The following is an 88,455-nucleotide window of genomic DNA, read 5'->3' as shown; positions in this document are numbered from 1 at the left end:
TGGAGCTCCACATAATCCTCCCTGGATGTTCGTGTACTTGGTGTGGCAGGAGGAAGTATGATACGCCTCTCCAAGAGCGGCGTATCTGATGTGGGACCCCGTTCCGCACATATTGCCGGACTTGACTATGCAGTCTTTACACCGGAAGAAGAAATCGTGGAACCACAGTTGGAACTTTTCTCCCCAAAGAAAGGAGATCCGGCGGACTATGTTGCAATTAAATTGAAGAGTGGCAAGCGCATTACCATCACTAACTCCTGTGCGGCGAATGTTTTGGGATTGGTAAAGCCGGAGCATTTTTCCTACGGAAATGCTAATGCGGCAAGAAAAGCGATGCAGCCGGTTGCGGATTACCTGGGCGTGACAGTGGAGGAAGTGGCGAAGCAGATTCTCACGAGAGCGTATGAGAAAATCTCTCCGGTCATCATGGAACTTGCGGAAAAATACAAACTAGAAAAAGACCAGATTTCCCTCGTGGGAGTAGGAGGCGGGGCGACGTCCCTGATCGGTTTCTGTGCGGATAAGATGAAGATCAATTACAGTGTGCCGGAAAACGCAGAGGTTATCTCCTCTATAGGCGTTGCACTGGCTATGGTGCGAGACGTGGTAGAACGTGTCGTTCCGAATCCTACAGCAGAAGATATCCGTAATATCAAACAGGAAGCGATTGACAAGGCGGTCGAAAGTGGGGCCGCTCCGGATACCGTGGAAGTACATATTGAGATTGACCAGCAGACGTCCAAGCTGACGGCGATCGCTCTTGGGTCAACTGAAGTGAAGACAGCAGACCTGATGAAAGAATGTACTTATGAGGAAGCAAGAAGACTTGCGGCTTTGAACCTGCGAAAAGAAGAAAACGAAATTGAACTTGCCTGCCAGGTTCCGAATTTCTGGGTGTTCCAGGCAGAAGAAAAAGGCAAGAGACCAGTGAGGATTCTGGACAAAAAAGGTTTCATCAAGGTACAGAGAACGGATGGTGTATCAGTACAGACTAAGGCAGCAAGCTACCGGAGCGCTGTATCCAAGATGTGGGAGGAGCTGGCAGTCTACAAGGCAGACTCCATTCTGCGTCCGGATTACTACATCTGTGCGGGAGCAAGAGTTATGGATTTTGGAGGCAGCACTGAGCTGGAGCAGATTCTGATGCTCATTGATGTGGAAATGCAGGCACTGGATCCGAATATGGATATCATTGTGGTTGGAGCAAAGAGTTCATTATAATCTGAGAAAGAAGGACGACATGCGGCGGACAATACGGGAAATGACAGAACAATTGATGGGACTTGGGGACGAGGCGTGGGGGCACTACGCTTTCTTCCACGAGCCCCTGGAGCGGAAACTTTCCAAAGAGCAGAAAGCCAGTTATACAAAGCTTGCTATGAAGTGCGGACGAGAGGAAGGAGTACTTTTAAAAACAGCCAATCCACAAAAGACGGTGCTGGAAATTACCCGTGATATGGGAATCCGGGTGGAAACACCGGACATTCCAAACGGTGGCGGTCATGTGACTTTTGCCCAGTACGAGGAAACAGGAAAGATCATCATTTTTATGGACTGTATAAAAAAGGCTGATGATTTGATACGAAGCGAAGGTATGGAAGAGCTGTTTGCGGACGTGGATATCTTTTCAGTCCTGCTCTCGCATGAGTTGTTTCATGTGGTGGAGCACAAAAAGCGGAATACGATTTTCACCCAGACTGAAAAGATTGAGCTTTGGCGGAAACCATTTTCCAACAAATCAAGGATTATTGCTTTAAGTGAGATGGCAGCCATGGCTTTTGCAGGCGAGATACAAGGGCTTCCCTTTTCCCCGTACGTTTTTGATGTGGTCCTGATGTACTGTTACAGCAAGGAAGCTGCGGAGGCGCTTTATGAAGAAATCATGGAGGCCGCCTCCCAAAAGGAGGAAAACGATGCTGACAACAAGCGTGAAGATCGGAAATAAATACAATTACACGGAAGAGAAAATCGAGCAGGCGCTTACATTTCTGAGGACAACGGATTTCACGGGGATGGAGCCGGGAAAGGTTGCGATCGACGGAGACCGGATTTTCGCTGAAATCCAGGAGTACACGACGAAAGATCCGAAAGACTGCCGGTTCGAGACTCACCGGAAATACTACGATATCCAGTATGTGGCAGAGGGGGAAGAATTCTTCGGATATATCCCTCTTTCTGAACTGGAGGAGGACACCGGTTATGATGAGACACGGGATCTGGAGTTTTATAAGGAGCCGGAGAATCCGGGCTGGATTCACCTGAGGAAAGGCGACTTCGCCATTGTCTCGCCGGAGGACGGACATAAACCGAGATGCATCGGGGACGCGCCTTGTAAGGTGAAAAAAATAGTGGTAAAAGTGCTTGTAGAAAGCTAAAACCGAAGCTGTCGATTGACAATGAAAGCCGGGGAAACGTATACTAAAAGGTAGAAAAATGTCAGGAGATAGCAGGAAATGAATATATATGATATTGCAAAAGAGGCCGGCGTTTCCATCTCAACGGTATCCAGAGTCCTGAATGATAAAGGTTACGTCAGTGCGAAAACAAAGGCCAGAATACAGGAAGTTTTAAAGCGGAACAAGTATCAGCCAAGCGCCATTGCAAGGGGACTTGTCAGCGGAACTATGAAAAACGTAGCCATCGTAACTGTGGATGTCCGTCATCCGCACTATGCTATGACGACGTTCATTATGGAGCAGAAGCTGACCGGGCTTGGCTACATGGTGCTGGTCTGTAATACAGGAGCTAAGAAGGAAGAATGTATGAAATATCTTCGGATGCTTTCCAGAAACCAGGTAGAAGGAGTAATTCTTGTCGGATCTGAGTTCAATGAGCTCTGCGATCCTGACGAGCTTTCCCAGCTTCTGCCGGAGACGCCCATTGTTATGGCTAACGGGGAGCTGAAACTTCCGAGTGTCCAGTCCATTCTTGTGGACGAGGGGTATGGAGTCCAGCTTGCGGTTCAGCATCTGTATGACCGGGGCCACCGAAACATCAGTTTTGTGATGGACACGCAGAAAGATGCGGCAGTTCGCAAACGGAACGGATTTTTGATGAAAATGAAACAGTTTGGGTATGATGACGCAAAAGAGCGGATTTTGTATACCGGGTATGGAGTAGAAGGCGGTGAACAGGCTGCCAAGCAGATTGTCGGGGATGCCAGACGGTACGATGCGGCAATTTTTACCGAGGATTTGACGGCTATTTATGCGATGAACACCCTCCAGAATATGGGATACCGGATCCCGGAGGATATTGCGGTGATCGGGTGCAATAACTCCGAGTATTCCAGGATCAGCAATCCGCCTTTGACGACAATCAATAATAAGGGAGAGCTTTTAAGCGAGCTTTCTGTTCAGCTTCTGGAAAATCTGATGACAGGAAAGTCGGAGAAAGCGTCTCTGATTATCCGTCCGGAGCTTGTCGTCCGTCAGACGACCTAGACAGGAAAGGAAGAGGTTCATGTCAGAAGTGATTTTATTTGGAGAACCGATGGCAATGTTTGTAGCAAAGACACCGGGAAGGCTCCATGAAGTAGAAGAGTTTACAAGACTCCTTGCGGGAGCGGAGGTCAATGTAGCGATCGGTCTGAAACGTCTGGGCCACAGCGTGTCCTATGTAACGAAACTGGGTACGGACCCGTTTGGCGTTTACATTGAGGAAAAGTTGAAAACAGAAGGAATAGAGACTCAGATTACAAAGGATAATCAGCATTTTACCGGATATCAGTTGAAAAACAAAGTGTTCGAGGGCGATCCGGAAGTCTTTTATTATAGGAAAAACAGCGCGGCTTCCTATTTGAATGAGGAGGATGCGGAGAAAGTAGATTTTGAAGGAGCGAAGGTACTCCATCTTACCGGAATTCCGCCGGCCCTCTCGCAGAGTTGCCGCAACGCAACGTACCGGATGATCGAACGTGCCAGAGAGAACGCAATGATCGTCACGTTTGACCCGAATTTGCGGCCGACTCTCTGGGAGAGCAAAAGCGTGATGATCCGTACGATCAATGACCTGGCTTCACGGGCAGATATTGTCCTTCCGGGAACAGGAGAAGGAAAAGTACTTATGGGAAGCGAAGATCCGAAAGAGATAGCCTCATTCTACCGGAGGCTTGGTGCAAAGGCGGTGATCGTAAAGGCCGGAGCCGAAGGAGCCTATGTGGAGATGGAAGATCAGAAGAGGTCATATCCGGGCTTTAAAGTGGACAAAGTCATCGACACCGTAGGCGCTGGGGATGGTTTTGCGGTCGGCGTCATCAGCAGTTATCTGGAAGGACTCTCCACTGAACAGATGATCGAGAGAGCCAATGCAATCGGATCCATCCAGGTTTCTGTGGAGAGTGACAATGAAGGACTTCCGACCCGGGAAGAGCTGCGGACATACATCGAAACACATCAGAATGAGAGATAGAGGTGAGCAGAATGAGACTTCAGGTGGCGATCGACAGGGTAAACCTTAAAACAGCGGAGGCTATGATAGAGGAGATGCGGGGAATGGCGGACATCATCGAGGTGGGTACTTCTCTGATCAAAGACTATGGTCTTGAGAACAGCGTTGCCAGATTTAAGAAGCGGTTTCCGGATCAGTGCTTTCTTGCGGATATTAAGACCTGCGACGAGGGAGCTTATGAATTCCGGAAGAGCTACGAGGCAGGTGGAGATATTCCAACTGTCATGGGATTTTCCTCGATAACGACGATTCGTGCCTGCGCCGGTGTAGCAGGGGAACTTGGAAAGGAATATATGATTGATTTGCTGGAAGTTCCGGCAGATCGGATCAGGGCCCTCTGTGAAGTGTTCCCGGAGGCAATTTTCTGTATTCATCTTCCTTCGGACAAGCAGGGAGAAGGGCTTGTCGAGCTGGTAAAAAGCAGTGTGAAGGAGCTTTCCGGAGCCAAGAAGATTGCGGTGGCAGGAGGAGTGACACTTGGAATGGTTCCGGTGTTAAAATCATGCGGGATCGAGATTGGTATCGTGGGAAGCGCAATCACAAAATCAGAGAACAAACATGAAATGGCCGCCCGGTTTGCGGAGGCGGTTCGTGGATAGAAACGGAGGAAAGAGGATGGATGTATTACGGACAATCATGGACGAGATTGAATGTGTAGTTTCCAAGGTAGAAAAAGAAGAGATTGACCGGGTGGTGAATTTGATCCGAAAAGACAGAAGGATCTTTGTGGCCGGCGAGGGTCGCTCCGGTTTTAGTGCCAAGGGATTTGCCATGAGACTGATGCACCTTGGATATACAGTATATGTGGTTGGTGAGACGATCACTCCGGCTTTAAGGGAGGGCGATCTTCTCGTCGGGGTGTCCGGTTCAGGAAAGAGTATCAGCGTTATAGATGCGGCCAGAAAAGCAAAAGAAAAAAAAGGTGTCGTCATTGCGGTGACGAGTAAAAAAGAGTCCCCGCTTGCCGGATATGCGGATCAAGTGCTTATAATTCCAGGAACTGTAAAAGGGGATACCGGAGAGAGCAGAGGGTCGATTCAGCTTCTGAGTTCCCTTTTTGACCAGAGTCTCCATATTGTTCTGGATGCTGTCTGCCTGATTATCAGCTACAGAGATGATACGGCAAATGAAAGCGCAACAGGAGCTCACTGGTAGAAGGAGGAATCAAAGAATGAGTATCATAGATGAAAGATTGGAAGAGATCCGGATTGTTCCGGTGGTGAAGATAGAAAGGGCGGAGGACGCAAAAGGACTTGCCGGAGCGCTCGTAAGAGGTGGGATTCCGTGTGCGGAAGTGACTTTTCGGACAGATGCGGCGGCACAATCCATTCGCCTGATGAGTGAGGCTTATCCGGAAATGCTCGTGGGAGCAGGGACAGTCCTGAAAACCGGGCAGGTGGATGCGGCGATCGAGGCGGGTGCGGAATTTATTGTAAGTCCCGGGCTGAATCCGAAGATCGTACGCTACTGCCAGGAAAAAGGAATCCCAGTGTATCCGGGCGTAGCGACGGCCAGCGAGATCGAGCAGGCTCTGGAGCTTGGCCTGTCTGTGGTAAAATTCTTTCCGGCGGAAGTCAACGGTGGCGTTAAGGCGATCAAAGCGCTGTCCGGACCGTACATCCAGCTCCGGTTTATGCCGACAGGAGGAATCAATGCAGATAATATTAAAGACTATCTTACATGCCCTCAGGTCATTGCCTGTGGAGGAAGCTGGATGGTGAGAGAAAATCTGATTGAGGAGAAACGCTTCGACAAGATCGAGGAGCTCTGTAAAGAGGTAGTAGAACAGATTCGATAGAAAAGGTTGTGAAAAGACGGCGGGAAGAATCCTGCCGTCTTTTTGAGAATGTGGGTGAGGGGAAAAGAAGAGCTTGACGGGGGTATTTGCCGTTACTTACAATTTTGGAATGTATTTTCGGGCACTTCTGATGATTTGAAACAAAACAGATTTCAATACCGTCAGGATCAGTCGGATCGGCGCCCTAAATTTTCTTCGCACCATCGTTTCGCGAAAGCCCGGAACTGGAGGACTGCTTTGGAAGGAGTGACTCCGGAGGGGAGGGCAATCCCCAGAGTCCGGGTATAATGTTCGGTAAAAGAGCGGATACACACTTCAAACGGGGCGTTATGGAGGAGGAGCTTTGGCAGAATGGTGATGCCAAAGCCCTGTTCCACCATTTTAAGAGCCGTAAAGTCCTCGTTAATCTGATAGCGGATGTGAGGGGCAATCTGGTTTAGTTCAAAGATTTTTCCGGTTTCGTATTCCAGTCCGTCTGCAGTGAGAATAAAATCCTGATGGTTAACGTCAGAAAGAGATACAAGCAGATGGTTTGAAAGGGGGTGGGACAGAGGTGTTACAAGCATGAGCTCGTCGCTTCCCAGTGGTACGAACGGAAGACCCGGCACGGAAAACTCGGATACGAAGATGCAATCCAGCTCGTTCGCCTGGAGCTTTTCTTTCAGTTCGCCAAATCCTCCAATGGTGAGCTGAAAGCGGATGTTGGGATATTCCGTGGAAAAATCTTTGAGGATACCCGGAAGCCAGTGGTAGGAGATACTCTGGATCGTACCGATGCGGATCAGACCGCTGTCCAGATTGACGAGGGAAGCGGCAGTGCGCTCAATCTCATTTTCCGCGTCGCAGATTGCCCGCAGGGATTCCAAAATCCAGGTCATATCCGACTTAAGCTCCATTCCGTTTTTAGAACGGATAAAAATCTCCAGACCTAGTTCCTTCTCAAAGTTTTTAATGGTCTGGCTTACGGCAGACTGCGTGTAGTTTAAAAGTGCGGCGGTTCGGGAGAGGCTGTGGGTCTCGCAGACGCTCAAAATCGTTTTATACTTATTCATATAGGTGCCTTTCGTTCAATTAATCTAATGATAATCATTAAAAAAACTAAAATAAAATCTATATACTATATTATTTTATTATCTATAAGAAAATCTGAATAATATCATTAAAAATTATTAATGCAGAATTCAGTGCTTTTCTTTTATTATTATCTGTAAAGGACAAAGAATTGTCAAGTGATTGAGAAGAAACAAGAACAGATCAGGAGGAAATTATGGGAACAGAGTACTGGAACGGCGCCGAGGCGGCGCACCGCAGAGTTATGATGAAGGCGGCCGGATATTCGGATGACGATATCCGTAAGAAACCACACATTGGGGTTCCAAATTCGTATATGTCAGGATCACCGGGATCAGCTCATCTTCGGCAGATTGCAGAAGCAGTAAAGGAAGGAATCTGGGCAGCAGGCGGTGTGCCGGTAGAGTTTGGGATTCCCGCAACATGTGGAAATATCGCAAACGGAGCGGAAGAATTAAAATATGAACAGGTTGGAAGAGACATTGTGGCGATGTCGGTGGAATTTGTCACCCGTGTCCACAATTTTGATGGGCTCGTGATGATTGCGTCCTGTGACAATATTATTGCAGGCTGTTACCTTGCGGCAATGCGCCTGGACATTCCATCTATGGTAGTAACGGGAGGCTCGATGCAGCCAGGGCAGTACTGCGGCAAGACTGTAGTGGAAGCGGATCTGGATTCCGCCCGCTTTTCCGGGGCGACCGAAGAAGAGTTGATGGATATGGAAGACAATGTCTGTCCATCCTTTGGCGCCTGCCCGTCTATGGGAACGGCAAACACGATGCAGATGCTCGGAGAAGTGCTGAATCTTGTCCTTCCTGGAACGTCCACGATTCCGGCTTCTGACAATGCGAAGCTCAGAAGAGCGCGAGAGGCTGGAAAATATGCGGTGAAACTTGTAAAAGAAGGGAGAAAGCCGTCAGATTTGATTACAAAAGAAGTCCTGCTCAATGCTATCATGTTTGATATGGCAGTGGCAGGATCCACAAATGCGGTACTTCACCTTCTTTCTTATGGATATGAACTGGGAATAAAACTGACGCTGGAGGATTTTGAACGATATGCCGACGAAATTTACTGCATCAACGCCGTAGTGCCAAGTGGCCCGTATACTGTGGTAGATTTCCATTACGCAGGAGGCGTGATGAACGTGATGAAAATGCTGGAGAGCAAGCTGTTTATCGATGTGCCTAGTATGTACGGCTGCACATGGAAAGAGCTGCTGTCCAAAGTAACACCAAAGGAAAATGAGGTCATTCATTCTCTGGAACGTCCACTTTTCCATGAGCCGGGTCTTAAGATTCTGAGGGGCAATCTGTCGCCGAATGGAGCCATCGTCCGACCGACGGCTGTCTACGAAGAGGTAAAATACCTGAAAGGGAAGGCGAAGGTCTTTGAAGGAGACCGTCCGGCCTTTGAAGCAATTCAGGCAGGAGATATTGTACCGGGAGATATTATTGTGATTCGGTATGAGGGATGTAAAGGTGCCCCGGGTATGAAGGAGTTGATGCTGAGTATTGACGCTCTGATCGGACTGGGTCTTCACAAAAGTGTGGGACTGATTACAGACGCTCGATTCTCCGGATTCAATTACGGAGCTATTATCGGCCATGTATCTCCTGAAGCGTACGACGGCGGAACTATTGCGCTTGTTGAAAATGGGGATGAGATTGTAATCGACATTCCGAATGGGGAAGTGAATCTGCTTGTGTCAGAAGAGGAGCTTACCAGAAGAAAGGCAGATTGGGTATGTCCGCCGCTCAAAGAGGAAAAAGGATGTCTGAATATTTATGCGAAGATGTGCAGACCGGCAGAAGAGGGGGGCGCGATGCAGCCTTGGGGACTGGACGCGCGATTCAAACGATAGAAAAAGGCAGGAGGATTGGACATGTTATTATTATCAAAAGCAGATATTAAAAAAGTATTTACCATGAAAGATGCTGTGGAAGCAGACAAAGAGGCGTTCCGTCTTGTCGTGGAGGGAAAGTGCGACGCACCGATCCGCACGAATATTCAAGCTCCGAAACATGAAGGCAGTTTTCTTTTTATGCCGGCTTATGTGGAGGAAATGGACACAGCGTCTTTAAAAGTCGTCGATATTTTCCCACACAATATTGACCAGGGGCTTCCGACATCCCCGGCCCAGGTATTTCTGATCGACGGGAAGAATGGGATTGTAAAGGCAGTACTGGATGGAACCTATGTGACCCAGATTCGGACAGGAGCAGCTACGGGAGCAGCTTTTGACCTGCTGGCGAAGAAAGACTGTCGTATTGGGGCATTGATTGGTACAGGCGGACAGGCGGCAGCCCAGTTGGAGGCAATGCTGACAGTAAGAAAACTGGAGGAAGTCCGGGTGTTTGACATGAATCCAGAGCGTGCACAGGCATTTGCGGCGACCATGCAGGAAGAACTTGAGGAATATGGGGCGAAGATCGTCGCTGCGGTGTCCTCGGATGAGGCGGTAGAGGGAGCGGACCTTCTTGTGACGGTAACTCCATCTTCCAGGCCGGTCTTTGATGCATCCAAAGTAAAAGAAGGAGCAACAGTGAGTTGTGTGGGAGCATACCAGCCGCATATGCAGGAGATGGATCCGGCAATCTTGACTCGGGCATCCAAAATTTACTTTGACTCAGAAGAAGCTGTACTTTCAGAGTCAGGAGATATTCTGATTCCACTTGCGGATGGAACGATCACGAAAGAAGATTTTACAGGAGATCTGGGGCAGTTAATCAAAGGGCAGATTCCGGGAAGAGAAAGTGATGAAGAGATCATCGTCTTTGAAACGGTTGGTGTAGCTGCTCAGGATCTGATGGCAGCAAAGGCAATTTATGACCGGGCTGTAGAAGCGGGAATCGGAATGAATTGGGAATAGAAGCCGATTTTTATAAAAACTACAAAAGAGAGGTAAATGGATATGAATGGTACGTCAGAGGTGGTCGCAAAAAAATATCCGAAAGCGATGTATTTTTGCGGATCTGTGTTTTCTTTTACTAATTTTTCTTACTATGGAATGAAACTGGTACTTCTGCTTTTTATTGCGGAATCTACGGCAAAAGGAGGTCTGGGGCTTAGTAATGGGGAGGCTACCTCCCTTCTGGCGTCCTTTATGGCGTTTTCTTATTTGTCACCGATTGTCGGGGGATGGATCAGTGACCGCTTTTTGGGTCCTAAATTGTGCGTGATCATCGGGATGATCATATCTGGATGCGGATATTTTCTGGCGTTTATGTCACACAGCAAACAAGAAATTCAGCTTATGATTGTTCTTTGTGTTATTGGGAGTGGGCTGTATAAAAGTACGTCTCAGACGTTGGTAGGAAGCCTGTTTGAAAATGATGACCCAAGGAAAGACGGAGCCTTTTCCATGACATATATGTTTACAAATGTGGGAGTGCTGCTTGGGCCTTTTCTGTGTGGTTTGATAGCAAATCAGTGGTTTGCTGTCAAAGACGGAGGGGAAATTTTGGAATATGGATACCGTGCAGTTTTTCTGACAACAGCGATTGTCATCTGGTTTGGAGCTGCATTCTTTGCCATCGGCCAGAAATTCTTTTTGAAAAATATGGCCGTGTCTGCTACGGCCAAGGAAAATCTGAAAGAGAAAAAAGAGCTTGCCAAAGTACCGCTGACAACAACAGAAAAAAGAAGAATGTGTGTTATTCTGATCCTTGCGTTTTTTACGATTTTTTTCTGGATTGCGTACAATCAGGCATCGATGTCGATTGCACTTTATATGCAGAATTTTATTGATCTTAGAATCGGGAATTTCCAGATTCCTACGGCATGGATCGACTCCTACAATGGGCTGCTCTGCGTCATTTTAGGACCGATTGCAGCGGCGATTTGGGTGAAACTTTCAAAAACCCGGCATGGGGATCTGAACATTTCTCAAAAAATGAGTCTTGGGTTTGCGTTTCTTGCGGTAGCATTTGTGTTTATGATCGCGGCAGTTATGAAAACAGGAGAGATTCCAGGGGAAGGAGCAAAGGCAAGTGTACTTTTTATTATCGCATTTATCACTTTCCAGAGTATCGGAGAGATGTGTTTCGCACCGGTCGGATACGGAATGGTAAATAAGCTTGCACCTGCAAAGTACGCTTCGCTGTTGATGGGCGTTTGGTTTGCCAGTATGTTTGTTGCCAATAAATTGTCAGGCTATGTAGAAGTAGTGATCGGTAAACTGGGAATGTTGCAGGTGTTTATCATTATTCCGGGATGTCTGTTGGTGATTGGTCTGCTTTTGTTTGCTCTTAACAGAAAGCTGGAGAAGCTGGCACAACATGAAAGACAATAGAAGAAAGGAGTTTCGTGATGGATAACATAGAGAAAGTATTGGGGATTTTAAAAGGTCAGGGACTGGATGGGATTTATATTACAAAAGAGGCAAATGTCAAATATATCAGTGGCTATCCAGATGAACTTGCATATGTTGTTATCTGCCCTCAGGGGAATTATCTGATTACAGACAGTCGTTTCACAGAGCTGGCGGAGCAGTACTGTCCGGGTTTCGAGGTTGTCAACTGGCACAATTATGATAGGAGTATTCCTAAAGCGCTTGAAAGTATCTGCATGAAAGCGGGAATCAAAAAACTTGGATTTGAAGAATGTTTCACAACATACGATAAGTATGTAGAAATTCACAGACTCCTGTCAGTTTGTCAGATTGAAATGACCGGGACAAGAAATATTGTAGAGGAGCTTCGCTATGCAAAATCCGAAGAGGAAGTGGCGAACACCAGAATTGCATGTGAGATTGCGGATAAGGCGCTGGAAGAGCTGGTTCCTTACATCAAACCAGGGGTGACGGAAAGAGAGCTGTGCGCAAGGCTGGAATTTAGTATGAAAATGCACGGCGCTCAGGATATTGGGTTTGAGACCATATTGATTTCAGGTACAAAGACGTCGCTGCTCCACGGCAAACCAGGAGATAAGAAAGTAGAAGAAGGAGATTTTGTGCTCGTAGATTACGGCGCAAAATACAACGGGTATATTTCAGATACAACCCGTACATTTGTTGTAGGTCATGCGTCAGACAAGCAGAAAGAAATTTATGGAATGGTGAAGCAAGGCCAGGAAATTGGTCTTCAAAATATGGGGCCTGGAATTCATGCCGCCAAGCCGGATGAAGAAATTCGGAAAGTGATAAGCAAATATGAAGAATATTATTATTCAGGAATCGGTCACGGAGTGGGTCTTGATCTTCACGAAGAGCCGTTCCTTGGCAACTATGGTACAAAGATCATGCAGCCTGGTTGTGTGATCACGATGGAACCGGGAATCTATATCCCTGGATGGGGAGGAGTACGTATCGAAGATACAGTATTGATTACAGAAAACGGTGCAGAAACACTGACGCACTTCCCGAAAGATTTGATGATTTTGTAAGAAAGAAAGCCTCAGCCATCTTACAGACGGCTGAGGCAGTTTTTTGCAAATGTCGTGGCGTGTTCCAGATCTTCCTTTGTAGGATGAATCATCGCCTCGTCGAAATTTAAAAGCTGGAGCTTTAGATGCCGGTCATGCTCCTCATCTCCATTAAGCATGGATTCGTATTTCTGGCGGATTTGCAAAGGCATCTTACCCTGACAGAAGAAACCTCCAAGGTACGCATTGTCATCTTCCAGCCAGATACGTGCACTGTTTTCGATGTTCTTATAGTAGTTGTCCGTATTACCGGCGCCGCAGGTGCCAAAGAGCGCCACATTCCTACCAGAAATAGTAGAAAGCAGATTGCCGATTTCCAGACTGCATGTACCCCGGTGAACACAAAAACCAATAAAATAAGTGGAAGCCTCCGGCAGGGAGGAAAGCTCATCAATACTACGCAAATCCTTTGCCATGCCAGGGAGAGCTGCAAAGATAGAAGTGGCGAGCTTCTTTGTGTTTCCTGTTTCACTTTGATACAGAACCATATAATCCAACATGATCATGGTCTCCTTTCTCAGCTTTTCTTAATAAAATGTGCATTGCACTTAGGACAACGAATCTCAATCTTTCCCTTCCCACGTGGAATACGGATCTTCTGACCGCAGGACGGGCACTTGTAAATATGATAGTGCTTTCGCTGGCTGAAACCGTAACGGATGGCAGAAATCTTTTTCCGGATTCCGGCCGTATACTTTAAATAGAGCTGATTCTCAGCGTAGCGCTTCGAGTGGTTCCGTGAAAACATCCGAAAATACGAATAAACTAAGATGGCAAGGGAAAGCAGATAAAAAATACCACCATTCCGGGTAAAACCGGACAGCAGTAAAAAGAGAATCCCCAACACCACCAGGCATTTGGAAAACTGATCAACCCCATAGCGGCCATACATAAAGCGCAAAAACTTATCTTTCATCTTCTCTACACAACCTGTCATAATATACTTTGAATATTATTTTACAGCATTTTCTTCAGGAATCAATAAACTGTATATAAATTTTCCATAAATTCGGTATTTGATGTTCTGATACAGAAAGGATGTTAGCTGGCAGCAGGCAAAAACCGGAGAATATGCGGTATCAGTTTCCGTACTCTTAAAAGATGAGGAAATGTTTTTGAATAAATAAGGCGGAAATGACAGACAGGGGTATCGACATTTTGGATAAAAAGATTTAATATATAAAAAGAATGAATTGGAAAAGCCCCTTTTAGGGGGCTAATATGAAAGAAGAAGATTTGAAGGAGGAAGGAATATGTCTATCACAGCAGAAACCGCAAAACAACATGCACATGATCCGGCAGTTCTGTGCTGTAGAGCGGAGGCAGGAATTACGATAGGACCGGAGAACCTGGAGGACCCAAGTATCTTTGACGAGCTGGTGGACAGTGGGCTTTTGAATCTGGACGGATGTCTTCAGATCCATCAGATCCTTGGTGCCAAACTAACAAAGACCTGCGACTCTCTGACCCCGATTACTGTCGATGTAATTGATGCGGTAGTGGAAGGAGAAGAGGAGGTACAGGAGCTGGAAGAGACGCAAGAGGAAATACTGGACGCGGCTAAACCGGTTGAAATGCAGGGGCAGGGAGCACAGGTGGCTGCAAGAGCAGGAAAGCTTGTGCTTTCTATCAAAGAAGGAAAAGATATTTATCTGGAAATTCCATACTAGAATCCGGTACCGGAAGAGTCAGAGTGATCAGGAGGATGTGAAGGAAAAGTACAATTTTCCAAACATCCTCTTTTTCTACTTGGAAAAATCAGTTATACTAGGGAATGGGGAAGTGTGAAAATAAGGTCAGGAGACTATTGGTGAACAAGGGGAAGACGGATGGGAGAGTACAGAAAAAGAGACAGAACGGATCAAAACAGAAAAACGAAGAAAAGAGGCGGGATTCTTTCCGCCATCATTTTGATTGTGGCGGTCGTTGTGTTTTGTTTTTCCGGGCTCCAACTGTTTCGGATTTTTTACGGCTATCATAAGGGGGAGCAGGAATACAAGAAACTCAAGGATATCGGACTAAGTACTGAAGATGATTCCGCAGATGGAGGCGGGAGATATCTGGTAGACTTCGAGGAACTTTGGAAGGTCAATCCGGACATTGTCGCATGGATCCGATTTGATGAGCCGTCAATCATCAGTTATCCGGTCGCACAGGGGAAAGACAATCAGGAATATCTGGATAAGACGATTTCTGGATATCCGAATACATACGGGGCGATTTTTCTGAATGTAGACAACCATAAAGAGATGACGGACAAAAACAGTATTATCTATGGACATCGGATGAATAGTAAATCCATGTTTGGGAAGCTGGAAGAGTACCAGGAGGCATCCTTTTTCCATCTCTACCCTTATTTTTATATTTATACGCCGGATGGAAAAGAGCTGAAATATCAGATCTTTGCAGTCGGAGAAGTAGAGGACACATCGCAGGCTTATAAGACACAATTTGAAAGCGACGAGGCGTTCGAGGCGTTTTTGGCCTTTTCGAGGGAACATTCCTTTTATGACACGGGGGTGGAGGTCCCGTCCGACGCTAAGGTTGTCACACTGTCGACGTGTACGAAGGCAAACAATGAGAATCGTCTGATTGTACAGGGATATCAGGTGGAAGTAAATGAACCGGAAGAGAGGGAATAAGATGGCACAGAGCAAATATGAGGTGGGCGATGTCATTAAAATGAAAAAAAAGCATCCTTGCGGGAGTTTTGAGTGGGAGATTCTGCGCGTGGGAGCGGACTTTCGACTGAAATGTCAGGGGTGCGGACATCAGATTATGATTGCCAGGAAAATCGTGGAAAAAAATACAAAAGAAATACGCAAAAAGACTTGAAAATCAAGGGAAGAAATGGTATAGTGTCATATTGTGATATATTATTTATCCTTGTCCCCGGCACGAAAGACCGGGAGCCAAAAGACCATAAGGAGGTGCAAGCGACATGAACAAATATGAATTAGCTGTTGTTGTCAATGCAAAAATCGAAGACGATGCCAGAGCAGATGTGATTGAGAAAGTGAAAGCATTAATCACTCGTTTCGGTGGAAACGTAACTGACATCGATGAATGGGGCAAGAAGAGACTTGCTTACGAAATTCAGAAGATGAAAGAAGGATACTACTATTTCATCCACTTCGAATCTGATGCAACGACTCCGGGCGAGATCGAACAGAGAATCCGTATTATGGACAACGTGCTCAGATATTTATGCGTGAAACAGGAAGCATAAAGAGAAAAGAGGAAATTTATGAATAAAGTAATTTTAATGGGACGCCTGACAAGAGATCCTGAGGTCCGCTACTCACAGGGTGGAGAAAATCCACTGGCGATCGCCCGTTACACACTGGCTGTGGACAGACGGTTTAAGCGCGATGGAGAGCAGACGGCAGACTTTATCAGTTGTGTATCATTCGGAAAGACAGCAGAGTTTGCGGAGAAGTATTTCCGCCAGGGAATGCGTATCACAATCAGTGGACGTATCCAGACAGGAAGCTACACAAACAGAGATGGCGTAAAGGTCTATACGACAGAGGTTGTCGTAGAAGAGCAGGAATTTGCGGAAAGCAAGAGTGCGAGTGAAGCAAATCAGAGCCGTTATCAGGCAAGCCCGGTTTCTCCGGCACCGCAGACACCGAGTATGGATGCGGGCGATGGATTTATGAACATCCCGGATGGAATTGATGAGGAATTACCATTTAATTAGTATTGGAGGTAAGAACAATGGCTTACGATAAAACAAGCAAACCGGATTCTCAGATGAGAAGAAGACCAGGCCGCAGAAGAAAAAAAGTTTGTGTATTCTGTGGAAAAGAGAACAATGAGATCGATTACAAGGATGTAGCAAAATTAAGAAAGTATGTTTCCGAAAGAGGAAAGATTCTTCCAAGAAGAATCACAGGAAACTGTGCAAAGCATCAGAGAGCCCTGACAGTCGCAATCAAGAGAGCAAGACATATTGCGCTGATGCCATACGTTCAGGAGTAATTCTGACAGCGTAAAAGATGAATAAATAAGAAAAGCCTTTAGACACGGGATTTTGAGTGTTTAAAGGCTTTTCTTTTTTAATTATGCATACGGTATTTTTGGGAAAGGAAATAAGAGCCAATCCATCCCAGAAGTGCGCCGACTGTGAGGAAAAGAAGGAGAATCCAGGCTATATTGTAGGAACCGCTTGCATCATAGATGGCGGCAACTAAAAGCGAACCAAGCGAGAGCCCGATCTGCGTAAAGCTGTTTGCGATTCCATAAGCCTCTCCATATTTTTCGGTGCCAAAAATAGCGGAGGTTACAAGCGGCGGTGTTACAGTTCCGATAGCATCTCCGAGACCAAAAAGGACAGCCATAATATAAAGCATCATTACGTTGCTTCCCATCAGCATAAAGATAAAAGAGACGGCAAATGTAATACAGCCAAATGCAGTACTGACCACAACTCCGTACCGGTCATTCAGCCAGCCTAGCACGATTTTTCCCAAAATGCCGATTAAAGAATACATGGAGATAATCAGTGCCTGTACCTGTGGACCGTGCATTTCCTCAATCGCAGGCGGGAAGTGACCAAGCGCGCCAGTATTGATCAGTCCATTGCAGAGCATACCGAAAATAAAAATCCAGAAGAAGACCTTTGACCAGGATTCTTTTACGCTGAGGGAGAAAGAAAAGGAAGATTGCGCGGCAGAGGTCTTTGACTGGGCGGGTTCCTCGCTCCCGTATGGAAGAAGTCCCATATCCTGAGGTGATTTCCGCAGAAGGAAGAAAGCTGCAGGAAACGCCAGGACAAGGATAATCAGCGCCATGATCTGATAAGTGTGGCGCCAGCCGTAGTATTCAAGGAGTGTGGTAATAATCGGGCTAAAAATAGTTCCCCCTACGCCAATTCCAGCCATTGCAATACTCATTGCCAGTCCTCTTTTTTTTACAAACCAGTTTGTTATCATCATGCTGACAGGAATAAGAGCCGCATTTAGGAAGAAGATTCCGGTAAAGAAAGAGGAAATATAAAGGTGGGCTGCATTTTGAGCCAGTGAATAGGATGCGTAGGAAAGTACAAATCCGACAATACTAATGCACTGAATCCGGCGCATATTGCCCTTTGCGAGTCTGGAAGATACGATTGGGGAGATAAAGATGCCAAGTCCCTGCAGGATTGTGTTTGCAAGGGTGAAGGCGCTTCGAGAGATACCAAGATCTCCGGTTACCTGGATTAAGAATTTATTACTTAGTGCCATGATCGGGGGCACCATCGTACATGTGATAATGAGGCATCCGAAGACAATATACCATCCATAAAAAATTTTTTTCTTTTCCATAATTAATTCTCCTTATTCAGCCAATGGAAGGCACAGGCTGCGTGTGTGGCCGCTCCGTAAGGGAGGACGGCTTCGTCAAAAAGTACACCTGGATTGTGATGCTGTACGCTGCATCCTTCTACCTGGCATCCGATCATAAAGTAAGCGGTCGGAACCTGCTCTGAGATAAATGCGAAATCATCAGATGGGGTAACCTTGTAGTTCGTATCACATATAAAGTCTGGAATGATGTCGGATGCATATTCTGCCAGATCTGTCGTCAACTCCGGATCAGAGTAAGTGGACGGCACATCTGAGACGGTTACGTAGTCAACAGATACATGAAAAGCCTTGCCGGTGTATTCGCAGATCTCCTGCATTCTTTTCACGAGCTGTTTCCGGAGCTGTTTATTGTATGTGCGCAGTGTTCCCATTAGGATAGCCTGATCCGGGACGATGTTAGTCGTAGAACCTGCCTGAAAGGCGCCGAAGGTCAGGCTGACTTTCTCGGACGGATCACATTCTCTTGCAATAAGATTCTGAAAAGCGCTGTAAATATGCAGTCCGGCATTAATCGGATCAATCCCCAGATGTGGCATTGCCCCATGACATCCTGAGCCGTGAACAGTAATTTTAAAGCCATTACAGGAAGAGGTCATATAGCCGGTGCCATAGTTCAGGGAAGGTACTGTTGTGTCGAGCATGACATGCATGCCCATAGCCACGTCTACGTGCGGGTTGGATAGAATACCGGCTTCAATCATTTTCCTAGAACCGATAAACAGTTCTTCGGCAGGTTGGAACATCAATTTGACGTTGCCGTGGAGATCGTTGCGGTGTTCAAAAAGTATCTGTGCCGCACCGAGAAGCATTGCTGTGTGTAGGTCATGTCCGCAGTTATGTGCGGCATTTGTTTCACTATGAAACGGAAGATCATTGGTTTCCTCCATTGGCAGAGCGTCCATGTCTGCCCGCAGGAGCATTGTCTTTCCAGGGTATGCACCTTTGATACATGCGGAAATACCGGATGGACATATTTCTTCTGGCTCCAGTCCAATTTCACGCAGACGGTTCATTACATATGAAACTGTTTCCGGCAGATGCTCTCCGGCTTCAGCGTGTTTGTGCAGGTAATGTCGGTCTTCCTGCATCTGTGCTTCAAGCTGTTTTGCTCTTTCTAAAAAATGGTTCATGCATATTCCTCCTTAATTGTATTTAAAGAATATATAAAGACGTGTCTTAATTATAACATTCATACAGAAGGTGTCAATATATTGTGGGTAAAATGTGAGATATGTACAAAGCTAAGAATTCGTATCATTCCGAAAAAGGATGCTTGTTTGTTATAAATGTGTTACTATTTATATAAAGAAAAGGCAGGAGGCTTAGAATGGTCAGGAAAATTGCAGTGATTGCAACGGAGTTTTTAGAAGAATTTATTTGTAAAACGTTGGATGAATTGAACCTGGGCTTTACGTACCGGATTTTTACTTACCATACATTTCAGGATTTAAAAGAAATCTATAAAGATATTACGGAAGAATATGACGGGATTTTGACGAGTGGGAGTTTTCCGGCACATATGATAAAGCTCTATTATCCTAGAGAAGAGCGGCCGATCTGTTTTTTTAATACAGATGAATCGGCCATGTACCGACTTCTTTTGATTCTGTTGCAAAGGAACAGAGAGTTGGATTTTGATCGTGTTTACGCAGATATTATACAGATGTTCGGCGGAGATCTTAAGGCATTTGCGGAAGGAAAGGAAAATATGCCTGATATCAGTGAACTCTCAGAAGAGGAATTCAGCCTTGAGAGAATGCTGCATCTGGAACAGGAGCAGTATGAGAAGCACTTGGAACTTTGGAGGGAAGGGAAGACAGATCTGTCTATTACGAGGTTTTCCAGTATTGTCCTAAGACTGCGTGAAGCCGGGGTAAACGTTTACTTTCCATATCCAGGACGTTCTTATATTCGGGAAGTGTGCGGAAACCTTCTTCAAAAGATTGACAAAAAGGAGTTAGAGGAACACCAGCCTGGAATTGTTATTATTAAAATAGCGGCCTCTGAAAAGGGATTTTCACAAGAGCTTGATCTGAACTATGTTCGGCTTGAATCTCTGATGACAGAATTTCTCAAAGAATGGATGATGGATTATTCTATAAAGCGTTATCATTATGGAATGGAGATTGTTACATCCAGGAAAGTGATTCTGGAGTGGACAGAAGACATGACAGAGGACAGGGTGGGAGTTTATTTGAAAAGCAAAAAAACTGGATGGGGATTCAGCATTGGATATGGACTGGGGATGGGGCTTGCTCAGACAAGAATGAACGCCCTTAGTGCCTGTCACGAAGCAGAGCTTAGAAAAAATGTTAGTTATCTGATGAGCGAGAGGGAGGAACTAATAGGACCGCTTGGTCAGAATGCAGAGTTTATTCTAAAGGTAGAAAATAGTGCAGGGCCGGAGATTCAATCGAGTCTTTCGCCGCTTACTTTGAAAAAGGTGTTCGCAGCGATGGACGCAGCGCCGAAAAAGGGGATTACGGCTCAGGAGCTGGCTTTTCGCCTTGGAGTGACAAAGAGAAGCGCGAACAGGATGCTTGCGGCACTTGAAAAGGAAGGGGTACTGCAGGTGGCCTATAAGAAAAGAACAACTTCCAGAGGACGTCCGGAAAGTGTTTTTGTGAGATTGTAAACAGGTTTTATCTGGAAAGCATTTCTGAAAATGAGGTAGATGAAAATTCAATAAGGGAAAGTGCGGGGAATAAGAGTAAAATAACTTATTTAAAGGCTTTTTTGTATCATGGCTGAACTGTAACATGTTTTCGAGAAGATTTACGAAAAAGCATTGACAAAACCTGGTGGTTAGTTTAAACTATCTGTTGTTAGATATAATAACGGGAAAAATTGAAATAGATAACCGACTCAGTATATCATGGGAGAGGGTAGGATAGATGAATTTATTGGAAGCAGTAGAAGGCAAAGAGTATATTGTGAAAGACATCGTAACAGAGGATGAAGAGCTGGAAGCGTTCTTGTTTTCCCTGGGATGTTACAGCGGCGAGCCGATTACGGTTGTATCCCGTGTAAGAGGCGGCTGTGTGGTTTCCATCAAGGATGGAAGATACAATATTGATACTGATCTAGCGAAAGCTATTTCAATATAATAAAATGATGTATGAAAAACGATAGTTTTGTTTATCGTTTTTTGTATGTATAACGGTTAGTCATTTCTAATCGAAAAAGAAGGAGGAGAACTATATGAGAATTGCTTTTGCGGGAAACCCGAACAGCGGCAAAACGACCATGTATAATGCGCTGACAGGAAGAAATGAGCGTGTCGGCAACTGGGCCGGTGTTACGGTAGAGCGAAAGGAAAGCCTGATCAAGAGGACTTACTATGATGGGGGCCAAGAGCTGGTTGCAGTGGATCTTCCGGGAGCTTATTCTATGTCTCCATTTACTTCGGAGGAGAGTATCACAAGCAGCTATGTGAAAAATGAGAATCCGGATGCGATTATCAATATTGTAGACGCGACGAACTTGAGCCGAAGCCTGTTTTTCACCACACAGCTTTTGGAATTGGGGGTTCCGGTGGTGGTTGCTTTGAATAAGAGCGATATCACAGACAAGAAGCAGACAAAGATTGATGAAAAGGCATTATCTGAGAAACTGGGATGTCCTGTCATCAAGACTATTTCCACATCTTCCGGGCATCAAGGCTTAAAGGAAGTTGTCATGGCGGCTGCCAGGTTAAAGGGGAAAGGTCAGAAAGCGCCGTATGTGCAGGCGAATATCGACCTGCATGATAAAAATGCTGTAGAAGCAGAGGACAGAAAGCGTTTCGAGTTTGTAAACGGCATTGTCAAGGAAGTGGAACGCAGAAAAGTGTTTACGAAAGATAAGAACGCACAGGACAAGATCGATGCTGTCATTACGCATAAGGTCATCGGTATCCCGATCTTTGCGGCAGTGATCTTCCTTGTATTCTACATATCCCAGACGACATTAGGGACATGGATTGCAGACTGGCTCGTTGCCTGGATTGAGACATTCCAGGGCTGGGTTGGTGGAATGATGGAAAATGCTAACCCATTGTTGTACGCGCTTCTGGTTGATGGTATCATCGGCGGAGTCGGCGCGGTTGTTGGTTTCCTTCCGCTGGTAATGGTAATGTATTTCCTTATTGCTCTTCTGGAAGACTGTGGATACATGGCACGTGCTACTGTTGTATTGGATCCGATCTTTAAGAGAGTCGGACTTTCCGGTAAATCCGTTATTCCAATGGTGATCGGTACTGGGTGTGCGATCCCGGGTGTTATGGCCTGCCGTACCATTCGTAATGAAAGAGAGCGCAGAACAACCGCCATGCTTACACCGTTTATGCCGTGTGGGGCAAAGATTCCGGTTATCGCCTTGTTTGCGGGCGCTTTCTTTGCGGACGCATGGTGGGTATCTCCTACCATGTATCTGGTAGGTATCGTTTTGATTCTTCTTGGCGCGCTTCTTGTAAAGAGAATTACAGGACAGAAATACCGGAAATCTTTCTTTATCATTGAGCTTCCGGAATACAAGATTCCGAGCCTCAAGAGAGCGTGCGTATCCATGCTGGAGCGTGGAAAAGCGTACATTGTAAAAGCCGGTACGATTATTCTGGTGTGCAATACAGTTGTACAGATCATGCAGAGCTTTAACTGGCAGTTCCAGCTTGTGGAAGAAGGCGCTGAGAGCACTTCGATCCTTGCAAGCATTGCCCATCCGTTTGCCATTCTTTTCATTCCGCTTGGATTTGGTGTATGGCAGCTTGCGGCGGCAGCGATCACAGGCTTTATCGCAAAAGAAAACGTAGTTGGAACACTGGCGGTTGTTTACGGTGTGACAAACCTGATTGACGCGGACGCGTTAGAGCTGGTTGGCAGCGGCAACGAAGTAGCGAGTGTCATGGCGCTTACAAAGGTGGCTGCCCTTGCCTACCTGATGTTCAATCTTTACACGCCTCCGTGTTTTGCGGCTCTCGGAGCGATGAACTCAGAGATGAAGAGCGGAAAATGGCTGTTTGGAGGTATTTGTCTCCAGCTTGGAACCGGATATACGGTAGCGTTCCTTGTATATCAGATCGGTACGCTCATTACCACCGGATCTCTCGGAACCGCATTTGTTCCTGGACTGATCGCTGTGGCGATATTCGCAGTGATTGTGTTATGGAGAATCCGCAAATCAGACAGAGAATTTGCGGAAGAATACAGCTTACATGTGGCTTCCGCAGGTAAGTAAGAAATTAGATGACTTTAGTGGTGGACAGAGAGAAAAGGGTTCTGTCCACCTTTTGATGCTTCATTCAGAAAGGACGGGATTGCATGACAGATGTTATCATACTGATGATTCTTATCATTCTGATCGGAGCGGCAGTTTCCTATATTGTAAAGGAAAAGAAAAACGGAACCAGGTGCATCGGCTGTCCTGCGGGAGGGAACTGCCCAAGCAGTAGAAAGATACCGAAAAAGAAACTGTCCGGTCCGGTAGTGGAGCGCCGGACAATCCACATCTCAGGTATGGAGTGCCAACACTGTGTCAGCAGTGTAATGGAAGCGCTTAATGCGGTAGATGGCGTCACAGCCAGGGTGAATCTAAGTAAGGGAAACGCGAAAGTATCCTGCGACCGTGTCGTCAGTGAAGATGAGCTGAGGTGTGCTATTGAAAGAGCAGGATTTCAGGTGATAAGTATCTCATAAAAAACAGAGCAGCCCGACAGAGGGCAGATGTTGTTTGAAAGACCGTACAGACCGGAAAACTCCCGGCCCGTTCGGTCTTTTTTTGTATTTAGCGGCCGATTACAATCCTGAAATATGCATTTTGAAACTTCCGGTGATACTATGCGACGATTTTTAAAAAATATAATAAAAAAGAAAATTGTGTTACGTCAATATGACAAAGAAAAATCAGCATACATGTCTCTAATTGAAAAATAAATAGAAAAATAAAAAATGAATGGCAATTTTGTTTTATAATAAAATGGCAAATTTAATAAAAATGTAGGGAAAATAAGTAGAAAATATGTAAAATATAGGCTAAAATCAGCGTAAAGGTTGACAGAGAAGGCAATCTTTGTTATGATTAACACCGTCGCAAGGAAATGTAACAAATTTGTAATATTTGTAATAAAATAAGGCGGCAAAGCGTAATATATATTACAATGCAGATTACGCAGTTGTGTTACTAAGGATGGAGTTAAGAGGAACCGCAGCCGTTGGTACTGCGGACCATGAAGGAGGACGAATATGAAAACGTGGAATAGTCATAGAAGACGTCTGGAAAGAGGTATGGTAGCGGGAGTTCTTTCCGCGGTAGTACTTACTGCAAGTATGAGTATCCAGGTACTTGCGGCAGACAGTAATACGGTGTTTACTTCTGGAGAACCGCAGGGAGCCGCCATTGCCGTGACAGCAAACGCTGGGGCGGCACAGAATGTGTCAAAGAGTTTTCTTACTTATACAGACACTGCAAAGCAGGAAAAAGCTGAAGCAGAAAAGCAGGCGGAAGAAGCAAGGAAAGCCGAGGAAGCAAGAAAGGCAGAGGAGGCAAGAAAGGCAGAGGAAGAGCGTCAGAGAAAGCTGGCCCAGGAGGCGGATACTTCTCTTCTGGCGGCATTGATCTACTGTGAGGCAGGCAATCAGCCATATCAAGGACAGGTAGCAGTTGGGGCGGTTGTGATGAACCGATTGCATGCAGGATATGCAAGTACACTGCGCGGTGTCATTTACCAGAGCGGACAGTTCGGACCGGCTATGACAGGAAAACTGGATCGAGTACTTGCCTCTGGAAATATCCCATCATCCTGCCGTCAGGCAGCGGTAGACGCGCTATCGGGTGTCAGTCCGGTAGGAAACGCACTGCATTTTGGGGATGGAATAAATACAGGAATCAAGATTGGAGCACACTGGTTCCACTAGGGGTTAGAAAGCATCAGATAGACAGGAAAAGAGTTTCTTATAGTTTAAGAAGCTCTTTTTTGTATTGAAGGCAAGACAGAGTCCGAGCCTGCCAATAAGCCTTAGCGACCGCTTATAATCCCGGAATGTGCCATTTAGCACTTCTGGTGATTGCTTTACGGAAAACAGGAAAAGGCTTATAATGGTATCACAACACTGGAATTTATAAAAATGCATAAAAAAGAATGTGGGGCAGTTGAGAGTTTCCACATAGGTTTAGAAAAAATTCCTGTTTTACACAAGAATAAAGTAAAAAAAGCAAAAAGATTGTAGAAAATATAGATTGTAATTTTATGCAAAAAAGAGTATTATAATGCATAAGGAGTGAAAAAATGAGACCTGTAATCGATTTATCAAAGGAATACGGACTTGTGCTGGATGGTGGTGGAGCCCGAGGCGCATACCAGATTGGGGCGTGGAAAGCGCTGCATGAGGCAGGAGTACGGATCAGAGGTATAGCGGGAACCTCTGTTGGCGCGCTCAACGGCGCATTGATCTGCATGGGAGATGTGGATGAGGCAGAGCATATATGGAAAGAAATGACGTTTTCCAAGGTCATGGATGTGGATGATGATTGGATGGAGCGACTCTTTCAAAAGGAAGTCCCGATGCGGGAACTTTTAAAAGAGCTGATGCTTCGGTTGCGGGACGGCGGTATTGATGTGACTCCGCTTAAGGATCTGATTCACAATATTCTGGACGAGGACCGGATCAGGAGTGCAGGAATTGATTTTTCGCTGTTGACTTTTTCGCTTTCTGATATGAAGGAGCTTGATCTTACCCTCGATGAAATTCCGGAAGGACTTCTGGCGGATTTTCTGCTGGCGAGCGCCTGCCTCCTCGGATTTAAGAATGAACCGCTCCATGGTAAGACCTACCTGGACGGCGGCGTAATCAATAATGTGCCGCTGAATTCTCTTGTAAAGCGAGGATATCGAGACATTATTACCGTTCGTATTTATGGACCGGGCAGAGAGCCAAGGGTTCGGCTTGACCAGGGAACACAGGTTTATGAGATCGCGCCAAGGGTGCATCTGGGCAGTATTATAGAATTCCAGGGTAAACGCAGCAGACAGAATTTAAAAATCGGATACTATGACGCAAAGCGTATGGTCTACGGACTCAAGGGTCTGATCTACTATATTGACAGTGACAGAGACGAAGAGGAATATACTACAATGCTCTCGAACATCAGCGAAAAGACGAGAAAAGAGATCAGGGCGAAGCTTCGGCTTCCCCACACAGCGACGAACGAAACGCTGTATCTGGCAATGCTGGAGGCGAGCGCCAAATATTTCCGCATACCTAAATATCAGGTTTATACGGAAAATGGGCTTTCAGAGCTCGTGCATATTCAGTATGCGAAACGAAAGGAAGAGCCCGGATTGCCGGGATTTATCCATATATTGGCAGGAATCAGGGAGGAAAAGAAAATGAATTTAAAAGGAAGAAGCTTTTTAACACTGAAAGATTTCACGCCGGATGAGATCCGCTACCTTGTCAATTTGGCTGCGGAATTAAAAGCAAAGAAGAAAAACGGAATCAAAGGTCATACACTGGACGGCAAGAATATTGCCCTGATTTTTGAAAAGCCATCCACCAGAACAAGATGCGCTTTTACTGTGGCGGCAAATGACGAAGGAGGATTACCGACTTATTTAAGCGGAAACGAAATCCAGCTCGGACATAAGGAAAGTGTGGAGGATACCGCAAGGGTACTAGGAAGAATGTTCGACGGGATCGAATTCCGTGGATTCCGCCATTCCCATGTGGAATTACTGGCAAAATACAGCGGCGTCCCGGTGTGGAACGGCCTGACTGATGATTATCATCCGACTCAGGTACTGGCGGATCTGCTTACCATCCAGGAGCATTTCGAGTACTTCGAGGGATTGAAATTCGTCTATATCGGGGACGGCAGAAACAATATGGCAAACAGTCTGATGATCGGATGTGCGAAAGTCGGCATTGATTTTGTCCTCATTGCACCGTCTGAATTGTGGCCGATGCGGTCTCTTGTGCGCACCTGTCAGGAATATGCGGAGGCTTCCGGAGCAACGATTACCATCTCCGACGATACCAATGCAGTGGAAGGAGCGGACGTCATCTATACTGACGTGTGGATTTCTATGGGAGAGGAAGAAAAGACCGATGAAAGAAAAGCGCTTCTCCACAAATATCAGGTCAACCGGAAACTGATGCAGAAGACGAAAAAAGACACGACCATTTTTATGCACTGTCTGCCGGCAGTCAAAGGCTATGAAGTCACAGAGGACGTATTTGAAAGTCCGGCATCTGTCGTATTTGATGAAGCGGAAAACAGACTCCATACGATCAAAGCGGTTATGGTAGCAACACTTGGAAAAGAATAGATTTTACGTTTTTCTCAATGGGGCAGGGTTCCAATGTATTGGGCCCTGCCCCATGAAACGTTTTCAGAATTGTCTCTTCTTTTTTGCGCCAGTTATGTTATAATAGCAGGCGGGTAAGTGGAGGGATGCCAATATGAAAAGAGAAGATCTTGAGGAATGGCTGAACACGAAGTGGCTTGGACGAAATCTTCAGATGATGGAAGAGACGGACTCGACAAATCAGCGGGCTAAAACAGCGGCCGCAACAGGAGAACAGGAGGGGCTTGTGATTGTGGCAGAGCAGCAGACGAGTGGTCGGGGCAGGAGGGGACGTGGCTGGATTTCCCCTCCGGGAGAAAATATCTATATGACGATGCTCCTGCGTCCTGCATTTGATCCAGGGAGGGCTCCAATGCTCACATTGCTTGCCGCCTGTGCCGCAGCAAGGGCAGCGATGGAGCCGGGACATGAAAGCCCGCGGATCAAGTGGCCGAATGACCTGGTGATCGGTGGGAAGAAAATTGTTGGAATTCTGACGGAAATGGGGATGAAAAAAAGCCGTCCGGATTATGTGATCATAGGCGTTGGGATCAACTGCAACCAGACGACGTTTTCCGGTGGGCTGGAACAGAAAGCTACATCGCTGAAAAAAGAGTATGGCCATGACGTCTGTCGGGAGAAGGTTATTGCACGTTTCCTGAACGAATTTGAGGAACTCTACGAGGGATTTGTTCAGTACGGCTCTCTTGCGTTTGTAAAGCAGGCATACGAGAAGCTTCTGGTAAACCGGGGGGAACGGGTGCGTGTGCTGGAGCCAGGACGGGAGTGGACCGGAAGGGCTCTTGGGATTACGGACACAGGAGAACTGATTGTGGAAGCGGAAGATGGAGAGATCCGTGAAGTCGGTTCCGGGGAAGTATCTGTTCGTGGCGTCTACGGCTATGTGTAGATGGAGAGAATACGATAAAGTGAGGCATTTGATAATAGAAAACAGAATATGGGGAGAAGAGCAGGATGTACGAAGATAAAATAGTATTATGTGGCGCTAATTCTTATGAGGAAAAATATTATCTGAATCCGGATTTTGATAATCTTCCGGATCATATCAAAGATGAACTGAAAATTATGTGTGTCCTCTATGTGCATGACGTGGGTGGAATCTTGACTCTCGTATACGAGGAGGATGGGTCTCTTTGCTTTGAGGTGACCTCAGAGGAAGGGGATCCGATGTTTGACGAGATTGGAAGCGCTCTGAAAATCAAGGAGCTTCAGCGGACGAAAGAGGAGCTTTTGCAGTCGCTTCAGCTCTATTACCGCGTGTTTTTTATGGGCGAGGAACTGGAGGAATAAAGATAGAGATGAAGACATTAACTATCGGAAACGTGGAACTGGCGAACCGCTACATTCTGGCGCCGATGGCGGGGGTGACGGATCTGCCTTTCCGCCTTTTGTGCAGGGAGATGGGGGCGGGCCTTCTCTGTATGGAGATGGTCAGTGCAAAGGCAGTTTTATATGGTAATAAAAATACAGAAAGCCTGCTCAAGATTCATCCGGATGAGCCGCCGGTGTCTTTGCAGCTCTTTGGTTCTGATCCGGACATTATGAGTGAGATTGCAAAACGAATGGAAGAGCGTCCGTTTACGTTCCTTGATATTAATATGGGGTGTCCGGTGCCAAAGATCGTAAAGAACTCGGAAGGCTCCGCCCTGATGCAGAACCCGCGCCTGGTGCATGAGATTGTCTCCAAAGTAGCAGGAGCTATTCAAAAGCCTGTAACAGTGAAGATCCGCAAAGGTTTTGATGATGACCATGTCAATGCGGTGGAGATCGCGAAGATCATCGAGGACGCCGGGGGCGCTGCAGTGGCTGTGCACGGCAGGACGAGGGAACAGTATTACTCCGGAAAGGCTGACTGGGATATTATCCGTCAGGTGAAAGAGGCGGTTTCCATACCAGTGATCGGAAACGGGGACGTCACAGACGGGAAAGACGCTCAGAGGATGTTTGAGGAGACAGAATGTGATGGAGTGATGATTGGCCGGGGAGCCCAGGGAAATCCGTGGATTTTTCAGGATCTTATTCACTTTGAGGAAACCGGACAGGAGCCGAAAAAGCGAAGCGCCGGAGAGGTTCGGGAGATGATGCTCCGTCATGCAAAACTTCAAATGGAGTACAAAGGCGACTATACGGCAATCCGGGAAATGCGGAAGCATGTGGCCTGGTACACAACGGGATTTCCGAATTCTGCCAGGTTGCGGAATGAGATCAATCATGCCGAGTGCTATGAAGAGCTGGAAACGCTCTTAAATGAACGGCTATAAGGACGGAGAAACAAGACATGGCCGAACCGCTACGGAAAATAGACGGAATCAGGCAGAAATCTTGACATGCCAGATCCCGTTATGTATAATAATGAAATTACGGAAGTAGAATATTCCATACTATTTTGCAGCAGATCCGGCTGCGTACTAGTTCATTTATGTAAGGAAGGTAAACAAGATGGAAGAAAAGAAAACAATATTGACTTATGCGGGCTTGAAAGCTTTGGAAGATGAACTTGAAAATTTAAGAGTCGTAAAGCGGAAAGAAGTTGCCGGAAAGATCAAAGAGGCAAGGGAGCAGGGCGACTTGTCGGAGAACGCAGAATACGATGCAGCAAAAGATGAACAAAGAGATATTGAGGCCCGGATCGACGAACTTGAAAAAATCCTCAAAAATGTAGAGGTTGTAGTAGAAGAAGAAGTAGACTTGGAAAAGATCAATGTGGGATGTACGATTCTCGTGCATGATGATGAGTACGACGAAGAGATTGAGTTCAAGATCGTAGGTTCCACGGAGGCTAACAGTCTTCAGGGAAAGATTTCTAATGAATCCCCAGTAGGTCAGGCTCTGATCGGGAAAAAGGTGGGCGATGTAGTAGACGTTGAGACGCCGGCAGGAAATATCAGATATACAGTATTAAAGATCGAGCGTTCTATATAGCCGCACTGCGGGGGAGAACACATCTATCTGACAGAGAAAAGGAGTGAAAACAGTGGCAGAACAGCAGAAGAATGTGCAGGATCAGGATCTGAACCAGTTGAGAAAGGTGCGCCGTGAAAAACTGGCGGATCTTCAGGCACGTGGGGCGGACCCGTTTCTGATTACCAAATATGATGTGACACATCACAGCCAGCAGATCAAGGACAACTTTGAGGAGCTGGAAGGTCGGGAAGTTTCCGTAGCGGGTCGTATCATGCAGAAGCGTGTGATGGGGAAAGCGTCTTTCTGTAACATTCAGGATCTGGAAGGGAATATCCAGTCCTACGTTGCAAGGGACAATATTGGAGAAGACCACTATAAAGATTTTAAGAAATTTGATATTGGAGATATTGTAGGAATCCAAGGTACGGTTTTTAAGACAAAGACCGGAGAGATTTCTATTCATGCCGAGAAGATTCAACTGCTTTCCAAGAGCCTTCAGATTCTTCCTGAGAAGTTCCACGGGCTTACTGACACAGATACCAGATACAGACAGAGATATGTGGATCTGATTATGAACCGGGAAGTGAAAGAGACATTTATTAAGCGTTCCAAGATCTTAAGCAGTATCCGGAAATATCTGGACGGCGAGGGATTCCTGGAAGTGGAGACACCGATGCTCGTGGCAAACGCCGGCGGAGCGGCGGCCAGACCGTTTGAGACCCACTTCAATGCACTGGACGAGGACTTTAAGCTGCGGATTTCTCTGGAGCTTTATCTGAAACGTCTGATTGTCGGAGGAATGGAGCGTGTATACGAGATCGGGCGGGTATTCCGCAATGAGGGACTTGATACCCGTCACAATCCGGAGTTTACTCTGATGGAGCTCTATCAGGCATACACGGATTACAATGGTATGATGGATCTGACAGAGAATCTGTACCGTCATGTGGCACAGGATGTTCTCGGTACGACGAAGATTGTTTACAACGGCGTGGAGATGGATCTGGGCAAGCCGTTTGAGCGTATCACCATGATCGATGCGGTAAAGAAGTATGCAGGCGTGGACTGGAACGAAGTGGAGACACTTGAGCAGGCCAGAGCCCTTGCGAAAGAACATAATGTAGAGTTTGAGGAACGCCATAAAAAGGGTGACATCCTTTCTCTGTTTTTTGAGGAGTTCGCAGAAGAACATCTGATTCAGCCAACATTTGTTATGGATCATCCGATCGAGATCTCCCCACTTACTAAGAAAAAACCGGGCGATCCGGACTATGTGGAGCGATTTGAGTTCTTTATGAATGGATGGGAGATGGCGAACGCCTATTCTGAGCTCAACGACCCGATCGACCAGAGAGAGCGCTTCAAAGCGCAGGAAGAGCTCCTGGCGCAAGGAGACGAAGAGGCCAACACAACAGACGAAGATTTCCTCAATGCACTGGAGATCGGTATGCCGCCGACAGGTGGTATCGGCTTCGGAATCGATAGAATGTGTATGCTTCTGACAGATTCCGCGGCGATTCGTGATGTACTGCTCTTCCCGACAATGAAAGCGCAGGGAGCAGCAAAGAACGCGGCTAACAATGCGGCGCAGGCAGCCACCGTTGCAACGTCAGCAAATCCAGTGAAGAAAGCAGCGGAGAAGATCGACTTCTCCAATATAAAAATTGAGCCATTATTTGAGGAGATGGTAGATTTCGAGACCTTTGCGAAATCCGACTACCGTGCCGTGAAGATTCTGGCATGCGAAGCAGTACCGAAAAGCAAGAAGCTTCTGAAATTCACACTGGATGACGGTGTGCGGAAAGACCGGGTGATATTGAGCGGTATTCACGAGTATTATGAACCGGAAGAGCTGGTAGGAAAGACTGCTATTGCCATTGTCAATCTACCGCCTAGAAAGATGATGGGCATCGATTCCGAGGGAATGCTGATTTCAGCGGTACATGAGGAAAACGGCAGAGAAGGACTGAATCTTTTGATGGTAGATGATAGAATTCCGGCGGGAGCGAAGCTCTACTAAAAATCGCATAGTGAATAGAACGAATGGGCAGTCCTATATGGGAGTGCCCATTTTTCAAAATAAACAGAAATCCAAATTGGAATTGAAACCGGAGTATAGAAATATTTGCGTCAGTAATATATTTTTTGAAAAAAGTATTGACTCCTAAACAACGTAATAGTTTAGAGTGTCATTATCGAGAGGAGGGAAAGACAAATGATGACGGTAAATGAAGTGAGCAAATTGACCGGAGTGAGTATACGCACTCTGCAATATTATGATGCCATAGGACTTTTGCCACCTACAGATGTTTATATTCGCGGAGTTTGGGAAAGTGGCAGATAAAAAGCCAGAGGATGTTGAGGTTCAACTTGAGGTCAGGAAACTACAGGATTATATCACAGAGCATTTTTATAAGTGTTCGGGCAAGATATTAAATGATCTTGGTAAAATGTATGCTTCGGGTGGGGAGTTTACAGAAAATATTGATAAAGTAGCTGGAAGTGGAACGGCTGTATTTGTTGCAAAGACAATAGAGATTTATTGTAATTGAGCCGGATAAAGAGCAGTATAGGCAGATGATTGAGAATAGCAAACGACCTAAAGTGCGAAATATCAGTATTTTTCATTGAAAAGCCAGACTATGATATGCTATCCTATTTTATGAATGAGTGGATTTTTTTGAAAATCCTATGAAATGATTGTAAAGGTAATTTTGTATCTATAGTGGTTATCTTAAATTGGACAGAAGGAGGTAAAAGATCATGCTGTGCATTGCAACGGCTCCATGCAAAGTCTTGTAAGATCACATTGCATGGAGTAAGATGATCGTCAAAGACTTTGCCGGGATCAAAGAAAGATAAAGGAGCAAAGTCTTATGAATCAATATAAAACTACATATCGTGAAATGAAACCATTCCTGATGCTGTGGAGCACGCAGTCTTTTTCAGCACTGGGGAGCGCAATGACCAGTTACGCACTTGTGATCTGGTCGTACACCCAGGAGAGATCGGCATTGATGACCGCGCTTTTGATGGTGTGTTCTTACGCACCGTATGTGATTTTCAGTATTTTTGCGGGAGCACTCAGTGACCGATGGAACAAAAAAGTGACTATGCTTGTCTGTGATACAGTCGCGGCGGCATCCACAGTTGTGATGTTGATTCTGATGAAAGAACAGATGCTAAAGGTGGAGCATCTTTATTTGATCAACATTATCAACGGGCTAATGAATACGGTACAGCAGCCGGCATCTGAGGTTGCGGTGACAAGAATCCTGCCTGAAAAATATTACCAGAAAGTCGGTGGGATGAGGTATCTGGCCAGTGCCACGAATTCCATTTTGACACCGATCCTTGCGACAGCAGTACTTGGAATTGCGGGAATGAGCGCCGTTATTGTTTTCGATCTTCTGACCTTTGCGGCAGCGTTTGTGACGTTGGCATGGAAGATTCGGATTCCGGAAACCAGTGGAAGAGAGTGGAAGAGGGAATCTTTGCTTACCTCTGCTGGTCAGGGGATTGTCTATTTGAGGACAGAGCGGGGAATTTTCGGACTGATTCTCTTTTTGGCTGCGATTAATCTGGTTGCATCTATTTATGATGCAGCCTTTCCGGCTATGATGCTCTCAAGAAAGGGTGGAAATGAAACTGTCATGGGAATGGTAAATGCTGTAATTGGAATTGCCACGCTTGTGGGAAGTATTCTGGCATCTGTATTACCAAAGCCGAAAAGCCGTGTGCGGGTGATCTGCAACAGCCTGCTTTTTGCTATGAGTTTTGAAAACTTTATGTTGGCGCTTGGAAGAACACCGCTTATCTGGTGTATCGGCGGTTTCCTTGGATGGATTGCGATTCCACTGATGAATACTAATCTGGACGTTATCTTGCGGACTCGAATCCCCCTGGAAATGCAGGGGAGAGTATATTCTGTGCGTAACTCCTTTCAGTTCTTCACGATACCGATTGGATATTTCCTGGGAGGTTTCCTTGTGGATCGGGTCTTTGAGCCGATGATGGCAGCACAGAAAGAGGGAAGTTTTCTGATTCGTCTTTTTGGCGACGGAAAAGGATCCGGAGCGGCGGCTCTCTTTTTCGTGATTGCATTTGTGGGAATCGGAGTCTGCCTCTGGTTCCGGAGAGATCCCCATATCTGGGAATTGGAAAAAGAGTCTATATCAGGAGAGAGGATTACGGGTGGGAGAGATGATGACTAACGAAGAGATCTTGAGGATTGCCATGGAACAGTCGGCTGTGGATGCAAATTGTCTGGCGGAAGATTTCGTAAAAACAGAAAACAAGATTGTATATTCCAAAGAGCGGCCGGACGCACGGCGGTATCTGGAATTGCCGCTTGCATGTCATCTTGTTTCCTACGGGACCAATATTGTGGCGTCCGTCGGTAAAGAGTATGAGGGGCTTGTCCGGCATTACATAGAGAAATATCCAGTAGAGCATTGTTTTGAGACGCCAAATCTGTATGTACTGAATGATGCTTTTGCAAAATATGATCTTCGGGTGTGCTTTATGGCAGAGTATTTTCTGCCGGATGTAAGGGTGTTAAGAAAAGAGTACTGTTCCTATAAGATACGGATATTGGAAAACCAGGATTTTCAAAACCTTTATACGTCCGAGTGGTCCAATATAAAATCGGCAAGAAACGCGATCCGGAGCGGGTTCCGTCCGGCATGGGTGGAACTGACAGTGAAGCCAACTGCTTTTGTTGAGAAAATGAATCTGTAAAGCAGAAGAAAATGGGACTAATCGTGCGGCTTCTGGAAGATGAGAATGTCTATCCGGCAAATCAGATTGAGATTGAGGGCGGCACCCGATGTTTAAGTGAGTTTCCATTTTATGGCAAATTGGTGTTATAATAGGACTGACAGGAAACGAATTTTGAGTCAGGAGGTATGCGACATGAGGATTTTAATATTAAATGGAAGCCCAAAGAAGGACGGAAATACAGCGATTGCGCTCCATGAGATGGAGAAAGTCTTTGCGGAAGAAGGAATTGAGACCGAGATCGTTCAGGTGGGCAGTAAACCGATCCGGGGCTGTATTGCCTGTGGACAGTGTTTTGAAAAAGGCAGATGTGTCTTTGACGATCTGGTCAACCAGACGGCGGAGAAATTCAAGGAATGTGACGGGCTTGTTGTGGGATCGCCGGTGTACTATGCCTCTGCAAATGCGACGCTGGTAGCGTTTCTTACGAGGCTGTTTTACAGCACCCATTTTGACAAAACGATGAAAGTTGGAGCGGCGGTTGCAGTAGCAAGAAGAGGAGGATTGTCTTCTACGTTTGACGAGCTGAATAAGTTTTTTACGATTTCCGGAATGCCGGTAGCCTCAAGCCAATACTGGAACAGTATCCATGGAGCCGCTCCAGGTGAGGCGCTTAAGGATGCGGAAGGACTTCAGATCATGCGGACGCTCGCTAAAAATATGTCGTTTTTAATAAAGAGTATTCAGCTCGGTAAGGAGGAGTACGGACTGCCGGAAAAGGAAAGTCCGGCCAGGACGAATTTTGTCCGTTAGAGCTGACCGGGTATATGCGTAGAAGCGTTCGGGAAGCTGACCCGGAGAGGAACCCTTTTACAGGAGCCATTGCAAAATAGGGAAAGGACATCTATGGAGCAATGGCTCTCTTTTTTAATCTTAAAAGAAAAGGAGAGAACACGTGGAAGCAAGAGAAATCATCAGGAAAGACATGGAGGCATTGTATCTCGGCAATCTGAACACAGTGGAGTTCAATCTGAACCTGCCGAAAAAAGGGAAATACGGATCCGAGATCCACTGGATTTCCGGGCATGAGCGTTTCCTCGATACCGAGGGAAATGTGAGAAGACCCGCCTATGGAACCGGCGACCGGATCATCTCATTGTGGGCGGAATTTTTTTACAAAGGCGTAAGTGAGACCAAGGAATACAAGGTCTGTATTCTGGAGGAAAAGCCAAGGATTGAAGTGACAAAAGTAGAACCGCTCCAAAAGAAAGCCCAGGCAGGGGAGACGACGTACCTTCCGTATGTGGCGGTCATCCATACCACAGAAGGAAAGACGCTGGTACACCGGATTCTCTGGGAAAATGGGGCAAAACGCTGCTATGGGCAGACGGGAGGGTTTGAGGAGAGAGGGGAGCTGGACGGACTATCAGTTCCGGTTTCCTGTACGGTGACAGTAGAGAAGGAGCTTCGGAAAGAGAAGAAGGGTACCGAGCCACTGATAGAATATTTCGATCATGGCGAAGCATCTCTGGAGGAGGGCAGCAGATTTTATACAGCACAGAAGGAGATGCAGGAATTTCTGCTTCAGACGGACGATGACCAAATGCTTTACAATTTCCGGGAAGCTTGCGGACTGGACAGAAAAGGAGCCGAGCCAATGACCGGATGGGACGCTCCGGAATGTAATCTCAAGGGTCATACGACAGGACATTACCTATCAGGACTGGCACTCTGCTATAAAGCTGGGAAAGACGGGCGGATCAGGGAAAAAGCCTGCTATATGATACGAGAGCTTGGAAAATGCCAGGATGCTTTTGCGTGTATGCCGGGAATCGGGGAGGGATTTTTGAGCGGCTATACGGAAGAGCAGTTTGATAAGCTGGAGAAATACACTCCTTATCCAGACATCTGGGCGCCGTATTATACGCTTCACAAGATTTTGGCAGGACTTCTGGACTGTTATGAATTTGCCGGGATCGACCAGGCGTTTGAGGTTGCCCAGAAGCTTGGTATGTGGGTTTACCGCCGTCTGTCTGTCCTCCCGGTGGAACAGCGGATGAAGATGTGGGGGATGTACATTGCCGGAGAGTATGGTGGGATGAATGACGTCCTGGCAAGACTTTACCGGATGAGCGGGAAGAAAGAATTTCTGGAGACAGCCTGTTACTTTGATAATGAGAAGCTATTTCTGCCGCTGGAGCAGCAGGTAGACGCCCTGGAAAATCTTCACGCCAATCAGCATATTCCGCAGATCATCGGAGCCATGGAAATCTTCCGGGGCACCGGTGAAAAGATGTATTACGATATTGCTTCCTATTTTTGGGAAGCCGTGACAAAAGCCCATGTGTATACCATTGGAGGAACCGGGGAAAACGAGATGTTCCACGGACCTGGCCGGATTGGAAGTCTGCTTACAAAGCACACGGCAGAGAGCTGCGCTTCTTATAATATGCTGAAGCTGACGAAAGAGCTGTACCGCTTTGAAAACCAAAAAGAGCGGATGGACTATTATGAGCGGACGATGACAAACCATATCCTGGGAGGAAGAGAGCACGGAACAACAGGAGAAACAGTGTATTTTACACCGCTGGCGCCGGGATTTCATAAGGAATTTGAACACGAGAATTCCTGTTGTCACGGGACTGGACTGGAGAGCCATTTTAAATATGCGGACATGGTTTACGCACACGAGGGACAAAAACTGTATGTCAATCTGTTCCTGAAATCCAGGCTGGAATGGAAGGATGCGGGGATCACAATCCGACAAATGACAGAGATGGAACATCCAGAAACAGTGGTGCTGGAAGTGGAGAGCAGAGAGGAGTTTCCGATGGCTGTTCGTATTCCGGGATGGAGCGGGGAAGAAAGAGGACTATGGATTGACGGGAAGAAGCAGGATACGATGTCTGTGGAATCCGGATACCTTTGTATGATCGTACCGGAAGGTGTGCATGAAATCCGCTGTCTCTTTCCTTGCGGATTTTATCTGGAATCCACACCGGACCGCCCGGAGCTGCACTCCTTACTGTACGGACCTTATGTGCTGGCAGCTTTAAGTAAAGAAGAGCGATTCTTAAAGCTTGATATCGATCCAGGGAAGGCAGAGCAGGAAGCAGAGAAAGACGGGCTGACATTTTGCTATCGTGGGCTTGTGTGGAAACCGTTGTTTGAGATAGACCGGGAACCATTCCAGGTATACTGGGAGAAAGTGTGAGAGAAGCAGGCATCATGCGACCTTTGTGCGGTATTGACTGTTATGTTACAGTTCAGCCATAACAGCTCGGATTAGCCGCTGTGCGGCCTTATCGCCACTTGCGTGGCTAAATCCTCGCTGATGGCAGAATGCCATATACAAAGTACACAAATAATCTTCGTTTTCAAACAAGTTTGAACTCAGATTTTTGTGACTTTGTACATGGCTGAACTGTAACAAATGTTCTGAAAAAAATTGACAGGTTGCACAAAAAGTGATACGCTATAAGTAACCTATAATATAGCTTATAGCATTGGGAGGAAGCATGAATCTGATTTTTGAACTGGGAAGGGCACAGAGGGTCCTGGAAGATTTGGAACGACTGATTGTGGTACATAAGAAGGAGATTTCGTCTTATAAAAGCAAGGAAGGGAAGCAGCAGGACGGACAATTCTGTTTGATGGATGAGACATGGGAAGACTATAGGATGGGGACGGCATGGAGCCAGGTGGACGCACACAGATGGTTCCGGACGACAGTCACGATTCCGGAATCCATGGGCGGACATCATGTGGAGTTTTTGATTACGACCGGAAGAGAGGGAGAGTGGGACGCGACGAATCCGCAGATGCTGTTTTATCTGGACGGAGAGCTCATGCAAGGAGTGGATGTGAATCACCGGGAGGTGACGATTACAAAAAATGCCAGAGCAGGGGAATGTCACGAGATCGCGGTACTTGCATACAGTGGGATGGTAAAGGGTGATCTGGTCATTCATACCTATTTACAGGTCGTGGACGATCGGGTCCGGCATCTATATTATGATCTGTTGATCCCATTGCAGAGCGCCTATGTACTGAAAAAGGCAGATGAAGAGAATTACAGAAGAGTTCTTCAGATGATGGCTCCGGCATTGGATGCCTTGGATTTGCGGGAGGCATACTCGGAGCGGTTTTATCAGTCCGTTGAGAAAGCGGAGGAGATACTGAAAAAGGCGTTTTACAGTGAGGAAAAGGAATGTCCGGTGGTCAGCGCTATCGGTCATACACATATCGATATTGCGTGGCTCTGGACGGTGGAGCAGACGAGAGAAAAAGTGCTTCGCAGTTTTTCTACCGTGCTGCGGTTGATGGAGCAGTATCCGGATTATAAATTCATGTCCAGTCAGCCGATTCTATATCAGTTTGTAAAAGAGCAGGATCCACAGATGTACGAAAAGATCAGGGAGCGGATCCGGGAAGGCAGATGGGAAGTGGACGGAGCAATGTGGCTGGAGTCGGACTGCAACCTGACTGGAGGAGAGTCTCTTATCCGTCAGATCTTAAAAGGGCATCGCTTCTTTCTGGAGGAATTTGGAAAAGAAAGCAAATCTTTATGGCTTCCGGACGTCTTCGGATATTCGGCGGCGCTTCCGCAGATTTTGAAGAAATCCAGGATTCCGTACTTTATGACGACGAAGATTGCCTGGAATCAGTACAATCAGCTTCCAAATGACACGTTTCTCTGGAAGGGAATTGACGGCTCCGAGGTCTTTGCTTTCATGCCTACAACAACGGATTACGATAAGGATCAGGGACTGAATATTTCTTTCTCGGACACGAGGAATACGACCACATACACTGGTATTGTCAATCCGAATATGACCTTGGGAACGTTCAAGAGGTTCCAGAACCGGGATCTGACGGAAGACACGCTGATGCTCTTTGGATTTGGAGATGGCGGCGGCGGTCCGACAAAAGAGATGCTGGAGAGTGCCGAGCGTTTGAAGTATGGTATTCCGGGTATCCCGAAGATCCGCCAGGAATTTGAGCAGGATTATTTTGACCGGACGTACGAGAAAATCCATGATCTTCCGGAGATGCCTACCTGGGATGGAGAACTGTACTTTGAATATCACCGTGGGACACTGACGTCCATGGCAAAAAATAAAAGAAATAACCGAAAAAATGAGATCCTTTATACACAGCTTGAGACGGCCTCCTGCATGGCAGGCATGGAACAGGATAAGCACCTTTTGGAGGTACTAAAGCGGGGATGGGACATTCTCCTGCTGAATCAGTTCCATGATATTGTACCAGGCTCCTGTATCAAACCGGTGTACGAGCAGACTGACCGGGAGTACCGGGAGATTGAAGAGACAGGGAAAAAAGAACTGGACCGGATCGTTTCTGCGGCTGTCGGGAAACTTTCGATGGATCGGGACGGCATCGTGGTGATGAATACGCAAGGATATGAAAGAGATGACGTGGTGACGGTCTATGGCGAAGAGGCGCTTCCGGCATTGGAAGATGAGCAGGGGCGAAACGTGCCGCTGCAGCGGATGGCAGACGGATCGTATCTTCTCTATGCAGAACATGTTCCGCCGCTTGGATATCGGAAACTCTATGCCGCCGGACAACAGAAATCGGAAAAAAGAGAAAAAACCTGGGACGGCACCTTTGAGAATCCTTTTTTCCGTGTCCGTTTTAATGATCGGATGGAAATCACATCTCTCTATGAAAAGGAGGCAGACAAAGAGCTGATCCAGGACGGCAAGTGTGGAAATGTACTGCGGACTTACGAGGATCGTCCGATGCAGTGGGACAACTGGGACATTGACGTTTTCTATCAGAGGAAACCATATGAAGCAGATTGGTATTCACCTGTCCGTATTGTGGAAAGTGGGGACGTCTGTATTGTGCTGGAGTTTTCCTGCGGATTTGTAGATTCCGTTGTCACACAGAGAGTTTGCCTTTATCACCACCTTCCACGGATTGATTTCCGGACAAAGGCGGACTGGAAGACGCACCACGTCCTTCTGAAAGCGCATTTTCCTGTGGATGTGAACGCCACAAGGGCAACATATGAAATTCAGTTTGGCAATGTGGAGCGGGAGACGACGAACAACTATAGCTGGGATACGGCCAAATTCGAGGCTTGCGGCCATAAATGGGCGGATCTTTCAGAGAACAGTTCCGGTGTCAGTCTGTTAAACGACTGCAAGTACGGCTACAGTATTAAGAAGGGAGATATGAGCCTGACGTTGATTAAATCCGGTACTTATCCAAATGAGGACGCGGATATTGGGGAACACAGGTTTACTTACTCTATCTACCCACATGCCGGACGCTGGCAGGAGGCAAAGACGGTGGAGATGGCCTACAATCTGAATGTACCGATGCCGGTGAAACGTATCGGAAAACAGAAAGGATGCGGTGAAGAGTATGACAGTTTCCTTCACTGCGACAAGGAGAGCTGCTTTATCGAGGTCATCAAAAAGGCCGAGGACGGAGACGGCGTCATTGTGCGGATGTACGAGAATAAGAATAACCGTGTCCGGGCACATATTACGAGCGGTCGCGCCCTTGTTCATGTGTATGAATGTAACCTTCTGGAGGAGAAGGAAGCAGAACTTACCGTTTGTGGAACGACCTTTGAAACTGTATTCAAACCATATGAGATCAAAACATTCCGGCTGATATTTGCGTAGAACAGGACCGGGGAAAGGGGAAACGATGATAAAAGAATATACACAGACATGGGGAGTCAGTGGACTGGAGAAGAAAGTATCTGACTTGATTATCAAAGAAGTGATGGACTATGCGGATGAAGTTACAAGAGACGCCATGGGAAATCTGATTGTTTTGAAACGTGGAAACGGATCCGGGAAAAAGCGAGTGATGTGTGCGGCCCACATGGACGAGATCGGACTTTGCGTAGTCAGGATTTTGGACAACGGACTTTTAAAGGTCAAGCAGGTAGGTGGTGTATCCGCACTGTGCTCTTTTATGAACCGGGTGCGGTTTGAGAATGGAACCATAGGGACTGTGGGAGTGACAGAACCGGTGGAGAACGTAAAGACCAAAGATATGAACAAGCTTTATATCGACATTGGGGCAATGTCTAAAGAGGAAGCCGAGCAGTATGTTCAGCCAGGGGACTGTGCGGTCTTCTGCGGAGACTATGTGGAACTGGCAGGACGTAATGTGATGTCCAAGGCGTTCGACGACCGGATTGCGTGCTACATTCAGACCGAGGCTCTCAAACGAATCCAGAGCAGTTACCATGATCTTTACTTTGTGTACACGGTGCAGGAGGAGGTCGGGCTTTTCGGATCTACCACATCGGCCGAAACGGTGAAGCCGGATCTTGGTATTGCCGTTGATATTACCGGATCCTTTGATGTGCCGGGGGACGAACATGGTAATCCGGTTCTTGGAAAAGGAGCCGCCATCAAAATCAATGACAGCAGTGTGATCTGTGACCATGAGCTGACGGAAGATTTGATTGCCTGTGCAAAGAAGTATGAGATCCCGTATCAGAGGGACGCACTGGCCGCAGGCGGTACGGACGCCGGAGCTATTAATAAATCCGGAGAAGGAGTAAAAGTGCTTGGTATTTCCATTCCGACCCGATACGGCCACACGCCGAACAGCATCGTGAATTTAGAAGATGTGGAGGCATGTATTCGTCTGCTGGAATGTTATCTGACCGGGGAAATCCCGATTGTGACACAAGAAAAAATCAAATAAGGAGATGGGACAGATGAAGCGATCAAAAATCAATCAATGTATCCGGGAGATGGAGGCACTGATCCGGGAGCATGGATTTGCACTTCCGCCGTTTTGTCACTGGACGCCGGAAGAATGGAAAGAAAAAGGAGAGGAATACGACGAAATTCGTGATAACATGTTGGGGTGGGATATCACAGATTATGGACAGGGTGATTTCGATAAATGTGGATTTTCTCTGATTACAATCCGTAACGGCAATCAGAATGACCCGAAATATAAAAAGGTCTATGCGGAAAAGCTTTTAATGCTCAAGGAAGGACAACATTCTCCAATGCATTTTCATTGGAAGAAATCAGAGGATATCATCAACCGTGGAGGCGGGACGCTGATTATCCATCTGTATAACGACGACGGAAAGGGCGGACTTGCGGACACGGATGTGACAGTCAATTCGGACGGGCGTTCTTACCAGGCCCCGGCCGGAACCGGAGTACGGCTGCACCCGGGTGAGAGCATTACGCTGTGGCCGCACCAGTACCATGATTTTGATGTGGAACCTGGGACCGGTGACGTGCTGATCGGGGAAGTCTCCATGTGTAATGACGACAATGTGGACAATCGTTTCTATGAAAAAGTAGGAAGATTTCCGGAGATCGAGGAGGACGAAGCACCATACCGGTTGCTTTGTAATGAATATCCAAAGGCAAAAAAGTAGATTTCAGGAAAAAGGAGGTAATAAAGCAGTGGATTATACAAATTTGAGAAATACAATCCGTGGGATGCAGGATGAGATCATCGGTGGGATTCAGGACTGTATCCGTATCGACAGCGTAGGAGGAGAGCCGGAGGAGGGAGCCCCGTACGGACCAGGTCCGAAAAAGGCACTGGAGTATGCGTTGCATCTGGGGAAAACTCTTGGATTTCGCACGGCAAATGTGGATAATAAAGCGGGCTATATAGAGATGGGAGAGGGAGACGAGATGATCGCCGTCCTTGGACATTTGGATGTAGTACCGGTGGGGGACGACTGGACTTATCCGCCGTTTGGAGCGGAGATCCATGATGGAATTCTCTATGGCAGAGGAGTGGCGGATGATAAGGGACCAACGATCGGAGCCATCTATGCTATGAAAGCGATCCGGGATCTGGGACTTCCTACAGACCGCAGGATCCGTGTGATCTTTGGAACAAACGAGGAGCGTGGATGTGACTGTATCAAGCACTATGTGGAAGCAGGAGAGGAACACCCGGTACTTGGTATCACCCCGGACGCGGAGTATCCGCTCATCTTTTTTGAGAAAGGGATGACTACAGTGATTGGAGGAAAGAAGCATCCGAAACAAGGAAAAATCCGTGTCCGTTCGTTTCACGGAGGGACAGCAGGAAATATCGTACCATTGCATTGTCAGTTGGTATTGGAAGGAGAACACGAGATACCGGATACCCAAGGAATTCAGGTAACGGTCTGTGATGGAACGACGGTTCTGGAGGCAGAGGGGGTCAGCGCCCACGGAAGCCGTCCGGAACTGGGAGAAAATGCGATTGTGAAACTCCTTTTAGCTGTCCGTGGCATGGAAATCGGAGGAGATTTCCAGAAGCTTGCTGATTTTGTCACTCAGAAGATCGGCACTGAGACAAACGGGGAGACGCTAGGGATCTGTTTTCGTGATGAAGAGACTGGGGAGACTACAGTCAATTTGGGTGTCATCGACTATACGGAGGAGGAGATGAAACTGAATCTGGATATTCGTTATCCGAAAAACGGGGATGCGGATCTCGTATACCGGCAGATGAAGTCCGCGCTTACAGCTTATGATATGGACATTTTGGAGCATCGGACCACAGAGATGCTGTATGTGCCGAAAGATTCCGAGCTGGTACAAAAGCTGATGGAAGTGTACCGGGAGGGAACCGGGGAAGATACAGAACCTAAAGCAATCGGAGGCGGCACTTACGCTAAGATGTTCCAAAATATGGTTGCTTTCGGACCGATGTTTCCGGGAGATAAGGACGTGGCACACCAGCCGGATGAGCAGATGTCCATAGAAAAGCTGATGAAATGTATTGAGTTGACAGCGGCTGCGATGGCGGAACTTGCTAAAAAATAATTGTGCAATATGTATAATGAAAAGAAAGCAGTTGACTGGAAAATGGAACAAGTATATAATGATTGAAAGGAACAGAGTAGGTGGAAAGATAATGGCAAAACCAATTAAAAGAGTTTCTTTGCAATCAGAAATTATCAGATATATACAGAGTTATATTGAAGAACATGACCTGAAGGAGGGAGACAGACTCCCTTCCCAGGGTCAGTTTATAGAAATGATGCAGGTAAGCAGGACGGCTCTTCGCGAGGCAGTTAAGACACTGGAGGCGGAGGGTATCGTGGAAGTATTAAACGGCAAAGGCATCTATGTCGGAAATCGGAGCCGGGGATCCAATGCAATCGAGTCGCTCATCGGATTTACGAGGGAGCGGGAGGCGCTGATCGAGGCGCTCGAGGCCAGAAGGGCGATGGAGACAGAGTTGATAGCTATGGTAGTAAGGAATGCCACCGACCAGGAAATGGCAGAGCTCGGAGAGATCACAGAAGTCCTGATGAAGAAAGTACGGGTGGGAGAGCCGGATACCGAGGAGGACAAGCAGTTCCACGAGAAAATTTACCAGATGTGTCACAACAGCGTTTATTATGCGGTATTGAAAGTGCTGGATGAGTACACGGATAAACTCTGGCAGTTTCCACTTGATATCGAAGATCCGTTCAAGGCAAGCATGCCGTACCATGAGACGCTCTATGAGGCGTTGAAAGAGCGGGATATTAAGAAAGCACAGAAGATCAATCATAAGCTTCTGGATTGTGTATACGAGGATATCGCCATTGCACATCGGTAGGAAGAGCAGATCAGACTGATGTGCAATTTTATAAAAGAAATAACTATATTATAGCATATAGATGATACCTGATTGGTGATTGAAAAAAACAAGGAGAGACGAGATGGAAAAAAGCACAGGAATGATTCTGGCACATGCCGGGGAAGAGTACGATCAATACTACAATGCTATTGTACCGCCGATTTTTATGAATTCCCTGAATATTTTTCCGACGGTAGACGCTTATTATGATTCTGACAAACGGGACCGGCACACGTACTGTTATGGCAGGGTTCAGAATCCAACCGTACGGATTCTCGAGGAGAAGATCAATGAATTAGAAAAGGGAGCAGAGACATATGTGTTCTCATCCGGGATGGCGGCAGCTACCGCAGCAGTCCTTTCTGCCTGTAAAAGCGGCGGACATGTAGTCTGCGTCCGGACGGCTTACGGGCCGTTGAAAGATTTTTTGCAGAATTATTGCAGAGAGCATATGAATATCCGGACGACCTTGATTGATGGGGATGATCCGATGGAAATGGAAGAGGCGCTCACAGAGGAAACCCAGCTTCTGGTGCTGGAAAGTCCATCATCTGTGGTTTTCCATGTGCAGGACATTGAGCGGGCAGCCGAGGCGGCTCATAAAAAAGGAGCTCTTGTCTATATTGATAATACATTCTGTACGCCGATTTACCAGAATCCAATTGAGATGGGAGCAGATTTTGTGATGCATACAGCTTCTAAGTATCTGGGGGGACACAGCGATCTCATTGGCGGTTCCCTGACGGTGAAAGATCCGGCACTTGGGAAGAAAGTACGAATCATGCGGGAACAGCTTGGCAGTATTATCGGACCGATGGAAGGGTGGCTGATGATGCGGGGGCTCCGGACACTGGAAGTCCGGGTGAAGGAACATGCAAAAACGGCGTTGGCAATAGCACAGTACCTAGAAGGACATACGAAAGTAAGAAAGGTATACTACACCGGACTTGCCTCTCATCCACAACGTGAACTGATCATCAAACAGCAGTCAGGGCACACCGGATTGTTAAGCTTTGAACTGGAAAGTACGACGGAACAAGCCAAAACATTTTGTCAGGCGTTGAAAATATTCAAGATCGGCGTATCATGGGGCGGATACGAAAGCCTGGTGACAATGCCTTATGCACGGGAGACAGAAGAAAACGCCCGGAAGATGGGAGCCGGACAAAATGTGATCCGAATCCATTGTGGACTGGAGGGGACAAAGGCTTTAATGGATGATTTGGAACAGGCATTCCAAAAGGTATTCAGATAGAACATCTATAGAAAACAAAGAGAAGGGCGCCGGCATGATCAGGATTTTCGGGAAACGAAAATGTAGCAAGCCGGAAAAGGGCATCCGGTCCGTGGACTTGATAGAATACGATCCAGAAAGGAGAGAAAAAAAGTGTATAAAGCCTTGGAGTGCGGGCAAAGGTGTTCGGATAAAATAAGGCGGAACGATCGAAAAAGGAAGGGGACAGATGGCCGGTCCGGCTCATTTGTGATATGCGTCCATATGTGAAAATGATCTTCCAAAGGACGCTTTAAAACCAAAGAAAAACGAATCAGAAAGGAAGGCTATTATGAAAAAGAAGATTTTAGCAGCGCTTTTAACAGCGGTTATGACCTTCTCCCTGGCAGCATGTGGGGGGGGGGTAAAAACTCCTCAGGAAACTCGTCAGCAGGAGGCTCAGACGATGTAATGAAGGTTGCGACTGTAATGCTGTCCGATCCTGACACACTGGATCCGGGGCGTGCAGACGACGATCAAAAGAACTCCATCGTGCTGGAAGCACAGGAGACATTATTCCGCTATATTGACGGAGAACTGACAGAGGCAGGATGCGAAAGCTATGAAACATCCGAAGATGGGCTTACATGGACGTTTCACTTAAGAGACAATAAGTATTCTGATGGTGAAGAAGTAAAGGCACAGGATTATGTAAACTCTATCCGTCGTATCTTTGACCCGGAAGTAAACTGCCATAACGCCGGTATTTTCTACTGCATCGCAGGTGGTGAGGCATTCAACACCGGTGCTGGTTCAAAAGAAGACGTAGGAGCAGTCGCGGTGGACGACAAGACACTGGAAATCACATTGGTTGAGCCGATTCCGTATTTTGCACAGCTTATGACATTCTCCAACGTAACACCGGTACCGGAATCCAAGACGGAGGGCGAGAAGAACTCCTCTTACGGAGCGACGGCAGAAGAACTTGCTCAGAGTGGTCCGTTCTATGTAAGCGAATGGACAAGAGGTTCCAAAGTTGTTCTAAAGAAAAATGAGAATTACTGGGATGCGAAGAACGTCAAAATTGATGAGATTGAAATGACACTTGCTCAGGATGAAAACACAAGACAGCAGCTCTTCGATCAGGGTCAGATCGATGTACTCAGAAACATTGATTCCGAATACCTGGATCAGAAACAAAAAGAGGTTGATGCTGGTAAGGTTCAGCTTATCTCCGGACCGCAGCCGAGAAACTCTTACATCTGTTTCAACAACGAAGACCCGAACGGCGTATTTACAAATGAAAAGATCAGAAAAGCATTTGCTATCGCATTTGACCGTGAAGCATACGCGACACAGGTACTTGACAGCAACAAAGCGGCATACGGTGAGATTCCGCCAGGAACGGCAATCGGAACGGATGAATTCCGTGATCTGTACCCGGAACCGATGAAAGAACTTCTTGAACAGGACGCAAAACAGCTTCTGGAAGAAGGACTGAAAGAGATTGGTAAAGAAGGAGAGACACTGGAAGTAACGTTCCTGCAGAGAAATGCGGACAATGAGACAAAGGTAGTAGCTGAATTCTATCAGAATCAGTGGGAAAAGAACCTTGGCGTAAAGGTCAACATCGAGACGGCATCTGACAACTCTTCTTTCAACAACCAGGTATCCAAGGGACTGTACCAGGTATGTGAGACTGGTTGGGGAGCTGACTATAATGACCCGATGACATTTATGCAGTGCTACACAACAGGCGATGGAAATAACCCGGCCTTCTTCTCAGATGCCGAGTATGATGAGCTTGTCAATGCATGTAAGACAGAACAGGATATGACCGTGCGCGGTGAAAACTTTGCAAAAGCAGAGAAAATTCTGACCGTTGATAAATGCGGTATTTCTCCGGTAACTTACACATACAGCAATACGCTGGTAAGTAAGACTCTGAAAAATGTCTATATCAACGGCGCGGGTGGACCATCTATCGAATTCCGTGACGCATATGTAGAAGAATAGACTGAGATGAAGAAAACTCTGACAGCGGGAAGTAAGAAATGCTTCCCGCTGTTCTAAAAAAGAGAGAGGAGAAAGAAAATGGTAAAGTACATTCTGAAGAAAATCGTGTACATGATTGTGACACTCTGGATTATTCTGACAGCCACGTTCTTTTTGATGTATACCATGCCGGGTGACCCGACGCAGGCGTCTTCAAAAGTGCTCCCGGAAGCGGTGCAGGAAAACCTGAAAGCAAAATGGGGGCTGGATAAGCCGGTCACAGAACAGTATGTCATCTATCTGAAGAATCTGTTCCAGGGAAACATGGGAGAATCTTATACAACCCCTGGACTTACAGCAAATACAGTAATCGGTGAGAGGTTTCCGGCGTCTTTAAGACTGGGAATCCAGGCAGTCGTCGTGGGTCTGGTTCTTGGTATTATTCTGGGAGTTCTGGCAGCCTTTAACCGTGGAAAATGGATCGACTTTGTTACCATATTTATTGCCATTCTGGGAGTCTCCATTCCAAGCTTCGTATTTGCGGCGCTGCTGCAAAAGTACGTGGCTGGAGGATATTTTCCGATTGTCGGGTGGTCGACTTCAGGAATGGGAATTGCAGGTATCTTCCAGTATACAGCGCTTCCTACACTATCCGCGGCGATCAGCGGTATTGCGACATATTCTCGATATATGAGATCTTCGGTACTGGACGTGCTCGGTTCAGACTATATCCTTTTGGCGAAGTCCAAAGGGCTTTCCAGATTTCAGATTATCCGGCGGCATATTATGAGAAATGCTATCACACCGATTATTTCTATTGTGGCTCCTCAGGTAGCTGGTATTGTGACAGGTTCTTTTGTTATCGAGCGAATTTTCTCGGTACCGGGACTTGGACGGTACTATGTAGACAGCGTCAACGGACGGGATTATCCAATGATTCTTGCGACGACATTATTTTTCTCCATGATTTTTATCGTCTGCATGGTAGGTATGGATATTCTCTATGCGATTGTGGATCCGCGTGTCCGTAAGAGCATCATAGAAGGCAAGTAGAGGAGGGAGCACACAAGTGACAGAAGAAAAGAACCTTATGACAGATGAAATGTTTCAGTGCGTAGGCATTGATGAACAATCCTCCGAGACACTTGTCAGACCGAGTATTTCTTACTGGCAGGACGCCGTCCGGAGACTGAAGAAAAACAAGGTGGCGATGATCAGCCTGTTTTTCCTGATTTTTATGATTTTCATGTGTATTTTTGCACCGTATATTTATCCGCACGCATATAATGAGCAGAATATTGAGCTGGTAAATCAGGGACCGACAAAAGAGCATATTTTCGGCCTGGATGATCTCGGACGTGATATCTTCGCACGAATCTGGGTCGGCGGACGTGTATCTCTTGCTATCGGCGGCGTGGGTGCGCTGATCTCCCTTGTTGTCGGCGTGATTTACGGAGGCATCAGCGGATTTTGCGGAGGTATCGTAGATGATATCCTGATGCGTATTCTGGAAATACTCTGCGGTATTCCGTATATGGTAGTTGTTATCGTTGTATCATTGTACCTTGGAAAAGGAATGACTTCTCTGATGCTGGCACTTTGTATGACGAGCTGGACTGGTCTTGCAAGGCTTGTACGGGGAGAGATCCTGGAGTTGAAAGAAAGCGAATATGTCATGGCGGCCAGAGTACTTGGCACGCCGTCTTTTAAGATCATTACGAGGCATCTGATTCCAAATACGATGAGTGTTATTATTATCAATACTACATTTATGGTACCAAGTTTTATCTTTTCCGAGGCATTCTTAAGCTTTATCGGAATGGGAGTACAGCCTCCGATGACGAGCTGGGGAGCAATGGCATCACTCGGACAGCAGCAGATGACATATTATCCTCACGAGTTGATTTTTCCGGCGGTAGCGATTTCCCTGACCATGTTGGCGTTCAACCTGCTTGGCGATGGGCTTCGTGACGCGTTCGACCCGAAACTGCGGCAGTAATAGAGGAGGATATGGAAGATGAGTGAACATTTATTAGAAGTAAAAAATCTGAAAGTCTCCTTTCACACATACGCGGGGGAAGTTCAGGCTGTCAGAGGAGTTTCCTTTAAGGTAAATCCGGGAGAGTGTATGGCGATCGTAGGAGAGTCTGGTTCCGGGAAGACCGTGACGTCCAAGGCTGTTCTAGGGCTGATTGCGACCCCTCCGGGAGAAATTAAAAAGGAGAGCGAGATCCTGTTTGAAGGAAAAGATATTTTAAAATTTACGGAGAAAGAATGGAGAGCGTTCCGGGGTAAGGAAGCCGCTATGATTTTTCAGGATCCGATGACTTCCTTAAACCCAACGATGAAAGTCGGAAAACAGATCATGGAGAGCATCATCCTCCACAACAAGGTCTCAAAATCGGAAGCAAGAGAGCAGGCAATCGAGCTGCTTAGAAAGGTAAATATTCCGAATCCGGAAGACCGCCTGAATCAGTATCCATATGAATTTTCCGGTGGAATGAGACAGCGTGTCGTGATTGCGATCGCCCTTGCCTGCAACCCGAAGCTGATGATTGCGGACGAGCCCACAACGGCGCTGGATGTGACGATCCAGGCACAGATTATGAAGCTTTTGAAAGAAATTCAGCAGAAAAATAATACGGCTGTCGTCCTTATCACACACGATCTGGGAGTCGTGGCAGGAATGGCGGAATATATTACTGTCATGTATGCCGGATGTATTGTGGAACAGGGCACGGTGGAAGAAATCTTTGCCAGCCCTTGTCATCCTTACACCCATGCCCTTTTAAAGGCAGTTCCGAATATGGAAAATGAAAATAAATCTGAACTTCAGATTATCCCGGGAACTCCTCCGGATCTGGTGATGCCGCCAAAAGGCTGCGGATTTGCGAGCCGGTGTAAATACTGTATGGGAATTTGTAAGGAGAAAGCTCCAGACTTTACCCAGGTATCGGAAAGCCATAAGGCCGCATGCTGGCTTCATCATCCGATGGCAAAGAAAGTACTTGGAGTAGAGGAAATCAAGGAGGTGTTCCAGGATGAGTAAGGAAAACAGAGAAGTTCTGGTCCATGTGGATCATATGAAAAAGTATTTTCCGGTGCGAAAAAAAGGAGTCCTCAAGGCTGTGGACGATGTCTCCTTTAATATCTATAAAGGGGAGACCTTAGGACTTGTGGGTGAATCCGGCTGTGGGAAAACGACCTGCGGACGTACGGTTCTCGGACTTTACCCGGTTACGGAAGGGACTGTAGAGTATGCGGGGAAAAATGTGACAAATCTAAAGAAAAACGATCTTAACTGGTTTAAGAAGCGTGCGCAGATGATTTTTCAGGATCCATACGCATCTCTGGATCCACGTATGACGGTAGGGGATATCATCAAAGAAGGAATGGAGAATTTCGGTCTCTATCCGAAGAAAGAGGAAAGGGAAGAAAGAGTCTATGAGCTGCTTCGTCTTGTCGGACTGAATAAGGAACATGCAACCCGTTTTCCGCATGAGTTTTCCGGTGGGCAGAGACAACGTATTGGAATCGCAAGAGCACTTGCGGTAGATCCGGAATTTATCGTCTGCGACGAGCCGATTTCCGCTCTTGACGTATCCATTCAGGCACAGGTTGTCAATCTTCTCGTAAAACTTCAAAGAGAGCTTGGCCTTACATATCTCTTCATTGCCCATGACCTGTCCATGGTCAAACATATCTCTGACCGTGTCGGTGTCATGTATATGGGACATATTGTGGAGCTTGCATCCAGCAAGGAACTTTATGCAAACCCGCAGCACCCCTATACAAAGGCACTCTTAAGCGCCATCCCGATCCCGAATCCGGAGAAGGAGAAAAACAAAGTGGTGCTCCCGCTCGAAGGAGAAGTGGGGAGCCCGATCAACTGTGGTCCGGGCTGTCGGTTTGCAAGCAGATGCAAATATGCCACAAAGCGGTGCAAAACAGAGACGCCGGTATTAAAAGAGATCGAAAAAGAACACTTCGCAGCCTGCCATCTGTTCGATTAACGGACAGATGGGGGCGCCAAACCCCGACGGGAGCAGTAAGAACTGCTCCTTTTTTATGTGTAAATATACAAATAAATACATAAATTTAACGTTTGATAACAGGAATTTAACAATAAATAAATAGAAAGAAAATAAGCTTTGACACGAAATTCCTGATAAATACAAGAAAAATGGCAAAAAAGGATGGTTAAAATCCTTAACTTCTATTTAACAGTGCTCTTATATGTATTCAATATAAAGAGAATATAATCCCTTGTGTTGTAAAAGAAATGGGAGAAGAGGATATAGAAAAAGGAAGGAGAAAAAATCGTGTCAGAAATTACATTGAGAAATGTATGTAAATCCTATGACAAAGAGCATTATGCGGTAAAAGATTTTAATCTGGATATCCATGACGGTGAGTTTGTCATCTTTGTCGGCCCATCCGGATGTGGAAAGTCGACCACGCTTCGTATGATTGCGGGATTGGAAGAGATCACGGGCGGAGAACTCTGGATTGACAAACAACTATGTAATTATATAGAACCCAAAGACCGGGATTTGTCTATGGTATTTCAAAATTACGCATTGTATCCGCAGATGACAGTTTATGATAATATGGCATTTGCGCTTCAGATACGCAAAGTTCCAAAACAGGAAATCAATCAAAAGGTACATGAGGCGGCGGCTATTCTTGGAATCGAGCAGCTTCTGAAGCGGAGACCCGGACAGCTCTCCGGAGGGCAGAAGCAAAGAGTGGCGATCGGGAGCGCGATTATGAGAAGACCAAAGGCGTTTCTTATGGATGAACCATTGTCAAATCTGGATGCGAAGCTGAGGGCGCAGATGAGAGTAGAGCTCGCGGATTTACATAAACGACTAGGAACTACAACCATCTATGTTACTCACGATCAGACAGAAGCCATGACACTTGGAACGAGAATTGTTGTTATGAAAGACGGATTCATCCGTCAGGCAGATACACCGAGTGCGATTTATGAAGATCCTGCAGATCTGTTTGTCGCAGGTTTTATTGGTTCTCCATCCATGAATTTTATGGAAGGGACTATCCATAAAAACGGAGAGGGCGCGGACTTCGTACTGGCTTCCGGACAGAAACTGGAAATCCCTAAGCAAAAAGCGGAGATTATGGTAGAGAGGTATCATAATAAAAAAGTAATTCTTGGAATCCGCCCGGAACATTTTTCAGAAAAGTTCAAGAAAGAAAACGCAAATCTGAGCGCTGACAGATGTGGGTTGACAGGAACGATTGTCGTCAAGGAGATGCTGGGAGCGGAATCAATATTCTACCTGAAAGAGAGAAGCGCGTTAGAATTCTCAGCGAGGCTTTCTGTGGAGACACAGGGAAGACCGGGAGATGAACTAAGGTTATATGTGGATATGAACCGTGTACATTTCTTTGACACGAAAACTGAAAAAAATATTTTTTATCATGGAGGTCAGCAATGAAACAGTTGATGGAGAAAATGAAGGGCAGAAATGCATATTTCTATCTGATTCCCTGTTTTCTGGTGTTTGCGGTTTTCCTTTTTTATCCATTTGTGAAAACCATATATCTGAGCCTGTTTTTGACAGATAAGCTCGGTCAGGCAAAAGTGTTTGTAGGGATGAAAAATTATGTGGACCTGCTCACGTCAGAATCGTTTTATAATAGTCTCTTTGTAACCGTAGTATTTGTAGTCATTGTTGTAATCGGTAGCATGTTGATTGGTTTGATCGGAGCAGTACTTTGTAGTAAGGCTTTTCCTGGAATTCGAGTATTCAGTACATCTTATGCGCTTCCAATGGCGATTGCTTCCAGTGGAGCGGCAATGATTTTTAAGATTATTTTGAATCCGACGATTGGTATTCTGAATAAACTGACCGGTCTTGACATTAACTGGATCGCGGATCCGAAATATGCGCTGATCTGTGTGGCAATTCTCACGGCATGGCTGAACAGCGGGATCAATTTTCTGTATTTTTCGGCAGGACTTGGGAATATAGATGAATCGATTTACGAGCGTGCCTCGGTGGACGGTGCAAACGGAATTCAGAAATTTTTCCGTCTGACTCTTCCTGGTCTGAGCCCGATTATGTTTTATACACTGGTTGTTAATATTATCCAGGCATTCCAGTCTTTTGGCCAGATCAAGATTCTGACTGCCGGAGGTCCGGGAGAATCGACGAATGTCATCGTATACTCAATTTATCGAGACGCATTTTTTAACTATAAATTCGGAAGTGCCGCGGCGCAGTCCGTAGTACTTTTCCTGATTATTATGGCACTGACACTTGTGATGTTCAGGATAGAAAAGAAAGGGGTGAAGTATTAAGATGGCAGGAATAGATAGTTCCATTTCCATAGAAATGGATTCTTACAATACAGAAGAAGTGGAAAAGCTTCATCGGCTGATGAACGCCCGTGCTTTAAGAAAAAAGAGAATCCGCAAAACAGTGCTGGTCTGCGTGAATATTCTGTTTGCCTTGTTCATGTTGTTCCCGCTTTTGTATTCCGTCAGCGTTTCCATTATGCCGGGAGACGAACTTTTTACAATGGATTTGAATATTCTTCCGTCGAACCCGACTTTTGAAAACTATGTACGCGCTTTCACCCAGGTACCTTTAGTACGCTTCATCCTAAATTCCTTTTTGGTGGCGGGATGTATCACGATCGGACAGATCATTACCTGCTCACTGGCGGCGTTTGCGTTTTCTTTCTTGGAATTTAAAGGTAAGAACTTCCTGTTTATGCTGGTGATGGCAACCATGATGGTTCCGGGGGAAGCAGTGATCATTTCCAACTACCTGACTGTCAGCAGCATGGGGATTCTGGATACATACATTGTTTTGATCCTCCCGTCACTGACATCCGCAATGGGAATCTTTTTGTTCCGTCAGTTCTATATGACGTTCCCGATTTCTCTGTATGAGTCGGCGAAGCTGGACGGATGCGGGAATTTACGGTTTATTGTTAAGATTCTGATTCCGCTTACGAAATCCGCAATCGGAGCGATGGCTGTTTACACATTTATCAATGCATGGAATATGTATATGTGGCCGCTTTTGGTAACCGGATCCGAGGAAATGCGGACAGTACAGATCGGGATCAGTATGTTGAATAGTGTTGACGCACAATCTATTACACTAATGATGGCTGGCGTTGTAGCAATTATTATTCCTTCAATGGTTATTTTCATTGTAGGACAGAAGCAGTTGATCAGTGGAATGTTTTCAGGTGCAGTCAAAGGCTGATCTGTTCACAGATATGATTTATGTAAATAGGAAAGAAACCGTCGGATTCATCTGACACGGTGAGACGGGGAAGAAAAGGAGAGAAAAAATATGAAAAAACGAGTAATCGCAGCGATCCTTGCCGGCCTTATGGCTGTTTCCACACTTGCAGGATGCGGCAGCGGAAAGAGTGCCTCCGAGACGAATGGCCAGACTTCAGAAAGCGGAAAAGAAGAGGGATCCGGAGTGATCACCGATAAGTTCAAAGATATTGATACAGACGGGACAACGATTACATTCTGGCATTCTATGGGCGGCGTCAACGGGGAAGCGATGGATTATCTGGTAAACAAATTCAATGAAGAAAACGAGGATGGGATCACAGTAGAAGCGGTTTACCAGGGAGAATATGACGATGCCATCAATAAGCTCAAAAGTGCTCAGATTGGAAATATGGGAGCAGATCTTGTGCAGATTTATGATCTTGGAACCCGGTTTATGATTGATTCAGGGTGGATCATTCCGATGCAGGAGATGATTGACGCAGATGGGTATGATATATCTCAGATCGAGCCAAATGTGGCGGCGTACTATACAACAGAAGATGGGACGATGTATTCCATGCCGTTTAACTCTTCTACACCGCTTCTGTATTACAACAAAGATATGTTTGATGCAGCAGGAATTACAGAGATTCCAACAAGTCTTCCGGAGATTGCGGATGTCGGCGACGCTTTGAAGGAAAAAGGAGGCGCACAGGAGGTACTGGCCATCAGTATTTATGGATGGTACTTTGAGCAATTCCTCTGTAAACAGGGTCTGAATATGGTCAACAATGGAAATGGACGGGAAAAAGCGGCCACGAAAGTAGAGTTTGATGAAAACGGCGGAGGACTGAACATCTTAAATGCATGGTATGATCTGTACAAGGGGGGATATGCACCAAATGTGGGACGTTCCGGAAGCGATACTGCTACGACGGATTTTACATCGGGGAAAGCGGCAATGATGCTGGGAAGTACCGCGTCTCTCAAACAGGTGCTGGAGGACAGCGGCGGAAACTTCGAAGTAGGAACCGCGTACTATCCGGCAGTCAACGAAGATGACAAAGGCGGCGTATCCATCGGAGGTGCTTCTCTTTGGGCATTAAACAACAAGGATGAAAAAAAGGCGGCGGCAACATGGAGATTTATTAAGTTCCTGATTTCTCCGGAATCCCAGGCATACTGGAACGCTCAGACCGGATATTTCCCGGTTGTTACAGCCGCTCAGGAGGAGCAGACATTTAAGGACAATATTGCAAAGTATCCTCAGTTCCAGACAGCTCTGGATCAGCTGCATGACTCCACACCCGAGTCTGCGGGGGCGCTTTTAAGTGTATTCCCGGAAGCTCGTCAGATTGTTGAGACTCAGATCGAGAATATGTTGAACGGAAGCGTGACACAAGAAGAAGCTGTCAAGAATATGGCTGAGGAGATCAACGATACGATAGAGGAATATAATCTTGTCAACGGTTAAAGCATAAAAGAAGGAATAAAGTTCATCCGGACGATCGGGAAAGCGTGTCTGAAAGAAAGTGAAAAAGATTTCCGACACGCTTTTCTCTTTTATTGGGAAAGGGTTATTATAAATAGGAGGTATTGCCATGAATTATGTAAAAGTTTTTGCGCACAGGGGAGCAAGCGCCTATGCGCCGGAAAATACACTAGCAGCGTTTAGGCTGGCCGAGGAGCAGGGAGCAGATGGGATTGAACTTGATGTACAGCTTACGAAGGATGGGCAGGTTGTCGTGATCCATGACGAGAATATAGACCGCACCGGAACAGGGACAGGAGCGGTAAGGGACTACACACTGGAGGAACTGAGAAAGCTGTCGTTTCACAATCACATGGAAGCTTACGAAGGAGAAAAGATCCCAACACTGGAGGAAGTGCTGACTTTTGTGAAGCAGGGAAGAATGGAAGTAAATATTGAATTGAAAACAGGGGTTTACTGGTATCCGGAAATTGAGAAAAAGACCATCGAGATTGTAAAAAAAGCGGGGATGGAAGAACGTGTTATTTATTCTTCTTTCAACCATTACAGTGTCCAAAAGATACTCAGTATGGATACGAAGGCGGAGACGGCATACTTATATACAGATGTCATGCTGGATGTAGAAAAGTATGCTGAAAAAACAGGGGTACAGGGACTTCATCCTGCTGTATTTCACCTATATATGTCAGACTTTATGAAACGCTACCAGGAAAGCGGTTTGAAGATTCGTGTCTGGACAGTAAACAGAGAAAAAGATATGAAGAATTTTATTGAGGCTGGCCTGGAAGCTGTCATTACCAACTACCCGGATACGGCGATAGAGGTTCGCAGGCAGGTGAATCATGCTTAAAAATAAAAAACTGTTTCTTCTGGATATCGATGGCACAGTCTGTATTGGAAAGCGTCTAATCAGTGGTACGAAGAGTTTTCTGAAGGATATCAAAGACAACGGAGGACAGTTTGTATTTATTACGAACAATTCTACCAAGAGTATAGACGACTATATCCATTCTTTTCAAAAGATGGGAATTATGACGGATTACTCGAATTTCATCACTGCTTCTTTTGCAACGATACAGTACCTGAAAAAGCACTATGATGGGAAATTAATTTATGTGATGGGGACGAAATCCCTGCTTAGAGAACTGAAACGTAGTAAAATCCGGGTGACGGTGGACTGTATGGATCCAGAAATTGCATGTGTGCTTGTATCCTATGATAATCAGCTTACTTACGAAAAGCTTCAGGATACCTGCCAGATTTTGAGTACCCGGGAGGTAGGATATATAGCCACGAACCCAGACTATGTCTGCCCAGTTGAATTCGGCTATGTACCGGATTGTGGAGCAATCTGCCAGATGATTGAACATGCGGTGAAAAGACAGCCCCAGTTTATAGGGAAACCGGGGGGCGCCATGGTAGAGTACTCTTTGAAAATGAATCATTTTTCAAAAGAACAGACGATGATCGTAGGTGACAGGCTGTATACGGATATTCTCTGTGGGTACCGAACAGGCGTGGAAACCGCTTTGGTTCTTACCGGAGAGACAACACGGCAGGAGGCCGAAGCATGTGAGTATGGACCGGACTATCTGTTTTCTTCGATTGGACAACTGGCGGAGGCCTGGAGGGACGCCTGATTTAATTAAAAAACAATATAAGGAATGATCCGCCGCTTTTGTCAGTTTTATGCAGAGGCGGCCGTTTTTGCTGTATCAATTCAGCGTTGGAATTGAGTTTTTAGAAAAAGGGTATTATGATAAAAGAAGAAAAGTGTAAAATCGGAGGTGTTTGACGATGGCAGGGATAAAAAAAGAGTACGACGTAATTATTATCGGAGCAGGGCCGTCCGGCATTTTCTGTGCATATGAGCTGATGAGAAGGAAACCGGATCTGAAGGTTCTGATGCTGGAAAAGGGGCGGTCGATTGAAAAGAGGGTCTGCCCAAAGAGGAAGACAAAGGTCTGTGTGGGCTGTAAACCATGTTCCATTACGACCGGATTTGCGGGAGCAGGTGCTTTCTCGGATGGAAAACTTTCTCTTTCTCCGGAAGTGGGCGGAACACTCCCGGAAATACTGGGTTATGAGAAGGCAGAGGAACTGATCCGGGAGGCGGACGAGATTTATCTGAAATTTGGGGCGGATGAGAAAGTATATGGACTGGAAGATATGGAAGCGATCGATGAGATACGGGCAAAATCAATCCGTGCAAATCTCAAGCTCATTGAATGTCCCATCCGTCATCTGGGCACCGAGGAAGGATACAAGATTTATGCGAGGCTCCAGAAGCACCTGGAGGAGAACAGAGTGGAAATCCGTTTTATGACGATGGTACAGAATATTCTCATGGAAAAAGGACGGGCAGTCGGAGTTGTCACGGAAAAAGGAGAGACTTTTTATGCGGCGGAGATCGTGGCGGGCGTTGGACGGGAAGGATCGGAGTGGTTTTCTCATATTTGTAAAGAACATGGGATTGAAACACAGAATGGGACTGTGGATGTAGGAGTCCGTGTGGAAGTCAGGGATGAAATCATGAAAGAACTCAACGAGAAGCTCTATGAGGCCAAGCTCGTTTATTATACACCGACTTTTGATGATAAAGTAAGGGTATTCTGCACAAATCCATCGGGGGAAGTGGCGACAGAATACTACGAGGGAGGTCTGGCGGTAGTCAATGGACATGCCTACAAATCCAAGGAAAGAAAGACGAAGAATACGAACTTTGCCCTGCTGGTGTCCAAGAATTTCACCGAGCCGTTTAAGAGTCCGATTGAGTACGGCAAGCAGATTGCCCAGCTTGGGAATATGCTATGTGACGGCAAGATCCTTGTCCAGAGATATGGGGATTTTCGGAGAGGCAGAAGGACGACGGCGGAACGTTTGGTTCGAAATAATCTGATACCGACGTTAAAAGATGCAGTGCCGGGAGATCTTTCCCTGGTATTTCCGCACCGGATTATGGTGGACATTGACGAGATGATCCAGGCTCTTGATAAGGTGACGCCGGGAATCGCAAGTGACGAGACGCTCCTCTACGGTGTGGAGGTTAAATTTTACTCAAACAAGGTAGTTACTACAAAGGAATTTGAAACAAATATTAAAGGATTGCGTGTAATGGGAGATGGAGCTGCCATTACAAGAGGACTTCAGCAGGCGTCTGCAAATGGCCTGTATACCGCACGATGCATCATGGACCGAATGGAAGAAAAAGGATAGGAACAGAGAAAATAAAAGAAATTCCTTATTTTCCCGTCCAAAAAATGGTATACTATATATAAATAGGTAGCGAAAGGAAAGGATGGAAAAGAAAGGCGGGAGCGCATGTTTAAAATCGGAGAGTATGTTGTTTATGGTCACAATGGTGTCTGTCAGGTCACGGAAATCGGTCCGTTAAAGACTGTGACTAAGGATGAGGGCAAACTGTACTATACATTGATCCCTTACGGGGTGAAGGGTAGTACTGTGTTTGCCCCCGTAGACAGTCAGAAGTTACCATTGAGGAGGATTCTGAGCCGGGAGGAGGCCCTTGCTCTGATCGATGAGATGCAGGAGATCGCGGTACTCGGGATCACGGAAGAGCGTAAGCGGGAAGAGACTTACAAGAACGCACTCAAGACGTGTGACTGTAAAAAACTGGTGAGTCTGATCAAGACGATTTACCAGAGAAAGCAGGAGCGGGAAGCGAAGGGAAAGCGCCTGACCGCCGCGGACAGTCGGTATTTTCGCACAGCAGAACACGCACTCTACGATGAACTTGCAGCGGCGCTGGAGACAGAGAGCGAGAAGATCAGGGATTACATTATAGAAAAAATAGGAAATTAGAGAATTATACCTGTATTTTACTTTTTTTATGGCCCAAGTTTACAGAATTGTGGTATTTTGTAATGTGGCAAGGAAAAAGAAAGGACAGGCGTACATGGAGAAAAAAGCAATATTACGAAATATGGCAAGAGACTGTATACCGACGGTCTTTGCCCTTTGTCTGACCGGGATGTATTCGGTCGTTGACGGTCTGTTTATTGGACGGGCTGTTGGGGATGAGGGACTGGCGGCGGTTAATCTTGCGTGGCCTGTTCCCGCTGTGATTACAGCGCTGGGAATTGGCATTGGAATCGGCGGAAGTGTACTTTATTCCAGACATCTGGGGAGAAAAGAGGAAGAGGAAGCTTCTGCCGTTTTTTATGTGACGATAACATCCTTACTGGTATTTGGAATTTTGACTGGTATGATTCTTTGTGTGATTGGACGCCCGCTTCTTCAGATTCTAGGAGCTGGAGGCGTTGTTTATTCTCATGCATGGAAATATGTACAGGTGATTTCCGCCGGAGCAGTATTTCAGGTTCTGGGAGCGGGTTTGATTCCGATTCTCAGAAACCGACATCGGGCCTATGAGGCTATGGTTGCCATGAGCGCCGGGATGTTGACTAATATTATTCTGAATTATATTTTGATGTTTCAGGTAAAAATCGGTGTTCAAGGAGCCGCTATAGGTACGGTTGCGGCGCAATTTGTTGTAGTGGGAATCGCAATATCCTGTCTCTATAGGAAAGAGAATGTAGAATTGCACCTGCACCTGAATGGTAAGACATTGCTTGATATTGTGAAGACAGGGGTTCCGGGATTTGGGCTCTCCATCGCTCCGTCTGTCGTACTGATTTTTACAAATTATCGTTGTGCCGGATTCGGCGGCGATACAGCGGTGGCATGCTATGCGGTTATTTCGTATGTGGTATTTCCGGTTCAGTCTATGCTGACCGGAGTCGGGGATGGAATCCAGCCGTTAGTCAGCTTTTATTATGGGGCAGGAAACGAAGAGGTATGCCATTATATTCGGAAGGTATCCAGAAAAGTTCTCACTGCACTGGGAATCGGGTTTTTACTGTTGGTGACAGCAGCGGCGCCCTATATTCCAGAGCTTTTCGGTATGTCGGTAAAAGGCGCCCGGATGTTTGTACCGGGGATGCGTCTCAGTGCGGCGGCGTTTCTGTTTATGGGTAATGCAAAACTGAATATTTCTTATTTGAATGCAACTCTTCGGGTAAAACAGGCCATGGCACTTGTATATGGCGAGATGTTTGCGGCAGCTCCTGCATTGCTCTTACTTCTTCCGGCGGTGATTGGTCTTGATGGAGTTTGGATTTCGCTTATTGTCACTCAGGTAGTGATGCTCGTGATATACGGATGTTATAATAAAGTAAAGAACAGGTAAAGAAAGAAGGAGGCAGAAGAAATTTCTGTCTCCTTTAACTTATTTTTAACTGGCTTCCCAAGTGATATTTAACAATTCTTCTATATAGTATGCATTGTAAAATTTCAGAAGGGAGAAAGAGCATTGAGACGTAAAAGGAAAGACTGGAAGTATTCTGGTAAAGTTTTGTTATTTGTTTTTCCAGCTTTGATACCACTGACGGTATTTTGGATCTATCCGATTTTGAGATCTTTGTTTATCAGCTTTACAAACTGGGATTATATGAGCCCTACATATGATTTTGTTTTTCTGGATAATTTTATTGCATTGTTTCACGATTCCAGATTTTATGACGCACTGTTAAATACGTTGCTATTTACACTTGGGACATTGATTCCGACGCTGATTGGAGGGCTGCTTTTAGCGCTGCTTTTACAGAGAAATTTCAGAGGAAGCGGAATTTATAAATTTATCCTGTTTTCTCCATGGGTGACGCCGACTGTTGCGATCTCCATTGTATGGGTCTGGATTTTTGAACCGGACACAGGGATTGCAAATGCAGTATTACAGTTTTTTCATCTGCCGGGGCTTCAGTGGATACAGAGTTCGGACACAGCACTTTTGGCTGTTATCATTGTTACAGTATGGAAGAGTATCGGGTACGCAATGATTTTTTACCTTTCCGCATTGGAAAAGGTTCCGGCAGAACTGTATGAGGCCTGTGGGCTGGATGGAGCAAGAAAGTGGCAGAGATTTCGGGATATTACCATACCAAGTATCTCGCCTACGACGTTTTTTCTTATGATTATTACAATGGTAAATTCGCTCCAGGCATACGATCAGATTCAGATTTTGACTCAGGGTGGACCATCCGGGAGCACACGGACGTTGCTCTATATGTATTATCAGCTTGGATTTGAGGAGTTTGATATGGGGCAGGCAACGGCAGTGGCTATGGTGATGATTGTCCTTACGGTTGGACTCTCAGCGATCCAGTTCCGGGCATCCAAGAAATGGGTTCATTATTAAAAGAAAGGTGGAAATATTCATGGAAAGTCAACAGACAGTGAAACTTCAAACAATCGTTTCCACGAAGAAGAAAGTACGTCATATGGAGAGAAAATTTTCCGGCAGAATCGCGGGATGCATACAGAAAATCGTTCTTCTGACCGCCAGCGCAGTGACAGCCTTCCCATTTTTATGGATGGTTTTAAGTGCGCTTAAAACAAAAGAAGAGGTCATGGATGTGAACGTATTTTTTCCGGCAGATCCGCAGTGGCAGAATCTTACGGAAGTCATTTTCCATTCTCCGATTGTGCGCTACATAGGGAATAGCCTTTATGTATCGGTTGTAACCGTGGCAATCCAGCTTGTGACAGGGGCAATGCTGACGTATGCACTTGTATTTATGCGCTTTCGGGGAAGAAAGGCTTTATTTGCCATTATTATGGGCACTTACATGCTGCCGACAGCGGCGACTTACATTCCGTCCTATATCATTCTGGCGGATCTGAACCTTTTAAATACATACACCGGGCTGATTATTTCAAGCGCTGTCAGTATTTTTGGGATTTTTCTGCTCAGACAGGCGTTTATGCAAGTCCCGGCAGGGCTGATAGAAGCGGCGAAGATGGATGGAGCGGGACATTGGAAGACACTCTGGAAAATTATTATGCCAATGACGAAATCCTCCTTTATCACATTTGGACTGATGAGCTTTATTACGTGTTACAACAATTATATGTGGCCGTCCCTTATTACGGATGATACAAACTTGAGCCTGGTATCCCAGGGACTGCGGCAGTTTTTCATAGAAGGAGGAGCCTACGGTACCAACTGGTCCCTTGTGATGGCGGGCAGTGCGGTGATCGTCCTTCCGCTGTTGATTCTGTTTGCCTTTACACAGAAGTGGTTTATCAATGGAATTGGCGGCGATACGGGTATGAAAGGGTAGAATAGCTTAAAAAAGTAAAAGAGAGGAAAGAAAAATGAAAAGAAAAAAATTATGGTCTATTATGCTTGTGGGAATGATGACAGCATCTTTGGCGCTTGCAGGATGTGGAAGTAAGTCAAAAAGTGGAGAAACACAGAAGACAGATGATGGAAAAATCCAGATTGACTTCTGGTATTCCGGAGGGAAAACGGCAGTGAATGTCTTAAGCGATCTGGTGGAAGAGTTCAATAAGTCCCAAGATAAGTATGAGATTAAAGGGACAACTCAGGCTGACTATACCGAGACATACGAAAAACTTCAAGCAGGCATTGCGGGGAAAAACGCACCGGATCTGGCGCTTCTTGACGTGGATAAATCCAGAAATCTGTATCGTAAGGATCAAGTGGCAGATCTGATGCCGTTTCTTGAGGAAGACAAAGATTTTGACAGGGATGATTACATCGAAGTATTTTTTGATCAGGGATTAGATGCGGATGGAAAAGAGCTTTTTGCGATTCCGGCATATGGTACGACGCAGGTTCTCTACTATAATAAGGCTGCGTTTGAAGAGGCAGGTATTGATCCGGCATCCATCAAAACATGGCAGGATCTGGAAGAGGCAGCCAAAAAGATGTCGAAAGGGGAAGCGTTCTATGGATGGGAGCCGATGTGGGGTTATGCAAATCTGATGGACGCTGCGTTCAGTAACGGAGCAAGCATCTTCAGTGAGGACGGTAAGACAGTAACGATCAATTCTGACGAATGGGTGGAAGTATGGGAAAGCTTCCGTGAGTGGATCCATGAGGACAAGATTATGACCATTCATTCCGGCGGACAGGGATGGGAATACTGGTATAAAACTATTGACGATGTGCTGCAGGATAAGGCGGGAGGATATACCGGATCCTCAGGTGATCAGGCAGACCTTGATTTTACCAAAGTAGGAGCTATCGAACAGCCGGGGTGGGGTGACAATCCTTCAGCTCCGACAGCAGGCCCTCTCCAACTTGTGATGCTGAATGGTTCTACAGATGAAGAGAAGGAAGGGGTCTATGAGTTTATGAAATTCTTCACTACTCCAGAAAATCAGGCAAAATGGTCCATGAATACCGGATATGTAGCCGTGAGAAAATCCACTGAAGACGATCCGGATTTCAAGGCTTATACAGATGAGAATCCACATGCACTCGTTCCCCTTCAGCAGGCGATGCATGGATCTATCATACCGGAAGATCCGACAGGAGGAAAAATTGCGGATGCTCTTTCTATTGCTGCGGATAAAGTAGAAATCGAAGGTATTTCCGCCAAGGAAGCTTTGGATGAGGCACAGAAGACTGCACAGGAGGCGCTTGATAACGTACAGTAGGAATTATGGAAAAAACAGTTACTTTTTATATTAATCGTACTACACCCGCTAAGCTGGAAGAGGAACTTGTGATCTGTAAGCCTCTGAAACGGCTGACGATATCGGTAGATGTGGAGAAAGAGGAGCACACTCTTATGGGCTACCTCGTTGTTAGAGATGAAAAAAACCGAATACGGATTCAGAAGATGCTTGGATACGGGGAGCGGACGATCGTAATTGCCAGACATGCAAAAAATACGACCATCGGCGGTGTTCCAGGACCTATTGGAGCCGGCACATGGAAAATCGTTATCTATTTGTTTGCGGAGTATATTGAACAAACATTGGAAGGTGTATCTTTGCCATTCCGAATTCAGATCTCTGACCGGAAAACGGAGATTCAGGAGACAATCGGCAAGTGTCTCTGGGTGGACAGACACTACCGGGAACAGCTCTGGCTTGGCTACTATAACAAGAGTAGTTTTTACAGCAGCCGGGGGCGATGGTACAAGGGAGATTTTCACACCCATACGCATCTGTCAGATGGGAAGGAGTCGGTCAGCAGCGCTATGAGAAAGGCTCGGATGATGGATTTGGATTTCTATGTGCCAACAGAACATAATGTCATCCCTACCGGGTGGGAAGATGACTACATGCTCATCCTGCCGGGTGTGGAGATCACGACAAAGATCGGACATTGTAATCTGATCGGCATTGATAAGATGCCGGAGAGACTGCCGGAAATCATGGAGTACGCCGACACCCCGGAGGTGGAGGAGTATCTCTATGAGATACTGCGAGAGGCGAAAAAACGGGAATGGATCATCAGTATTAATCATCCGTTTCTTACGATCTGGAAATGGAAATATGGCGAAGTGGGACTGGACGATATTACTTGTCTTGAAATTATAAACGATCCGACTTATACGGATGCCAGAGAGTCCAATGACCAAGCAATCCGTTATCTGGATTTCCTCTGGGAGGATGGCCACCGAATTTGGGGGATCGGAGGAAGTGATTCCCATAATCTCATCGAGGAACGCTACAAAGGCTCGGACAAACCTTCCATTGCAGGCGATCCGGGGACGTATGTTTTTTGTCCGTCTTTGACGCCGGAACTTCTTTTGAAACATGTAAAGCAGGGTAATATCTATGTCAGCAGATTCTGTACGGCAGATGTCCGAATTACCTCACAAAGTAAGTCCTTCTTTCCGGGAGACAGAATGGAGGATGTCGAACGGAAGATTATGATGGAAATAGAGATATTTGGAAATGAATTGGAAGAGGGGATTACGCCGGTTATCTGGATAGTTCAGAATGAAAAGCGTATAAAGCTCACGACAGAGAAGACAAAAAAGGGGTACCGGGCCGTCGGAGAAGTTCATTTCTTAAAAGGGAAGTGGAATTGGGCCAGGTTGGAAGCACGTACAGCAGATGGAGAATTTCTTCTTTATAGTAATCCGGTCTGGCAGGGGGCAAAAAGAAACAGGTTTAGAACCTATCGGGAAGCACTGGAGGCATTTCATGCGAATTAAAGGAATCTTATTCGATAAGGATGGAACATTGATTGATTTTTTCAGTTTATGGCTGTATGCAGCAAGACGGGTGATCCCGGAATTTATCCGGGGAAACGATCTTGAAGAAAAACAGAATACGACAGAGCTGGAAAATGTGCTCTATGAATCTATAGGAATCTTTTCGGATCAAATTGATCCAAACGGTGCCCTGGCTTATAAATCCTACAGGGAGATTGCACAGGACATGGAGCGGGCGCTAGAGAGACTGGGGATTCGAATAGAAACGGATCAGATTGAGACACAGATCCGGGAGCTCTTTGACCAGGCAACACATGGGGAAGAGGCTAAAATGATTCCACTGGGGGATCTTCCGGAGTTGTTCCAGTTTCTGAAAAAAAAGAATCTGTATTTGGGGATCGCAACGGCCGATACAGTCTCGTCGGCCAAGAAGTGTATGAAACAGCTTGGTGTTTTGGAATATCTGGATTACATCGGAGGGGATGACGGGAAAAAGCGGCCGAAACCATATCCGGATATGTTATATGATTTTGCGGAGAAAAGCGGGATTCTGCCGCAGCAGGTGATGGTAGCGGGAGATACAAGAAACGATATGGTGTTCGCAGAACAGGCCAAGGCGACGTCAGTAGGCGTTCTAAGTGGTGTGAGTAAGGAACGAGATCTTGCCTCTTACGCTGATTATATAGTTCCGTCGGTGGAGCAGATTCCGGCACTTCTTGATTCTCTGGAAGGAGCAAAATAAGATGGCAGAAATACAATTAAAGCATTTGACAAAGATTTATGAAGGCGGATCTGCCGCGGTCCGAGATTTTAATCTGGAAATCCATGAGCGGGAGTTTGTGATCTTCGTGGGACCATCCGGATGTGGAAAATCCACGACACTTAGAATGATTGCGGGGCTTGAAGAAATTACAGAAGGAGAGCTCTATGTGGATGGAGAGTACATGAATGATGTGGAGTCCTGTGACCGGGATATGGCGATGGTTTTCCAAAATTATGCCCTTTATCCGCATATGACAGTATTTGATAATATTGCCTACAGCATGAAGCTGAAAAAAGTACCAAAAGGAGAACGCAGACAGAAAGTGTTGGAGACGGCGAAGATCCTCGGAATCGAGGATCTTCTGGAACGTAAGCCAAACGAGCTTTCCGGGGGACAGAAGCAGCGGGTAGCCATGGGACGGGCGATCGTAAGAAGACCCAAGGCATTTCTGATGGACGAGCCCCTCTCGAATTTGGACGCCAAGCTGAGAAATCAGATGAGGACGGAGATCCGCAGCCTTTATAAAAGGCTCAATACGACGTTTATATATGTTACCCATGATCAGGTGGAAGCAATGACATTGGGAACAAAAATTGTCGTGATGAAAGACGGGGTGATTCAACAGGTAGATACACCGGGGCAACTCTATCATTATCCGGTGAATATGTTCGTGGCAGGATTTATCGGAACGCCGCAGATGAATTTTCTGGAAGCTGACTGTGGGATTCGTGATGGGAAGATAGAGCTGATTACAAAACTGGGAACTCTTGTGCTGGAGAAGGAAAAAGGCGATGTCCTTTTAAAAGAAGGATACACAGGAAAGAAAGTGGTCGTCGGGATTCGTCCGGAAGATATTTATGATGAGGAAGAAATGGTTAAGAAATACCCGGGCGCTCAAGTGAAGACCAAAGTAGAGGTATACGAAATGCTCGGTGATAAGTGTTGTCTGTACTGTGAGAAAAATGGTGAAACACTTACAGCAAGTCTCCGATCAGATACAAAAGCAAAACGAGGTGATGATATTACACTTGTGTTGGATCTTGATAAAATGCACGTATTTGATAGAGATACACAGATGGCAATTCTGCATTGAATAATGAAGTATCAGGAGAAGCTTATTTCCTTAAGAAGTTTCTCCTGATTATTTTAAGATGAGGCTGGATATCTAAACGGAATGCTTGTATTTGGTATGGAATACCTATGCAAACAAAGTTACGTTATTAAGGACAACGTTTTTTCGGGAAAAGACTTGACTTTACGCCGGATGGTATGGTATTCTGATATGGCGAATGGAAGTATAGGTCTTTTTTTTATGCCTAAAATCAGGCAGCTTCGCAAACTGCCGCGTAACCAGTAAAAAAGAAGTAAAAAAAAGCGAGGTGGAAGTTGTGCGTACAAGAATTACATTAGAATGTACAGAATGTAAGCAGCGTAATTACAACATGACGAAGGATAAGAAAACACATCCGGAGCGCATGGAAACAAAGAAATACTGCAAATTCTGCAGAACTCACACAGTACACAAAGAAACGAAATAGTCGTTTGAGAAGGAGCGGATGTTATGGGCGATTCTAAAACGAAAGCAAAGAAGCCGAGCAAAATAAAAGGCTTAAAAGCAGAGTTTAAGAAAATTATCTGGCCAGACAAAAAGACTCTTGGAAAGCAAACGGTGGCAGTCGTCTCTGTTACTGTAATCTTGGGAGCGATTATCTCGGTAGTAGACGCGCTTCTAACATTCGGAATCGATTTCTTAGTTCGATAAGAAAATGATGACCTGACAGTAGAAAGGTGATTTATTATGTCAACGGCAAAATGGTATGTAGTTCATACTTATTCCGGGTATGAAAATAAGGTTAAAGCCAACATTGATAAGACAATCGAAAACAGACACCTGGAAGACCAGATTCTGGAAGTCAGGGTTCCGATGCAGGACGTAGTGGAGCTCAAAAACGGAGTTCAGAAAGCTGCCCAGAGAAAGCTGTTTCCGGGCTATGTACTGATTCATATGATTATGAATGACGACACCTGGTACGTTGTGAGAAACACGCGTGGAGTGACCGGGTTCGTAGGACCGGGATCCAAGCCGGTACCGCTCACGGAAGAGGAGATGGCTCCGCTTGGAATCAAGAAAGAAGATATTGTTGTGGACTTTGAGGTAGGCGACACCGTCAGCGTTGTATCCGGCGCATGGGCCGACACCGTCGGGGTGATCCAGGCGATCAACACACCGAAACAGAGCGTCACAATCAATGTTGAGTTATTTGGCCGTGAAACACCGGTTGAGATCGGTTTTTCAGATGTCAAGAAAATGTAACGTAAATGAAGTGGGAGGGAAATCCCCGCAAATACCACAAGGAGGTACAATATAATGGCTAAAAAAGTAGAAGGTTATATCAAATTACAGATTCCTGCTGGAAAGGCAACACCGGCTCCTCCGGTTGGACCGGCTCTTGGACAGCACGGAGTCAACATCGTAGAATTTACAAAGCAGTTCAATGCAAGAACAGCAGATCAGGGAGATCTTATCATCCCTGTAGTCATCACAGTTTACAATGACAGAAGCTTTAGCTTCATCACAAAGACACCGCCGGCAGCAGTTCTTATCAAAAAGGCCTGCAATATTAAATCCGGATCCGGTGTTCCGAACAAGACGAAAGTAGCTACGATCACAAAGGCTCAGGTTCAGGAAATTGCTGAACTGAAAATGCCGGACTTAAACGCTGCAAGCGTGGAAGCCGCTATGAGCATGATCGCTGGTACATGCCGAAGCATGGGTGTTACAGTAGTTGACTAATTGTAAACATGAGAAATGTGGGAGGGCTCGCTCCCGATATTACCACTAGGAGGTTATAAGATGAAAAGAGGAAAGAAATATATCGAAGCTTCTAAACTGATTGAAAGAGGAAATCTTTACGATAAAGAAGAAGCAATCGCATTAGTTAAGAAATCTGCAACAGCGAAATTTGACGAGACAATCGAAGTTCACATCAGAACAGGCTGTGATGGACGTCACGCAGATCAGCAGATCCGTGGTGCGGTCGTACTTCCGCACGGAACAGGTAAAAAGGTTCGTATCCTTGTATTCGCTAAGGATGCTAAGGCAGAAGAGGCAAAGGCAGCCGGAGCGGATTATGTAGGAGCAGAGGATCTGATTCCGAGAATCCAGAATGAAAACTGGTTTGACTACGACGTAGTTGTAGCTACACCGGACATGATGGGTGTTGTAGGACGTCTGGGACGTGTACTTGGACCGAAGGGCTTAATGCCGAACCCGAAGGCTGGTACTGTAACAATGGACGTGACAAAAGCGATCCAGGATATCAAAGCCGGTAAGATTGAATACAGATTGGACAAGACAAACATTATCCATGTACCGGTTGGAAAAGCTTCCTTCACAGAAGAACAGTTAGCGGACAACTTCCAGACGCTTATTGACGCAATCAACAAAGCAAGACCGGCGGCTGTCAAAGGTCAGTTCCTCAAGAGCGTGACAATCACATCTACAATGGGACCTGGCGTAAAGATCAACCCGGCAAAATTAGCTTAATTGAATTGAAGTAGATAAAAAGAACTCTGCAGATGCAGGGTTCTTTTTGCAATCAACGAGACAGGTGATAAGAAGGAAATGATTTGACTGATCAGAGGCGGAAAGGAGATCTGTGTAAGATGAATCAAAGGATGAAGTCGCGAAGAGAAAAAGTTAAAATGATTGGTTTAGATTTGGATGGAACTCTTTTGAATGATAAAAAAGAGGTCGGCAGTTACACGGAAAAAGTGTTGAAAACAGCGATAGATCAGGGCGTGGTTGTTTTGATTGCGACGGGACGGCCTGTTTTTGGCGTTCCGGAACGTTTGCGTAGTTTTCCTGGAATGAGATATATCATTACATCGAATGGGGCAAGAATTTTAGATCAGAAAGAAAATAGAACAGTCTATGAGAAGATGATCACAAAAGAGGAAACTCAAAGAATATTGTATACGCTAGAGCAATTTGATTCTCTTGCAGATCTCTATTTTGAAGAAAAAGCATTAGGATGTTTGAAGAGCAAGGAAAGAGTGTCAGAATTTTATCCTGAAAATATGCAAAAATATATTTTGGAATCAAGAACATTTGTACCGGACCTACATGAAGCAGTGATAACAGCAGAGAAAGATATCGATAAGATTCAAGCCGTTGTGCGGACAACAGGAGAAAGAGATCGGATTATGGAGGTTTTAAAAGCGAAATTTGATTTGACAATTTCCTGTGCTCTTTCCAATAATATTGAAGTGACTGCAAAAGATGTAAATAAAGGAAAGGGACTTCTGAATCTTGGGAAAATTCTGGGGATTAGTAGGGCGGAAATTATGGCCTTTGGGGATGGCCTGAATGATATGGATATGTTAAAAGAAGCAGGTTTTGCAGTGGCGATGGAAAATGGGAGAGATGAAGTGAAAGAAATTGCGGATTACATTACGTGCTCCAATGAACAGGAGGGTGTAGCGTATGCGATTGAAAAATTTGTTCTGAATTCATTATGAAAATGTAAAAAAGGACTCGTATTCGGTTTCAACAGCCAGATACGAGTCCTTTTCAAAAAAGAGAGATGGGAAGTTTTTCTGATGGTTTTATTATTCTGTCAGAGGATACGGCGGCTGATGATCGCGTTCTCTCCAGATATCACCGATGGACATATAGTCGATTTTTTCTGTTTCTATATAAGCAAATAATAGGTTTTTCATTTTTTCCCCCCATAAATCACGAACACCGTCCTTGTATCCCCAATAGGATTGTGCAAGTTCTAACAACCGGCAGCCCGCAAGAAAATCAATAGCTTTGCCGTCCTCTTCTGTAGTTGGAGTATAAAGCCCTCCGGCAGCCTGATAGCCACGGAAAAAAGCGCCCTCAGCAGCTTTAAAACATTCTTCATCATAGAAATTGAAGAGGAAGAAGCGAAAACCATAAAATTCTAATGCGGCAGGAGCAGCCTGCGCGGATTCAAGATCAAAATAACCGGATGGCTTTCCGAAATGATCCACATAAAAGTTTTCGGCATGCATGTCTGTGAAGTTCAAAACAGGTATAGAAATGGAAGCCTCAAAATGAGGACGAAACTGATCTAGTTTCTCTTTAAAAAATCTGGAAACGATGGAAATTTCTTTTTCTGAAAACATATGTTTTTGGATACAGCGGTCGAGCCTCATCTGAATAACAAAACGGAAACGATCGCTGAAATTTGTCAGTCCAGATGGATCAATTATAGAATTTTCCATAATATTTCCAAAAGAAGGAAAGGTAACTTGTTGAATTTTTGCAAAGTCCCTCCCAAGGTATTCCATACTATTCAAAAATGCCTGTTTTGAGTAACCGCTTTGCTTCATATATTCTTTCTGAGAGATTCCCGTCATGTATTCCAGAACAATAAAAGTACCGTACTCAGAACGATGGATACCATAAACTTTTGGCGTCGGAACTTCTGCTTTGTCTCTAATCATTGAAAAAAGATAGGCTTCTCTTTCGAGGGAAAGAAGTCCGCCGAAGAGAGTATCACGGTTGGCAGAACCGATATTCTGCTCGGTTTTTCGTACCTTGGCAAATTTGCAGATCAGTCGGGATGTATCGTGTAAAACGACAATAAACACAAAGTGGTTTGACCCCTCCTCGATCGTATGCAGCTCTTTTACCGGGTATCCAGCTTCAATCAAAGCCTTCTGAGCATAAGATGCAGTTATGACAGTCATGATTTTTCCTCCTGTGTATTATTGATTTGGTGTAAATAGCGATAGATCGTTGGCTCGGAGCTGCGAACTTCTTTGGCAACTTCTGAGACGGAGCCCTTTACAAGGAATACCCCTCTTTTGTTCATTTCTCTTATAATACTTAATTTTTCTTCTGTCGTAAAACGATCCGGTGTTGTCTGAAAGCGAATACGTGCTTCATTCATTACAGAATTGATCAGTTCGGAAACAGAAGAACTTAATGTTTCAATCGATCCGGATCCCGTTTCAGTAGATTCTTCCGTATCTGGAAATACAGATCCATTGGTCAGCATTTCTAATATCTCTTTCATTTGGACAAAATCTGTGATTTTCCAATTCAGTGTAAGAAAACCAGTTAATGTATTGTCATCCCGGATGAAAAAAGTGGCTGAACGCAATTTTTCGCCTGACGAAGCAGAGGTGCGGTAAGTAATTGTATATGGCAGAGAATGAAAAGCATCATCATCTATAAAGTTTTGATGTAAGTCATCCAGTGGATCGCCGACATGGTGTGTATCATCCAAAGGATTCATAATATAAAGAAATTCTTCTGTGTCACATAGTAGAACTTCGCAATTATTTCCAAGAAATAGGGACAGAAATTTAGCGATAGTTTTATATTCTTTTGGATTTGACATGGTAGTAAGAACCCCCTTTAGAGCAAGTTTTGATAATAAAAAAATAGCATAAAAGAAAAAATGAGTCAATATAATAAAAAAATATTTTTGTGATAAAAAAATATTGACACAAATGCTTTCGCGAGCTAATATTGTGATAAACAACAACAACGAAGCGGTGCATTGGCAAAAAATATATAAAATAAACAAAATATGAGTCGCCAATGTACGCAGAAAGCCGTCAAAATGAAAACAAAGGAGAGCGTGGTATGGGAAAATATGTGTTAAAAAGATTTGGCTCGATGTTGATCACCTTGTTCTTGATTGCAACAGTGACTTTTTTTCTGATGCATTTGATACCGGGAGACCCCTTTTCGTTGCCGAGAGATACGCCGGAGGTCGTTCGTGAGAATCTGGAAGAAAAGTATGGACTGGATAAGCCTTTATTTGAGCAGTACACCATCTACATGAAGAATCTGTTACATGGAGACTTTGGCTCTTCTATGAAATATAAAGGGCAGACAGTGGTGGGAAAACTTGCATCGGGGATGCCGCCGTCCGCTTTGGTCGGATTTGGAGGAGTCATCATTGGTTCCATTATTGGTCTCGTATTAGGCTGTGTTGCGGCATTGAATAATAAGGGAAAGGTAGACTACCTTGTTATTATTCTTGCGATTTTGGGAGTATCAATACCAAGTTTTGTATTTGGCTCTTTGATACAGAAGATTTTCGGAGTGGATTTGAAACTGTTCCCTATTCAAGGATGGAAGGGATTGAGCTATATCATCCTTCCTATGTTTACCGCAGCATTTACTAATATTGCATTTTATGCCCGTATGCTCAGAACCAGTATGCTGGATGTCATGAAGCAGGACTACATTTACACAGCGAAAAGTAAAGGGCTGAATAAGACAGAAATCGTAAAAAGACATATGATACGGAATTCTCTTCTTCCTTTGGTTACTTCTTTCGGACCAATGTGTGCAGGTGTTCTTACCGGAAATTTTGTGGTAGAGAAAATTTTCAATATTCCTGGAATCGGGCAGGCGATGATTACTGCGATTCAGGGTAGTGATTATACCATGATTATGGGATTGACAGTAATCTTTTCATTTATTTCCGCAATCATGTACTTTGTCGTAGATATTCTTTATGGGGTTGTTGATCCGAGAATCAGAATTGCAGGTTAGGAGGATATTATGAAAGAAGAAAAAAAACAGGTGACAGATGATATCCGGGCTCTTCCACTGGAGTTATTTGAAAAGGATGAGCAGGCGCATGAAGATGCGGATAAGATTTCAAGACCGTCGGTCACATACTGGAGTGATGCGTGGAGACGTTTTCGGAGAAATAAAGTGGCGATGGTATCAGCTATTGTACTGATCTTAATTGCGGTTTTAGCCATCGTAGTACCGATGGTAAGCAGTTATACATACGATAAGACAGATTTAATGGCTGTCAACCAGGGCCCATCGGGAGAACATTTATTTGGTACAGATGACCTTGGGAGAGACATTTTTGTAAGATGCTGGGAAGGTGCAAGAGTCAGCCTTTTTATTGCTCTTGTTGTATCGATCTTAAATGGAACGATTGGGATTTTATATGGTGGCATTGCCGGGTATTTTGGAGGTCTGGCAGATAACATTATGATGCGTTTTTGTGAGTTGATTGCCTCTATTCCGCAGATGTTGTGGGTAATTCTTCTGATTCTGATATTAAAACCGGGCGTAGGGCCAGTCATTATTGCAATAGCAGCGACAGGATGGATTGGAATGGCAAGGCTTTTTCGTGGACAGGTTTTTCAGATTAAGGAAATGGAGTTTGTAATGGCGAGCCGGACAATGGGGGCGGGCAGCATCTGGATTATTGTCAAACATCTATTTCCAAATGCGTTAAGCCCGATTATCACTAATATGGCGTTTGCAATTCCATCAGCGATTTTTGCAGAATCTTTCCTGAGTTATATTGGCTTGGGGCTTCCACTTCCAACGGCAAGTTGGGGCGTTTTAGCATCAGACGGGGCAAACAAACTATTAAGTTATCCATATCAGTTATTGTTCCCGGCACTTCTGATCTGCATTACAATGTTATGCTTTAACCTTTTAGGAGATGGACTTCGGGATGCGTTAGACCCAAGAATGAGGCAGTAGGAGGAACAGTAGATGAAAAATGAAAGTACATTATTAACAGTAGAAAGTCTTATATTTTCATTTCACACCTATGCGGGAGAGGTGCAGGCAGTACGTGGAGTCAGCTTTCAGCTTGAAAAGGGACAGACGCTTGGCATTGTCGGAGAATCTGGATGCGGGAAATCGGTCACGGCGAAATCGATTGTACGTTTAAATCCGGATAAGCCTTCCGGGGAAATAAAAAACGGCAGAATCCTTTTTGACGGGAAAATTATTACAGAACTGACAGAAAAAGAAATGCAAAAGATCCGGGCAAAAGAGATCCGTATGATTTTTCAGGATCCAATGACAAGCCTGAATCCTACGATGACGATCGGGAAACAGATTGCGGAAGGGATTATCAAAAGTGGTGTCTCATCCAAGGAAGAGGCAAAAAAAATAGCAATCGAAGCGCTTACAATGGCAGGGATTCCAAGCCCGGAAGAACGGTATGATCAGTTTCCACATGAATTTTCAGGTGGTATGAGACAAAGAGCTATGATTGCGCTTGCAATGGCGGTAAATCCGAAACTATTGATTGCGGATGAACCAACGACGGCTTTGGATGTAACGACACAGGCTCAGATCCTGAATTTGATTAAAAAGATCCAAAAACAGTATGATACAGCAATTATTATGATTACACATGATCTTGGGGTCGTATCTAATATCGCAGACAAAATTGCTGTGATGTATGCCGGAAAGGTCGTAGAGTATGGGAATGCAGAAGATATTTTTGAATATGCGTCCCATCCATATACATGGGGGATTATGCAGTCTATTCCGCCGGAAGATATCAGTAATAAAGAACCGCTCAAGCCGATTCTTGGAACGCCACCGGATTTATTGCATCCTCCGAAAGGATGTGCGTTTGCGGCAAGATGTCCGTATGCTATGAAAGTTTGTCGGTGCATAGATGCCCCGGGGTTTGAAGTGGAGGGAGATGGCCATAAAGTTTGGTGCTGGCTGTATGATGAACGTGCAAAACAGATGCAAAAAACGGTCAATCCGATCACCGGAAAAGAGGTGTAGTGATGGAAAAGCAAGAGATTTTAAGGACAGAAAACTTAAAAAAATATTTCAGAGTAAAAGGTGGACATACATTAAAAGCGGTAGATGGAATTTCTCTCACTCTGAGTAAGGGAGAATCTCTGGGACTGGTAGGAGAATCAGGATGCGGAAAGAGTACACTGGGAAGAACAATTATCCGTATTTATGATCCGACGGAGGGTAAAATTTTCCTGAATGGGCAGGATATCAGCGGAAAAAGTACAAAAAAGACAAGAAGAGATCTTGCAAAAAAAGTTCAAATGATTTTTCAAGATCCATACGCCTGCCTGAATCCTCGTATGACGGTAAGCGATATTATTGCAGAAGGATGGGATATGAGAAAGCTTTATACTAAGGAGGAGAGAAAGAGAAAAATCATTGAACTTCTCAATCTGGTTGGACTCAATGAAGAACATGCTAACCGTTTTCCGCATGAATTTTCAGGGGGACAGAGGCAGAGAATCGGAATCGCAAGAGCGCTAAGTATGGAGCCTGACATTATCATTTGTGATGAACCTATCAGCGCCTTGGATGTTTCTATTCAGGCGCAGGTTATGAATCTGCTTGTAAAATTACAGAAGACACTCGATCTTTCTTATATCTTTATTGCACATGATTTGTCCATGGTACGATATATATCTGATTATGTTGCGGTTATGTATCTGGGAACTGTAGTGGAGTATGTATCAAATAAGGAACTGTATCGAAATCCGAAACATCCCTATACGAAAGCATTGTTTTCAGCAATTCCGGTGCCAAATCCGAAAGTGGAAAAGAATAGATCACAGATTGCTTTAAAAGGGGAACTCCCAAGCCCGATTCATGCTCCGGAAGGATGTAAGTTCTGTACGCGGTGTGCATACGCAAAAGATATTTGTAAAAAACAACCGCCGGAGATGAAAGAGATTGGAAATGGTCATAAAGTGGCATGCCATTTATTTTAAAAAAAAGGAGGAAAACTATGAAGGGCAAAAACGTAAAAAAAGTGTTAAGTGCAGTGTTGGCAGGCACGATGCTGTTGAGCTTGGCGGCATGTGGAAACGGAAATGAAGGAAACGCCGGAAGTTCCGGAGAAAAAACAAAGTCAGAAGATCAGGTTCTGAGCATTGCGTTAGGAGAAGAGCCTACGATATTGGATCCGTATCAGATTCAGGATGATAATGCGTTTAATGTCAGTTATGCAGTGACAGAGCCGCTATTCCGTATTGCGGGAGAGGATGGAAAAGACTGGGAGCCGGGACTGGCGACAGAGTTTGAAGAAAATGAGGACGCCACAGTTTACACCGTAACATTACGTGAAAATGCAAAATGGTCTGATGGTACCCCGATTACGGCCGAAGATGTGGTCTATAGTTTTCAGAGAGTGGTGGATCCAAGTTTTGCGTCGCCAAAGGCGAATGACTACTTCTATTTAAAAAATGCAGAGGCTATCATCAAAGGAGAGAAGGACAAACAGGAATTGGGAGTAAAGGCATTGGATGACTATACGGTGGAGTTTGTTCTTGAAAAACCAGTTGACTTCTTCGTGGATTGTCTGAAAACTCCTGGATGGGCGCCAATTCAAAAAGAGGCGGGTGAAAAGTATCAGGATCTGTATGGCGCAGAGCCAGAGAATATGGTCTTTTCCGGACCATTTGTAGTGTCGGAATGGGTACATGATAATTCCATTACGTTAAAAAAGAATGATAATTACTGGGATGCAAAAAATGTAACCCTGGAAGAAATACAGATTTCTCTTACATCGGATAAAAATGCGATTCAGGGGATGTATGAGGCAGGGGATCTGGACATGCAGAGAATCGGAACAGAACTGTTGGAGCAGTACAAAGACTCGCCGGAACTTCGGGAAGAGGGGCGATTGAGCGTCAGCTTTATTGAATTCAACCCCAAAGTAGAATTTTTAAATAATATCAAAATCAGAGAGGCACTTTCCATCGCATTTGATAGAAAAGCATATGCCGCAAATGTTGTAAAGAATGAAAAGCTGGCAGCGTACGGAATGGTACCATATGGTATCAGGGGAACAGAAAATGGAGATTTCCGCGAGCAGCAGGGAGATCTTGTAAAAGATGCGGCAACAGATCCAAAAGCGATTGACCGTGCAAAAGCACTTCTGGATGAAGGGTTAAAAGAGATTGGTAAGAGCAAAAAAGAAATGGAAGACTTCCTGGAAATTCTATGTGTAGACAGTGAGGGGAGCAAATTGCAGGCGCAGGCAGTACAGGCTATGTGGAAGGACAACCTGGATCTGGAATTAACAGTAACGCCGATGCAGACAAAAATGCTGATTCCGATGTTGACAGAAGGTACTTTCCACTGTGTTATTGGAGGAGCCAATACAGCAAGTTATCCGGATGCAAGTGAGTTTTTAAGTTTTATTTATGATGAAGGGAAGATGGACGATCCACAATTTACTGAGATGTGGGAAACATCACTCTCCCAGATCGGAGATGAAAGGATTCAGACATTAAAAGAAGTAGAAACATATGTGTTGGATCAGTATGTATATATTCCTCAGAATTTTGTGGAAAATAATTATGTAATTTCTGAAAAGGTAGAGGGATTAAATATCTGGCCATTTGGTTCAGAATATGATTTTAAAAATGTAGTCATGTATGAATAGAATATTGAAAAAATGAAATGGAAAGGGGAAGAAAAAATGACAGATCTGGTGGAAGGCAATACGAAAAGCAGGTTGTTTCGTTTTATGCTTCCCCTTTTAGCCGGGAATTTTTTACAGCAATGTTATTCCTTTGTGGATGGCGTGATTGTAGGACAAGTGGTAGGAAAAAATGGATTAGCGGCCATTGGCGCAAGTAATTCTATTCAGTTTTTGATGGTTGCGGTTTTAATGGGGCTTGGAGCAGGCTCGGAAATCCTGATTTCCATGAGGATTGGCCAAAGAGAGTGGAAACTTGCAAAACGTACGTTGGATACATTACTGACCTCTGTATTAGTAGTGTCACTGGTACTGTCCGTCATAGGAATCTTTGTTTCCCGTCATCTGCTCATATGGATTGATACGCCGGAAACAGTTTTGACAGAAGCGGTTAGATATCTGAGGATCTATTTCGTGGGATTGATTGGAGTGGCAGGTTACAGTACTTTGAGTGGGATGATCAGAAGCACTGGAAATTCTAAAGTACCGTTACTGCTTCTTGTGGTGACTTCCGTTGTCAATATTGTTTTGGATCTGCTATTTGTAGCGAAGATCCAGATGGGAGTTATGGGGGCGGGAATTGCTACTGTAATTGCCCAGACACTTTCATTTCTTCTTTGCCTGATTTATATCAATATCAAAAAGGGGATGCTGAAATATCATCCATTTTGCGGAGACTTTGACTTTAAAGTCGTAAAAGAAGGAATAAAGTGTGGAATCCCATACTCGGTAGAGCAGGGGATGGTCAGCATCGGAATGATTTTTCTCCAGGCGGCAGTAAATTCCCTTGGTGTAAACGAGATGACGGCCTATACGATAGGTTCCAAAATCGATTCTTTTGCCAGCATACCGATCACCGGAATGGGACAGGCGCTTTGCATTTTTACAAGCCAGAATCTGGGAGCCGGAGAAATCCAAAGGGCAAAAAAAGGGAAAAAACTTTGTCTGAATTGGGCATGGATATTCAGTGCGGGTCTGCTGCTGGTTCTATGGTCAGCAGGAAGAATGATCATTCATATTTTTACGGATGACCGGGATATTGTAAATATGACATATGAGTATATCCGAATTTTAAGCATTGCCTACTTCCTTGCAAGCTATTTTGTGATTCTTAACGGTTATATCAGAGGAACGGGGAATACGGTTCTTCCTATGTTCAGTTCCGTTTTCGGCTACTGGGCGGCAAGACTTCCGGCAGCATATGTGCTAAAAGAAATCGCGGGATATATGGGAATATGCCTTGCGATACCGGCAGGATGGATCGGATCCTGTATCATTGTAAGGTTCTACATACACAGTAAAAAATTTGCAGTATTTATGAAAAGACAAGAAGAGGCAGAATATGAAAGGACAGATAGAAAAAATCAGGCAATATATAGAAGCTGAGATTCAAGAATCTGTAGAAACAGAGCAGAACAAGTATCTGCGGATTTTGAAAAAAGCAAATCCACACGATCTGGAATGGATGAATGAATATGGAAAAGAAGTAACGGAGAGTGAAAAAGAAACGGCAGTATTCTATTTTTCGTATCCAAAAGAAAAAATCTGTCGAATGGCAGAACATATTACGGATGCCTTTTTTCATGGTTTTACCAGTCAAAACAGAGAGCGCGGAGAAAGGAAAAGGGTTCGTCTGTTTTATCGGATCGGTCAGGAAGCCCTTGCAGTACAAGTTGCACACTGCATCGAAGAAAAAGGATTACTGCCGGTTGTGATAGATCCGGTCTTAGAACGAAGAATAGAAAAAGAACAATTTGATACAGATTCAGTCGCAAAAGAAGCTCTGATAGATCTTTATGAACAGGTCTTCTACCGATATCAGAAAGAAACAGCCGATGTCTGCGGCATGATCGGTATTGGGGAATTTGGAGAAAAAGAGAAAAAGAGAAAAGGAAATTTACAAAAACAGATAGAAATTGCCCGAAGAAAGGTGGAAGAACAGTATGTTCGGCCTTCAGAACTGTCGTTTTGTAAAGTTGTTTTTCCATCACTTGAGATCGGGAAACAGTTCCAGCACATTTTTGATGAAATCTTTGAGATGAATCTGGAACAGTCAGAAGAATTTGAAAAGATACAGCAGATCTTGATTGATGGGCTGGACCAGTGTCTGTGGGTGCGAATCATAGGGAAAAAGCCAAATCAGACGTATTTGGACGTACAGATGCAGAGAATTGAGAATAGGGAACAGCAGACAAATTTTATGAATTGTGGGGGTGATTTGAATATCCCTTATGGGGAAGTATTTACGACACCTCAGCTAAAGGGAACAAACGGGCTTTTACATATTCAGGATATTTTTTTACAGGACAGAAAATACCACAATTTAAAATTATGGTTTGAAGATGGAGAAATCGTGGACTTTTCCTGTGAAGAGGATGGGAGAGAAACGAAAGGCCCGATTTTAGAATCTTTATTCTATCCGTATGAAACTCTTCCGGTCGGGGAATTTGCGATTGGAACGAATACACGGGCGTTTCGTATCTGTAAGAAATATCAACTGGAAGATCAACTTCCTATTTTGATTTATGAGAAGATGGGACCACATCTTGCGATTGGAGATCCGTGTTACAAAGGGGCCGAGGAGGAACCTGTTTATAATTTGCTGGATGGGAAAGAAATTACGGCAAAATATAATGAAAAGACACGGGATGGAAAAACAGAGAAAGAAAAATATGTACAAAAACATATCGATATTACGATTCCGTATGATGAAATATCTGCTCTTTATGGATATACAGAATATGGAGAAAAGATTTTCATCTTGAAAGATGGAAAATTCATCCTTCCGGGAACAGACAAGCTGAATCATGGGATGGAAGAAAGGCAGGCAGAGAGACTATGAGGAAAAAAGCATATCATGGGAAATGGATCTTTACGGGAAACAGGGAAAAGCCAATCCTGGAAAACTTCGTTATGATGACGGAAAATGCGCGTATCCTTTGGGTAAAGCCGGCAGAGGATGCAGAGATAGAAGATGCAGAAGCGATCGATTTAGGAGATGCCTATGTTGTACCGGGATTTATTGACGCTCATGTTCATTTATTCTGTGGGGAATCAGCCTATGAGGAATGTCCGGGAAGAAGTGCCGCGCATCATGTTTGCCAGGGAGTAAAAAATGCACAGGAATTATTGAAAGCAGGAGTTGTAGCCTGCCGTGATCTTGGGGCATATGAGGGATATACGCTTGGCGTGAGGGACAGTATTGAAAAGGGAGAAATCAATGGACCGAAAATAATTGCGTGCGGACATGCTCTTTGTGCAACCGGAGGTCATGGTTATCAAATCAGTTACGAATGTGATGGAGCAGATGAGGTAAGGAGACAGGTAAGGAGAGTCATAAAAGAAGGTGCGGACGTAGTAAAAATGATGGTTTCCGGAGGCGTGAATTCTCCGGGGCCGGAACCAGGTCCATGTGAGTTTACAGAAGAAGAAATACGTGCAGGGATAGAAACAGCCCATGCGTTGGGGAGAAAGGTAGCGGTACATACCCACGGAAACACAGCCGTTCGTTATTGTGTGGAAGCGGGGGTAGATTCGATAGAACATGGCGTATTTTTGACAGAAGATATTATGGATAAGATGGTGAAACAAGGGACCTATCTGGTACCAACCTTGTGTGCGCCATACTATGCAGTGACAGAAGGTTTGAAAGCAGATCCGGATAATCCAGATCATGCAAAAAGTAAAGAAATAATTCAAATACACCGCGATATGTTGAAACAGTGTGCGGATAAAGGGGTAAAAATCGCGTTTGGGACCGATGCTGGTTCTCCATATAACCCGTATGATAAAGTGCCATATGAAATGGTTCTGATGACAATGGCAGGTTTAAGTCCAAGGCAGGCGCTTGACGCGGCTACGTCCGGAAGCGCGGAACTACTTGGAATTGCAGATGATTATGGCTCTTTGGAAGAAGGGAAACTGGCAACGTTCCTTTGTTTAAAAGAAAATCCCTTGGAACATATCGCATGTGTGGTGGATTCAAAGGACGTGTATATCAAAGGCGAAAAATTATAAATACGGAGGGGGTAAAAAAGAATGATTAAATTTCAGGACGTTCCTTATATGAGACTGAATATGGATCGTTTTGAACAAAAGTTCCGTAGTCAGCTAGAGGAATTCAAACATGCAAAAAGTTTTGGAGCTGCTTATTATGCGTTACTTGGTCTGGACCGGATCAGAGATGAATTTTCTACGCTGGCGGTCATTTGCGAGGCTCGCAATACAATGGATGTAAACGATGTGTTTTATAAAGAGGAAACAGAATTTTTTGATCGTGTAAAGCCACGTTATGAAGCATTAGAAAATGAGATGAATGAGGCTCTTCTGGAAAGTCCTTATCAGAAAGAGTTTGAAATACATATCGGTACAGAACCATTTCGGATGGCGGCGCTACACAAAGAAAGTTTTCACCCGGAAATCATGGAAGAACTGAAGCAGGAAAATGAACTTTCCTCCAAGTATTCAGAAATGATTGCGAATTTAAAGGCGGAAACAGAAGAAGGAGTTGTACCACTGTCCAAGATAGGGACGCATATGGGAAGTGAAGACAGGAACGAACGGGCGAAATATGCGGCTATTTGGGAGAAATCATTTGCATCAGCAGGAGAAGAATTAGACGACCTTTATGACCGGCTTGTGAAGGTCCGGGATCGCATTGCGAAAAAACTGGGAAAGAAATCATTTACGGAAGTCGGATATTGTCGTATGGGCAGAACAAGTTATACACGGAAGGACATTGTTTCTTTTCGGGAGGAAGTGAAGAAAAATCTTGTCCCTGTGGCACAGAGGCTGTTTGAAAAACAAAGACAGGCGTTAGGGGTGGAAGTGCTTTATCATTATGATGAGGACATTTTTGCGGGCGGAAAAAAACCACAGCCGACACAGAATATTTTGGAAGACTTTCAAAAGGTATACCAGGAACTTTCTCCTGAAACAAGGGTCTATTATGAAGAACTATTAAAATGTGAATTCTTTGATCTATCCATGCGTCCGGGTAAAATCATGGGGGCCTATTCAAATTATGTGGCACAGTATCATATGCCGTTCATTTTTGAAACCTATCATGCGACAACAGGAGCATTAAAAACATTTGCACATGAAACCGGACATGGGTTTCATTCTTATACCAAACGGGGGGAGCCGTTTAGTTTTTCGGGGGCATGTAGTTCAGATCTGGCCGAGATCCACTCAATGGGAATGGAATTTTTAGTATGGCCATATCTGAAATATGTATTACCGGAAGAAGAGATTGCTTCTTACTGCTATATTCATCTGAAAAATGCATTGTCGTTTATCCCATACGGATGTGCGATTGACGAATTCCAGGAAACGATTTACGATCATCCAAATCTTTCTGTTGAAGATAGGAAGGATTTGTGGAAACAGTTGGAAAAACAATATATGCCATGGAAAAAGTATGATACAGATCTGTTCCTTTCAAAGGGACGGGCATGGCAGAGACAGACACATGTTTATCGGTGGCCATTTTATTATATTGATTACGTACTGGCACAGGTGTGTGCGCTGGAACTGCATTTTATGGATCAGGAAAACCATGAAACAGCATGGAATTGTTACAAGAAGATTTTGGAATACAGCGGACAAAAGGGATTTAAAGAAACCATTGAGTCAGCAGGACTTCCATCGCCGTTTCAAGAAGCTGTAATCAAAGAACTTGCCCAAAGTGTGGAGAATAGTATTTCTTGGGAACTTATGGGGGCGGAAATATGAGAAAAAACAATCTTTGCATTAAAAATGGAATGATACATACCATGAATCGTTCATCTGACATTGTAGAAGGGGACTTGCTCATTGAGAACGGGAAGATCCAGAAGGTTGGAGAAAATTTGGACTGTGCAGAGGATTTTGAGGTAATTGACGCAAGAGGAGGCATTGTGATGCCAGGAATCATCGATGCACATAATCATATCGGAATTTTTGAATCCGGTATTGGAGATGCAGGAGTAGATGGAAATGAAGATACCGATCCGATTACCCCACAGTTACGCGCTATAGATGGGATTTACCCGTTGGATCCAGAATTTCGTTATTCGTATGAAAATGGGGTGACTTGTGTGGCGACGGGACCGGGAAGCAGTAACCCAATCGCTGGACAATTCGTTGCATTAAAAACAAAGGGACGGGTTGTGGACGATATGATATTGCAGGCACCTCTTGCCATGAAGGCGGCTTTTGGAGAAAATCCGAAAAATTCTCATGGTTCCAAAGGAAGATCCCCGATTACCAGAATGGGAACAGCAGCTGTGATACGGGAGTGGCTCTATAAAGCGAAGGATTATGCCGAAACAAAGGAAAAGAAGTTTGATATGCGTTTGGAGGCGCTGGCTCCCGTCATCAAAGGGAAACTCCCATTAAAAGCACATGCTCACCGGGCAGATGATATTATGACAGCATTGCGTATCGCAGAGGAATTTGATTTACAGATCACGTTGGATCATTGTAGTGAGGGGCATCTGATTGCGGATGTCCTGGCTCATACAAGACAAAAAGGCGTCATATTAGGGCCGTTTTTAGGATTTCCACATAAAAACGAAGTGATTCATCAATGTGTAGAGTCAGCGGCAATTCTTTATGATGCGGGAGTAAAAATTGCAATTATGACGGACCTTCCGGCGATGCATACAAGCAATCTGAGAATCTGTGCGGGGATGTGTTACAGAGCCGGACTTCCTTTGGAGGAAGCTATGAAAGCAATCACAAGCAATGCGGCAGAAATTTTAGGATTGGAAGATAGAATCGGTACGATTGAATCAGGAAAAGATGCCGATATTGCCATCTTCGATAAAAATCCGGTAGAACATCTGACCGCAGAATGTATGGGTACTGTGATTGATGGAGAACTTGTTTATCTGGCAAAAAATCAAAAATCATATATTTAAGGAGGAACTTAATATGAAACATATCAAAATGGCGGCAGGACTGGCACATGTAGATTACGGCCATATTGCGGATCTGGTCGCAGAAGCGGATGCGGCGGGAGTCGACTATATCCATTCCGATGCGGCAGATATGCACGATCTGAAAAATATGCAGCTAATGGGAGGACACCAGATTATAGAAGGAATTCGTCCGTATACCAAAAAAGATATCGAATGTCATATTTATACAAGAGACTGCGACAGACTGTTTATTGAGAAAATTGCGGCAGCGGGATGTAATATGCTGATTTTACCGGCGGAACATTTTCTAGGAGCGCCATTGGCTTATATTATCAATTATTGTCGTGAATTTGGGATGAAGATTGGATTAACGCTGGGATGCTATACACCTCTTTGCTTTGTAGATGAAGCGATTTATGATATTGACCGGTTACAACTCGTGGTACATGGAGTGGATGATACAGATGGAAAGGACAACTGGGGATGGAGAAGAAGTGCGGTGGATCTGATCAGACGCTCCCGCGAAATGATTGATGCTAAAAACCCAAAATGTGAACTGGCGATTGATGGAGGACTGCGTGTCGATAATATGGATGCGGCGATTGCATGTAATCCGGATGTCATTGTATTATCTTCTGCAATTTTTAAGGATCGGGAAGGAATTACCGCAGGAGTAAAGAAATGCAGGAAAGCAATCGATGAAGCGGTAATGAAATACCAATTATAATATGGAAAGCAGAAAGCACCGGAATTCCCGGTGCTTTCGTAATATAGGACAGATAGGAAAGAGGGGATACGATGTTAAAAGAATTAACACAATTATGGGGAGTAAGTGGTCAGTAAGAAGTTATAAAAGATCGTTTTTGAAAAGACTGGAAATGAAAACAGAAAAAAAGGTAATAAAAATTTCGCAGAGCTATTTACTCTG

83 protein-coding genes and 2 pseudogenes are annotated in these 88,455 nt (G+C 45.2%); 78 read left to right on the top strand and 7 right to left on the bottom strand.

Annotated features, from left to right (window positions below):
* Positions 1-15: 15 nt before the first annotated feature.
* From AOA56_RS00775 to AOA56_RS00740, 8 genes and pseudogenes are all read left to right on the top strand, one after another.
* Positions 16-1,221, top strand: a pseudogene (locus AOA56_RS00775) (hydantoinase/oxoprolinase family protein); the annotation flags it as partial.
* A gap of 19 nt (positions 1,222-1,240) precedes the next feature.
* The gene (locus AOA56_RS00770; protein ID WP_053768765.1) at positions 1,241-1,945 is read left to right on the top strand and encodes a hypothetical protein; all 705 of its coding nucleotides are present in this window, start codon (positions 1,241-1,243) and stop codon (positions 1,943-1,945) included.
* Entirely contained in the window at positions 1,914-2,375 is a 462-nt protein-coding gene (locus AOA56_RS00765; RefSeq protein ID WP_024731597.1) for a NanQ anomerase/TabA/YiaL family protein, read from the top strand. The genes AOA56_RS00770 and AOA56_RS00765 overlap by 32 nt, the downstream gene beginning before the upstream one ends.
* 78 nt (positions 2,376-2,453) lie before the next feature.
* Positions 2,454-3,443, top strand: a complete 990-nt coding sequence (locus AOA56_RS00760) for a LacI family DNA-binding transcriptional regulator (protein WP_048620568.1) — start codon at positions 2,454-2,456, stop codon at positions 3,441-3,443.
* A 19-nt stretch (positions 3,444-3,462) separates the two neighbouring features.
* Positions 3,463-4,410 carry a sugar kinase gene (locus AOA56_RS00755; protein WP_053768764.1) on the top strand — a complete coding sequence of 316 codons (948 nt, stop codon included), beginning with the start codon at positions 3,463-3,465 and terminating at the stop codon, positions 4,408-4,410.
* A gap of 11 nt (positions 4,411-4,421) precedes the next feature.
* Entirely contained in the window at positions 4,422-5,048 is a 627-nt protein-coding gene (locus AOA56_RS00750; protein ID WP_053768763.1) for an orotidine 5'-phosphate decarboxylase / HUMPS family protein, read from the top strand.
* A 16-nt stretch (positions 5,049-5,064) separates the two neighbouring features.
* Positions 5,065-5,604 carry a 6-phospho-3-hexuloisomerase gene (hxlB, locus tag AOA56_RS00745; protein WP_053768768.1) on the top strand — a complete coding sequence of 180 codons (540 nt, stop codon included), beginning with the start codon at positions 5,065-5,067 and terminating at the stop codon, positions 5,602-5,604.
* A 16-nt stretch (positions 5,605-5,620) separates the two neighbouring features.
* Positions 5,621-6,247, top strand: a complete 627-nt coding sequence (locus AOA56_RS00740; RefSeq protein ID WP_024731601.1) for a bifunctional 4-hydroxy-2-oxoglutarate aldolase/2-dehydro-3-deoxy-phosphogluconate aldolase — start codon at positions 5,621-5,623, stop codon at positions 6,245-6,247.
* Between the two features lie 167 nt (positions 6,248-6,414).
* Here the strand turns inward: AOA56_RS00740 and AOA56_RS00735 are convergent, their stop codons facing one another.
* Positions 6,415-7,299: a LysR family transcriptional regulator gene (locus tag AOA56_RS00735; RefSeq protein ID WP_024731602.1), complete on the bottom strand. Its 885-nt coding sequence runs from the start codon at positions 7,297-7,299 to the stop codon at positions 6,415-6,417.
* Positions 7,300-7,514: 215 nt separating this feature from the next.
* On the opposite strand from AOA56_RS00735, the gene ilvD reads away from it, so the two are divergent.
* The 4 genes from ilvD to AOA56_RS00715 are packed head-to-tail and all read left to right on the top strand — an operon-like array spanning position 7,515 to position 12,706.
* Complete coding sequence (gene ilvD, locus AOA56_RS00730) at positions 7,515-9,185, top strand: dihydroxy-acid dehydratase (RefSeq protein ID WP_024731603.1); 1,671 nt, start codon at positions 7,515-7,517, stop codon at positions 9,183-9,185.
* Positions 9,186-9,206: 21 nt separating this feature from the next.
* Positions 9,207-10,193, top strand: a complete 987-nt coding sequence (locus tag AOA56_RS00725) for an ornithine cyclodeaminase family protein (protein WP_024731604.1) — start codon at positions 9,207-9,209, stop codon at positions 10,191-10,193.
* Positions 10,194-10,235: 42 nt separating this feature from the next.
* Positions 10,236-11,615 carry a peptide MFS transporter gene (locus AOA56_RS00720; RefSeq protein ID WP_238117714.1) on the top strand — a complete coding sequence of 460 codons (1,380 nt, stop codon included), beginning with the start codon at positions 10,236-10,238 and terminating at the stop codon, positions 11,613-11,615.
* Positions 11,616-11,632: 17 nt separating this feature from the next.
* Entirely contained in the window at positions 11,633-12,706 is a 1,074-nt protein-coding gene (locus AOA56_RS00715) for a M24 family metallopeptidase (RefSeq protein ID WP_053768762.1), read from the top strand.
* Positions 12,707-12,726: 20 nt separating this feature from the next.
* On the opposite strand, the gene bilS is transcribed toward AOA56_RS00715, so the two are convergent.
* Positions 12,727-13,245, bottom strand: coding sequence for a flavodoxin family protein BilS (bilS, locus tag AOA56_RS00710; protein WP_048620573.1), 519 nt, complete (start codon positions 13,243-13,245; stop codon positions 12,727-12,729).
* 17 nt (positions 13,246-13,262) lie between these two features.
* The gene (locus AOA56_RS00705; protein ID WP_024731607.1) at positions 13,263-13,661 is read right to left on the bottom strand and encodes a P-loop NTPase family protein; all 399 of its coding nucleotides are present in this window, start codon (positions 13,659-13,661) and stop codon (positions 13,263-13,265) included.
* A gap of 337 nt (positions 13,662-13,998) precedes the next feature.
* On the opposite strand from AOA56_RS00705, the pseudogene AOA56_RS16750 reads away from it, so the two are divergent.
* The 6 genes and pseudogenes from AOA56_RS16750 to rpsR form a co-directional block, all read left to right on the top strand.
* Positions 13,999-14,233 (top strand): annotated as a pseudogene (locus AOA56_RS16750) (D-proline reductase (dithiol) proprotein PrdA); the annotation flags it as partial.
* A 341-nt stretch (positions 14,234-14,574) separates the two neighbouring features.
* Positions 14,575-15,387, top strand: coding sequence for a class B sortase (gene srtB / locus AOA56_RS00695; protein WP_053768760.1), 813 nt, complete (start codon positions 14,575-14,577; stop codon positions 15,385-15,387).
* Between the two features lies 1 nt (position 15,388).
* Entirely contained in the window at positions 15,389-15,580 is a 192-nt protein-coding gene (locus AOA56_RS00690) for a DUF951 domain-containing protein (RefSeq protein ID WP_024731610.1), read from the top strand.
* A gap of 106 nt (positions 15,581-15,686) precedes the next feature.
* On the top strand, positions 15,687-15,974 hold the full coding sequence (gene rpsF / locus AOA56_RS00685) for a 30S ribosomal protein S6 (RefSeq protein ID WP_024731611.1): 288 nt from the start codon (positions 15,687-15,689) through the stop codon (positions 15,972-15,974).
* A gap of 18 nt (positions 15,975-15,992) precedes the next feature.
* Positions 15,993-16,448: a single-stranded DNA-binding protein gene (locus tag AOA56_RS00680; protein ID WP_024731612.1), complete on the top strand. Its 456-nt coding sequence runs from the start codon at positions 15,993-15,995 to the stop codon at positions 16,446-16,448.
* A gap of 17 nt (positions 16,449-16,465) precedes the next feature.
* Positions 16,466-16,729: a 30S ribosomal protein S18 gene (gene rpsR / locus AOA56_RS00675; protein WP_048620576.1), complete on the top strand. Its 264-nt coding sequence runs from the start codon at positions 16,466-16,468 to the stop codon at positions 16,727-16,729.
* 77 nt (positions 16,730-16,806) lie between these two features.
* Here rpsR and AOA56_RS00670 read toward each other — a convergent pair whose 3' ends face one another.
* Together AOA56_RS00670 and AOA56_RS00665 are read right to left on the bottom strand one after the other, a co-directional pair.
* On the bottom strand, positions 16,807-18,054 hold the full coding sequence (locus AOA56_RS00670; protein ID WP_053768759.1) for an MFS transporter: 1,248 nt from the start codon (positions 18,052-18,054) through the stop codon (positions 16,807-16,809).
* Between the two features lie 2 nt (positions 18,055-18,056).
* Positions 18,057-19,226 carry a M20 metallopeptidase family protein gene (locus AOA56_RS00665; RefSeq protein ID WP_053768758.1) on the bottom strand — a complete coding sequence of 390 codons (1,170 nt, stop codon included), beginning with the start codon at positions 19,224-19,226 and terminating at the stop codon, positions 18,057-18,059.
* Between the two features lie 197 nt (positions 19,227-19,423).
* On the opposite strand from AOA56_RS00665, the gene AOA56_RS00660 reads away from it, so the two are divergent.
* From AOA56_RS00660 to AOA56_RS00425, 49 genes are all read left to right on the top strand, one after another.
* Entirely contained in the window at positions 19,424-20,731 is a 1,308-nt protein-coding gene (locus AOA56_RS00660) for a helix-turn-helix domain-containing protein (RefSeq protein ID WP_034594170.1), read from the top strand.
* Positions 20,732-20,990: 259 nt separating this feature from the next.
* Positions 20,991-21,203, top strand: a complete 213-nt coding sequence (locus AOA56_RS00655; RefSeq protein WP_024731615.1) for a FeoA family protein — start codon at positions 20,991-20,993, stop codon at positions 21,201-21,203.
* Positions 21,204-21,297: 94 nt separating this feature from the next.
* Positions 21,298-23,310, top strand: a complete 2,013-nt coding sequence (gene feoB, locus AOA56_RS00650; RefSeq protein ID WP_024731616.1) for a ferrous iron transport protein B — start codon at positions 21,298-21,300, stop codon at positions 23,308-23,310.
* 83 nt (positions 23,311-23,393) lie between these two features.
* Positions 23,394-23,768, top strand: a complete 375-nt coding sequence (locus AOA56_RS00645) for a heavy-metal-associated domain-containing protein (protein WP_024731617.1) — start codon at positions 23,394-23,396, stop codon at positions 23,766-23,768.
* A 546-nt stretch (positions 23,769-24,314) separates the two neighbouring features.
* Positions 24,315-24,986 carry a cell wall hydrolase gene (locus AOA56_RS00640; RefSeq protein WP_024731618.1) on the top strand — a complete coding sequence of 224 codons (672 nt, stop codon included), beginning with the start codon at positions 24,315-24,317 and terminating at the stop codon, positions 24,984-24,986.
* Positions 24,987-25,357: 371 nt separating this feature from the next.
* Positions 25,358-27,397 carry an ornithine carbamoyltransferase gene (argF, locus tag AOA56_RS16680; RefSeq protein ID WP_082349802.1) on the top strand — a complete coding sequence of 680 codons (2,040 nt, stop codon included), beginning with the start codon at positions 25,358-25,360 and terminating at the stop codon, positions 27,395-27,397.
* A gap of 133 nt (positions 27,398-27,530) precedes the next feature.
* Positions 27,531-28,325 (top strand): biotin--[acetyl-CoA-carboxylase] ligase, encoded by a 795-nt coding sequence (locus AOA56_RS00625; RefSeq protein ID WP_053768757.1) that lies wholly within the window; start codon positions 27,531-27,533, stop codon positions 28,323-28,325.
* Between the two features lie 65 nt (positions 28,326-28,390).
* Positions 28,391-28,726 carry a DUF6145 family protein gene (locus AOA56_RS00620; RefSeq protein ID WP_024731622.1) on the top strand — a complete coding sequence of 112 codons (336 nt, stop codon included), beginning with the start codon at positions 28,391-28,393 and terminating at the stop codon, positions 28,724-28,726.
* A gap of 8 nt (positions 28,727-28,734) precedes the next feature.
* Positions 28,735-29,697, top strand: a complete 963-nt coding sequence (dusB, locus tag AOA56_RS00615) for a tRNA dihydrouridine synthase DusB (protein ID WP_053768756.1) — start codon at positions 28,735-28,737, stop codon at positions 29,695-29,697.
* Between the two features lie 178 nt (positions 29,698-29,875).
* A complete protein-coding gene (greA, locus tag AOA56_RS00610) occupies positions 29,876-30,358 on the top strand; it encodes a transcription elongation factor GreA (protein WP_024731624.1) in 483 nt (160 codons plus the stop codon).
* Between the two features lie 52 nt (positions 30,359-30,410).
* The gene (lysS, locus tag AOA56_RS00605; RefSeq protein WP_024731625.1) at positions 30,411-32,360 is read left to right on the top strand and encodes a lysine--tRNA ligase; all 1,950 of its coding nucleotides are present in this window, start codon (positions 30,411-30,413) and stop codon (positions 32,358-32,360) included.
* 195 nt (positions 32,361-32,555) lie between these two features.
* Entirely contained in the window at positions 32,556-32,684 is a 129-nt protein-coding gene (locus AOA56_RS16530; protein WP_330376339.1) for a MerR family DNA-binding transcriptional regulator, read from the top strand.
* Positions 32,674-32,892 (top strand): TipAS antibiotic-recognition domain-containing protein, encoded by a 219-nt coding sequence (locus tag AOA56_RS16525; protein ID WP_330376338.1) that lies wholly within the window; start codon positions 32,674-32,676, stop codon positions 32,890-32,892. Before AOA56_RS16530 ends, AOA56_RS16525 begins: the two co-directional genes overlap by 11 nt.
* A 324-nt stretch (positions 32,893-33,216) precedes the next feature.
* The gene (locus AOA56_RS00595; protein WP_053768755.1) at positions 33,217-34,554 is read left to right on the top strand and encodes an MFS transporter; all 1,338 of its coding nucleotides are present in this window, start codon (positions 33,217-33,219) and stop codon (positions 34,552-34,554) included.
* A complete protein-coding gene (locus AOA56_RS00590; protein ID WP_330376337.1) occupies positions 34,544-35,080 on the top strand; it encodes a hypothetical protein in 537 nt (178 codons plus the stop codon). Before AOA56_RS00595 ends, AOA56_RS00590 begins: the two co-directional genes overlap by 11 nt.
* 174 nt (positions 35,081-35,254) lie before the next feature.
* A complete protein-coding gene (locus tag AOA56_RS00585) occupies positions 35,255-35,872 on the top strand; it encodes a flavodoxin family protein (protein WP_048620587.1) in 618 nt (205 codons plus the stop codon).
* 142 nt (positions 35,873-36,014) lie between these two features.
* Positions 36,015-38,273 (top strand): beta-L-arabinofuranosidase domain-containing protein, encoded by a 2,259-nt coding sequence (locus AOA56_RS00580; protein ID WP_053768754.1) that lies wholly within the window; start codon positions 36,015-36,017, stop codon positions 38,271-38,273.
* A gap of 304 nt (positions 38,274-38,577) precedes the next feature.
* Positions 38,578-41,721, top strand: coding sequence for an alpha-mannosidase (locus AOA56_RS00575; protein WP_053768753.1), 3,144 nt, complete (start codon positions 38,578-38,580; stop codon positions 41,719-41,721).
* 25 nt (positions 41,722-41,746) lie between these two features.
* Complete coding sequence (locus tag AOA56_RS00570) at positions 41,747-42,763, top strand: M42 family metallopeptidase (protein ID WP_024731631.1); 1,017 nt, start codon at positions 41,747-41,749, stop codon at positions 42,761-42,763.
* A gap of 13 nt (positions 42,764-42,776) precedes the next feature.
* Complete coding sequence (locus AOA56_RS00565) at positions 42,777-43,460, top strand: D-lyxose/D-mannose family sugar isomerase (RefSeq protein ID WP_053768752.1); 684 nt, start codon at positions 42,777-42,779, stop codon at positions 43,458-43,460.
* A 28-nt stretch (positions 43,461-43,488) separates the two neighbouring features.
* On the top strand, positions 43,489-44,853 hold the full coding sequence (gene pepV / locus AOA56_RS00560) for a dipeptidase PepV (protein ID WP_053768767.1): 1,365 nt from the start codon (positions 43,489-43,491) through the stop codon (positions 44,851-44,853).
* Between the two features lie 91 nt (positions 44,854-44,944).
* Positions 44,945-45,637 carry a FadR/GntR family transcriptional regulator gene (locus AOA56_RS00555; protein ID WP_024731634.1) on the top strand — a complete coding sequence of 231 codons (693 nt, stop codon included), beginning with the start codon at positions 44,945-44,947 and terminating at the stop codon, positions 45,635-45,637.
* 103 nt (positions 45,638-45,740) lie between these two features.
* Positions 45,741-46,913 carry a trans-sulfuration enzyme family protein gene (locus AOA56_RS00550; RefSeq protein ID WP_048620591.1) on the top strand — a complete coding sequence of 391 codons (1,173 nt, stop codon included), beginning with the start codon at positions 45,741-45,743 and terminating at the stop codon, positions 46,911-46,913.
* 429 nt (positions 46,914-47,342) lie between these two features.
* Positions 47,343-48,887, top strand: a complete 1,545-nt coding sequence (locus AOA56_RS00545; RefSeq protein ID WP_155200440.1) for a peptide ABC transporter substrate-binding protein — start codon at positions 47,343-47,345, stop codon at positions 48,885-48,887.
* Positions 48,888-48,965: 78 nt separating this feature from the next.
* Positions 48,966-49,919 carry an ABC transporter permease gene (locus AOA56_RS00540; RefSeq protein WP_048620592.1) on the top strand — a complete coding sequence of 318 codons (954 nt, stop codon included), beginning with the start codon at positions 48,966-48,968 and terminating at the stop codon, positions 49,917-49,919.
* A 16-nt stretch (positions 49,920-49,935) separates the two neighbouring features.
* Positions 49,936-50,865 carry an ABC transporter permease gene (locus AOA56_RS00535; RefSeq protein ID WP_024731637.1) on the top strand — a complete coding sequence of 310 codons (930 nt, stop codon included), beginning with the start codon at positions 49,936-49,938 and terminating at the stop codon, positions 50,863-50,865.
* A gap of 18 nt (positions 50,866-50,883) precedes the next feature.
* Entirely contained in the window at positions 50,884-51,915 is a 1,032-nt protein-coding gene (locus AOA56_RS00530; RefSeq protein ID WP_048620593.1) for an ABC transporter ATP-binding protein, read from the top strand.
* A complete protein-coding gene (locus tag AOA56_RS00525; protein ID WP_024731638.1) occupies positions 51,908-52,879 on the top strand; it encodes an ABC transporter ATP-binding protein in 972 nt (323 codons plus the stop codon). Before AOA56_RS00530 ends, AOA56_RS00525 begins: the two co-directional genes overlap by 8 nt.
* Before the next feature lie 309 nt (positions 52,880-53,188).
* Positions 53,189-54,328 carry an ABC transporter ATP-binding protein gene (locus tag AOA56_RS00520; protein WP_053768751.1) on the top strand — a complete coding sequence of 380 codons (1,140 nt, stop codon included), beginning with the start codon at positions 53,189-53,191 and terminating at the stop codon, positions 54,326-54,328.
* Complete coding sequence (locus AOA56_RS00515; RefSeq protein WP_024731639.1) at positions 54,325-55,194, top strand: carbohydrate ABC transporter permease; 870 nt, start codon at positions 54,325-54,327, stop codon at positions 55,192-55,194. The genes AOA56_RS00520 and AOA56_RS00515 overlap by 4 nt, the downstream gene beginning before the upstream one ends.
* 1 nt (position 55,195) lies before the next feature.
* Positions 55,196-56,113, top strand: a complete 918-nt coding sequence (locus tag AOA56_RS00510; RefSeq protein ID WP_034594174.1) for a carbohydrate ABC transporter permease — start codon at positions 55,196-55,198, stop codon at positions 56,111-56,113.
* 90 nt (positions 56,114-56,203) lie between these two features.
* On the top strand, positions 56,204-57,610 hold the full coding sequence (locus tag AOA56_RS00505) for an ABC transporter substrate-binding protein (RefSeq protein WP_053768750.1): 1,407 nt from the start codon (positions 56,204-56,206) through the stop codon (positions 57,608-57,610).
* A 127-nt stretch (positions 57,611-57,737) separates the two neighbouring features.
* Positions 57,738-58,478, top strand: coding sequence for a glycerophosphodiester phosphodiesterase (locus AOA56_RS00500; RefSeq protein ID WP_024731642.1), 741 nt, complete (start codon positions 57,738-57,740; stop codon positions 58,476-58,478).
* Complete coding sequence (locus tag AOA56_RS00495; protein WP_024731643.1) at positions 58,471-59,268, top strand: HAD-IIA family hydrolase; 798 nt, start codon at positions 58,471-58,473, stop codon at positions 59,266-59,268. The genes AOA56_RS00500 and AOA56_RS00495 overlap by 8 nt, the downstream gene beginning before the upstream one ends.
* A gap of 157 nt (positions 59,269-59,425) precedes the next feature.
* The gene (locus AOA56_RS00490; RefSeq protein ID WP_053768749.1) at positions 59,426-60,844 is read left to right on the top strand and encodes an NAD(P)/FAD-dependent oxidoreductase; all 1,419 of its coding nucleotides are present in this window, start codon (positions 59,426-59,428) and stop codon (positions 60,842-60,844) included.
* Positions 60,845-60,949: 105 nt separating this feature from the next.
* Positions 60,950-61,450 carry a CarD family transcriptional regulator gene (locus AOA56_RS00485; RefSeq protein ID WP_024731645.1) on the top strand — a complete coding sequence of 167 codons (501 nt, stop codon included), beginning with the start codon at positions 60,950-60,952 and terminating at the stop codon, positions 61,448-61,450.
* Positions 61,451-61,544: 94 nt separating this feature from the next.
* Complete coding sequence (locus AOA56_RS00480) at positions 61,545-62,837, top strand: MATE family efflux transporter (RefSeq protein ID WP_053768766.1); 1,293 nt, start codon at positions 61,545-61,547, stop codon at positions 62,835-62,837.
* 123 nt (positions 62,838-62,960) lie between these two features.
* Positions 62,961-63,845: a carbohydrate ABC transporter permease gene (locus AOA56_RS00475; protein WP_048620596.1), complete on the top strand. Its 885-nt coding sequence runs from the start codon at positions 62,961-62,963 to the stop codon at positions 63,843-63,845.
* An 82-nt stretch (positions 63,846-63,927) separates the two neighbouring features.
* Positions 63,928-64,770, top strand: a complete 843-nt coding sequence (locus tag AOA56_RS00470) for a carbohydrate ABC transporter permease (protein WP_390499302.1) — start codon at positions 63,928-63,930, stop codon at positions 64,768-64,770.
* A gap of 34 nt (positions 64,771-64,804) precedes the next feature.
* Entirely contained in the window at positions 64,805-66,115 is a 1,311-nt protein-coding gene (locus AOA56_RS00465; RefSeq protein ID WP_053768748.1) for an ABC transporter substrate-binding protein, read from the top strand.
* 5 nt (positions 66,116-66,120) lie between these two features.
* A complete protein-coding gene (locus AOA56_RS00460; RefSeq protein ID WP_053768747.1) occupies positions 66,121-67,629 on the top strand; it encodes a CehA/McbA family metallohydrolase in 1,509 nt (502 codons plus the stop codon).
* Positions 67,619-68,371, top strand: coding sequence for an HAD family hydrolase (locus tag AOA56_RS00455; RefSeq protein ID WP_053768746.1), 753 nt, complete (start codon positions 67,619-67,621; stop codon positions 68,369-68,371). Before AOA56_RS00460 ends, AOA56_RS00455 begins: the two co-directional genes overlap by 11 nt.
* A gap of 1 nt (position 68,372) precedes the next feature.
* On the top strand, positions 68,373-69,485 hold the full coding sequence (locus AOA56_RS00450; RefSeq protein WP_053768745.1) for an ABC transporter ATP-binding protein: 1,113 nt from the start codon (positions 68,373-68,375) through the stop codon (positions 69,483-69,485).
* 295 nt (positions 69,486-69,780) lie between these two features.
* Positions 69,781-69,930 (top strand): 50S ribosomal protein L33, encoded by a 150-nt coding sequence (gene rpmG / locus AOA56_RS15420; protein ID WP_117493468.1) that lies wholly within the window; start codon positions 69,781-69,783, stop codon positions 69,928-69,930.
* A 23-nt stretch (positions 69,931-69,953) separates the two neighbouring features.
* Entirely contained in the window at positions 69,954-70,154 is a 201-nt protein-coding gene (gene secE, locus AOA56_RS00445; protein WP_024731651.1) for a preprotein translocase subunit SecE, read from the top strand.
* A 36-nt stretch (positions 70,155-70,190) separates the two neighbouring features.
* Entirely contained in the window at positions 70,191-70,706 is a 516-nt protein-coding gene (gene nusG, locus AOA56_RS00440; protein WP_024731652.1) for a transcription termination/antitermination protein NusG, read from the top strand.
* A gap of 54 nt (positions 70,707-70,760) precedes the next feature.
* Positions 70,761-71,186: a 50S ribosomal protein L11 gene (gene rplK, locus AOA56_RS00435; RefSeq protein ID WP_024731653.1), complete on the top strand. Its 426-nt coding sequence runs from the start codon at positions 70,761-70,763 to the stop codon at positions 71,184-71,186.
* 60 nt (positions 71,187-71,246) lie between these two features.
* On the top strand, positions 71,247-71,939 hold the full coding sequence (rplA, locus tag AOA56_RS00430) for a 50S ribosomal protein L1 (protein WP_048620602.1): 693 nt from the start codon (positions 71,247-71,249) through the stop codon (positions 71,937-71,939).
* A 119-nt stretch (positions 71,940-72,058) separates the two neighbouring features.
* Positions 72,059-72,913, top strand: a complete 855-nt coding sequence (locus AOA56_RS00425) for a Cof-type HAD-IIB family hydrolase (protein ID WP_238117684.1) — start codon at positions 72,059-72,061, stop codon at positions 72,911-72,913.
* 90 nt (positions 72,914-73,003) lie between these two features.
* Here the strand turns inward: AOA56_RS00425 and AOA56_RS00420 are convergent, their stop codons facing one another.
* Complete coding sequence (locus AOA56_RS00420; RefSeq protein WP_156169211.1) at positions 73,004-73,753, bottom strand: hypothetical protein; 750 nt, start codon at positions 73,751-73,753, stop codon at positions 73,004-73,006.
* Between the two features lie 356 nt (positions 73,754-74,109).
* On the bottom strand, positions 74,110-74,769 hold the full coding sequence (locus AOA56_RS00415; protein ID WP_024731656.1) for a helix-turn-helix transcriptional regulator: 660 nt from the start codon (positions 74,767-74,769) through the stop codon (positions 74,110-74,112).
* 248 nt (positions 74,770-75,017) lie between these two features.
* Here AOA56_RS00415 and AOA56_RS00410 point away from each other — a divergent pair, with 248 nt between their 5' ends.
* From AOA56_RS00410 to AOA56_RS00360, 11 genes are read left to right on the top strand one after another with little or no spacing between them, the layout of a single operon-like run.
* Positions 75,018-75,938 (top strand): ABC transporter permease, encoded by a 921-nt coding sequence (locus AOA56_RS00410; protein WP_024731657.1) that lies wholly within the window; start codon positions 75,018-75,020, stop codon positions 75,936-75,938.
* Between the two features lie 9 nt (positions 75,939-75,947).
* Positions 75,948-76,898, top strand: coding sequence for an ABC transporter permease (locus AOA56_RS00405; protein WP_048620605.1), 951 nt, complete (start codon positions 75,948-75,950; stop codon positions 76,896-76,898).
* A 12-nt stretch (positions 76,899-76,910) separates the two neighbouring features.
* Positions 76,911-77,948 (top strand): ABC transporter ATP-binding protein, encoded by a 1,038-nt coding sequence (locus AOA56_RS00400; protein WP_053768744.1) that lies wholly within the window; start codon positions 76,911-76,913, stop codon positions 77,946-77,948.
* A 2-nt stretch (positions 77,949-77,950) separates the two neighbouring features.
* Complete coding sequence (locus AOA56_RS00395) at positions 77,951-78,910, top strand: ABC transporter ATP-binding protein (protein WP_053768743.1); 960 nt, start codon at positions 77,951-77,953, stop codon at positions 78,908-78,910.
* Between the two features lie 17 nt (positions 78,911-78,927).
* Entirely contained in the window at positions 78,928-80,589 is a 1,662-nt protein-coding gene (locus AOA56_RS00390; protein WP_053768742.1) for a peptide ABC transporter substrate-binding protein, read from the top strand.
* 36 nt (positions 80,590-80,625) lie between these two features.
* Positions 80,626-82,011, top strand: a complete 1,386-nt coding sequence (locus AOA56_RS00385; RefSeq protein WP_062304446.1) for an MATE family efflux transporter — start codon at positions 80,626-80,628, stop codon at positions 82,009-82,011.
* Positions 81,968-83,467 (top strand): aminopeptidase, encoded by a 1,500-nt coding sequence (locus AOA56_RS00380; protein ID WP_053768740.1) that lies wholly within the window; start codon positions 81,968-81,970, stop codon positions 83,465-83,467. The genes AOA56_RS00385 and AOA56_RS00380 overlap by 44 nt, the downstream gene beginning before the upstream one ends.
* Positions 83,464-84,642: a metal-dependent hydrolase family protein gene (locus tag AOA56_RS00375; RefSeq protein ID WP_024731664.1), complete on the top strand. Its 1,179-nt coding sequence runs from the start codon at positions 83,464-83,466 to the stop codon at positions 84,640-84,642. Before AOA56_RS00380 ends, AOA56_RS00375 begins: the two co-directional genes overlap by 4 nt.
* 21 nt (positions 84,643-84,663) lie before the next feature.
* Positions 84,664-86,358 (top strand): M3 family oligoendopeptidase, encoded by a 1,695-nt coding sequence (locus tag AOA56_RS00370; RefSeq protein ID WP_053768739.1) that lies wholly within the window; start codon positions 84,664-84,666, stop codon positions 86,356-86,358.
* Entirely contained in the window at positions 86,355-87,527 is a 1,173-nt protein-coding gene (locus tag AOA56_RS00365) for an amidohydrolase (RefSeq protein ID WP_053768738.1), read from the top strand. The genes AOA56_RS00370 and AOA56_RS00365 overlap by 4 nt, the downstream gene beginning before the upstream one ends.
* Before the next feature lie 13 nt (positions 87,528-87,540).
* Positions 87,541-88,254: a ribulose-phosphate 3-epimerase gene (locus tag AOA56_RS00360; protein ID WP_048620611.1), complete on the top strand. Its 714-nt coding sequence runs from the start codon at positions 87,541-87,543 to the stop codon at positions 88,252-88,254.
* Positions 88,255-88,455: the final 201 nt, after the last annotated feature.

Origin of the sequence: Sellimonas intestinalis (assembly GCF_001280875.1) — a bacterium.
Taxonomy (GTDB): Bacteria; Bacillota; Clostridia; order Lachnospirales; family Lachnospiraceae; genus Sellimonas; species Sellimonas intestinalis.
This window is presented reverse-complemented; position numbering and strand designations above follow the sequence as displayed.

Bases quoted from the DNA above. Each gene is read 5' to 3' on its own strand.
- AOA56_RS00405 (WP_048620605.1), top strand. From the start codon at position 75,948: ATGAAAGAAGAAAAAAAACAGGTGACAGATGATATCCGGGCTCTTCCA.
- AOA56_RS00715 (WP_053768762.1), top strand. From the start codon at position 11,633: ATGGATAACATAGAGAAAGTATTGGGGATTTTAAAAGGTCAGGGACTG.
- hxlB (WP_053768768.1), top strand. From the start codon at position 5,065: ATGGATGTATTACGGACAATCATGGACGAGATTGAATGTGTAGTTTCC.
- AOA56_RS00425 (WP_238117684.1), top strand. From the start codon at position 72,059: ATGAATCAAAGGATGAAGTCGCGAAGAGAAAAAGTTAAAATGATTGGT.
- rpsR (WP_048620576.1), top strand. From the start codon at position 16,466: ATGGCTTACGATAAAACAAGCAAACCGGATTCTCAGATGAGAAGAAGA.
- AOA56_RS00575 (WP_053768753.1), top strand. From the start codon at position 38,578: ATGAATCTGATTTTTGAACTGGGAAGGGCACAGAGGGTCCTGGAAGAT.
- AOA56_RS00620 (WP_024731622.1), top strand. From the start codon at position 28,391: ATGTACGAAGATAAAATAGTATTATGTGGCGCTAATTCTTATGAGGAA.
- AOA56_RS00420 (WP_156169211.1), bottom strand. From the start codon at position 73,753: ATGAAGCAAAGCGGTTACTCAAAACAGGCATTTTTGAATAGTATGGAA.
- AOA56_RS00750 (WP_053768763.1), top strand. From the start codon at position 4,422: ATGAGACTTCAGGTGGCGATCGACAGGGTAAACCTTAAAACAGCGGAG.
- AOA56_RS00530 (WP_048620593.1), top strand. From the start codon at position 50,884: ATGAGTGAACATTTATTAGAAGTAAAAAATCTGAAAGTCTCCTTTCAC.
- AOA56_RS00625 (WP_053768757.1), top strand. From the start codon at position 27,531: ATGAAAAGAGAAGATCTTGAGGAATGGCTGAACACGAAGTGGCTTGGA.
- AOA56_RS00570 (WP_024731631.1), top strand. From the start codon at position 41,747: ATGATAAAAGAATATACACAGACATGGGGAGTCAGTGGACTGGAGAAG.
- AOA56_RS00550 (WP_048620591.1), top strand. From the start codon at position 45,741: ATGGAAAAAAGCACAGGAATGATTCTGGCACATGCCGGGGAAGAGTAC.
- AOA56_RS00380 (WP_053768740.1), top strand. From the start codon at position 81,968: ATGAAAGGACAGATAGAAAAAATCAGGCAATATATAGAAGCTGAGATT.
- AOA56_RS00490 (WP_053768749.1), top strand. From the start codon at position 59,426: ATGGCAGGGATAAAAAAAGAGTACGACGTAATTATTATCGGAGCAGGG.
- AOA56_RS00755 (WP_053768764.1), top strand. From the start codon at position 3,463: ATGTCAGAAGTGATTTTATTTGGAGAACCGATGGCAATGTTTGTAGCA.
- AOA56_RS00555 (WP_024731634.1), top strand. From the start codon at position 44,945: ATGGCAAAACCAATTAAAAGAGTTTCTTTGCAATCAGAAATTATCAGA.
- AOA56_RS00525 (WP_024731638.1), top strand. From the start codon at position 51,908: ATGAGTAAGGAAAACAGAGAAGTTCTGGTCCATGTGGATCATATGAAA.
- AOA56_RS00480 (WP_053768766.1), top strand. From the start codon at position 61,545: ATGGAGAAAAAAGCAATATTACGAAATATGGCAAGAGACTGTATACCG.
- AOA56_RS00585 (WP_048620587.1), top strand. From the start codon at position 35,255: ATGAGGATTTTAATATTAAATGGAAGCCCAAAGAAGGACGGAAATACA.
- rplA (WP_048620602.1), top strand. From the start codon at position 71,247: ATGAAAAGAGGAAAGAAATATATCGAAGCTTCTAAACTGATTGAAAGA.
- srtB (WP_053768760.1), top strand. From the start codon at position 14,575: ATGGGAGAGTACAGAAAAAGAGACAGAACGGATCAAAACAGAAAAACG.
- dusB (WP_053768756.1), top strand. From the start codon at position 28,735: ATGAAGACATTAACTATCGGAAACGTGGAACTGGCGAACCGCTACATT.
- AOA56_RS00665 (WP_053768758.1), bottom strand. From the start codon at position 19,226: ATGAACCATTTTTTAGAAAGAGCAAAACAGCTTGAAGCACAGATGCAG.
- AOA56_RS00370 (WP_053768739.1), top strand. From the start codon at position 84,664: ATGATTAAATTTCAGGACGTTCCTTATATGAGACTGAATATGGATCGT.
- AOA56_RS00760 (WP_048620568.1), top strand. From the start codon at position 2,454: ATGAATATATATGATATTGCAAAAGAGGCCGGCGTTTCCATCTCAACG.
- AOA56_RS00505 (WP_053768750.1), top strand. From the start codon at position 56,204: ATGAAAAAACGAGTAATCGCAGCGATCCTTGCCGGCCTTATGGCTGTT.
- argF (WP_082349802.1), top strand. From the start codon at position 25,358: ATGAGACCTGTAATCGATTTATCAAAGGAATACGGACTTGTGCTGGAT.
- feoB (WP_024731616.1), top strand. From the start codon at position 21,298: ATGAGAATTGCTTTTGCGGGAAACCCGAACAGCGGCAAAACGACCATG.
- AOA56_RS00400 (WP_053768744.1), top strand. From the start codon at position 76,911: ATGAAAAATGAAAGTACATTATTAACAGTAGAAAGTCTTATATTTTCA.
- AOA56_RS00670 (WP_053768759.1), bottom strand. From the start codon at position 18,054: ATGGAAAAGAAAAAAATTTTTTATGGATGGTATATTGTCTTCGGATGC.
- AOA56_RS00645 (WP_024731617.1), top strand. From the start codon at position 23,394: ATGACAGATGTTATCATACTGATGATTCTTATCATTCTGATCGGAGCG.
- greA (WP_024731624.1), top strand. From the start codon at position 29,876: ATGGAAGAAAAGAAAACAATATTGACTTATGCGGGCTTGAAAGCTTTG.
- AOA56_RS00375 (WP_024731664.1), top strand. From the start codon at position 83,464: ATGAGGAAAAAAGCATATCATGGGAAATGGATCTTTACGGGAAACAGG.
- rplK (WP_024731653.1), top strand. From the start codon at position 70,761: ATGGCTAAAAAAGTAGAAGGTTATATCAAATTACAGATTCCTGCTGGA.
- AOA56_RS16530 (WP_330376339.1), top strand. From the start codon at position 32,556: ATGATGACGGTAAATGAAGTGAGCAAATTGACCGGAGTGAGTATACGC.
- AOA56_RS00590 (WP_330376337.1), top strand. From the start codon at position 34,544: ATGATGACTAACGAAGAGATCTTGAGGATTGCCATGGAACAGTCGGCT.
- rpsF (WP_024731611.1), top strand. From the start codon at position 15,687: ATGAACAAATATGAATTAGCTGTTGTTGTCAATGCAAAAATCGAAGAC.
- secE (WP_024731651.1), top strand. From the start codon at position 69,954: ATGGGCGATTCTAAAACGAAAGCAAAGAAGCCGAGCAAAATAAAAGGC.
- AOA56_RS00545 (WP_155200440.1), top strand. From the start codon at position 47,343: ATGAAGGTTGCGACTGTAATGCTGTCCGATCCTGACACACTGGATCCG.
- ilvD (WP_024731603.1), top strand. From the start codon at position 7,515: ATGGGAACAGAGTACTGGAACGGCGCCGAGGCGGCGCACCGCAGAGTT.
- AOA56_RS00385 (WP_062304446.1), top strand. From the start codon at position 80,626: ATGACAGATCTGGTGGAAGGCAATACGAAAAGCAGGTTGTTTCGTTTT.
- AOA56_RS00740 (WP_024731601.1), top strand. From the start codon at position 5,621: ATGAGTATCATAGATGAAAGATTGGAAGAGATCCGGATTGTTCCGGTG.
- AOA56_RS00720 (WP_238117714.1), top strand. From the start codon at position 10,236: ATGAATGGTACGTCAGAGGTGGTCGCAAAAAAATATCCGAAAGCGATG.
- AOA56_RS00460 (WP_053768747.1), top strand. From the start codon at position 66,121: ATGGAAAAAACAGTTACTTTTTATATTAATCGTACTACACCCGCTAAG.
- AOA56_RS00360 (WP_048620611.1), top strand. From the start codon at position 87,541: ATGAAACATATCAAAATGGCGGCAGGACTGGCACATGTAGATTACGGC.
- AOA56_RS00510 (WP_034594174.1), top strand. From the start codon at position 55,196: ATGGCAGGAATAGATAGTTCCATTTCCATAGAAATGGATTCTTACAAT.
- AOA56_RS00705 (WP_024731607.1), bottom strand. From the start codon at position 13,661: ATGAAAGATAAGTTTTTGCGCTTTATGTATGGCCGCTATGGGGTTGAT.
- AOA56_RS00770 (WP_053768765.1), top strand. From the start codon at position 1,241: ATGCGGCGGACAATACGGGAAATGACAGAACAATTGATGGGACTTGGG.
- AOA56_RS00500 (WP_024731642.1), top strand. From the start codon at position 57,738: ATGAATTATGTAAAAGTTTTTGCGCACAGGGGAGCAAGCGCCTATGCG.
- AOA56_RS00725 (WP_024731604.1), top strand. From the start codon at position 9,207: ATGTTATTATTATCAAAAGCAGATATTAAAAAAGTATTTACCATGAAA.
- AOA56_RS00565 (WP_053768752.1), top strand. From the start codon at position 42,777: ATGAAGCGATCAAAAATCAATCAATGTATCCGGGAGATGGAGGCACTG.
- AOA56_RS00365 (WP_053768738.1), top strand. From the start codon at position 86,355: ATGAGAAAAAACAATCTTTGCATTAAAAATGGAATGATACATACCATG.
- AOA56_RS00450 (WP_053768745.1), top strand. From the start codon at position 68,373: ATGGCAGAAATACAATTAAAGCATTTGACAAAGATTTATGAAGGCGGA.
- AOA56_RS00410 (WP_024731657.1), top strand. From the start codon at position 75,018: ATGGGAAAATATGTGTTAAAAAGATTTGGCTCGATGTTGATCACCTTG.
- AOA56_RS00655 (WP_024731615.1), top strand. From the start codon at position 20,991: ATGAATTTATTGGAAGCAGTAGAAGGCAAAGAGTATATTGTGAAAGAC.
- AOA56_RS00465 (WP_053768748.1), top strand. From the start codon at position 64,805: ATGAAAAGAAAAAAATTATGGTCTATTATGCTTGTGGGAATGATGACA.
- AOA56_RS00540 (WP_048620592.1), top strand. From the start codon at position 48,966: ATGGTAAAGTACATTCTGAAGAAAATCGTGTACATGATTGTGACACTC.
- AOA56_RS00485 (WP_024731645.1), top strand. From the start codon at position 60,950: ATGTTTAAAATCGGAGAGTATGTTGTTTATGGTCACAATGGTGTCTGT.
- AOA56_RS00470 (WP_390499302.1), top strand. From the start codon at position 63,928: ATGGAGAGAAAATTTTCCGGCAGAATCGCGGGATGCATACAGAAAATC.
- AOA56_RS00735 (WP_024731602.1), bottom strand. From the start codon at position 7,299: ATGAATAAGTATAAAACGATTTTGAGCGTCTGCGAGACCCACAGCCTC.
- AOA56_RS00680 (WP_024731612.1), top strand. From the start codon at position 15,993: ATGAATAAAGTAATTTTAATGGGACGCCTGACAAGAGATCCTGAGGTC.
- AOA56_RS00415 (WP_024731656.1), bottom strand. From the start codon at position 74,769: ATGTCAAATCCAAAAGAATATAAAACTATCGCTAAATTTCTGTCCCTA.
- AOA56_RS00455 (WP_053768746.1), top strand. From the start codon at position 67,619: ATGCGAATTAAAGGAATCTTATTCGATAAGGATGGAACATTGATTGAT.
- AOA56_RS00660 (WP_034594170.1), top strand. From the start codon at position 19,424: ATGGTCAGGAAAATTGCAGTGATTGCAACGGAGTTTTTAGAAGAATTT.
- AOA56_RS00395 (WP_053768743.1), top strand. From the start codon at position 77,951: ATGGAAAAGCAAGAGATTTTAAGGACAGAAAACTTAAAAAAATATTTC.
- AOA56_RS00495 (WP_024731643.1), top strand. From the start codon at position 58,471: ATGCTTAAAAATAAAAAACTGTTTCTTCTGGATATCGATGGCACAGTC.
- AOA56_RS00390 (WP_053768742.1), top strand. From the start codon at position 78,928: ATGAAGGGCAAAAACGTAAAAAAAGTGTTAAGTGCAGTGTTGGCAGGC.
- AOA56_RS00640 (WP_024731618.1), top strand. From the start codon at position 24,315: ATGAAAACGTGGAATAGTCATAGAAGACGTCTGGAAAGAGGTATGGTA.
- AOA56_RS00765 (WP_024731597.1), top strand. From the start codon at position 1,914: ATGCTGACAACAAGCGTGAAGATCGGAAATAAATACAATTACACGGAA.
- nusG (WP_024731652.1), top strand. From the start codon at position 70,191: ATGTCAACGGCAAAATGGTATGTAGTTCATACTTATTCCGGGTATGAA.
- AOA56_RS00690 (WP_024731610.1), top strand. From the start codon at position 15,389: ATGGCACAGAGCAAATATGAGGTGGGCGATGTCATTAAAATGAAAAAA.
- bilS (WP_048620573.1), bottom strand. From the start codon at position 13,245: ATGTTGGATTATATGGTTCTGTATCAAAGTGAAACAGGAAACACAAAG.
- AOA56_RS00595 (WP_053768755.1), top strand. From the start codon at position 33,217: ATGAATCAATATAAAACTACATATCGTGAAATGAAACCATTCCTGATG.
- AOA56_RS00515 (WP_024731639.1), top strand. From the start codon at position 54,325: ATGAAACAGTTGATGGAGAAAATGAAGGGCAGAAATGCATATTTCTAT.